This is a genomic window from Pseudomonas sp. BN415, from assembly GCF_029871195.1.
Lineage (GTDB): Bacteria > Pseudomonadota > Gammaproteobacteria > Pseudomonadales > Pseudomonadaceae > Metapseudomonas > Metapseudomonas resinovorans.
This window is the reverse complement of the sequence record NZ_SSOK01000053.1, coordinates 169,540-279,741: the sequence shown is the minus strand read 5'-3', so window position 1 is coordinate 279,741 and position 110,202 is coordinate 169,540. Positions and strand designations below refer to the sequence as shown.

The 110,202-nt window shown below is 62.8% G+C and carries 112 protein-coding genes and 1 pseudogene (2 of these 113 cut by a window edge); 69 read left to right on the top strand and 44 right to left on the bottom strand.

Features of this window, described 5'->3' with window-relative positions; all coding sequences use genetic code 11:
• Window positions 1-502 carry the end of a 23S rRNA (cytidine(2498)-2'-O)-methyltransferase RlmM gene (rlmM, locus tag E8F20_RS14490; protein WP_280284319.1) on the top strand. 548 nt of this gene lie to the left of the window's left edge, so 502 of the gene's 1,050 nt are visible here — the last part of the coding sequence; the start codon falls outside the window, past its left edge; it ends in the stop codon at window positions 500-502.
• Here the strand turns inward: rlmM and E8F20_RS14485 are convergent.
• Together E8F20_RS14485 and E8F20_RS14480 are read right to left on the bottom strand one after the other, a co-directional pair.
• Window positions 497-667 carry a hypothetical protein gene (locus E8F20_RS14485; RefSeq protein WP_171016566.1) on the bottom strand — a complete coding sequence of 57 codons (171 nt, stop codon included), beginning with the start codon at window positions 665-667 and terminating at the stop codon, window positions 497-499. The genes rlmM and E8F20_RS14485 overlap by 6 nt on opposite strands.
• A 39-nt stretch (window positions 668-706) precedes the next feature.
• Complete coding sequence (locus E8F20_RS14480) at window positions 707-2,272, bottom strand: alpha/beta fold hydrolase (RefSeq protein ID WP_280284318.1); 1,566 nt, start codon at window positions 2,270-2,272, stop codon at window positions 707-709.
• A 146-nt stretch (window positions 2,273-2,418) separates the two neighbouring features.
• On the opposite strand from E8F20_RS14480, the gene tusA reads away from it, so the two are divergent.
• Window positions 2,419-2,658, top strand: a complete 240-nt coding sequence (gene tusA / locus E8F20_RS14475; RefSeq protein WP_028630883.1) for a sulfurtransferase TusA — start codon at window positions 2,419-2,421, stop codon at window positions 2,656-2,658.
• A 133-nt stretch (window positions 2,659-2,791) separates the two neighbouring features.
• On the opposite strand, the gene E8F20_RS14470 is transcribed toward tusA, so the two are convergent.
• Entirely contained in the window at window positions 2,792-4,174 is a 1,383-nt protein-coding gene (locus E8F20_RS14470) for an MATE family efflux transporter (RefSeq protein WP_280284317.1), read from the bottom strand.
• 268 nt (window positions 4,175-4,442) lie between these two features.
• On the opposite strand from E8F20_RS14470, the gene pdxB reads away from it, so the two are divergent.
• Window positions 4,443-5,585: a 4-phosphoerythronate dehydrogenase PdxB gene (pdxB, locus tag E8F20_RS14465; RefSeq protein WP_280284316.1), complete on the top strand. Its 1,143-nt coding sequence runs from the start codon at window positions 4,443-4,445 to the stop codon at window positions 5,583-5,585.
• Window positions 5,586-5,619: 34 nt separating this feature from the next.
• Here pdxB and E8F20_RS14460 read toward each other — a convergent pair whose 3' ends face one another.
• Window positions 5,620-5,796: a PA1571 family protein gene (locus E8F20_RS14460; protein WP_280284315.1), complete on the bottom strand. Its 177-nt coding sequence runs from the start codon at window positions 5,794-5,796 to the stop codon at window positions 5,620-5,622.
• 193 nt (window positions 5,797-5,989) lie between these two features.
• Between E8F20_RS14460 and E8F20_RS14455 the strand changes: the two genes are divergently transcribed.
• From E8F20_RS14455 to E8F20_RS14440, 4 genes are all read left to right on the top strand, one after another.
• Window positions 5,990-7,117, top strand: a complete 1,128-nt coding sequence (locus E8F20_RS14455; protein WP_280284314.1) for an ATP-NAD kinase family protein — start codon at window positions 5,990-5,992, stop codon at window positions 7,115-7,117.
• A gap of 71 nt (window positions 7,118-7,188) precedes the next feature.
• Window positions 7,189-7,629 carry a thiol-disulfide oxidoreductase DCC family protein gene (locus E8F20_RS14450; protein WP_280284313.1) on the top strand — a complete coding sequence of 147 codons (441 nt, stop codon included), beginning with the start codon at window positions 7,189-7,191 and terminating at the stop codon, window positions 7,627-7,629.
• A complete protein-coding gene (locus tag E8F20_RS14445) occupies window positions 7,616-8,038 on the top strand; it encodes a DoxX-like family protein (RefSeq protein ID WP_280284312.1) in 423 nt (140 codons plus the stop codon). The genes E8F20_RS14450 and E8F20_RS14445 overlap by 14 nt, the downstream gene beginning before the upstream one ends.
• Window positions 8,039-8,046: 8 nt before the next feature.
• Window positions 8,047-9,828 (top strand): ABC transporter transmembrane domain-containing protein, encoded by a 1,782-nt coding sequence (locus E8F20_RS14440; RefSeq protein ID WP_280284311.1) that lies wholly within the window; start codon window positions 8,047-8,049, stop codon window positions 9,826-9,828.
• 68 nt (window positions 9,829-9,896) lie between these two features.
• Here E8F20_RS14440 and rne read toward each other — a convergent pair whose 3' ends face one another.
• Entirely contained in the window at window positions 9,897-12,995 is a 3,099-nt protein-coding gene (gene rne / locus E8F20_RS14435; protein ID WP_280284310.1) for a ribonuclease E, read from the bottom strand.
• A gap of 560 nt (window positions 12,996-13,555) precedes the next feature.
• Between rne and rluC the strand changes: the two genes are divergently transcribed.
• Genes rluC through sppA form a run of 3 tightly spaced genes read left to right on the top strand, consistent with a single transcriptional unit; the run spans window position 13,556 to window position 16,167 of the window.
• A complete protein-coding gene (gene rluC / locus E8F20_RS14430) occupies window positions 13,556-14,509 on the top strand; it encodes a 23S rRNA pseudouridine(955/2504/2580) synthase RluC (protein ID WP_280284309.1) in 954 nt (317 codons plus the stop codon).
• Entirely contained in the window at window positions 14,502-15,194 is a 693-nt protein-coding gene (locus tag E8F20_RS14425) for an HAD-IA family hydrolase (protein ID WP_280284308.1), read from the top strand. Before rluC ends, E8F20_RS14425 begins: the two co-directional genes overlap by 8 nt.
• Window positions 15,187-16,167: a signal peptide peptidase SppA gene (gene sppA, locus E8F20_RS14420; protein WP_280284307.1), complete on the top strand. Its 981-nt coding sequence runs from the start codon at window positions 15,187-15,189 to the stop codon at window positions 16,165-16,167. The genes E8F20_RS14425 and sppA overlap by 8 nt, the downstream gene beginning before the upstream one ends.
• A gap of 64 nt (window positions 16,168-16,231) precedes the next feature.
• Here the strand turns inward: sppA and E8F20_RS14415 are convergent, their stop codons facing one another.
• Window positions 16,232-16,810 (bottom strand): nucleoside triphosphate pyrophosphatase, encoded by a 579-nt coding sequence (locus E8F20_RS14415; RefSeq protein WP_280284306.1) that lies wholly within the window; start codon window positions 16,808-16,810, stop codon window positions 16,232-16,234.
• A 108-nt stretch (window positions 16,811-16,918) separates the two neighbouring features.
• On the opposite strand from E8F20_RS14415, the gene E8F20_RS14410 reads away from it, so the two are divergent.
• The 13 genes from E8F20_RS14410 to E8F20_RS14350 all read left to right on the top strand — a co-directional run bounded on the left by E8F20_RS14410 (window position 16,919) and on the right by E8F20_RS14350 (window position 27,022).
• Window positions 16,919-17,446 (top strand): YceD family protein, encoded by a 528-nt coding sequence (locus tag E8F20_RS14410; RefSeq protein ID WP_280284305.1) that lies wholly within the window; start codon window positions 16,919-16,921, stop codon window positions 17,444-17,446.
• A 13-nt stretch (window positions 17,447-17,459) separates the two neighbouring features.
• Window positions 17,460-17,642: a 50S ribosomal protein L32 gene (gene rpmF, locus E8F20_RS14405; protein WP_137822854.1), complete on the top strand. Its 183-nt coding sequence runs from the start codon at window positions 17,460-17,462 to the stop codon at window positions 17,640-17,642.
• 3 nt (window positions 17,643-17,645) lie between these two features.
• Entirely contained in the window at window positions 17,646-18,656 is a 1,011-nt protein-coding gene (gene plsX / locus E8F20_RS14400) for a phosphate acyltransferase PlsX (protein WP_280284304.1), read from the top strand.
• Between the two features lie 103 nt (window positions 18,657-18,759).
• Window positions 18,760-19,698 (top strand): ACP S-malonyltransferase, encoded by a 939-nt coding sequence (gene fabD, locus E8F20_RS14395; RefSeq protein WP_280284303.1) that lies wholly within the window; start codon window positions 18,760-18,762, stop codon window positions 19,696-19,698.
• 15 nt (window positions 19,699-19,713) lie between these two features.
• Window positions 19,714-20,457, top strand: a complete 744-nt coding sequence (gene fabG, locus E8F20_RS14390; RefSeq protein WP_280284302.1) for a 3-oxoacyl-ACP reductase FabG — start codon at window positions 19,714-19,716, stop codon at window positions 20,455-20,457.
• Between the two features lie 191 nt (window positions 20,458-20,648).
• A complete protein-coding gene (gene acpP, locus E8F20_RS14385; protein WP_004422318.1) occupies window positions 20,649-20,885 on the top strand; it encodes an acyl carrier protein in 237 nt (78 codons plus the stop codon).
• A 169-nt stretch (window positions 20,886-21,054) separates the two neighbouring features.
• Window positions 21,055-22,299 carry a beta-ketoacyl-ACP synthase II gene (gene fabF, locus E8F20_RS14380; RefSeq protein ID WP_028627866.1) on the top strand — a complete coding sequence of 415 codons (1,245 nt, stop codon included), beginning with the start codon at window positions 21,055-21,057 and terminating at the stop codon, window positions 22,297-22,299.
• A complete protein-coding gene (gene pabC / locus E8F20_RS14375) occupies window positions 22,299-23,114 on the top strand; it encodes an aminodeoxychorismate lyase (RefSeq protein ID WP_280284301.1) in 816 nt (271 codons plus the stop codon). Before fabF ends, pabC begins: the two co-directional genes overlap by 1 nt.
• A 6-nt stretch (window positions 23,115-23,120) precedes the next feature.
• Entirely contained in the window at window positions 23,121-24,155 is a 1,035-nt protein-coding gene (mltG, locus tag E8F20_RS14370) for an endolytic transglycosylase MltG (RefSeq protein ID WP_280284350.1), read from the top strand.
• A 13-nt stretch (window positions 24,156-24,168) separates the two neighbouring features.
• The gene (gene tmk / locus E8F20_RS14365; RefSeq protein WP_280284300.1) at window positions 24,169-24,801 is read left to right on the top strand and encodes a dTMP kinase; all 633 of its coding nucleotides are present in this window, start codon (window positions 24,169-24,171) and stop codon (window positions 24,799-24,801) included.
• Window positions 24,794-25,780, top strand: coding sequence for a DNA polymerase III subunit delta' (locus E8F20_RS14360; protein WP_280284299.1), 987 nt, complete (start codon window positions 24,794-24,796; stop codon window positions 25,778-25,780). Before tmk ends, E8F20_RS14360 begins: the two co-directional genes overlap by 8 nt.
• Window positions 25,781-25,815: 35 nt before the next feature.
• The gene (locus E8F20_RS14355; protein WP_028627861.1) at window positions 25,816-26,172 is read left to right on the top strand and encodes a PilZ domain-containing protein; all 357 of its coding nucleotides are present in this window, start codon (window positions 25,816-25,818) and stop codon (window positions 26,170-26,172) included.
• 67 nt (window positions 26,173-26,239) lie between these two features.
• Entirely contained in the window at window positions 26,240-27,022 is a 783-nt protein-coding gene (locus E8F20_RS14350; protein ID WP_280284298.1) for a TatD family hydrolase, read from the top strand.
• Window positions 27,023-27,268: 246 nt separating this feature from the next.
• Here E8F20_RS14350 and E8F20_RS14345 read toward each other — a convergent pair whose 3' ends face one another.
• Window positions 27,269-28,402: an aminotransferase class V-fold PLP-dependent enzyme gene (locus E8F20_RS14345; RefSeq protein ID WP_280284297.1), complete on the bottom strand. Its 1,134-nt coding sequence runs from the start codon at window positions 28,400-28,402 to the stop codon at window positions 27,269-27,271.
• A gap of 74 nt (window positions 28,403-28,476) precedes the next feature.
• Between E8F20_RS14345 and E8F20_RS14340 the strand changes: the two genes are divergently transcribed.
• The 4 genes from E8F20_RS14340 to E8F20_RS14325 all read left to right on the top strand — a co-directional run bounded on the left by E8F20_RS14340 (window position 28,477) and on the right by E8F20_RS14325 (window position 31,422).
• Window positions 28,477-29,115: a TetR/AcrR family transcriptional regulator gene (locus tag E8F20_RS14340; protein WP_280284296.1), complete on the top strand. Its 639-nt coding sequence runs from the start codon at window positions 28,477-28,479 to the stop codon at window positions 29,113-29,115.
• Between the two features lie 89 nt (window positions 29,116-29,204).
• On the top strand, window positions 29,205-30,173 hold the full coding sequence (locus tag E8F20_RS14335; protein ID WP_280284295.1) for a radical SAM protein: 969 nt from the start codon (window positions 29,205-29,207) through the stop codon (window positions 30,171-30,173).
• A 66-nt stretch (window positions 30,174-30,239) separates the two neighbouring features.
• On the top strand, window positions 30,240-30,842 hold the full coding sequence (locus E8F20_RS14330; RefSeq protein ID WP_280284294.1) for a DUF4823 domain-containing protein: 603 nt from the start codon (window positions 30,240-30,242) through the stop codon (window positions 30,840-30,842).
• Between the two features lie 10 nt (window positions 30,843-30,852).
• Complete coding sequence (locus E8F20_RS14325; RefSeq protein ID WP_280284293.1) at window positions 30,853-31,422, top strand: DUF1285 domain-containing protein; 570 nt, start codon at window positions 30,853-30,855, stop codon at window positions 31,420-31,422.
• Between the two features lie 47 nt (window positions 31,423-31,469).
• Here E8F20_RS14325 and E8F20_RS14320 read toward each other — a convergent pair whose 3' ends face one another.
• Window positions 31,470-33,134: an electron transfer flavoprotein-ubiquinone oxidoreductase gene (locus tag E8F20_RS14320; RefSeq protein ID WP_028627854.1), complete on the bottom strand. Its 1,665-nt coding sequence runs from the start codon at window positions 33,132-33,134 to the stop codon at window positions 31,470-31,472.
• A gap of 319 nt (window positions 33,135-33,453) precedes the next feature.
• Between E8F20_RS14320 and E8F20_RS14315 the strand changes: the two genes are divergently transcribed.
• Both E8F20_RS14315 and E8F20_RS14310 read left to right on the top strand, forming a co-directional pair.
• Complete coding sequence (locus tag E8F20_RS14315) at window positions 33,454-34,203, top strand: electron transfer flavoprotein subunit beta/FixA family protein (protein WP_280284292.1); 750 nt, start codon at window positions 33,454-33,456, stop codon at window positions 34,201-34,203.
• Complete coding sequence (locus tag E8F20_RS14310) at window positions 34,203-35,132, top strand: FAD-binding protein (protein WP_280284291.1); 930 nt, start codon at window positions 34,203-34,205, stop codon at window positions 35,130-35,132. Before E8F20_RS14315 ends, E8F20_RS14310 begins: the two co-directional genes overlap by 1 nt.
• A 59-nt stretch (window positions 35,133-35,191) precedes the next feature.
• Here E8F20_RS14310 and E8F20_RS14305 read toward each other — a convergent pair whose 3' ends face one another.
• On the bottom strand, window positions 35,192-36,121 hold the full coding sequence (locus E8F20_RS14305) for an alpha/beta hydrolase (RefSeq protein WP_280284290.1): 930 nt from the start codon (window positions 36,119-36,121) through the stop codon (window positions 35,192-35,194).
• Between the two features lie 116 nt (window positions 36,122-36,237).
• On the opposite strand from E8F20_RS14305, the gene E8F20_RS14300 reads away from it, so the two are divergent.
• The 8 genes from E8F20_RS14300 (at window position 36,238) to E8F20_RS14265 (ending at window position 43,497) form a co-directional block, all read left to right on the top strand.
• A complete protein-coding gene (locus tag E8F20_RS14300) occupies window positions 36,238-37,053 on the top strand; it encodes a transporter substrate-binding domain-containing protein (RefSeq protein ID WP_280284289.1) in 816 nt (271 codons plus the stop codon).
• Window positions 37,054-37,067: 14 nt separating this feature from the next.
• Window positions 37,068-37,424: a DUF4398 domain-containing protein gene (locus E8F20_RS14295; RefSeq protein WP_280284288.1), complete on the top strand. Its 357-nt coding sequence runs from the start codon at window positions 37,068-37,070 to the stop codon at window positions 37,422-37,424.
• Complete coding sequence (locus E8F20_RS14290; RefSeq protein ID WP_280284287.1) at window positions 37,421-38,233, top strand: OmpA family protein; 813 nt, start codon at window positions 37,421-37,423, stop codon at window positions 38,231-38,233. The genes E8F20_RS14295 and E8F20_RS14290 overlap by 4 nt, the downstream gene beginning before the upstream one ends.
• A gap of 154 nt (window positions 38,234-38,387) precedes the next feature.
• Window positions 38,388-39,821, top strand: coding sequence for a PLP-dependent aminotransferase family protein (locus tag E8F20_RS14285; RefSeq protein ID WP_271472364.1), 1,434 nt, complete (start codon window positions 38,388-38,390; stop codon window positions 39,819-39,821).
• A 99-nt stretch (window positions 39,822-39,920) separates the two neighbouring features.
• Window positions 39,921-41,651: a VWA domain-containing protein gene (locus E8F20_RS14280; protein WP_280284286.1), complete on the top strand. Its 1,731-nt coding sequence runs from the start codon at window positions 39,921-39,923 to the stop codon at window positions 41,649-41,651.
• A 1-nt stretch (window position 41,652) separates the two neighbouring features.
• Complete coding sequence (locus E8F20_RS14275) at window positions 41,653-42,243, top strand: RNA polymerase sigma factor (protein ID WP_280284285.1); 591 nt, start codon at window positions 41,653-41,655, stop codon at window positions 42,241-42,243.
• Entirely contained in the window at window positions 42,240-42,905 is a 666-nt protein-coding gene (locus E8F20_RS14270; RefSeq protein ID WP_280284284.1) for a hypothetical protein, read from the top strand. Before E8F20_RS14275 ends, E8F20_RS14270 begins: the two co-directional genes overlap by 4 nt.
• Before the next feature lie 76 nt (window positions 42,906-42,981).
• Complete coding sequence (locus E8F20_RS14265; RefSeq protein WP_280284283.1) at window positions 42,982-43,497, top strand: hypothetical protein; 516 nt, start codon at window positions 42,982-42,984, stop codon at window positions 43,495-43,497.
• A gap of 113 nt (window positions 43,498-43,610) precedes the next feature.
• On the opposite strand, the gene E8F20_RS14260 is transcribed toward E8F20_RS14265, so the two are convergent.
• The 8 genes from E8F20_RS14260 to E8F20_RS14225 form a co-directional block, all read right to left on the bottom strand.
• Entirely contained in the window at window positions 43,611-45,434 is a 1,824-nt protein-coding gene (locus E8F20_RS14260; protein ID WP_280284282.1) for a long-chain-acyl-CoA synthetase, read from the bottom strand.
• A gap of 185 nt (window positions 45,435-45,619) precedes the next feature.
• Window positions 45,620-46,444: an NAD(P)-dependent oxidoreductase gene (locus E8F20_RS14255; protein WP_280284281.1), complete on the bottom strand. Its 825-nt coding sequence runs from the start codon at window positions 46,442-46,444 to the stop codon at window positions 45,620-45,622.
• Between the two features lie 64 nt (window positions 46,445-46,508).
• Entirely contained in the window at window positions 46,509-48,494 is a 1,986-nt protein-coding gene (gene atuF, locus E8F20_RS14250) for a geranyl-CoA carboxylase subunit apha (protein WP_280284280.1), read from the bottom strand.
• A 65-nt stretch (window positions 48,495-48,559) separates the two neighbouring features.
• Window positions 48,560-49,357, bottom strand: coding sequence for an enoyl-CoA hydratase-related protein (locus E8F20_RS14245; RefSeq protein WP_280284279.1), 798 nt, complete (start codon window positions 49,355-49,357; stop codon window positions 48,560-48,562).
• 115 nt (window positions 49,358-49,472) lie between these two features.
• Entirely contained in the window at window positions 49,473-50,633 is a 1,161-nt protein-coding gene (gene atuD / locus E8F20_RS14240) for a citronellyl-CoA dehydrogenase (protein ID WP_028627838.1), read from the bottom strand.
• Between the two features lie 23 nt (window positions 50,634-50,656).
• Window positions 50,657-52,273 carry a geranyl-CoA carboxylase subunit beta gene (gene atuC / locus E8F20_RS14235; RefSeq protein ID WP_280284349.1) on the bottom strand — a complete coding sequence of 539 codons (1,617 nt, stop codon included), beginning with the start codon at window positions 52,271-52,273 and terminating at the stop codon, window positions 50,657-50,659.
• Window positions 52,273-53,148: an SDR family oxidoreductase gene (locus E8F20_RS14230; protein WP_280284278.1), complete on the bottom strand. Its 876-nt coding sequence runs from the start codon at window positions 53,146-53,148 to the stop codon at window positions 52,273-52,275. Before E8F20_RS14230 ends, atuC begins: the two co-directional genes overlap by 1 nt.
• A gap of 11 nt (window positions 53,149-53,159) precedes the next feature.
• Window positions 53,160-54,947 carry a DUF1446 domain-containing protein gene (locus E8F20_RS14225; protein ID WP_280284277.1) on the bottom strand — a complete coding sequence of 596 codons (1,788 nt, stop codon included), beginning with the start codon at window positions 54,945-54,947 and terminating at the stop codon, window positions 53,160-53,162.
• A gap of 193 nt (window positions 54,948-55,140) precedes the next feature.
• Here E8F20_RS14225 and E8F20_RS14220 point away from each other — a divergent pair, with 193 nt between their 5' ends.
• Window positions 55,141-55,770 (top strand): TetR/AcrR family transcriptional regulator, encoded by a 630-nt coding sequence (locus E8F20_RS14220; protein WP_280284276.1) that lies wholly within the window; start codon window positions 55,141-55,143, stop codon window positions 55,768-55,770.
• Between the two features lie 108 nt (window positions 55,771-55,878).
• Entirely contained in the window at window positions 55,879-56,700 is an 822-nt protein-coding gene (locus E8F20_RS14215; RefSeq protein ID WP_280284275.1) for a transporter substrate-binding domain-containing protein, read from the top strand.
• On the opposite strand, the gene E8F20_RS14210 is transcribed toward E8F20_RS14215, so the two are convergent.
• The 3 genes from E8F20_RS14210 to E8F20_RS14200 all read right to left on the bottom strand — a co-directional run bounded on the left by E8F20_RS14210 (window position 56,651) and on the right by E8F20_RS14200 (window position 58,211).
• On the bottom strand, window positions 56,651-57,406 hold the full coding sequence (locus tag E8F20_RS14210; protein ID WP_280284274.1) for a CPBP family intramembrane metalloprotease: 756 nt from the start codon (window positions 57,404-57,406) through the stop codon (window positions 56,651-56,653). The genes E8F20_RS14215 and E8F20_RS14210 overlap by 50 nt on opposite strands.
• A gap of 52 nt (window positions 57,407-57,458) precedes the next feature.
• Window positions 57,459-57,626 carry a DUF2897 family protein gene (locus E8F20_RS14205; protein ID WP_137822815.1) on the bottom strand — a complete coding sequence of 56 codons (168 nt, stop codon included), beginning with the start codon at window positions 57,624-57,626 and terminating at the stop codon, window positions 57,459-57,461.
• 108 nt (window positions 57,627-57,734) lie between these two features.
• Window positions 57,735-58,211 (bottom strand): multidrug/biocide efflux PACE transporter, encoded by a 477-nt coding sequence (locus E8F20_RS14200; protein ID WP_280284273.1) that lies wholly within the window; start codon window positions 58,209-58,211, stop codon window positions 57,735-57,737.
• A 90-nt stretch (window positions 58,212-58,301) separates the two neighbouring features.
• On the opposite strand from E8F20_RS14200, the gene E8F20_RS14195 reads away from it, so the two are divergent.
• From E8F20_RS14195 to pyrF, 3 genes are all read left to right on the top strand, one after another.
• Window positions 58,302-59,177 carry a LysR family transcriptional regulator gene (locus tag E8F20_RS14195; protein ID WP_280284272.1) on the top strand — a complete coding sequence of 292 codons (876 nt, stop codon included), beginning with the start codon at window positions 58,302-58,304 and terminating at the stop codon, window positions 59,175-59,177.
• Between the two features lie 53 nt (window positions 59,178-59,230).
• The gene (locus E8F20_RS14190) at window positions 59,231-59,974 is read left to right on the top strand and encodes a hypothetical protein (RefSeq protein ID WP_280284271.1); all 744 of its coding nucleotides are present in this window, start codon (window positions 59,231-59,233) and stop codon (window positions 59,972-59,974) included.
• Window positions 59,975-60,038: 64 nt separating this feature from the next.
• Window positions 60,039-60,737, top strand: a complete 699-nt coding sequence (gene pyrF, locus E8F20_RS14185) for an orotidine-5'-phosphate decarboxylase (RefSeq protein WP_280284270.1) — start codon at window positions 60,039-60,041, stop codon at window positions 60,735-60,737.
• 46 nt (window positions 60,738-60,783) lie between these two features.
• Here the strand turns inward: pyrF and E8F20_RS14180 are convergent, their stop codons facing one another.
• A complete protein-coding gene (locus tag E8F20_RS14180) occupies window positions 60,784-61,788 on the bottom strand; it encodes an NADP-dependent oxidoreductase (protein ID WP_280284269.1) in 1,005 nt (334 codons plus the stop codon).
• A gap of 225 nt (window positions 61,789-62,013) precedes the next feature.
• On the opposite strand from E8F20_RS14180, the gene E8F20_RS14175 reads away from it, so the two are divergent.
• Window positions 62,014-62,775: an SDR family oxidoreductase gene (locus tag E8F20_RS14175; RefSeq protein WP_280284268.1), complete on the top strand. Its 762-nt coding sequence runs from the start codon at window positions 62,014-62,016 to the stop codon at window positions 62,773-62,775.
• A 107-nt stretch (window positions 62,776-62,882) separates the two neighbouring features.
• On the opposite strand, the gene E8F20_RS14170 is transcribed toward E8F20_RS14175, so the two are convergent.
• A complete protein-coding gene (locus E8F20_RS14170) occupies window positions 62,883-64,097 on the bottom strand; it encodes a benzoate/H(+) symporter BenE family transporter (protein ID WP_280284267.1) in 1,215 nt (404 codons plus the stop codon).
• Window positions 64,097-64,714, bottom strand: coding sequence for a LysE family translocator (locus E8F20_RS14165; RefSeq protein ID WP_280284266.1), 618 nt, complete (start codon window positions 64,712-64,714; stop codon window positions 64,097-64,099). Before E8F20_RS14165 ends, E8F20_RS14170 begins: the two co-directional genes overlap by 1 nt.
• Before the next feature lie 148 nt (window positions 64,715-64,862).
• Between E8F20_RS14165 and E8F20_RS14160 the strand changes: the two genes are divergently transcribed.
• Window positions 64,863-65,492 (top strand): hypothetical protein, encoded by a 630-nt coding sequence (locus E8F20_RS14160; protein ID WP_280284265.1) that lies wholly within the window; start codon window positions 64,863-64,865, stop codon window positions 65,490-65,492.
• Here E8F20_RS14160 and E8F20_RS14155 read toward each other — a convergent pair.
• Window positions 65,489-65,944, bottom strand: coding sequence for a MarR family transcriptional regulator (locus E8F20_RS14155; RefSeq protein WP_280284264.1), 456 nt, complete (start codon window positions 65,942-65,944; stop codon window positions 65,489-65,491). The genes E8F20_RS14160 and E8F20_RS14155 overlap by 4 nt on opposite strands.
• Before the next feature lie 82 nt (window positions 65,945-66,026).
• Here E8F20_RS14155 and E8F20_RS14150 point away from each other — a divergent pair, with 82 nt between their 5' ends.
• The 3 genes from E8F20_RS14150 to E8F20_RS14140 all read left to right on the top strand — a co-directional run bounded on the left by E8F20_RS14150 (window position 66,027) and on the right by E8F20_RS14140 (window position 68,281).
• A complete protein-coding gene (locus E8F20_RS14150) occupies window positions 66,027-67,193 on the top strand; it encodes a PLP-dependent aminotransferase family protein (RefSeq protein ID WP_280284263.1) in 1,167 nt (388 codons plus the stop codon).
• Window positions 67,194-67,211: 18 nt separating this feature from the next.
• A complete protein-coding gene (locus tag E8F20_RS14145) occupies window positions 67,212-67,814 on the top strand; it encodes a glutathione S-transferase family protein (RefSeq protein ID WP_280284262.1) in 603 nt (200 codons plus the stop codon).
• A 119-nt stretch (window positions 67,815-67,933) separates the two neighbouring features.
• Entirely contained in the window at window positions 67,934-68,281 is a 348-nt protein-coding gene (locus tag E8F20_RS14140; protein WP_280284261.1) for a GFA family protein, read from the top strand.
• 71 nt (window positions 68,282-68,352) lie between these two features.
• On the opposite strand, the gene folE is transcribed toward E8F20_RS14140, so the two are convergent.
• The 4 genes from folE to E8F20_RS14120 form a co-directional block, all read right to left on the bottom strand.
• Complete coding sequence (gene folE / locus E8F20_RS14135) at window positions 68,353-68,901, bottom strand: GTP cyclohydrolase I FolE (protein WP_280284260.1); 549 nt, start codon at window positions 68,899-68,901, stop codon at window positions 68,353-68,355.
• A 101-nt stretch (window positions 68,902-69,002) separates the two neighbouring features.
• Window positions 69,003-69,587, bottom strand: a complete 585-nt coding sequence (locus tag E8F20_RS14130) for a Smr/MutS family protein (RefSeq protein WP_280284259.1) — start codon at window positions 69,585-69,587, stop codon at window positions 69,003-69,005.
• 50 nt (window positions 69,588-69,637) lie between these two features.
• Window positions 69,638-69,958 carry a hypothetical protein gene (locus tag E8F20_RS14125; RefSeq protein ID WP_280284258.1) on the bottom strand — a complete coding sequence of 107 codons (321 nt, stop codon included), beginning with the start codon at window positions 69,956-69,958 and terminating at the stop codon, window positions 69,638-69,640.
• Between the two features lie 98 nt (window positions 69,959-70,056).
• The gene (locus E8F20_RS14120) at window positions 70,057-70,653 is read right to left on the bottom strand and encodes a cysteine hydrolase family protein (RefSeq protein ID WP_028627816.1); all 597 of its coding nucleotides are present in this window, start codon (window positions 70,651-70,653) and stop codon (window positions 70,057-70,059) included.
• Window positions 70,654-70,878: 225 nt separating this feature from the next.
• On the opposite strand from E8F20_RS14120, the gene prmB reads away from it, so the two are divergent.
• Window positions 70,879-71,793 (top strand): 50S ribosomal protein L3 N(5)-glutamine methyltransferase, encoded by a 915-nt coding sequence (prmB, locus tag E8F20_RS14115; protein WP_280284257.1) that lies wholly within the window; start codon window positions 70,879-70,881, stop codon window positions 71,791-71,793.
• Between the two features lie 9 nt (window positions 71,794-71,802).
• Here prmB and E8F20_RS14110 read toward each other — a convergent pair whose 3' ends face one another.
• Window positions 71,803-72,582: a hypothetical protein gene (locus tag E8F20_RS14110; RefSeq protein WP_280284256.1), complete on the bottom strand. Its 780-nt coding sequence runs from the start codon at window positions 72,580-72,582 to the stop codon at window positions 71,803-71,805.
• Window positions 72,583-72,688: 106 nt separating this feature from the next.
• A complete protein-coding gene (locus E8F20_RS14105) occupies window positions 72,689-73,669 on the bottom strand; it encodes an alpha/beta fold hydrolase (RefSeq protein WP_280284255.1) in 981 nt (326 codons plus the stop codon).
• Between the two features lie 133 nt (window positions 73,670-73,802).
• Between E8F20_RS14105 and aroC the strand changes: the two genes are divergently transcribed.
• From aroC to E8F20_RS14075, 6 genes are all read left to right on the top strand, one after another.
• A complete protein-coding gene (gene aroC / locus E8F20_RS14100; protein WP_280284254.1) occupies window positions 73,803-74,894 on the top strand; it encodes a chorismate synthase in 1,092 nt (363 codons plus the stop codon).
• A complete protein-coding gene (locus E8F20_RS14095) occupies window positions 74,891-76,051 on the top strand; it encodes an MFS transporter (protein ID WP_280284253.1) in 1,161 nt (386 codons plus the stop codon). The genes aroC and E8F20_RS14095 overlap by 4 nt, the downstream gene beginning before the upstream one ends.
• Window positions 76,048-76,662, top strand: a complete 615-nt coding sequence (locus E8F20_RS14090) for a methylthioribulose 1-phosphate dehydratase (protein WP_280284252.1) — start codon at window positions 76,048-76,050, stop codon at window positions 76,660-76,662. The genes E8F20_RS14095 and E8F20_RS14090 overlap by 4 nt, the downstream gene beginning before the upstream one ends.
• An 87-nt stretch (window positions 76,663-76,749) precedes the next feature.
• The gene (locus tag E8F20_RS14085; RefSeq protein WP_280284251.1) at window positions 76,750-77,295 is read left to right on the top strand and encodes an acireductone dioxygenase; all 546 of its coding nucleotides are present in this window, start codon (window positions 76,750-76,752) and stop codon (window positions 77,293-77,295) included.
• Window positions 77,296-77,390: 95 nt separating this feature from the next.
• On the top strand, window positions 77,391-78,074 hold the full coding sequence (mtnC, locus tag E8F20_RS14080) for an acireductone synthase (protein WP_280284250.1): 684 nt from the start codon (window positions 77,391-77,393) through the stop codon (window positions 78,072-78,074).
• 183 nt (window positions 78,075-78,257) lie between these two features.
• Entirely contained in the window at window positions 78,258-78,815 is a 558-nt protein-coding gene (locus E8F20_RS14075) for a histidine phosphatase family protein (RefSeq protein ID WP_280284249.1), read from the top strand.
• 4 nt (window positions 78,816-78,819) lie between these two features.
• Here E8F20_RS14075 and E8F20_RS14070 read toward each other — a convergent pair whose 3' ends face one another.
• Window positions 78,820-79,320: a methylated-DNA--[protein]-cysteine S-methyltransferase gene (locus tag E8F20_RS14070; RefSeq protein ID WP_280284248.1), complete on the bottom strand. Its 501-nt coding sequence runs from the start codon at window positions 79,318-79,320 to the stop codon at window positions 78,820-78,822.
• Between the two features lie 2 nt (window positions 79,321-79,322).
• Window positions 79,323-80,183: a DNA-3-methyladenine glycosylase gene (locus E8F20_RS14065; RefSeq protein WP_280284348.1), complete on the bottom strand. Its 861-nt coding sequence runs from the start codon at window positions 80,181-80,183 to the stop codon at window positions 79,323-79,325.
• Between the two features lie 207 nt (window positions 80,184-80,390).
• Between E8F20_RS14065 and speE the strand changes: the two genes are divergently transcribed.
• Complete coding sequence (gene speE / locus E8F20_RS14060) at window positions 80,391-81,251, top strand: polyamine aminopropyltransferase (RefSeq protein ID WP_280284247.1); 861 nt, start codon at window positions 80,391-80,393, stop codon at window positions 81,249-81,251.
• A 225-nt stretch (window positions 81,252-81,476) separates the two neighbouring features.
• On the opposite strand, the gene E8F20_RS14055 is transcribed toward speE, so the two are convergent.
• Genes E8F20_RS14055 through E8F20_RS14045 form a run of 3 tightly spaced genes read right to left on the bottom strand, consistent with a single transcriptional unit; the run spans window position 81,477 to window position 84,535 of the window.
• Window positions 81,477-82,463, bottom strand: a complete 987-nt coding sequence (locus tag E8F20_RS14055) for an alpha-L-glutamate ligase-like protein (RefSeq protein WP_137821971.1) — start codon at window positions 82,461-82,463, stop codon at window positions 81,477-81,479.
• 3 nt (window positions 82,464-82,466) lie between these two features.
• Window positions 82,467-83,993 carry an inactive transglutaminase family protein gene (locus E8F20_RS14050; RefSeq protein ID WP_280284246.1) on the bottom strand — a complete coding sequence of 509 codons (1,527 nt, stop codon included), beginning with the start codon at window positions 83,991-83,993 and terminating at the stop codon, window positions 82,467-82,469.
• A 5-nt stretch (window positions 83,994-83,998) separates the two neighbouring features.
• Window positions 83,999-84,535, bottom strand: a complete 537-nt coding sequence (locus E8F20_RS14045; RefSeq protein WP_280284245.1) for an ATP-dependent zinc protease — start codon at window positions 84,533-84,535, stop codon at window positions 83,999-84,001.
• Between the two features lie 305 nt (window positions 84,536-84,840).
• Here E8F20_RS14045 and E8F20_RS14040 point away from each other — a divergent pair, with 305 nt between their 5' ends.
• From E8F20_RS14040 to prpF, 5 genes are all read left to right on the top strand, one after another.
• Complete coding sequence (locus E8F20_RS14040) at window positions 84,841-85,563, top strand: GntR family transcriptional regulator (RefSeq protein WP_280284244.1); 723 nt, start codon at window positions 84,841-84,843, stop codon at window positions 85,561-85,563.
• The gene (gene prpB / locus E8F20_RS14035) at window positions 85,560-86,444 is read left to right on the top strand and encodes a methylisocitrate lyase (RefSeq protein WP_137821974.1); all 885 of its coding nucleotides are present in this window, start codon (window positions 85,560-85,562) and stop codon (window positions 86,442-86,444) included. The genes E8F20_RS14040 and prpB overlap by 4 nt, the downstream gene beginning before the upstream one ends.
• A gap of 85 nt (window positions 86,445-86,529) precedes the next feature.
• A complete protein-coding gene (prpC, locus tag E8F20_RS14030) occupies window positions 86,530-87,687 on the top strand; it encodes a 2-methylcitrate synthase (protein ID WP_280284243.1) in 1,158 nt (385 codons plus the stop codon).
• 2 nt (window positions 87,688-87,689) lie between these two features.
• Window positions 87,690-90,305 carry a Fe/S-dependent 2-methylisocitrate dehydratase AcnD gene (acnD, locus tag E8F20_RS14025; protein WP_280284242.1) on the top strand — a complete coding sequence of 872 codons (2,616 nt, stop codon included), beginning with the start codon at window positions 87,690-87,692 and terminating at the stop codon, window positions 90,303-90,305.
• Between the two features lie 128 nt (window positions 90,306-90,433).
• Window positions 90,434-91,621 (top strand): 2-methylaconitate cis-trans isomerase PrpF, encoded by a 1,188-nt coding sequence (prpF, locus tag E8F20_RS14020; RefSeq protein WP_280284241.1) that lies wholly within the window; start codon window positions 90,434-90,436, stop codon window positions 91,619-91,621.
• Window positions 91,622-91,675: 54 nt separating this feature from the next.
• Here the strand turns inward: prpF and E8F20_RS14015 are convergent, their stop codons facing one another.
• Complete coding sequence (locus E8F20_RS14015; RefSeq protein ID WP_280284240.1) at window positions 91,676-92,494, bottom strand: pyruvate, water dikinase regulatory protein; 819 nt, start codon at window positions 92,492-92,494, stop codon at window positions 91,676-91,678.
• 164 nt (window positions 92,495-92,658) lie between these two features.
• Between E8F20_RS14015 and ppsA the strand changes: the two genes are divergently transcribed.
• The 9 genes from ppsA (at window position 92,659) to E8F20_RS13970 (ending at window position 101,136) form a co-directional block, all read left to right on the top strand.
• Window positions 92,659-95,028, top strand: a complete 2,370-nt coding sequence (gene ppsA, locus E8F20_RS14010; RefSeq protein ID WP_280284239.1) for a phosphoenolpyruvate synthase — start codon at window positions 92,659-92,661, stop codon at window positions 95,026-95,028.
• Window positions 95,029-95,093: 65 nt separating this feature from the next.
• Window positions 95,094-96,080: an alpha/beta fold hydrolase gene (locus E8F20_RS14005; RefSeq protein WP_280284238.1), complete on the top strand. Its 987-nt coding sequence runs from the start codon at window positions 95,094-95,096 to the stop codon at window positions 96,078-96,080.
• A gap of 83 nt (window positions 96,081-96,163) precedes the next feature.
• Entirely contained in the window at window positions 96,164-96,463 is a 300-nt protein-coding gene (locus E8F20_RS14000; protein WP_280284237.1) for a Rieske (2Fe-2S) protein, read from the top strand.
• A gap of 20 nt (window positions 96,464-96,483) precedes the next feature.
• Window positions 96,484-96,972 (top strand): ribonuclease E activity regulator RraA, encoded by a 489-nt coding sequence (rraA, locus tag E8F20_RS13995; RefSeq protein ID WP_280284236.1) that lies wholly within the window; start codon window positions 96,484-96,486, stop codon window positions 96,970-96,972.
• 191 nt (window positions 96,973-97,163) lie between these two features.
• Complete coding sequence (locus E8F20_RS13990) at window positions 97,164-98,159, top strand: zinc transporter ZntB (RefSeq protein WP_280284235.1); 996 nt, start codon at window positions 97,164-97,166, stop codon at window positions 98,157-98,159.
• 48 nt (window positions 98,160-98,207) lie between these two features.
• The gene (locus E8F20_RS13985) at window positions 98,208-98,462 is read left to right on the top strand and encodes a CrfX protein (RefSeq protein ID WP_169338769.1); all 255 of its coding nucleotides are present in this window, start codon (window positions 98,208-98,210) and stop codon (window positions 98,460-98,462) included.
• Between the two features lie 2 nt (window positions 98,463-98,464).
• Window positions 98,465-99,289 (top strand): mechanosensitive ion channel domain-containing protein, encoded by an 825-nt coding sequence (locus E8F20_RS13980; protein WP_280284234.1) that lies wholly within the window; start codon window positions 98,465-98,467, stop codon window positions 99,287-99,289.
• Window positions 99,290-99,384: 95 nt separating this feature from the next.
• The gene (gene sigX, locus E8F20_RS13975) at window positions 99,385-99,975 is read left to right on the top strand and encodes an RNA polymerase sigma factor SigX (protein WP_280284233.1); all 591 of its coding nucleotides are present in this window, start codon (window positions 99,385-99,387) and stop codon (window positions 99,973-99,975) included.
• A gap of 108 nt (window positions 99,976-100,083) precedes the next feature.
• The gene (locus tag E8F20_RS13970) at window positions 100,084-101,136 is read left to right on the top strand and encodes an OmpA family protein (protein WP_280284232.1); all 1,053 of its coding nucleotides are present in this window, start codon (window positions 100,084-100,086) and stop codon (window positions 101,134-101,136) included.
• A gap of 134 nt (window positions 101,137-101,270) precedes the next feature.
• On the opposite strand, the gene cobA is transcribed toward E8F20_RS13970, so the two are convergent.
• From cobA to alaC, 8 genes and pseudogenes are all read right to left on the bottom strand, one after another.
• On the bottom strand, window positions 101,271-102,008 hold the full coding sequence (gene cobA / locus E8F20_RS13965; protein WP_280284231.1) for a uroporphyrinogen-III C-methyltransferase: 738 nt from the start codon (window positions 102,006-102,008) through the stop codon (window positions 101,271-101,273).
• A 136-nt stretch (window positions 102,009-102,144) separates the two neighbouring features.
• A pseudogene (locus tag E8F20_RS13960) lies at window positions 102,145-103,146 on the bottom strand (FAD-dependent oxidoreductase); the annotation flags it as partial.
• Window positions 103,147-103,399: 253 nt separating this feature from the next.
• On the bottom strand, window positions 103,400-105,070 hold the full coding sequence (locus E8F20_RS13955; protein ID WP_280284230.1) for a bifunctional protein-serine/threonine kinase/phosphatase: 1,671 nt from the start codon (window positions 105,068-105,070) through the stop codon (window positions 103,400-103,402).
• A 92-nt stretch (window positions 105,071-105,162) separates the two neighbouring features.
• Window positions 105,163-106,374 (bottom strand): nitrate/nitrite transporter, encoded by a 1,212-nt coding sequence (locus E8F20_RS13950; protein WP_280284229.1) that lies wholly within the window; start codon window positions 106,372-106,374, stop codon window positions 105,163-105,165.
• A gap of 416 nt (window positions 106,375-106,790) precedes the next feature.
• Window positions 106,791-107,234, bottom strand: a complete 444-nt coding sequence (locus tag E8F20_RS13945) for a thioesterase family protein (protein WP_280284228.1) — start codon at window positions 107,232-107,234, stop codon at window positions 106,791-106,793.
• A gap of 80 nt (window positions 107,235-107,314) precedes the next feature.
• On the bottom strand, window positions 107,315-108,001 hold the full coding sequence (locus E8F20_RS13940) for a polysaccharide lyase family 7 protein (protein ID WP_280284227.1): 687 nt from the start codon (window positions 107,999-108,001) through the stop codon (window positions 107,315-107,317).
• A gap of 236 nt (window positions 108,002-108,237) precedes the next feature.
• A complete protein-coding gene (locus tag E8F20_RS13935) occupies window positions 108,238-108,897 on the bottom strand; it encodes a hypothetical protein (RefSeq protein WP_280284226.1) in 660 nt (219 codons plus the stop codon).
• 461 nt (window positions 108,898-109,358) lie between these two features.
• Window positions 109,359-110,202, bottom strand: the 3' portion of a protein-coding gene (alaC, locus tag E8F20_RS13930; RefSeq protein WP_280284225.1) for an alanine transaminase. It continues 401 nt past the right edge of the window; only the last 844 of its 1,245 coding nucleotides appear in the window; its start codon lies off the right edge, out of view; it ends in the stop codon at window positions 109,359-109,361.

Sequence of the window (110,202 nt, the reverse complement as noted above, 5' to 3'; positions counted from 1 at the left end):
GACCCTCAAGCTGGAAGAGGCCTGGCACCACTTCATCCCCCGCGCCGACTGGGACAAGCGTCTGGCGCCGGGCATGACTGCAGTGGATCTGGGCGCGGCCCCCGGTGGCTGGACCTGGCAGCTGGTGCAGCGGGAGATCAAGGTAACCGCCGTCGATAACGGTCCCATGGCGGAGAGCCTGATGTACTCCGGCTTCGTCGAACACCAGCGTGCCGATGGTTTCACCTTCAAGCCGCGCCGGCCGGTGAACTGGATGGTGTGCGACATCGTCGAGAAGCCTGCGCGCACGGCCGCGATGATCGAAACCTGGCTGGGCGAAGGCTGGTGCCAGGAAGCGGTGGTCAATCTCAAGCTGCCGATGAAGCAGCGCTACGCTGAAGTGCGGAAGCTGCTGGCGCGCATTGACGACGGCCTGAAAGGGCGCGGGCTGAAGGTCTTTATCGGCTGCAAGCAGCTCTATCACGATCGCGAGGAAGTGACCTGCCATCTGCGCAAACTATAGCGCCGGCACTCGCTCCACCCAGTAGCTCTGCTTGTGTCCACGCGCCTGGTACTCCGCTACCAGGCGCTCGGCTTCTGCCCGGGTCAGGCCGTCGCGCAGGACGAACTCGTTGCCGTTGTCATCCAGTCGCTTGACGCACCAGCTGCGCTCGGGGGCTTCGGACATGGCCCGCTCCCATGGGAAAACCTCATGCTGCGCCGCCGTTCACTGGCTGGCCAGTGGCGTCTCCAGGGGAATCAATGACGGCAGGCGGACCTCCCCTTTGAGGGTGGTCGACTGCGGGCTCCAGGAACTGTTGAACAGGTACTGGCCGCTGAAGCCGCTGACTTTCAGACCCAGCTCATCGCCGGGCTGGAGCAGGGCGCTGACGGCTGCCAGCTCAACCTGGCGGGCGTTGAGTGGGGTGACCTGTTCGCTGAGCACTTCAATGCGGCCTCCGGTGCGGCGCACGGCCAGGGAGGCGAACAGCAGCGGTGTGTCGGCGTCGCGCTGCAACTGCAGCCGGGCGGTACCCACCAGTCCACTGGTGTTGTCGACCTGACGCAGCGGGATGAAGCGGGAAGGGCTGAGCCATCCGCTGGTCAGCGGGCGAATGCGCGTCTTCGGCAGGGGCTGTGGCGCTTCCATCTGCGGGGGCTGTTGCAGCACCAGGCCGTGATTGAGGTCAAGGCTGAGGCAAAGGTCCGGCACGCTGTCGGCGACGCCGGGGCGGCCGCGCAGTTTGTCCTGGTACCAGGCGACTACCGCCTGGTAGAGGTTGATGGCACGGTCACCGCAATGCAGCACGGGCTCGTTGTTGAAGGGTGGCAGGCCGCTCCAGTGCTGCAGGGGCGGCGGCAGGATGTGCCCCCCTTGCATGCCCAGGAGGCGCACATCGGCGTCGCCCTGATCCAGGCAGTCGCGGATGGCCAGCCCCTGGTCGAGGGGGAACAGGGTGTCGCGCAGGCCCTGGATCAGCAGCGCGTCTGCGTGCGGGCGCTGGCCGCGTTGGCAGTAGCTGACAAGGCTGTGGGACTTGAGTTCGGCCTGCACGTCGGGCGTCATTTCGCCGCTGGCGCTCTTCAGGTAGGCCGCCTGGGTGAACTTGCCAAGGTCGTAGCCGGTGGCAATGCCGAGGCCCAGCAGTACGCCAGTCCAGCCGACTTTCATGCGTCCGCCCGGGGCGAGGGCCGCGGACAGGTCGTACCAGGTAGCGATTGGCACTATGGCATCGATGCGCGGGTCCTCGGCCGAGGCCAGCAACTGCACGGCGCCGCCATAGCTTTCGCCGAGCATGCCGACACGCGGATCACCGGGGCGGTCCATGCTCAGGCGCGGCAGGTGGGCGGCGGCCCAGTCGATCACCGCCAGGGCGTCCTGTACTTCGTAGCGCGGGTCCATCATCTCAATGTTGCCGTCGCTGCCGCCCCAACCGCGCTGGTCGTAGCTGATTACCCAGAAACCGGCCTGCCAGGCCTTGAGCGCGGCCCGCCCGGACATCATCTGCTGGCCGTAGAAGCTGTTCGGTCCGGTCACCCGCCAGCCGCCCCAGCCGTGGGTGTGAACGACCACGGGCGCTTGCTCGCCGGGCTTCAGCGCCGGCTGGAAGACGGTGGCGGAAAGCCGGGTGCCGTCCCGGGCGGTGATCACTGTCTCGAAGTGGGTCGCAGGCAGCGCGCGGTCGGCGAGGGTGCTGTAGTCGGGAAGCTGCTCGCGAGCCGCGCAGCCGCCCAGCAGGAGAAGAAAGAAAAGCAGACTGGTGAGGCGCATCGGATTTCCGCTGGCGGTCATGTTCCGTCCAGCTTGCCGGAGCGAGCTGGCCAGGTGCGCCCATCCAAGGTTGTGTGGCGTTGTGGCCGGACGTCGCTGCACGCGTGGCAAGGCTGGGCGCAGACTCGGCTTTGCGCCACAATAGCCGCCAGTTTTTGGAGTGCCCCATGTCCCAACAGCCTGATGCCATCCTCGACGCCACCGGCCTGAACTGCCCAGAACCGGTGATGATGCTGCACAACAAGGTGCGCGATCTGCCCGCCGGCGGCCTGCTCAAGGTGATCGCCACCGACCCTTCCACGCGCCGCGACATCCCGAAGTTCTGTGTCTTCCTTGGCCATGAGCTGCTGGATCAGTCGGAAGAGGCCGGCACCTACTTCTACTGGATTCGCAAGAAGGCCGATTGATGCCTTTCTGCATCGCTCCGGGCTCGAACATGACCCCGGCGCGCCTACCGAGCCGGGGCTGGCGTTCAGCGAGGCCCCAGCCGGTCTCAAGCCAAGGTGAATGAAAAAGGGCCGCTCGATGCGGCCCTTTTTGTCAGCGGCGAATCCTTGCCCGTGCGCTGCGCGCCAGTCTCAGGCTGAGCAGCACCGCAGCACAGGTCAGGCCCACCACCAACCCTTGCCAAAGCCCCTTGGGCCCGCTGGGTTCGCCCAGCCAGTCGGACAGGCCGAGGGCATAACCCACTGGCAGGCCGATACCCCAGTAGGCGAAGAGGGTGATGACCATGGTCGCGCGGGTGTCCTGGTAGCCACGCAGGGCGCCAGCGGCCGCTACCTGGATGGCGTCGGAGAACTGGAACAGCGCCGAGTAGACGATCAGCATGGCTGCCACTGCGATCACTTGCGGATCGGGTGAGTACATCGTCGCGATCGGTTCGCGGAACAGCAGCATCAGGCTGGCGGACAAGCAGGCATAGGCCAGTGCGGCGCCGATACCAATCCCTGCGGCGAAGCGCGCGGCGCGCGGCTCGCCACGGCCCAGCGCCTGGCCGACGCGCACGGTGACCGCCATCGCCAGGGCGTACGGGATCATGAAGATCAGGGCGCTGAAGTTGAGCGCGATCTGGTGCCCAGCCACCACGGTGGCGCCCAGTCCGCCGATCAGCAGCGCAATCACGGCGAAGATGCTCGATTCGGCGAATACGGCGATGCCGATGGGGCCGCCGATGGAAAGCAGGCGCTTGATCATCGACCACTGCGGTTTGTCGAATTGGCCGAACAGCCGGCTTGGCTTGTAGGCCGGGGCGCGGATGACCCAGCTCAGCATGCCCAGCAGCATGAACCACATCACCGCCCCGCTGGCCCAACCACAGCCCACACCGCCCAGGGCCGGCATGCCGAGGTGGCCGTAGATCAGGATGTAGTTCAGGGGAATGTTCAGCAGCAGGCCGCAGATGCCCAGCACCATGCTCGGGCGGGTACGACCCAGGCCGTCGCTGAAACAGCGCAGCACGTAGTAGAGGGCCACCGCCGGAAAACCGAAGGCGATGCCGTGCAAGTAGCCCATGGCCGGGTCGACCAGGTCAGGGTCCACGCCCATCAGCTGCAGCACGGGGCGCGCATTGATCAGCAGCAGGGCACCGCAGATACCTACCACCAGCGCCAGCCAGAGGGCCTGGCGTACCAGCGGGCCGATCTCGTCCGGTTTGCCGGCGCCAAAGCGCTCGGCGACCTTGGCGGTGGTGGCGAGGAGGATGCCGGTCATTAGCAGGAACACCGGTATCCAGATGGAGTTGCCGAGCGCCACGGCAGCCAGGTCACGGGGGCTGACGCGGCCGGCCATCACCGCGTCGACGAAGCCCATGGCGGTGTTGGAAAGCTGGGCGATCATGATTGGCGCCGCCAGCTTGAGCAGCGCGCGCAGTTCCGTGCTGGCGCGGCTGAAACGGGTTTGAGGTTGGGTCACTGATAGTTCCATATCGATAAGTCATCCTCCGGGCGTACCGGTGGTGTCCATGCAATGGGTGGCTGACGGGAATCCGGGCGTTGCCTGGTCGCGACGGGCTCGCGACGGTGCACGGTCCCAGCCTTTGCAGCAGAGGCTGCCGGCGGAACGGGACGTGGAGGCTGAGGAACGCCTAGTCTACGCCCTGACGCATTGGTCAGAAAAGAGGGTTGACCGCCCGTGATACGGGCATCTGCCGAGGGGATTGCGTAAAATGGCGGCCTCTCTGCCGGAGCCTGCCATGCAAATTGTTGCCGACGAAAACATACCCCTGGTCGATGCCTTCTTTGGCGGCTTGGGGAAAATACGCCGTCTGCCGGGGCGCGCCATCGATGCCGCCGCGCTGGCAGACGCCGACCTGCTCCTGGTGCGTTCGGTGACCCGCGTCGATCGCGCGCTGCTGGCTGGTAGCCCGGTGCGCTTTGTCGGCACCTGCACGATCGGGACCGATCACCTGGACCTGGACTACTTCACCGAGGCCGGTATCCCCTGGTCCAGCGCCCCCGGATGCAATGCCCGCGGCGTGGTGGACTACGTGCTCGGAAGCCTGCTGGTGCTGGCCGAGGACGAAGGCGTGGACCTCGGCTCGCGCACCTTTGGCGTAGTGGGCGCCGGCCAGGTGGGCGGGCGCCTGGTGGATGTGCTGCGTGGTCTCGGGTGGCGTGTGCTGGTGTGCGATCCGCCGCGGCAGGCCGCCGAAGGGGGCGACTTCGTCGATCTTGCGACCATCCTCCGCGATTGCGACGCCATCAGCCTGCACACGCCGCTGGACAGCGGCGGTGAGCACCCGACTCATCACCTGTTGGACGCCGGTCGCCTTGCGCGGCTGCGCTCCGGTGCCTGGCTGATCAACGCCAGCCGTGGTGCCGTAGTGGACAACCAGGCCCTGCACGAGCTGCTTAGCCGCCGCACCGACGTGCGCGCGGTGCTGGATGTCTGGGAAGGCGAGCCCCAGGCGGACGTGGAGCTGGCGCGCCTGTGCCGTATCGCCACGCCGCACATCGCCGGATACAGCCTGGACGGCAAGTTGCGCGGCACGGCGCAGATCTACCAGGCCTGGTGCCGGGTCAGTGGGCAGGCGGAAAATGTGCAGTTGGATGAGCTGCTACCGACCCCCTGGCTGGGAGAGCTGGCCCTGGATGCCAGTTGCGACCCGAGCTGGGCGCTGGCGACCCTGTGCCGTGCGGTGTACGACCCGCGCCGCGACGATGCGGATTTCCGTCGCAGCTTGGTGGGCGACGAGGCGCAGCGGCGCGCTGCTTTCGATGCCCTGCGCAGGCACTATCCGGTGCGCCGGGAGATTGACGGGTTGCGGGTGCGTTTGACGGGGGAAGCCCCCGGGTTGGTGGAAATCGTCCGGGCGCTGGGCGCGGAACTGGTGTAGGGAATGGCCCGGAATTGCCCCGGGCCAGGAGCGCTCAAGCCTGTTTCAGCTCGGACTCCAACTGCTTGTGCAGTTCCTGGCAGGCGCGCTGGATCATGGATTCGGTGATTGGAATCTCACGGCCTTGGGCGTCGATGACGGCGCCGCCCACGGGACGACGACTGCGCAGCGGGATCACGCGGCGATCGGAAGTGCTGTCGTGCAAGCTCATGGCCTGTCTCCTCTTCAGGTGGTGCGCGCAGTCTAGGTGGGGTAGATGAAGGCGCGGTGACAGTTGGCGCCAACGTTGCGCCAGAAAAAAAAGAACGACCAGGAAACACTAGCAGCGAATATGCCAACTGCGAATACTCTGGTCGTGGTACGTGGACCCCTAGTGCGGGGCGACAGTTCAGTTCGAGGTAAGCATGTCCTTGTTCCATATGGGTTTGATCATCAATCCCCTGGCCGGTCTGGGCGGCCAGGCTGCGCTCAAGGGTAGCGACGGCGTAGCCGCAGAGGCCCTTGCCAGAGGCGCGGAGCCCCGTGCGGCAGCGCGTACTCGTCTAGCCCTGGAATGTCTGCTGCCGCTCGTCGGGCGCATCCAGTTCCTCACCTTCCCCGGTCCGATGGGCGCCGACCTGTTGGCGGAAATGGGCTTCGACTACTGCGTACTCGGCCATCTCGACGGCCCCATGACCTGTGCAGAGGACACTCGGCAGGCTGTCGACGCCCTGCAGGACGCCGGCGTTGCCTTGATTCTCTTCGCCGGTGGAGACGGCACGGCGCGGGACGTCAGCGCCGCAGTACGCGAAGGCCAGCCGGTGCTGGGCATTCCCGCTGGCGTGAAGATCCACTCCGGCGTCTATGCCATCAGCCCGCGCGCAGCCGGGGAATTGGCGCGGCGCCTGGTGGAGGGTGGCCTGGTGCGCCTGGCCAGTGGCGAGGTGCGTGACCTGGACGAAACGGCCCTGCGCGACGGCAAGGTCGCGGCGCGCTGGTATGGCGAGCTGACCGTGCCCGAGGAAGGCCACTTCATGCAGCACGTCAAGCAAGGAGGGATGGAATCGGAAGAGTTGGTGCTGGTGGATCTGGCCGACTGGCTAAACGACAGCTGGGAGGAGGGCGTGCGCTATGTGCTCGGGCCGGGTTCTACCCTCCATGGCCTGGCGGCCAACCTGGGGCTGGACACCACGCTGCTGGGCGTCGACGTGGTCGAGAACGGTGTGGTAATCGCCCGCGACGTGACCGAAAGCCAGCTGTTCGCGTTGGTGGACGGCCATCCGGCGCGGTTGCTGGTCACCGCCATTGGCGGTCAGGGGCACATCATCGGCCGGGGCAACCAGCAGATCAGCCCCAGGGTGCTGCGGGCCATCGGCCTGGAGCACCTGAGGGTGGTGGCCACTAAGCGCAAGCTCGGTACCCTGGAAGGCCGCCCGTTGCTGGTGGACACTGGTGATCCGGCCCTGGATGAAGCCTTCCCGGATGCCGTACGGGTCTGGGCGGGCTACAAAGAGGAGCTGCTCTATCCCGTGGGGTGGGGCGACCCGGCCTGAGGCGGGGCACCGGTATCCGGGGAGATCGGCTACCATCGACGGCACTTCCCCGTGGATTCAGGAGCATCGTGATGGATGCCGAGCAGTACCCGCCCCATGTCCGTCCCGGCGAGCGCGTCGTGCTGTTTGACGGGGTGTGCAAGCTCTGTAACGGCTGGGCGAAGTTCCTGATCCGCCATGACCGGGCGCGGGTGTTCAAGCTTGCCTCGGTACAGTCGGTGGAAGGGCAGGCGATCCTGCGCTGGTTCGGCCTGCCCACTGATAGCTTCGCCACCATGCTCTATGTGGAAGGCCGCGAGCTGTTCGTCCGCTCCGAGGCCATTGCTCGGATCGTTCGTCAATTGCCGGCCCCTTGGCCGCTGCTGGGCGTTTTCCGCTTTCTGCCCCTGGGCCTGCGCGACTGGTGCTACGACCGTATTGCCCTGAATCGCTACCGCCTTTTCGGCCGGCACGATGTCTGCCTGCTGCCGTCGCCCGACCATGAGGGGCGCTTCCTGAATGCCGACCGCTGAATCACGTCACTTCGCCTCGTTGGCCCGTTGGGGGTTGGCACTGTTGTTCCTCTACCACGGTCTGGTACCCAAGCTGCTCTGGCTGAGCGCCGACGAAAAATTGATGATTGCCGCCCATGGCCTGACTCGCGTGGAGCTGGTCGCGACCATTGCCGGGCTGGCGGAAATCGCCCTGGCGCTGATCCTGTTGCGGGTACGCAAACAGCGCTGGCCCCTGGCGCTGGCGGCAGCACTGTTGATCGGCCTATTGCTGGATGTGGCGCTGTTCGCTCCGAGCTTGCTGATCCAGGCATTCAATCCCCTGTCCACCAACCTGGTGGCGCTCTGCCTCTGTCTGGTGGGGTGGTGGGCGGAAGCGCCCGCTGCCGCCGCGCAGCGCGCAGGGAACCCCCTTAGGCAATCCGACTGAGTCCCTCGATGGCATCCCTTCTTTCTGTACCGCAGCGCAATGCGCTACGCATGGCCGGTCGCTTCGTTTCGCCCTATCGCTGGCGAGTGTTGGGCGCGCTGCTGGCGTTGTTGTTCACTGCCGGAATCACCTTGTCCATGGGGCAGGGTATCCGCCTGTTGGTGGACCAGGGGCTGGCCACCCAATCCCAAGCGTCGTTGCAGCATTCGATCATGCTGTTTTTCGGTCTGGTGCTGGCGTTGGCCGTCGGTACCTTTACGCGCTTCTACCTGGTGTCCTGGATAGGCGAGCGATTCGTCGCGGACATCCGCAAACGCGTGTTCGATCACCTTATCCAGCTGCATCCAGGTTTCTACGAGCGCAATCGCGCCTCGGAGATCCAGTCTCGGCTGACAGCCGACACGACACTCCTGCAATCGGTGATCGGCTCGTCTCTCTCCATGGCGCTGCGCAACGGCATCATGCTGGTGGGCGGCATCGGCCTGCTGTTTGTCACCAATCCCAAGCTGACCGGCATCGTGCTGCTGGCGTTGCCGCTGGTGCTGGCGCCTATCCTCATTTTCGGGCGCCGGGTGCGGCGCCTGTCGAGGCAGAGCCAGGACCGTATCGCCGATGTCGGCAGCTACGTTGGCGAAACCCTGGGGCAGATCAAGACGGTGCAGGCGTATAACCATCAGGCCCAGGATCGTCAACGTTTCGCCGGCACGGTGGAAGGTGCCTTTGACACGGCACTGCACCGCATCACCCAGCGCGCCTGGCTGATCACCCTGGTGATCCTGCTGGTGCTGGGAGCCGTTGGGGTCATGCTCTGGGTCGGCGGAACAGACGTCATCGCCGGGCGTATCTCTCCCGGCGACCTGGCGGCCTTCGTGTTCTACAGCTTGATCGTGGGGGCGGCCTTCGGTGCCATCAGTGAAGTGATCGGTGAGCTGCAGAGCGCCGCCGGTGCCGCCGAGCGTATCGCCGAGTTGCTCCAGGCGCGCAACGCCATTCATGCCCCGGCTGAGGGACAGGTGACGCTGCCGGAACGGGTCAGTGGGCGTATCGAGCTGGAGGCCGTTTGCTTCGCCTATCCCGGTCGGCCTGAAGTGAACGCCCTGGATGGCGTCAGCCTGGACGTTCGACCTGGCGAGACCCTGGCGCTCGTCGGGCCCTCGGGTGCGGGCAAGTCGACGGTGTTCGAATTGCTGCTGCGTTTCTTCGACCCCCAGGCGGGCAGCATCCGCGTCGAGGGTGTGGCGTTGCAGCAACTCGACCCCGCCGACCTGCGCCGTTGTTTCGCCCTGGTGTCTCAGAATCCCGCGCTGTTCTACGGCAGCGTCGAAGACAACATCCGCTACGGACGCCCCGAGGCCAGCGATGCCGAAGTGGAGGCTGCCGCGCGTGCGGCCCATGCCCACGAGTTCATCAGCCGTCTGCCGCAGGGCTACCGGACGCACCTGGGGGAGGGTGGCATCGGCCTTTCCGGTGGCCAGCGCCAGCGTCTGGCCATTGCCCGCGCCCTGCTGGTGGATGCCCCCATCCTGCTGCTGGACGAGGCCACCAGCGCCCTCGATGCGGAAAGCGAGCACCTGATCCAGCAGGCCCTGCCGGCACTGATGAGCGGACGCACCACGCTGGTGATCGCCCACCGTCTGGCCACCGTGCAGAATGCCGATCGTATCGCTGTGATGGAGCGAGGAAAGGTGATTGCGGTCGGTCGCCACGCGCAATTGGTGGCCAGCAGCCCCCTCTATGCGCGACTGGCCGAGTTGCAGTTCGGCGTCCAGGCGGAGGATGAGGTGGAGTAGGGGAATTAAATAAGCGGAATGAAAAAAGGGGATGCCGATGGCATCCCCTTTCTCATTCAGGCTTGGCTTCAGACGACCGGTTTGGTCTCGTCCTTGGCTTCATCCTTCTCTTCTTCCTCTGCCTTGGTCTCGGCTTGGGCCGGTACCTTGGCTTCGGTTGCTTCAGCCACTTGCTCAGGCTGTTCGGCCGGGGCCTCTACAGTCTGTTCAACAGCTTCTTCAGCCTTCTGCTCGGCAGCGACCACTTCCTCTTCCACGCCGGCGATGGCGTGTACGGCAGCGGAGACCGGTTCGGCAGCGGCTACCGCGTCAACGGCCTTGGCAGCAGCCTCTTCGGCTTCCTTGGCCAGACGCTCGGCTTCGCGCTGACGGCGACGCACCTCACGCGGATCGTTGGGGGCACGGCCACCGCTGGAGGGCGCACGAACTGGCTCTTCGACCTGGGGCTCTGCAGCCGGTGCTTCCTCGACGGAAGCGACGGCAGGCGCTTCGGCTTCGGCTACGACTTCGGCCGGGGCCGCTTCAGCGACCTGAGGGGCTTCGACCACAGCCGGGGTTTCCTCGACCACCGGAGCCTGTTCGACGACCGGAGCGGCTTCCTCGACTTGGGTGACCACGACTTCGGCAGCGGGGGCTTCAACAACCGGAGTTTCGGCCGCGGCCGGTGCTTCAGCAGTTGCTTCTGCGACCAGGTCTGCGGTGACTACGGCGGTGGCGGCTACTGCAGCGATCTGGGTAGCGTCGGCCGGAGTGGCCTGTTCGGCGCCTTCCTGATCTTCCTGACCTTCTTCCAGCTCATCACCGTTGGCTTCACGCTGGCGCTCGCGGCGATTGCTGCGGCGACGCTGGCCACGAGACCGGCGACGGGGACGTTCGCCATCGGCGCCTTCCTGTTCGTCATCCTGCAGCAGCTCTTCGTTGTTCAGCAGTTCTTCGTCGACCGCCTCGGCATCGGCCTGGGCCAGTTCGGCACGGGGCTGGCGCTCTTCACGAGGTTGACGCTCTTCACGCGGCTGGCGCTCTTCGCGGGCCGGACGCTCGGCGCGTTCGCCACGCTCGCGGCGACCCTCCTGGCCTTCACGGGGCTCACGAGGCTGACGCTCTTCGCGAGGTTGGCGCTCTTCACGCGGCTGGCGTTCCTCGCGAGGCTGACGCTCTTCGCGGGGCTGGCGCTCTTCACGCGGTTCACGCGGCTGACGCTCTTCGCGAGGTTGGCGCTCCTCACGCGGCTGGCGCTCTTCGCGTGCCGGACGCTCGCTACGCTCGCGGCGACCTTCCTGGCCTTCGCGCGGCTGACGCTCTTCGCGAGGCTTGCGATCGTCCTCACGGCGGCCTTCACGACCTTCGCGGGGCTCACGACCGTCGCGGCGACGGTTCTGCTGGCGACCGCTGCGGCGTTCTTCACTGCGCGGCTGACGCTCGGTGGAAGGCTTCTCGACTTCGACCTTGGGCTCTTCCTTGCCGGCGAACAGTCCGACCAAGGACTTCACCAGACCCTTGAACAGGCTGGGTTCCGGGGTCGGTGCGGGTGCGGGTGTCGGGGCCTGAGGTGCAGCCGGGGCCGGAACGGGGCGCTCAGGGGAAACAGTCTTCACCGCGGCTTCCTGGCGAACCAGGGTGCGGGTGGAGCTGACCGGCTGAATTTCTTCCGCTTCGGCAGGCGTCATTTCGTAGCTGGACTGGCTGCTCAGCACTTCCGGGCTGTCGTCGCGCAGACGCTGGACTTCGAAGTGCGGGGTTTCCAGGTGGTCGTTCGGCAGGATGACGATGCGCGAACGGCTACGCAGCTCGATCTTGGTGATGCTGTTGCGCTTCTCGTTGAGCAGGAAGGCGGCAACGGGGATCGGGACCTGGGCGCGGACTTCGGCGGTGCGGTCCTTGAGGGCCTCTTCTTCAATCAGACGCAGGATGGCCAGGGACAGGGATTCGACGTCACGGATGATGCCTTGGCCGTCGCAGCGCGGGCAGACGATGCCGCTGGTCTCGCCCAGGGACGGACGCAGGCGCTGACGGGACATTTCCAGCAGGCCGAAACGAGAGATACGGCCAATCTGCACACGGGCGCGGTCGGCTTCCAGGGCTTCACGGACTTTCTCTTCCACGGCGCGCTGGTTCTTGGCCGGGGTCATGTCGATGAAGTCGATGACGATCAGGCCACCAATGTCACGCAGGCGCAGCTGGCGGGCGATTTCTTCGGCCGCTTCCAGGTTGGTCTGCAGGGCGGTTTCTTCGATGTCGCCGCCTTTGGTCGCGCGAGCCGAGTTGATGTCGATGGACACCAGGGCTTCGGTCGGGTCGATGACGATGGAGCCACCGGACGGCAGCTTCACTTCGCGCTGGAAGGCGGTTTCGATCTGGCTTTCGATCTGGAAGCGATTGAACAGCGGGACGCTGTCCTGGTAGAGCTTGATCTTGCTCTGGTACTGCGGCATCACCTGGCGGATGAAGCTCAGGGCTTCTTCGTGGGCTTCGACGCTGTCGACCAGCACTTCGCCGATGTCCTGGCGCAGGTAGTCACGAATGGCGCGGATGATGACGTTGCTTTCCTGGTAGATCAGGAAGGGAGCGCCACGCTCACCGGAGGCTTCCTTGATGGCGCTCCAGAGTTGCAACAGGTAGTCCAGGTCCCACTGCAGCTCTTCGCTGGAACGGCCGAGGCCAGCAGTGCGGACGATCAGGCCCATGTCGGCCGGAGCGTTGAGGCCGTTCAGCGCTTCACGCAGTTCGTTGCGCTCTTCGCCCTCAATGCGGCGGGAGATACCACCAGCACGCGGGTTGTTCGGCATCAGAACCAGGTAACGACCGGCGAGGCTGATGAAGGTGGTCAGGGCTGCGCCCTTGTTGCCACGTTCTTCTTTCTCGACCTGGACGATGACTTCCTGGCCTTCGCTGAGCACTTCCTTGATGTTGATGCGGCCTTCGGGGGACTTCTTGAAGTACTCGCGGGAGATTTCTTTCAGAGGCAGGAAGCCATGGCGCTCAGCGCCGAAATCGACGAAGGCAGCCTCGAGGCTGGGTTCGATGCGAGTGATTCGGCCCTTGTAGATGTTGGCTTTCTTCTGCTCGCGGGCACCCGATTCGATGTCCAGATCGTACAGGCGTTGGCCGTCGACCAGAGCAACACGCAACTCTTCGGGCTGAGTCGCGTTAATCAGCATTCTTTTCATGTGGTACCAATAGGTTTCCGGGCTACCGGAAACGGCGATTGGCGCACACGACTCTCGCGGTCGGTGTCAGGTGCGTGTCAGGGGCGGCGGGCCACCCCAGTGTCCAGCGAACTCCAGCCAAAGGGGCCGGAATCGCGACTACGTCTCCTGCTTGCTGTGTCGTGACAGAAGCACTTGTTCAGGAGGAGGAATCAACGGTCGGTAGCGGACGAAATGAAGCGTCTTGAAACTACGCAGTCCGACGGTTATGCATCTCCACCCTACACTTATCCCTTGAAAATCGGGTGCCGCTCGCTGAATCCGTAGCGGGTTGCATTTACCGTGATCTCCCATTGGAAGGGGTGATCACGCGTCATGGCTCGAGGCTTTGATTTCGGAAATATCGCGGTCAATGCGGCGAATTTTCTGTCGGACGGCCTTACGTCCTGAAAGGGTTGCAGCGGTTGGGGGGTGGCAGTTTTGGCGAACACCCCGAAACCAGGCCGCTTTTGGCGGCGTTCGCGACTATAGCAGTAATCATTAAGTGCTTCAAATCCATAAAAAATTGTTATGATGCTCAGATGAATACTCCTGCCTCCCCAACCTCCGGCGTCCAGCTGCTTGAGGTTTCGCCGGAATATGCCGGCCAACGCATCGACAATTTCCTACGTACCCAGTTGAAAGGTGCGCCCAAGACGTTGATTTATCGCATCCTTCGTAAGGGCGAGGTCCGCGTCAACAAGGGGCGAATCAAGCCGGAGTACAAGCTTCAAGCTGGCGATGTCGTGCGGGTTCCGCCGCTGCGCCTGTCCGAACCGAATGAGCCGGCGCCAGTGGCCCAGGGGCTGCTGGAGCGTCTGGAGAATGCAATCGTCTACGAAGACAAGGCGCTGATCGTGCTGAACAAGCCGTCTGGCATCGCGGTGCATGGTGGTAGCGGCCTCAGCTTCGGTGTGATCGAAGCCTTTCGTCAATTGCGTCCGGAGGCCAAGGATATTGAGCTTGTGCATCGCCTGGATCGCGACACTTCCGGGCTGCTGATGATCGCCAAGAAGCGCAGTATGTTGCGTCACCTGCACGAGGCATTGCGGGGTGATGGCGTCGATAAGCGCTATCTGGCGCTGGTGCGCGGCAGTTGGCCGACCTCGAAGAAGAAGGTCAGTGCACCGTTGCTGAAGAACAACCTGCGCTCCGGCGAGCGTATGGTCGAGGTGAATCCCGAGGGTAAGGAGGCGCTGACCGAATTTCGTGTCGTGCGTCGTTTTGGCGAGTTCGCCACCCTGGTGGAGGCCAGTCCCATCACCGGGCGCACTCATCAGATTCGTGTGCATGCCAAGCACGCCGGTCATTCCATTGCTGGCGATCCCAAGTACGGGGATGAGGATTTCACCCGCGAAATTCGTGATCTGGGTGGCAAGCGCTTGTTCCTTCATGCGCATTCCCTGGCTATCAGCCTTCCCGATGGCGGTGAGCTGAAGCTGGAGGCTCCGGTAGATGAGATGTGGCAGAAAACCCTGGAGCGTCTCGGTGCCTGATTATCAGCTTCTGATCTTCGACTGGGACGGCACGTTGGTTGATTCCATTGCCCGCATTGTCGAATCCATGCGTGTGGCTGCGGAAGTTTCGGGGTTGCCCTGGCGCGATGATGCCGCCATCAAGGGCATCATCGGGCTCGGCTTGCCGGAGGCTATCGCCACCCTCTACCCAGGGTTCGAGGATGCGCAGCGTATCGACGCATTCCGGCAGCGTTATGGTCAGCACTACAACGCCCTGGAGCGTCAGCCTTCCCCGTTGTTCGATGGGGTGGCTGAGTCCCTGGAGGAATTTCGTGAGCGGGGCTACCGTCTGGCCGTGGCTACTGGCAAGAGTCGTCGTGGGTTGGATCATGTGCTGGCAGGGCGTGGGTGGCTGGACTATTTCGATGTCACTCGTTGTGCTGATGAAACGGCAAGCAAGCCTGATCCGCGCATGCTGCAGGAGATCCTGGCGCATTGTGGGGTAGCGGCCGAGCGGGCGGTGATGGTGGGGGATTCGCCCTTCGATCTGCGCATGGCGCATCGGGCCGGGATGGATTCCGTGGCGGTGGGTTATGGTGCTCAGCCGCTTGCTGAGTTGCGCAAGGAGTCGCCCAGGCTGGCGATCGAGCGTTTCGAGGAGCTGAGTCACTGGTTGAGCGGCGGCCTGAGCCGGCAATCCCGAGAGGTGGGGTCTTATGTCTGACGAGTGGAAAGAGCCGGCTGCCGACAAAGCTGAGCAGAAGAGCTGGAAACTGCTGGAGAAAGCGGTCCTAGCCGGTGTTCAGGAGCAGCGCCGTGCCCGGCGCTGGGGTATTTTCTTCAAATCGCTGACCTTCCTTTACCTGTTCGCCGCGCTGGCGCTGTTCTCGCCGATCTTCGACCTGCAGAAAAGTGCGGCGCGCAGTCAGGAGCACACCGCCCTGGTTGAGGTGCGCGGCATGATCGCCGATGAGGAGGCAGCAAGTGCCGACAATATCGTGACCGCTCTACGTGCGGCCTTCGAAGATCCGAAGACCAGGGGTGTGGTGTTGCGCATCAACAGCCCCGGCGGTAGTCCGGTGCAGTCCGGCTACGTATATGACGAGATCCGCCGGCTGCGCGAAGAGCACAAGGACATCAAGGTCTACGCCGTCATTTCGGACCTGGGTGCGTCCGGTGCTTATTACATCGCTAGCGCGGCAGACGAGATTTATGCTGACAAGGCCAGTCTGGTCGGCTCCATCGGTGTCACTGCGGCGAGCTTCGGCTTCGTCGGCGCCATGGCTAAGCTTGGTGTCGAGCGCCGTGTCTATACCTCAGGCGAGCACAAGGCTTTCCTCGATCCGTTCCAGCCGCAAAAGCCGGAGGAGACCGAGTTCTGGCAGGGTGTGTTGAACACCACGCATCAGCAATTTATCGAGAGCGTGAAGAAGGGGCGTGGCGACCGGCTCAAAGTTGACACTCATCCCGAGCTCTTCAGTGGTTTGGTCTGGACTGGTGAGCAGGCGTTGGCGTTGGGGTTGGTGGACAAGCTTGGCAATACCAGTTTTGTGGCTCGCGAAGTCGTCGGTGCAAAGGAGATTGTTGACTACACCGTTCAGGAGTCGCCTTTCGATCGATTTTCGAAGAAGTTCGGTGCCAGCGTCGCTGAGCGCCTGGCGCTCTGGATGGGGTTCCAGGGGCCAAGTCTGCGCTGAGTGTGAGTGTCGTTAACGAAGGAGGGCCCGGCGAATGTCGGGCTTTCTTCCTTTTATATGGGGCTCAGGGGATCTGAACGCCCTCGGCGAGTAGCATGTCCACCAGGCGGATAAGCGGTAGGCCGACCAGGCTGGTAGCGTCCGTGCCATCGGTGGAGCGAAACAGGCTGACGCCGAGGCCTTCTGCCTTGAAGCTGCCGGCGCAGTCGTAGGGTTGTTCGGCTTCCAGGTAACGGCTGATGCGTGCTGCGTCCAGTTCGCGGAAATGCACGGTGAACGGTACGCAGTCGACTTGATGTTGGCCGGTGGCGCTGTTCAGCAGGACGAGGCTGGTCAGGAAGCTGACGCTGGCGCCGCTGGCGCGCTGTAGTTGGTCGCGGGCGCGCTCGAAGTCGTGGGGTTTGCCGAGGATCTGCTCGCCCAGTACGGCGACCTGATCGGAGCCGATGATCAGGTGGTTCGGATTCTTTGAGGCAATGGCGCGAGCTTTCTCCAGGGCCAGGCGGCGCACCAGCTGCTCGGCGGATTCATGTGGTTGACGGCGTTCGTCGATGTCCGGAGCGCCCCAGGTGAAGGGTAGGCGCAGGCGTTCGAGCAGTTCGCGGCGGTAGGGGGAGCTGGAAGCGAGCACCAGGGGTAGCATGGCGGTCTCCGGATTGCTGGGCGAGAAATTCTATAGAGGCCTTTCGTGTATGGACAATGCGGAAATTCTTTTGACAGGGCAGGGGCTCATCCCTAGAATGTCGCGCCTATGTTGAATGGGCCGATTCCACCTCATGTAGATCCGCGCAAGTTGGCGGACCGCGAAGTCACTCTTGATGGTGACATTGCGCTCGCCCGCCTGGAGCGACTCTGCGAACCTCTTGCGGGCAACGCCGGCAGCATCAGTGCGAGCCTCGCGTTTGGTCGTGACGAGCGTCGCGCTGTTGTCATCCATAGCCGGATTGATGTTGAGGTCAAGATGGTTTGCCAGCGTTGTCTAGAGCTGGTCACCCTGAACATCCACAGCGAGTGCGATTACGCGGTGGTGCGGGAAGGGGCTGACAGTCAGTCGCTGCCGAAGGGCTATGACGTGCTGGAAGTGGGTGAGGATCCCTTGGATCTGATGACTCTGGTCGAGGATGAGCTGCTGCTTGCCCTGCCCATAGTTCCGGCCCATGACCCTGAAGATTGCCAGCAGCCGGCGGGCACCAACGAGCCCGAGCCGAGCGTGGACGAGGTTTCGCGGTCCAACCCGTTCAGCGTACTGGCGCAGTTAAAGCGTGACCCAAACGTTTAGGAGTTAATTGATTATGGCTGTTCAGCAGAACAAAAAATCCCGCTCGGCACGCGATATGCGCCGTTCCCACGACGCCCTCGAGTCCAGCGCCCTGTCCGTAGAGAAGAGCACCGGTGAAGTTCACCTGCGCCACCACGTTTCCCCGGACGGTTTCTACCGCGGTCGTAAAGTGATCGACAAGGGCGCTGCTGAGTAATCCTTGGCCGCCTCGATCATCGCGATTGATGCAATGGGCGGGGACTACGGTCCCCGCTGCATTGTTCCAGCCAGCGTCGCCTGTCTGGCTGAGTTCCCCTCGCTTCACCTGGTCCTCGTCGGCCAAGCCTCCCTTCTTGAAGAACTTGTCGCCCGCGTTCCTGCGGTCTATCGCCAGCGCCTGCAAATTGAGCACGCCAGTGAAGTGATCGCCATGGACGAGCGCCCGGCACAAGCTTTGCGCGGCAAGCCAGATGCCTCGATGCGCGTCGCATTGGAGCTGGTCCGTAACGGACGGGCACAGGCCTGTGTCAGTGCTGGCAATACGGGCGCCCTGATGGCGCTGTCCCGCTATGTGCTGAAGACTTTGCCTGGAATTGATCGCCCGGCGATGGTCAGTGCCATTCCCACGGCGCGTGGTCATTGCCATCTACTGGATCTTGGGGCGAACGTCGATTGCAGTGCCGAGCATCTTTATCAGTTCGCCGTAATGGGGGCGGTCGCCGCCGAAGCTTTGGGTATCGCCCGTCCGCGCGTTGCGTTGCTGAACGTCGGCACTGAAGACATCAAGGGCAACCAGCAGGTCAAGCTTGCGGCGAGCCTGTTGCAGCAGGCCGAAGGTCTCAATTACATCGGCTACATCGAAGGTGATGGCCTCTATCGCGGAGAGGCGGATGTAGTGGTTTGCGACGGTTTCGTCGGCAACATCCTGCTCAAGTCCAGCGAGGGTCTGGCCTCGATGATCTCAGCGCGTATCGAAGCGCTCTTTACCGAAAGCCTAGGGGCTCGCCTGGTTGGCTCGCTCGCTTTGCCTCTGCTGCGTCGCCTGCGCACCGACCTGACGCCAGCGCGCCACAATGGGGCGAGTTTCCTCGGGTTGCAGGGCATCGTCATCAAGAGTCATGGCTCGGCTGGTGCGGAAGGTTTCCAGAGCGCCATTCGCCGGGCGTTGATCGAGGTGCGCGAGAATCTGCCGCAGCGCCTTCACGGCCGTCTGGAACATCTGTTGCTGTAGGATGTGACCACTATCGGTAGCCTGTCATCCAAATGTCAGTTTCGTGCGCTTGGCTATGCCAAGCGTCAATCTCCCTATACCGCCAGATAAGGGACCTCACTCAATGTCCGCTTCCCTCGCTTTCGTATTTCCCGGTCAGGGTTCCCAGTCTCTGGGCATGCTGGCCGAGCAGGGGGGCCAGCACAAGCTGGTCCTGGATACCTTTGCCGAAGCCTCCGAGGCGCTCGGCTACGATCTCTGGGCGCTGACTCAGCAAGGTCCGGAAGAGCAACTCAATCAGACCGATAAAACCCAGCCTGCCATTCTCACGGCTTCCATCGCTCTGTGGCACCTTTGGTTGGCTGAAGGCGGCGCCCGTCCAGCCTACGTGGCGGGTCACAGTCTGGGCGAGTATTCCGCCCTGGTGGCCGCTGGCAGCCTGGGTCTCACCGATGCGGTGAGACTGGTAGAGCGTCGTGGCCAGCTGATGCAGCAGGCCGTTCCGGCAGGGCAGGGCGGCATGGCCGCGATCCTTGGCCTGGAAGATGCTGACGTGCTGGCAGCCTGCGCTGACGCTGCGCAGGGTGAGGTGGTCAGTGCCGTGAACTTCAATGCCCCTGGTCAGGTGGTCATTGCCGGTGCTGCTGCTGCGGTCGAGCGTGCCATCGAAGCATGCAAGGCGCGCGGTGCCAAGCGTGCCATGCCATTGCCGGTAAGTGTGCCGTCGCACTGCGCGCTGATGAAGCCGGCCGCCGAGCGCTTCGCAGAATCGGTTGAAGCCTTGGATTGGAAGGCACCGCAGATTCCGCTGGTGCAAAATGTCAGCGCTGCTGTGGTGGCCGACCTGACAGAGCTCAAGCGCGATCTGCTGGCTCAGCTCTATAGCCCGGTCCGTTGGGTCGAATCGATGGTCAGCCTGTCCGAGCGTGGCGTCACTGATCTGATCGAGTGCGGTCCCGGCAAGGTGCTCTCGGGCCTTAACAAGCGTTGCGTGAAGGGTGTTATCACCCACAACCTGGATACCCCTGATGCTTTCGCAGCCGCCCGTGCTGCACTGGCCTGAACAAGGAGAAGACCTATGAGTCTGCAAGGTAAAGTGGCACTGGTCACCGGCGCGAGCCGTGGCATTGGTCAGGCTATCGCCCTCGAGCTGGGCCGTCAGGGCGCCGTGGTGATCGGCACCGCGACCTCTGCTTCCGGTGCCGAGCGCATCGCCGAGTTCCTCAAGAACAACGGTATCGAAGGCGCAGGCCTGGTTCTGGATGTCAGCAATGATGAGTCGGTTGCCAGCACCCTGGAGCACATTCAGCAGCACCTGGGTCAGCCGCTGATCGTGGTGAACAACGCCGGTATCACCCGCGATAACCTGATGCTGCGCATGAAAGACGACGAGTGGTTCGACGTCATCAATACCAACCTCAACAGCCTGTACCGCCTCTCCAAGGCCGTGCTGCGTGGCATGACCAAGGCTCGCTGGGGTCGCATCATCAATATCGGTTCGGTGGTGGGTGCCATGGGCAACGCCGGCCAGACCAACTACGCGGCTGCCAAGGCTGGCCTCGAAGGTTTCAGTCGCGCCTTGGCGCGCGAAGTTGGCTCGCGCGCCATTACTGTCAACTCGGTGGCCCCCGGCTTCATCGATACCGACATGACCCGCGAGCTGCCGGAAGCCCAGCGCGACGCGCTGCTGAACCAGATTCCGCTGGGCCGCCTGGGCCAGGCCGAAGAGATCGCCAAGGTGGTGGGCTTCCTCGCTTCCGACGGCGCTGCTTACGTTACAGGCGCTACCATTCCGGTCAACGGCGGCATGTACATGAGCTGAATGTGACGAATCCCTTCAGAAAGCTGTCATATGGGCTGTCTAGAATTCGCTATATAAGTGCAGTTGGGTTATAGACATTTCGTTGCAGCGATCCGTAAGGGGTTCAGGCGTTCTGCTTGAAATGCGGAAAACCCTTTCTATACACTGCAGCCCCAGCTGCACGGACTTTTCCATAGGAGTGAAAACACGGTATGAGCACCATCGAAGAACGCGTCAAGAAAATCGTCGCCGAGCAACTGGGCGTCAAAGAAGAGGAAGTAACCAACAGCGCTTCCTTCGTTGAAGACCTGGGTGCCGACTCCCTTGACACCGTTGAGCTGGTGATGGCTCTGGAAGAGGAATTCGAGACCGAAATCCCGGACGAGCAAGCCGAGAAGATCACCACCGTTCAGGAAGCCATCGACTACATCAACGCCAACGCGCAGTAATGTAGTCGTCGGTTCCCCGACGCGGAAAAGCCGCACGACCCGACTGGGCGTGCGGCTTTTCTTTAAGCCGATTGTTGAAAATCCGCGGTTTGCACGTTGCCTGCCGGGCTTTTCAACAGTCTGTTAATCCGAATCAACCGCCGTGTAGAGATTGAAGAAGGAGAGCGCTGTGTCGCGTAGACGCGTCGTAGTCACTGGCCTGGGCATGCTGTCGCCGCTGGGTACCGATGTACCGAGCAGCTGGCAGGGAATTCTGGCTGGCCGCAGTGGCATTGGCCTGATCGAACATATGGACCTTTCCGCGTACTCCACCCGCTTTGGTGGTTCGGTCAAGGGGTTCAATGTCGAGGAGTACCTGTCGGCCAAGGAGGCGCGCAAGCTCGATCTGTTCATCCAGTACGGCCTTGCCGCAAGCTTCCAGGCTGTGCGCGATTCGCGCCTCGAAGTCACTGACGCCAACCGTGAGCGCATTGGCGTCGCCATGGGTTCGGGCATCGGCGGTCTGACCAACATCGAGAACAATTGCAAATCCCTGATCGAACAGGGACCGCGACGGATTTCGCCGTTCTTCGTACCAGGCTCGATCATCAACATGGTGTCCGGCTTCCTGTCGATTCACCTGGGTATCCAGGGGCCGAACTACGCCATTGCGACAGCCTGCACCACCGGCACCCACTGCATCGGCATGGCCGCACGCAACATCGCCTATGGCGAGGCAGACGTGATGATCGCTGGTGGCTCCGAGATGGCTGCCTGCGGGCTGGGTCTGGGCGGTTTCGGCGCGGCACGAGCGCTGTCCACCCGCAACGATGATCCGACGCGCGCCAGTCGTCCCTGGGACAAGGGACGTGACGGCTTCGTGCTGTCTGATGGCGCTGGTGCCCTCGTGCTGGAAGAGCTGGAGCATGCCAAGGCTCGTGGTGCGACCATTTACGCCGAGCTGATCGGATTCGGCATGAGTGGCGATGCCTATCACATGACCTCACCGCCGGATGACGGCGCTGGCGCTGCCCGTTGCATGCGCAATGCCCTGCGCGATGCGGGTCTGAATGCCGACCAGGTGCAGTACGTGAACGCCCACGGCACCTCGACACCTGCGGGCGATGTGGCTGAAGCCATGGCGCTAAAGTCGGTGTTCGGCGATCACGCCTACAAGCTTGCGGTCAGTTCCACCAAGTCCATGACTGGCCACCTGTTGGGTGCGGCTGGTGCCGTTGAGGCGATCTTCAGTGTGCTTGCCCTGCAGGACCAGGTGGCGCCGCCAACCATCAACCTGGAAGAGCCGGACGAGGGCTGTGACCTCGACTTCGTGCCTCACGAAGCGCGTTCCATGCCCATTGATGTGGTGCTGTCCAACTCCTTCGGCTTTGGCGGCACCAACGGTTCCCTGGTGTTCCGTCGGTTCGAGGGCTGATGCCGGACTGGGTCGATGGCCACCCGGCTGAGTCGCTGTCTATCAAAGACCGCGGCTTGGCCTACGGTGATGGGCTTTTCGAGACTATCGCCGTGCGCGCTGGTCGACCCCCGCTTCTCGAATACCACTTGGCGCGGTTGTCTGAAGGCTGTCGGCGCCTGGGTATATCCCTTGATATCCAATTGGTGCGCACTGAGTTGCTGGCCTTCTCGGCTGGGTTGGGCGAGGGCGTTGCCAAGCTGATCATCACTCGTGGCGAAGGGTTGCGCGGTTATGCGCCGCCACCGGTTGCGCTGCCGCGACGCATCCTGCAGAGCGCTCCCTTTCCGAGCTACCCGGAGGGTAACTGGGAGCAGGGCGTCCAGCTTTTTTCCTGCGCCACCCGTCTTGCCGAGCAGCCACTTCTGGCTGGACTCAAGCACTTGAACCGACTCGAGCAGGTCCTTGCCCGCGCCGAATGGCAGAGCGGCGAGTGCGCTGAGGGCCTGATGCGCGACCAGTCCGGTCGCGTGATCGAAGGGGTGTTCAGCAATCTTTTCATGGCGCGGGATGGCGTGCTGATCACGGCGGATCTTTGCCGTTGTGGCGTCGCCGGTGTCATGCGTGCCGCGCTGCTGGACGGTGCCAGGGCAGCGGGAATCCGGGTCGAGGTGCGGGATGTTCCTTTCGACGAGTTCCTCAAGGCCGATGAGGTTTTTCTTTGCAACAGCCTCTTCGGTATCTGGCCGGTGCGTTCTGTAGCAGGCCATCACTGGCCGGTTGGGCCGCTGACCCGTAAACTTCAGGCCATCGCCCGCGATCTACTGGACATCTGATTCGTGATACGCAAATTCCTGCTGATGCTGGAGGCAGGCCTGCTCCTTGCCGGCCTGCTGGTGGCCTTCGCCGGCTGGCAGCAGCGCGTCACCCTTGAACAACCCCTGAACATCTCCGCCGAGCGGATGCTGGATGTGGCGGCTGGTGCCACACCCGGCGGCCTGCTAAATCGCCTGGAGGAAGAGGGGGTGCTGAACAATGCCTTCTGGTTGCGTCAGTACTGGCGCTTCAACTTGGCCAACGCGTCCCTGCACAGTGGCGAATATCGGCTGACGCCAGGCATGCGGGCTGGTGACTTGCTGGGGCTCTGGCAGCGAGGTGAAGTGGTGCAGTACAGCTTGACGCTGGTGGAAGGCTGGAACTTTCGTCAGGTCCGCGCGGCCCTCGCCAAGCAAGTCAAACTCGAACAGACCCTTGCCAATGTCAGCGACGCCGAGCTGATGGCTCGTCTCGGCCGTCCTGGGGAGTATCCGGAAGGCCGTTTCTTCCCTGATACCTACCGCTATGTGCGTGGAATGCGTGATATCGATCTGTTGAAGCAGGCGCGCGATCGTCTCGATCAGGTCCTGGCCGAGGAGTGGGGCAAGCGTGCGGACAGGCTGCCTTATAATGACGCCTATCAGGCGCTGATCATGGCCTCCCTGGTGGAGAAGGAAACGGGTGTGCCGGCCGAACGTGGGCAAATCGCCGGCGTCTTCGTGCGTCGCCTGAATACCGGCATGCTGCTGCAGACCGACCCAACTGTGATCTACGGTCTGGGCGAGCGTTACAACGGCAACCTTACGCGTGACCACCTGCGTGAGCCGACGCCTTACAACACTTACGTCATTACTGGTTTGCCGCCGACTCCGATTGCCCTCGCCGGGCGCGAGGCCATTCACGCCGCGCTGCACCCGGCCGCAGGAAAAAGCCTCTACTTTGTCGCCCGTGGCGACGGCAGCCATGTATTCTCCGAGACCCTGGGCGAGCACAACCAGGCTGTGCGTGACTTCCAGTTGAAGCGCCGCAATGGCTACCGCTCCAGCCCGGCCCCGCAATGAATAAGGACACCCAGTGAGCGGTCTGTTCATCACATTGGAAGGCCCGGAAGGCGCCGGAAAAAGCACTAACCGCGAGTACCTGGCCGAGCGCCTGCGTAACCATGGCGTCGAAGTGGTACTGACTCGCGAACCAGGCGGTACGCCGCTTGCTGAGCGCATCCGCGAGCTCCTGCTGAGCCCTAGCGACGAAACCATGGGCGTCGATACCGAGCTGCTGTTGGTGTTCGCGGCTCGCGCCCAGCACCTGGAAGGCGTGATCAAGCCGGCACTGGCTCGTGGCGCTGTGGTGCTCTGCGACCGGTTCACCGACGCGACGTATGCCTACCAGGGTGGGGGGCGCGGCTTGCCCGAGGAGCGCATTGCGTTTCTGGAGCGTTTCGTCCAGGGCGACCTGCGTCCAGATCTGACACTGGTCTTCGACCTGCCGGTTGAAATTGGCCTGAGTCGAGCTGCAGCTCGTGGTCGTCTCGATCGTTTCGAGCAGGAGCAGCGCAGCTTTTTCGAGGCTGTGCGCAGGACCTATCTTCAGCGCGCTCGTGCCGCAGTGGAGCGCTACAAAGTGATCGATGCCTCGCTGCCGTTGGCCGAGGTGCAGGCCAATCTCGACAAACTGCTGCCCGAGCTGCTGGAGCGCTGCAATGGCTGATGCCTATCCCTGGCAGGAAGCGCTGTGGCAACAGCTGGCAGGTCGACCCCGTCACGCGCATGCCTACCTACTGCATGGGCCGTCCGGCATCGGCAAGCGTGCGCTTGGGGAGCGCCTGATGGCGCGTTTGCTCTGCCAGAGTCCAGCCGGGCTCGACGCCTGCGCTCGGTGCAAGGCGTGTCTTCTACTGGCGGCCAGTACCCACCCCGATGCCTTTGTGCTGGAGCCGGAGGAAGTCGACAAGGCCATTCGCGTTGACCAGGTGCGCGAGTTGGTGGAGTTCGTAGTCCAGACTGCGCAGCTCGGGGGGCGCAAAGTGGTGCTCCTCGAGCCCGCCGAGGCGATGAACATCAATGCCTCCAACGCGCTGTTGAAAAGCCTGGAAGAGCCTTCTGGCGATACTGTCCTGCTATTGATCAGCCACCAGCCCAGCCGACTCCTGCCGACCATCAAGAGCCGTTGCGTACAACAGGCCTGTCCGCTGCCCAGTGAAGTTCAGAGCCTGGCCTGGCTGGGTTCTTCACTGCCTGATGCATCGCCTGAGGACCTGCGAGAGCTGCTGGTTCTGGCGGGTGGCTCGCCGCTCTCGGCGTTGCGTCTGGAAGGGCAAGGCGTTCGCAGCCAGCGTGCCGATGTAGTGGAAGGTGTGAAGAAGCTGCTCAAGCAGCAGGTGGGCGCCAGCCAACTGGCGGAGGGGTGGAACGCCGTGCCGCTGCCCCTGCTGTTCGACTGGTTCTGCGACTGGGCTCAACTGATGCTGCGCTACCAGCTCACCCGCGATGAGACGGGGCTGGGACTGAACGATATGCGCAAGGTGGTGCAGTACCTCGCCGACAAGGCCCCGCAGCACAAGGTCCTCGCGGTCCAGGATTGGCTGCTGCAACAGCGGCAAAAAGTACTGAACAAGGCCAACCTCAACCGTGTCTTGCTTCTCGAAGCGCTTCTGGTGCAGTGGGCAAGCCTGCCCGGGCCGGGCTAGAATCGGTGGCTGAACCCGCTTGTCAGGATATCCGCATGAGCTTGCCGCCAAACCTGGGCCCGCGTAACGGGATTCTGTCCTTGACCATCAAGGACAAGTCCGTGCTGTATGCCGCCTACATGCCGTTCATCAAGAACGGTGGCTTGTTCATTCCGACCAATAAGACCTACAAGCTGGGCGATGAAGTATTCATGCTGCTCAATCTGATGGACGAGCAAGAAAAGATTCCGGTCGCCGGCAAGGTGGTCTGGATTACTCCCAAGGGCGCCCAGGGCAACCGTGCGGCGGGCATCGGCGTCCAGTTCAACGACGGCGACAGCGGGGCGCGCAACAAGATCGAGACCTACCTCGCCGGCGCCCTCAAGTCCGACCGTCCCACCCATACGATGTAACCGGCCGTCAGGTCCGGGCTGCAAGCAACAGGCTTGAAGCTTGGCGCCTGCGCCTGGAGCCTGAACCATGCTGATTGACTCCCACTGCCACCTGGACCGCCTCGACCTGGCCGCCCATGATGGTTCTCTCGATGCTGCCCTGGAAGCTGCCCGCGCCCGTGGGGTTGGCCAATTCCTCTGTATCGGCGTGAGTGCCGACAATGCCGCTGCCGTGAAGGCCCTGGCTGAGCGTTATGAGGATGTGCACTGCTCCGTTGGCGTTCACCCGCTGGATCTGCAGCCGGGCGAATCCCTGGCACTCGACTGGTTGCTGGGCGAGCTGCAGCATCCGCGCGTGGTGGCCATTGGTGAAACTGGCCTGGACTATCACTACGAGCCTGAAGCTGCCGAGCTCCAGCAGCAGGCTTTCCGCTTGCACCTGGATGCGGCGAAGGTGACCGGCAAGCCGGTGATCGTGCATACCCGCGAAGCTCGCGCCGATACGCTGAGGCTTCTGCGCGAAGCAGCACTGCCTCAGGCCGGCGTGTTGCATTGCTTCACCGAAGACTGGGATATGGCCCGCGCTGCGCTGGACCTCGGCTTCTACATATCCCTTTCCGGCATCGTCACCTTCCGCAATGCCGATGCCCTGCGTGAAGTGGCGCGTCAGGTCCCGACCGATCGTCTGCTGGTGGAAACCGATTCGCCCTATCTCGCGCCCGTGCCCTACCGCGGCAAGCCCAACCTGCCGCAGTACGTGCGCGAGGTCGCGGAGTTCCTTGCCGATTTGCGTGGGGTATCGTTCGAAGCCTTTGCCGAGCAGACTAGCGAGAATTACCTGCGCCTGTTCCCCCTCGCACAACGCAGCTGAGAAGTGCCCAGTGCGTGGCTGATAAAACTGCGCACAAAAAAAACCCGGGTTCTGGGGGATGAATCCGGGTCAAGACCATTAGGAGTAAAACAAAGGAACGCGATCCACGGTTCCTCGACTGGCTGGGCACTTGGGGGGAGATGCCGCACGCCAGTAAGAGAAGTATTGGTCAATATCTCCAAGCGTCCAGACAGCCCGAAGGCGATTCTTAAACCTATTTGGAATACGCCGGCACCGGCTGAGTCCTCATGCGTCTGCCATCTGGCGCAGTAGCGCAAGGGTTTCGTCTATCACGCGGGGTTCGGTATAGAAGTGCGGCGAAAAGCGGATGCCGCCACCTCGTTGGGCGCATACCACTTGCTCGGCTCGCAGTCGCTCGAACAGCATCTGATTGTCCCAACCGTCCAGCCGAAAACTGAGGATGCCGGCACGCCGCGCCGGATTCAGCGGGCTTAGCAGCTGAACTCCGGGAATCCGCGCCAGTCCTTCCTGCAGCCACTGCACGCGTTCCGCCAGCGCGACCGCCACCTGCGCCATGCCTACCTCTTCCAGCAGCGACAGGCTTGCCTCCAGGGCCATGGCGCCGAGCATGTTCGGGCTGCCGCACTCGAAGCGTCGCGCCGTGCGGGAGGGTGCCCAGTCGGCGCGTTCGTAGTCGCCTGGGTGCTCCAGCATGTGCCAGCCGTATTCATGGAGTTTCAGTTGCTCGCGCAGATCGCTGCGGCAATAGAAGACTCCCAGACCTTCCGGGCCGAGCATCCACTTGTGCCCATCGGCCATGGCAAAGGCGCAATCGATAGCCTGGGCGTCGAAGGGCAGGGCGCCCAACTGCTGGATGGCGTCGACACAGAAGAGCACGCCGCGCTGCCTGCATGCTCGACCGAGACGTTGCAGGTCAAGGCGCAGGCCGTTGGCGTACTGCACGGCGCTGACGGACAGAAGTCGGGTGCGCGGCCCGCAGGCTGCGAGCAGGGCGTTTTCCGGGTCGCTGCCGTCCAGTGATACCTGGACGGTGTCCACGTCGTAGCGTTTCAGCGCTTCCCAGACGACGCGGTTGGAGGGGAACTCCTGGTCGCTGATGATGACCTGATCACCTGCCCTCCAATCCAGACCAAAGGCAACGAAAGACAGGGCTTCCGATGTATTCTTGACCAGCGCAAGATCATCAGTGGTTGGTGCGTTCAGCAATTTGGCCAGGCGTTCGCGCAGGCGACGCTCTACTCTCAACCAGTCTGGATAATCTCTTGCGCCGAGGCGCCAGTTCTCTTCGGCGAAGCCCTGGACCGCACGGGTCGCGCGTTTCGGCCAGGGAGCAACCGCGGCATGGTTGAGATATCGGAGCCCATCGGCGTGGGCAAACTCATCTTGCAATAAGCTCATAGTCGGATGATCCGTGCATTTTTACGCCAGATAGGCATAATACGCGGCTTGATTTTTGACCCCACAGTCCCTTTATGCAGAAAGAACCCCGTAAAGTCCGTGAGTTCCGCCGCCGCGAGCAGGAAATTCTCGACACCGCCCTCAAACTCTTCCTGGAAGAGGGCGAAGACAGCGTTACCGTCGAGATGATCGCCGACGCAGTGGGTATCGGCAAAGGCACCATCTACAAGCACTTCAAGTCGAAGGCGGAGATCTATCTGCGCCTGATGCTCGATTATGAGCGCGACCTGAACGCGTTGTTCCATTCCGCGGATGTTGACCGTGACAAGGAAGCGCTGTCGCGGGCCTATTTCGAGTTCCGCATGCGTGACCCACAGCGCTATCGCCTGTTCGATCGCCTGGAAGAGAAGGTCGTGAAGAACAGCCAGGTGCCCGAGATGGTCGAGCAACTGCACAAGATTCGTGCATCCAACTTTGAGCGTCTGACCCTGCTGATCAAGGGGCGTATCGCTGAAGGCAAGTTGGAAGATGTGCCGCCGTACTTCCACTACTGCGCTGCTTGGGCCCTGGTACATGGCGCCGTCGCGCTTTACCACTCGCCGTTCTGGAGCAACGTGCTGGAAGATCAGGAAGGTTTCTTCCAGTTCCTCATGGACATCGGCGTGCGCATGGGTAACAAGCGCAAGCGCGAAACCGAGTCGCCAGCCGGCTGACGTATTCAGTGTACCTATAACGCGGTCCAGGATATGTGCCTTACCGGGCGCGGGGATATACTCCGGCGTACCACATGCCGGAGCGTCCCATGATCGTCGATCGCCAAGGCAGGCGTTTCCGCAATTTGCGTATCAGCCTGACCGCCGCCTGCAATTACGCCTGCACCTACTGTGTGCCTGATGGCAAGCGGCTGGTAGCGGCTCAGGACGAGCTTTCGGCCGAGGCCATGGTGCGCGGCGTGGCTTACCTCATTGAGGCGGCCGGTATCGAGCGTTTGCGTATCACCGGCGGCGAGCCGTTGGTGAGTCCCAAGCTCGATCATTTCCTTCGTGAAGTCAGTAAGCTCGGGCTCGAAGACATCAGCCTGACCAGCAACGGCCAACTGCTGTCCCGCAAGTTGCCACTTTTGCTGGATTGCGGCATCCGCCGGCTGAACATATCCCTCGATACCCTGGATGCCGACGAATTCCGCGGCATCGCGCGTGGCGGTGACCTGGCCACCGTGCTCAAGGGGCTCGAAGAGGCGAGTGCGGCTGGCTTGAAGATCAAGGTCAACATGGTCCCGTTGCGTGGCAAGAACCTCCGCCAGGTGCTGCCGTTGCTGGACTACTGCCTGGAGCGTGGATTCGAGCTGCGCTTCATCGAGTTGATGCGCATGGGTCACCTGGCCCGTGATCCCAACAGCTTCCATCAGCAGTTCGTGGGGCTGGAGGAGCTGCTGGCGCTGATTCGCACAGCCCATGAGTTCGTGCAGGCCGATGCGCCACTGGATGCTACGGCTCTGCGCTACCGGGTACCCGGCGAGGGTTGCTTCGGCGTGATCGCCAACGAGAGCGTGCCGTTCTGTCGGACCTGCTCGCGCCTGCGCCTGTCCTCTACCGGATGGCTGCACGGTTGCCTCTCTTCGAGCAACCGTCACTATGTCGGCGATCTGCTGGAGAAACCCCGCCACGAAGCGCTGCCAGCGCTGCAGCGTTTGCTGGTCAGAGCCCTGGCGGACAAGCAGGATGTTGCGTTCTCCGGCGGCGTCACCGTGATGAAGATCATTGGCGGTTGATGGCGCGGAAGCTGCATTGGTTCTCTATCCGCCGGTTTTTCGTCGCCGGCGCCTGGAGGACACACGATGCGTAGCATGATTCTGTTGCTGGCGATTCTCGGCCTGGTTGGCTGCATGAAGGTCAGTGACATGGCGGAGGGCACTCGCGAACAGCTCAGCGATGCCGGATTCCTGGACCACAGCGAGACTCGCCGCGCCAGCCCCTGGCGTCTGCAGGCGGACTCCTTCATCTACATTGCTCAAGGCTACTTTGTGCCGCCGGGCTCGGCCTATCCGCGACCCAATGTAGTCGCTGAAGAGGCTTTCGACGGCTTCGTCGAGTACTTCCCCATGGTGCGCCGTGCCAAAGGGCCTGTTGGTCTGGAAGAGGCCATGGGCCAGGCCCGTTCGGTAGGTGCCCACTATCTGCTTTACGCCCGATTCGCCAGCGCTGACGACCGTATCGGTACGGTGGAGGAGTGGGAGGATCAGGAGGCACTGGATCGGCTCGGCCGCGACCGTGGCGTAATCCAGCTGATGTTGATCGAAACCAATACCCGCTATTTGGTGGACACCGCTCGAATCCGCAATCGTGGCGGATTTCTGACGTTCTACGATTCCAAACCGGAAGACCTGATCGGACCACCGCTGGAGGAGTATGCTCGCAGCCTGATCGGCTTGAGTCGTTGAGGAGATAGGAATGAGCGATCCCGGCAAGGCCGGCGACTTGCTGGCGCAGATACCCAAGGGCGACAAGCCGGGGGGGGCGCCTGTTCATCTGTGGAACCCGTCGTTCTGTGGTGACATTGACATGCGCATCGCTCGGGATGGCACCTGGTTCTATCTGGGGACGCCGATTGGTCGCAAGCCCATGGTCAAGCTGTTCTCCAGCGTGATCCGCAAGGACGGCGAGGATTATTTCCTGGTCACCCCGGTGGAGAAAGTCGGCATTCAGGTTGAGGACGTGCCCTTTGTCGCCGTCGAGTTGCAGGTCGAAGGTGTAGGGAAGGCACAGCAGCTGCGCTTCATCACCAACGTTGAAGACGAGGTTGTGGCCGGTGAGGCCCACCCGGTGCGCGTCGAGCTGGACCCGAAGACCCAGGAGCCGTCGCCCTATGTGCTGGTGCGCACTAACCTGGAAGCGCTGATCCACCGCAATGTCTTTTACCAACTGGTAGAGCTGGCCGAGCCGCGCGACATCAACGGAGTCACTTGGCTTGGTGTCTGGAGCGGCGGGGAGTTCTTTCCCATTGGCCCGCTGCCCGAGTAACCGAAAGGCGGAAAAAAGGCTCCCGAGGGAGCCTTTTTCGTGCCTGCTTACATGTTGGGGTAGTTCGGGCCGCCGGTACCTTCCGGGGCTACCCAGGTGATGTTCTGGGCCGGGTCCTTGATGTCGCAGGTTTTGCAGTGGACGCAGTTCTGGGCGTTGATCTGGAAGCGCTTGGCGCCATCTTCCTGGGTCACCACCTCGTACACGCCGGCCGGGCAGTAGCGCTGCGCCGGCTCGTCGTACAGCGGGAGGTTCTTGGCGATCGGGATGTCTGCGTCAGCCAGCTTCAGGTGGCAGGGCTGTTCCTCTTCATGGTTGGTGTTGGAGAGGAATACCGAGCTGAGTTTGTCGAAGCTGAGCTTGCCGTCCGGCTTCGGGTACTCGATGCGCTGGGACTGGGCGGCGGGCTTCAGGCAGGCGTAGTCCGGCTTGTTGTCGTGCAGGGTGACCGGGATCTTGCCGCCGAAGAGGTTCTGGTCGACATAGTTGAACGCGGCACCGGCGAGCACGCCGTACTTGTGGATAGCGGCGCCGAAGTTGCGGCTGCGGAACAGCTCGTCGTACAGCCAGCTGGACTTGAAGGCATCGACGTAGCCGGTCAGTTCGTCACCGCCTTCCTTGCCGGAGGCCAGCGCGGCGGCCACGGCTTCGGCGGCCAGCATGCCGGACTTCATCGCGGTGTGGCTGCCCTTGATCTTGGCGAAGTTCAGGGTGCCCAGGTCGCAACCGATCAGCGCGCCGCCCGGGAAGACCATCTTCGGCAGCGAGTTCAGGCCGCCTTTGCAGATGGCACGAGCGCCATAGGCAACGCGCTTGCCGCCTTCCAGGTACTGCTTGACCACTGGGTGGTGCTTGTAGCGCTGGAATTCGTCGAACGGCGAGAGGAAAGGGTTGCTGTAGGACAGGTCGATGATCAAGCCCACTACAACCTGGTTGTTTTCCAGATGATAGAGGAAGGAGCCGCCGGTGTTCTGGTTGTCGACGAAGGACAGAGGCCAGCCGGCGGTGTGGACCACCAGGCCGGGTTGGTGCTTGGCCGGGTCGATGTCCCAGATTTCCTTGATGCCGATGCCGTAGTGCTGGGCGTCGGCTTCGGAATCAAGGTTGTACTTCTTGATCAGCTGTTTGCCGATGTGGCCACGGCAGCCTTCGGCGAATAGGGTGTACTTGGCGCGCAGTTCCATGCCGGGGGTGTAGTAACCCTCTTTCGGATGGCCTTCACGGTCTACGCCGAGATCACCGGTGATGATGCCGCGAACGACGCCGTTCTCGTCGATCAGCGCTTCCTGGGCGGCGAAGCCCGGGTAAATCTCAACGCCCAGGCCTTCGGCCTGCTGGGCCAGCCAACGGCAGAGATTGCCCAGGGAGATGATATAGTTGCCCTCGTTGTGCATGGTCTTGGGCACGAAGAGGCCGGGAACCTTGATGGCGGAGTCGGCATCTTTGAGCATATAGATGTCGTCGCGGGTTACCGGGGTGTTCAGCGGGGCGCCCAGGTCTTTCCAATCAGGGAAGAGCTCGTTCAGGGCTCGCGGTTCGAATACTGCGCCAGAGAGGATGTGGGCGCCGACTTCGGAACCCTTCTCGACCACGCATACGCTGATCTCTTGACCAGCTTCCGCGGCCTTCTGCTTCAGTCGGCACGCGGCGGACAGGCCAGCAGGGCCAGCGCCGACGATGACGACGTCGAATTCCATGTATTCGCGTTCCACAGTCAATCTCCTCAAGGCTCTTCGATATTTTGTGTTGGAGGGCTAGGCTCGATCCCTGACCTGAGCGGGCGCATTATATCCAGACCCTTTGTTCGGTCCAATACAAACGTTTGTTTGAATTTTGTGAAACCCTGATAGGATAAGGCTCTGCGGCTTATGACGGGTCATTTTGCTGTATTGACCGGAATAGGCGATACGGTCAAGATACGGGCGGTTTTGCGCTCGCTGTCTGGGCTGAGAGTCGGTTCCGGCCGACCTGCAATACTGGCCAGGCTCGTCTTGGCGACATTCTTATTAACCGGAGAGTAACGAGGAATCCATGAAGGTTCTTGTAGCTGTCAAACGAGTGGTCGACTACAACGTCAAAGTCCGCGTCAAGGCGGACAACTCCGGCGTCGACCTCGCCAACGTGAAGATGTCGATGAACCCCTTCTGCGAAATTGCCGTGGAAGAAGCCGTCCGTCTGAAAGAAAAAGGCGTAGCGAGTGAAATCGTCGTCGTCACCATCGGCCCGAACACCGCTCAAGAGCAGCTGCGCACTGCCCTGGCCCTGGGTGCTGATCGCGCGATTCTGGTCGAGTCCGCCGACGAGCTGAATTCCCTGGCCGTGGCCAAGCTGCTGAAGGCCGTGGTCGACAAGGAACAGCCTCAGCTGGTCATCCTCGGCAAACAAGCCATCGACAGCGATAACAACCAGACCGGCCAGATGCTGGGCGCCCTGACCGGCTACGCCCAAGGCACTTTCGCCTCCAAGGTTGAAGTGGCTGGCGACAAGGTCAACGTCACCCGTGAGATCGACGGTGGCCTGCAGACCGTTGCGCTGAACCTTCCGGCGATCGTCACCACCGACCTGCGCCTGAACGAGCCGCGCTACGCGTCGCTGCCGAACATCATGAAAGCCAAGAAGAAGCCGCTGGACGTGGTCACCCCGGACGCCCTGGGTGTTTCTACCACTTCCACCGTCAAGACCCTGAAAGTTGAAGCACCGGCCGCCCGCCAGGCTGGTATCAAGGTCAAGTCCGTGGCTGAACTGGTCGACAAACTGAAGAACGAGGCGAAGGTAATCTGATGGCTATCCTGGTTGTTGCTGAACACACGAACGCCGCGCTGGCAGCCGCCACCCTCAACACCGTGACTGCCGCTCAGAAAATCGGTGGCGACATCCACGTCCTGGTCGCCGGTACTGGTGCAGGCGCTGCCGCCGAAGCCGCCGCCAAGATCGCTGGCGTGTCCAAGGTGCTGGTAGCCGACAATGCCGCCTACGCCCATCAACTGCCGGAAAACGTCGCTCCGCTGATCGCCGAGCTCGGCAAGGGCTACAGCCATGTGCTGGCGCCGGCCACCACCAACGGCAAGAACTTCCTGCCGCGCGTGGCTGCCCTGCTGGACGTCGACCAGATCTCCGAGATCATCGCCGTTGAAAGCGCCGACACCTTCAAGCGTCCGATCTATGCCGGTAACGCCATCGCCACCGTGCAGTCCTCGGCTGCCGTGAAGGTGATCACCGTGCGTTCCACCGGTTTCGACGCCGCTGCCGCTGAAGGCGGTTCCGCAGCCGTTGAAGCCGTGGGCACTGTTTCTGACGCTGGCAAGTCCGCCTTCGTCGGTGAAGAGCTGGCCAAGTCCGACCGTCCGGAACTGACCGCAGCCAAGATCGTCGTTTCCGGCGGCCGTGGCATGCAGAACGGCGACAACTTCAAGCATCTGTACGCCCTGGCCGACAAGCTGGGCGCGGCTGTCGGTGCTTCTCGTGCTGCCGTCGACGCCGGTTTCGTGCCGAACGACATGCAGGTCGGCCAGACCGGCAAGATCGTCGCGCCGCAGCTGTACATCGCCGTGGGCATCTCCGGTGCCATCCAGCACCTGGCCGGTATGAAGGACTCCAAGGTGATCGTCGCGATCAACAAGGACGAAGAAGCCCCGATCTTCCAAGTGGCTGACTACGGCCTGGTGGCTGACCTGTTCGAAGCCGTACCGGAACTGGAAAAGCTGCTGTAATAGCGCTTCCCGGCCTGCCGTACAGAAAACCCGCTCTTCGGAGCGGGTTTTTTTGTCTTTCAGCTTCGGCTGGCATCCAGGAATGTCTGATAGTGCCGGGCGGTTTCCTCGGGGCGTTCGATCATGGGCGCGTGACCGCAGTTTTCCATGATTACCACGCTGGGCTTCTTCAGCAACGGCTTCATGACCTCAATGCTGGACACATCCAGCACCCTGTCGCGATCGCCCCAGAGCAGCAGAGTAGGGGCCTCGATCCTTGGCAGTTCGGGTTCCAGCGGGATATAGCGCTCCCGTAGCTGGCGGAAGACCTCGTCGTAGTGCGCCTCATTGGTCATGGATTGCTCAGCCAGGTAGGTCTTCACCGAGGCGGGGAGGGGCGGTGCCTCGACGAAGACGAAATCCAGCATCCGTTGGAAGTCCTCCGGGCTCCGGACCACCAGCGGGTTGGGCTGGCCGCTTTCGATCAGGCGGAACAGTTCGCTCTTGATCGGTGCCGTGATCCCGCCGTTGTCGAACAGCGCCAGGCTACGCACTTGCTGCGGGTAGCGAGCCGCGACGATTCCGGCGATATGGCCGCCCATGGAGTTGCCCACCAGATGCACTTTGCCCAGCTCCAGGGTCTTGATGAATGACTCCAGGCGCTCCGCCTGGGTGCCGACGTCGTAGCTGCCGGTGGGGCGGTCGCTGTCACCGAAGCCGGGCAGGTCCAGGGCGATGACGTGGTAGCGCTCGGTGAAGTGACGAGCGAAGCGTAGCCAATTGTCCTTGTTGGCACCGAACCCATGGATCATGACGATGGTTTCGCCCTTGGTCGGACCGCCCTCGTAGTAATGGATGCTAAGATCGCCCAGCGCGATCTGTCGCTCCGACAAACCAGCGAGCTGACGTTCCACCAGGCGTACGCTGCCCGTCAGAGCAGCGGGGGAAAAGTAGAGGATTGCCGCCACAGCCGCCAGGAGAATGGTGACTGTGATGAGGAGCTTCTTCATGGCCTGTCCTTATCGCGAATGGTTCTTTTAGCCGCCTGTACGCTAGCATGAAGCTCGTTCCAGGCGATGCCGCCCACGCTGCGGCCAATCGAATGTCCAGTCCCGGGAAACCTCAGATGCCAAGACTCCGCCTCTCATCCCTGCTCCTAGCGTTATGCCTGCTACCCGGACTCGGGCAGGCTGCCGGGAAATGCGAGCGGCTGGTGGCCACCGGTAATCCGGAGCATCCCCCTTACCTGTGGCGTGACCCTGAGAACCCCAAACAACTGATAGGCGCCAATGCCGACCTGCTCAAGCAGATCGCCAAGGAATTGGGGGTGAAAGTTGAGATCCTCTACACCGGGCCTTGGCCCCGAGCCCAGGATGAAGTGCGCACAGGGCGGGTCGACCTGATTGCCGGCGCTTCCATCACCCTGCCACGCCTGGAAACCATGGACTACATTCATCCGGCCTTCCTCGAAACCCAGAGTGTCGTCTGGGTCAAGCGCGACCGGGCGTTTCCTTACAGCAGCTGGGACGACCTGCGCATCCATACTGGCGGCACGCTGGTGAAGAACAGCCTTGGTGAGGCCTTCGACCGCTTCGCCAGGGAAAACCTCAAGCTCGAAGAGGTCCCCAGCCTGACCCAGGCCTATCAGCAGCTCCTGCTGGAGCGCACCGACTACGTGCTCTACGAGCGCCACCCCGGGCTGGTGCTGACCGACACACTCGGCATGGCGGATGACCTGGTCGCTCTGGAACCACCCATTTCCAGTGAAGGTCTGTACCTGGCCCTGTCCCACAATTCGGCCTGCAACGACCCCTGGCTGCGCGGACAGCTGGCAAGAAAAATGACAGAATTGGTCGCCGCCGGGGTGCCGGAAACCCTGCTGCAGCGCAACCTGGAACGGTGGAAGGCCCTGCAGATGCAACCCGCCACCATGCCTGAATGATTAGGAACCCTCTAGTGAACAAGACACCCCTGTTTGCCGTCGGCCTTGCGGTGCTGACCTTGGCCGGCTGCGCCAATGACCCGGCGCCCAACGAACAGATGCGCCTGACCCAGCAGGCGGTGGAGCAGGCCAAGGCCGTAGGCGCCACCGAACAGATCGAGGAAATGAAGCTTGCGCAGGACAAGCTTGCCCTGGCCGAGAAGAACATGGGCGAGGAGGACTACAAGCGCGCCCGTATTCTGGCCGAGGAAGCCGAACTCGATGCACGTCTGGCTGAAGCCAAGGTGCTGACCAAGAAGAGCCAGGACCAACTGGCTGAGCTGACGTCGAGGATCAATCGCTTGCGCAAGCAGTTGGGAGAGGTTCAGTGAAGCGGAATCATGCATTGAGCGTCGGCGTGCTGTTCAGCCTCGGACTACTCGGCGGGTGCGCTAGCCAGCAGCAGACCGAACAGAGCCTGGAGCGGGCCCGGCAGATGTTCCAGAAGGTCAAGGAGGACCAGAATGTCCTCAGCGCGGCACCGAAAGATGTTATCCGCTCCGGCGAATCCCTGGCTCGCGCTGAACGTCTGTCCAGCTACTGGGGCAATGACGCCGACGTCGTCCATTACGCCTATCTCAGCCAGCGCTACAGCGAAATCGCCAGCCAGCACAGCGAGCAGAGTCAGAACCAGACGCGCGTCGCCAAACTGCAGCTGGAGCGCGAGCGTCTGCAGCTGGCGCTGCGTGAAGCGAAACTGCTCAGCGTGCAGCAGCAGGGCAAGTGGCTGGAAGAGCAGATGATCGCCCTGGCCGCCACCGAAACCGACCGTGGCCTGGTCATGACCCTGGGCGATGTGCTGTTCGACACCGGCCGGGCCGATCTCAAGGCGTCGGCCAACCGCACGGTGCTCAAACTGGTGCAGTTCCTCCAGCTCAATCCGCGGCGTGTCGTGCGCATCGAAGGCTATACCGACAGCAGCGGCAAAAAGCAGGACAACCTGAAACTCTCGACCGACCGTGCCCAGGCCGTGGCTGATGCTCTGACTGACCTCGGCATCGATGCCAGGCGTATCCAGGTCCAGGGATATGGTGAGGCCTTCCCGGTGGCCGAGAACGCCTCCAATCGGGGCAGGGCGCAGAACCGACGCGTGGAGATCGTCTTCTCCAACGAGAAGGGTGAGCTCGGTCCGGCGCGTTGAGTCGCAACACAGAAAGCCCCGGTGACCGTTCGGCACCGGGGCTTTTTCTTGCCTGGACAATTTCACTGTATCGCACACAATTTCATGATCTGTACCGGTGCAGTTTTAAGGGCTTCGGATAGTGTTTCGGTTCAGTGATACAGGTGCCGCCGTTATGACCAATCTGTTGCTCTACCAACGCATCGCCCAGCAACTGGCCGATGATATTCGCCGTGGTGTCTACCAGCCGGGCGAGCGCGTGCCTTCGGTGCGCAAGCTCAGCTCTCAGCTCAGTGTCAGCCACGCCACGGTATTGCAGGCCTATGCCAGCCTGGAGGATCAGGGGCTTATCCGCGCGCGTCCGCAATCCGGCTTCTATGTACACCAGACCCCCGCACTGACTGCATCCACCCCCGATATCGCCCGCGTTGAGCGCCCCGGCCTGGTCACCCGTGCGAGCATCATCCAGCAGGTCCTGGCCGAATCCCGCCGCGAAGGCGTGTTCCCATTGGGGGCGGCGGTACCCCATGTCGACTACTTGCCGGTACGCACCCTGCACCAGCAGTTGGCCAAGGTCACCCGCTTCCACAGCCCCCGCGCCTTTAGCTATATGTTCAGTCCGGGTTTCGAGCCGCTGCGGCGCCAGGTAGCGATCCGCATGCGCGATGCCGGTGTTGTGGTAGACCCGAGCGAGGTGGTGATCACCCACGGTTGTGTGGATGCGCTGCAGATGAGCCTGCGAGTGCTGACCCGGCCAGGTGACCTGATCGCTACCGAGTCTCCGACCTACTACGGACTGCTGCAGTTGGCCGACCTGCTCGGCCTGAAAGTGATCGAGATTCCCAGCGACCCCACCACCGGCATCAGCCTGGAAGCCCTGCAGTTGGCCGCCAACCAGTGGCCGATCAAGGCCCTAGTGCTGACCGCGCGGCTAAGCAATCCCCTGGGTGGCACCATTCCCGAGGAGCGGCAGAAACAACTGTTGCGCCTGTCCTCTGATTTCGACATCCAGATCATCGAAGACGATATCTACGGCGAACTGATGTTCGACCAGGGGCCTTCCAAGGCGATCAAGGCCTACGACCTGGACGACCGGGTGATCTACTGCTCCAGCTTCTCCAAGACCCTGTCGCCTGGCGTGCGCATCGGCTGGATGATCGCCGGCAAGTACCAGGCGGAAATCCAGCGCCTGCAGACGTTCAGCACCCACTCGGCCTGCAGCGTCACCCAGATGGGGGTGGCGGCGTACCTCGAGAACGGCGGATACGATCGGCACCTGCGTTACATCCGCCAGGAGTACCGGAAGAACCTTACGGCCTTCCAGTTGGGGGTGCAGCAGTACTTCCCCGAAGGCACCCAGATTACGCGCCCCAACGGCGGCTTCATTCTCTGGATCAGCCTGCCGGCGAAGGTGAACACCAAGGACCTGCACGTGCGCGCCTTGCAGCAGGGCATCAGCATCGCTCCTGGCCTGATCTTCAGTAATACCGAGCAGTTCAACCACTGTGTGCGACTGAATTGTGGCATCCCGTGGAACCGTGAAGCCGAGCGCGCCATCATGACCCTCGGGATGCTAGCCAAGCAGCTCTGTCAGGAGGCCGGCCTGTAACCGGCCTTCTGAAACTGATTTTCCTTGACGGCTTAACCCCTCCTGCAGGACGCCTACGTCTACTGGTGCGAATGGCTCATTCGTACTCAGGAGGCGACCATGTCCAGCCGTAACTTCCTTCAGCAACAACCCTTGGCTGCGGGCTTCACCGCCGGCCTGCTGCTGGCCCTGGCTGCCTGCAGTGCCCAGGATGCGTCGGCGCCGGCCACCGGCAAGGTCGGTGAGGCTCCACCTCCGCCCGTGCGGGCCCAGCCTGAGTTCGTGCTCAAGGAACCGGCGAATCTCAGCGCGCCGGCTTCCCTGGCCAAACGTGCCGACTATGCCGCCGAGGCACGGCAGATGCCCATGCTCGCGCCAGCGCCCATGGCGGATGCACTGCAACCGGGCTACCGCGATGTGCCGCGCGAGCAGTACCAGCACCTCGCCGGCAACCCGGTGCATGCCGTCGCCAGCGAGCCGGTTTCCACCTTCAGCATCGATGTCGACACCGGCAGCTACGCCAACGTACGGCGCTTCCTCAATGGCGGCCAACTACCGCCGGCCGACGCCGTGCGGCTGGAGGAGATGGTCAACTACTTCCCCTACAGCTATCCGCTGCCGGAGGGCGACGTGCCCTTCGGCATTGGTATCGAACTGACACAGACCCCATGGAATCCGCAGACCCGGCTGTTGCGCGTGGCGATCAAGGCCTCTGACAGCAGCATCGAACAACTACCGCCGGCCAACCTGGTGTTCCTGGTGGATGTCTCCGGCTCGATGGACCGTCGCGAGGGGCTGCCCATGGTGCAGGGGACCCTCAAGCTGCTGGTCGATCAGTTGCGTCCGCAGGACCGCGTATCCCTGGTCACCTACGCCGGGGAGGCGAGCGTGGTGCTTGGATCAACGCCAGGCAGCGAGAAAGCCAGGATTCGCGCCGCCATCGAGCAACTCAGCGCGGGTGGCTCAACGGCTGGCGAATCAGGTATCCAACTGGCCTACGCCGAAGCGCAGAAGGGCCTGATCCCGAATGGCATCAACCGCATCCTGCTGGCGACCGACGGCGACTTCAACGTCGGCATCAGCGACTTCGAGACCCTCAAGCAACTCGCCGCGCAGAAGCGCAAGGGTGGGGTGTCGCTGACGACCCTGGGCTTCGGCATGGACAACTACAACGAGAGGCTGATGGAACAACTGGCGGATGCAGGTGACGGCAACTACGCCTACATCGACAACCTGCGCGAGGCGCGCAAGGTGCTGGTGGACCAGCTTGGCTCCACGTTGTCTGTCGTGGCCAAGGACGTGAAGCTGCAACTGGAGTTCAACCCGGCCGAGGTCAGCGAGTACCGCCTGCTGGGCTATGAGAATCGAGCACTGAAGCGAGAAGACTTCAGCAACGACAAGGTTGATGCTGGCGAGATTGGCGCCGGCCACACCATCACAGCGTTGTACGAGATCGTACCCACCGGCTCCAAAGGTTGGCTGGAACCACTGCGCTACCAGCCGGCCGCGAAGACCGAGGGCAAGGCCGGAGAGCTGGCCTGGCTGCGGGTACGCTACAAGGCGCCAGGTGCGGAGCAGAGCCGACTGCTGGAGCGTCCCATTGGTGCCGACATGGTCGTCGGCGTGGACGAGGCCAGTGAGGATCTTCGCTTTGCCGCCGCAGTGGCAGCCTTCGCCCAACAGCTCAAGGGCGGTCAGTACACGAGGTCTTTCGGTCTGACCGACAGCGCCAGTCTCGCTCGGAGCGCTCGCGGTGACGACCGCTTCGGCCTGCGTGGCGAGTTCGTGCAACTGGTGGAGCTCGCGCAAAGCCTGCAAACTCCTGCCCCATCCCACGTGCGGAAGGAATGACGTGAACGCGATTCTCACGGATGACGACGCCGCTTTGTTGCGGCGTTACCGCAACGGCGATGCCGAGGCCTTTGGCGTGCTCTATGCCCGCCATCGCCTCGGTCTCTACCGTTTTCTCTGCGGGCTTTGCGGCGATGGTGCCCTGGCTGAGGAGATCTTCCAGGAAACCTGGCTGAACCTGATCCGCAGCGAGTCCGAGCAGCGCGGCCAGGCCAGTTTCAAGACCTGGCTCTACCAGATCGCCCGCAATCGCCTGATCGACCATTGGCGCAAGCACGGCCGTTTGCAGGGCCGCGAGGAAGTCTTCGACGAAGCCCTGCACGGCGACGCCTTGCCGGGCAGCAGTCCTGACCCGGAGCGGGAGCTTTCCCTCAGCCAGGACCAGCAGCGCCTGCGCGCGGCACTGGACGAACTGCCGGGCGAGCAGCGCGAGGTGTTTCTACTGCGCGCCCATGGTGACCTCGAGCTGACCGAGATCGCCGAACTCACCCGCACGCCGGCCGAGACGGTGAAGAGCCGCCTGCGCTACGCCCTGCAGAAGTTGCGTCGGCTGCTGGCCGATCCGGCCGCGGCCGAGGAGGTATCCGCATGAACCAAGACCCGCACAAGCCGGACGCCATGGAACGGGAACTGCTCGAACACTACCGCTGCCACAGCCACGACGAACCGTCGGTCGCACTGGATCAGCGCATCCTCGCGGCGGCAGCCGCCCAGACGGCGCAGAATCGGCCAGAACCCAGCCCGTCCCTCGGTGAGCGCTTGCACGCCTGGTTGTTCGGTGCCGGAGGCCGGCAACGCTGGGCGGTCGCCTTAGCCGGTTTCGCGACACTGGGCATCGGTTTGAGCCTGACCTTGCGCACCCAGGATGAGGCCGAGCAGCGCTTCGATGCGCCCCCAGTCGGTGCTGCGCCGTATTCCGCGCCGGCTCCGGCGGCAGCGCCGATGTCCCGGGCGGCACCGGCCACCCTGGCCAGTCCTCCACAGGCGGAGAAGAAAGCCTCTGCCATGGCTGACAGCAGCGCCGAGGTCGAGGCGCGTCAGGCAGAACCTTTGCATCTGGATGAATCCGCCCCCAAAGAGGAACTGGCAAAAGCTGCGCAGCTCCCCGAACCGGAAGCGAGTCTGCGTCGTGTGCTGGAACTCAATGCGGCAGGCAGACGCGAGGAGGCGCACAAACTGCTGGGTGAGCTGCAGGCCCGCTATCCGCAACGGGACATCGCCGCCGAATTGCGAGAGCTGGAGCGTGACCGCTGAAATCGGTCGCGCCAGGCTTGCCAGCGTAGGAACGAAAGTGGAGCATGGCGCCATCACTGCCTCTGCTAGAGCCTCCATGCGTTCCATTCATCTGCTTTGTTCCGGCCTGGCGCTGACGTTGCTCGCGGCGTGCGACAAGGACGCGCCGTCGCAGCCCAAGGCGCCTCCTGCGCCGCCGCCCATCTCTGCCAGCCCGGAGTCGTCACCCTCGACTCCGGAGCCGGCTCCGCCGGTCAGGCCTGCGCCTCTGCAAAAGCCTGTTCCGCCACCGCCGGTGCCGACCCCGAAACCCGTGCCGCCGTCTCCCGTCCCGGCACAACCCAAAAAGCCGCCAGAAGCCGCGACTGCCGTGGCACCGCTGCCCAAGGCCAAGCTCGATCTCAGTCTGCCCAGGGATCTGGTTGATCAGTTGGAGCCTGGTGATGTGACCGACGCTCTGTCGGAACAGCCGCTGTTACCCCAGATGTTCGTGGAGAAGCCCACCCCGGGAAGTCCGTTCCAGCTCAACGGCAAGCTGATCACCAACGAACGGGAAGACGACTACTGGCGTTCTGTGGAAGGCGCAGAACTGCAGTTCGAGTTCAAGCGCTAGAGCGGGCTTTTAAGCCGGGCAGCGTGCACTGCCACACGATGAGTTGAGCGAAGCGATACCCAAGCGGGCAAGGCTATTCGTTCCTGCCGCCTTGCAAGCGCCCAGCGCTAACTTCAGAACCGATATTCCCCACGCTGAATGGCCTCGTACAGGCTGCCGTCCAGCGGGCGGAATCCCGGGTCGCCGGGCAAGCGCGCGAAGAGGGGGGCGTTCACCGCTTCCGGGTCGTATGCCTGCTTCTTCAGGTCCGTCTTCTTGTACTTGAAGGTGCCCGTGGTCTCTACCTCATCCAGCAGGCGTACGAACAGCGGCGAAGCATAGGCCGGCAGCTCGCGGTCCAGGTGCTCGGCCAGGGCCTGGCGATCCAGTGGCGTGCCGCTGGCCAGGCGCAGCGCGGCCATGCCACAGCGTCCGTTGGTGCCGGGGATTTCCACGCCATAGACCACAGCATCCTCCACGCCGGGGAAGGCCCCCAGTGCGTTCTCCACCTCGGTGGTCGAGACGTTCTCGCCTTTCCAGCGGAAGGTGTCGCCGAGGCGATCGACGAACTGCGCGTGCTTGCAGCCAATGCCGCGCATCAGGTCGCCGGTGTTGAACCAGGCATCGCCTTTCTTGAACACGTCACGCAGGATTACCGCCTCGCTCTTGGCGGGGTCGGTGTAGCCGTCGAACGGCCATTTCGGGCTGATCTCGCTGATCAGCAGGCCCGACTCGCCCTTGGCCACTTCCTGGAGGAAGCCTCGGTGGTCGCGCAGGGGGCGGTCGTTTTCGAGGTCGTAGCGGACGATGGCGAAGGTCGCCGGGGAGAAGCCCACCGTATTGTCGAAATTGAACACATTGGTGAATCCAATGTTGCCTTCGCTGGAGGCGTAGAACTCCATTACGCGCTCGATGCCGAAGCGCGCCTTGAATTCGGCCCAGATCGATGGGCGCAGGCCATTGCCGATCATGCAAGAAAGGCTGTTGCCCTGCTCCTCGGGGCAGGGTGGCTGGTTCAACAGGTAGCGGCACAGCTCGCCGATATAGCCGAAGCAGGTGGCCTGGTAGCGCGACACATCCTTCCAGAAATTGCTCGCGGAGAACTTCCGGCGCAGGGCGATGGCGGCGCCACCGGCCAACACTGAGGCCCAACTCACGGTGACCGCGTTGTTGTGGTAGCAGGGAAGCGTCAGGTAGAAAACATCGTTCTCACCAAGGCCCAGGCCCGAGTGACCGAAGCCACCGTAGGCCTTGATCCACTTGCCGTGGCTGAGGATGGAGGCCTTGGGCATGCCGGTGGTACCCGAGGTGTAAATGTAGAAGCAGGCGTCCTTGAGGCGCACCTGGCCGGTTTCCGCCGGGTTGTCGCTGGATTGGCCCAGGGCAAGGCGCATCAGGTTCTGCCAGCCAGGCGGAGCGTCGCCAGGTTCGGTCAGGCTGTCACCGTCGGCTACCCAGTAGCAGCGACGGGCATCGTCCAGTTCGTCGCGAATGTCGTCGAAGGCGCCACGCAGCTCCTCGCCCACTACGAAATGCCGGGCCTTCACCAGCGTGAGGCTATGGCTCAGCACCTTGCCGCGCTGGGTGGTGTTCACCAGCGCGGCGATGGCCCCCAGTTTCGTCAGGGCCCCGAGCACCGCCAACACTTCGATGCGGTTCTCCAGCATTACCGCCACCACGCTGCCATGGGCCACACCTTCGGCCTTCAGGGCATAGGCCAGGCGGTTGCTCCAGGCATTGAACTCGGCATAGCTGAGCCGTCGCTGCTCGTCGATGACCGCCGGACGCTGCGGATACAACCGCGCTGCGCGCTCCAGGGCCCAGCCCAGGGATAGCGCCTTCTCGCGGTTACGGATGCCGGTGTAGTAGAGACCCAGCAGCATGCGCGGCAGGCGTGACAGGTTGGCCGGCAGGCGGGCGATAAAACTCAGCGGGGAGATCAGTTCGGCTTGGCTCATGATTCTCGCGTGTTGTCGTTGTTGTACGCAGGCGTTTTCCAGACTCTAGAACGGGCGTCCAAACCCCACCATGACCCTGGCGCGGCGGGATGAAGGCAGATGGGCAAATCAGCGGAGGGGGAGAGATCTCTGTGGGGGCGAATGAACTCGCCCCCATAGTTGTGTTTTGCCAACCGGGGGTGTTCTCAATCCAGGAACAGGTCCGGCACCAGCGAGCCGCCTTGCGGGTCGTAGCGGTATTGCTCGAACTCGGTCTGGCCCTGTTCGCGCAGCAGCTCTTCGTCGATCAGCAGGCGGCCGGTAATGCTGCGGTCGGTGCTGGACAGAATGGCGTGGGCCGCGTCTGCCATGATGGCGGGGGTGCGGGCGCGCTTGAAGGCGTCACGGCCACCCAGCTCGAACTCGATGGCGGCGGTGGCAATGATGGTTCTGGGCCATAGCGAGTTGACGCTGATGCCGTACTTCTTGAATTCATCGCTCATGCCGATGCTGAGCATGCTCATGCCGTACTTGGTGATGGTGTAGGGGCCGTGCTGGGCGAACCACCTCGGTGCCAGGTTGAGCGGCGGCGAAAGGTTGAGAATATGGCCGCTGGCGCTTTGCTTCAGATAGGGCAGGGCGGCTTGGCTGCAGACCATCACCGCGCGGGTGTTGATCTGATACATCAGGTCGAAGCGTTTGGGTTCCAGGTGCTCGACGCCGGTGAGGCGGATGGCCCCGGCGTTGTTGACCAGGGCGTCGATGCCACCGAAGTGCTCGGCGGCCTTGGTCATGGCGTCACGCACTGCGTTCTCGTCGCGCACATCCAGTTGCAGGGGCAGGGCTTTGCCGCCGGCGGCCTCCACTTCATCTGCCACGCTGAAGATGGTACCCGCGAGCTTGGGATGGGCTTCCGCGCTCTTGGAGGCGATGACGATATTTGCGCCGTCGACGGCGGCGCGCAGCGCGATCTCGCGGCCGATACCGCGGCTGGCGCCAGTGATGAACAGGGTTTTACCGGACAGTGACATTGCAGTGCTCCTGGTTCTTGTTGTCATGGGGGCGCGGTGCGGCCCTTGGCGAATGAACTCGCGCTTACAGCGCTTCTTCGACTTCCACCAGCAACTGACGGCTCTTGACCTGATCGCCGCGGGTGACCTGGACACGGCGGATCACCCCGTCCACACCGGCTTTCAACGGGTGCTCCATCTTCATGGCTTCCAGGACGACCAACAGCTGGCCCTTGCTGACCTGTTCGCCTTCACTTACCAGCACCTCGACGATGGCGCCGTCCATCGGTGCCTTGACCGTGCCCGAGCCGGCACCAGACTGGCCACCGGCCGGCTCGTGGGTGATGTCCTGAAGTTCCAGGTTGCCGTTGTGGCCGAAGAGCCAGAGTTGCTGTGCCTGTTGATGGTAGGCAACACGGCGGCGAATGCCGTCCAGTTCCACCACCGCCCAGCCGCCATCGGTGCGCAGCAGACGGATGGCGATTTCAGACTCGCCCATGTTGGCCAGCAGTCGTGGCTGCACGCCGGACTCCTGTACCGACAGCTCCACTTCGTGCTTCTGCTCGCCGTGACGCAGCACCAGGCGCCAAGGTGCATTGCCGGAGCTGCGCCAGCCTGCCAGCCCGCCCTGATGGGCGCTGGCCGATGCCGAGGCTTGGTAGAGCAGGGTGGCGGCGATGGCGAGTTCGCCCGGCGAGGCGGGTTGGCTGCTCAGGCTGGCATCGTTGCTGAACTGTTCGCCGATGAACGCCGTGGTGGCGTCACCGGCGGCAAAACTCGGGTGCTTGAGCAGGTTGGCAAGGAAGCGCTGGTTAGCTTTGACCCCCAGCAATACGCAGTCCTCCACCGCCCGCGCCAGTTTGCGTCGGGCTTCGTCGCGGGTGGCTCCCCAGGCGATGACCTTGGCCAGCATAGGGTCGTAGAACGGTGTAACGGCCTGGCCTTCCCCCAGCCCGTGATCGATGCGAATGCCGGGAAGCTCCGCTGGCTCCCAGCGCAGGACATTGCCGGTCTGGGGCAAGAAGCCAGCAGCGGGGTCCTCGGCATAGAGGCGAACCTCGATGGCGTGGCCGTCCAGGCGGATTTCATCCTGCTGCAGTGGCAACGGCTGGCCTTCGGCGACGCGGATCTGCCAGGCGACCAGATCCTGGCCAGTGATCAGTTCGGTGACCGGGTGCTCCACCTGCAGGCGGGTGTTCATTTCCAGGAAGTAGAAGTCGCCACTGGCATCCAGCAGGAACTCCACCGTACCCGCGCCGACGTAATTGACGGTGCGTGCGGCTTCGACGGCAGCCTTGCCCATCGCCTGGCGCAACTCGGGGGTCATGACCGGGCAAGGGGCTTCTTCGATGACTTTCTGGTGGCGGCGCTGCACGGAGCAATCGCGTTCGCCGAGATAGACCAGGTTGCCCTGCTGGTCACCGAACACCTGGATTTCCACGTGGCGCGGCTGCAAGACGGCCTTCTCCAGAATCAGCTCGGCGCTGCCGAAGGCGTTCTGTGCTTCCGAGCGGGCGGTGCGAAGTTGTGTGGCCAGTTCTCCGGGGCCCTTCACCAGGCGCATGCCGCGTCCGCCCCCGCCGGCGCTGGCCTTGATCATCAGCGGATAGCCGATGCGCTCGGCCTCGCGTGCCAGGGTGCTGTCGTCCTGTTCGGCGCCTTCGTAGCCAGGAATGCAGGGCACGCCGGCCTCCAGCATGGCCAGTTTGGAGAGGCGCTTGCTGCCCATCAGGTGGATGGCTTCCACCGTCGGGCCGATGAAGCTGATACCGGCAGCTTCGCAGGCACGGGCGAAGTCCGCGTTCTCCGAGAGGAAGCCATAGCCAGGGTGAATGGCGTCGGCGCCAGTCTTCCGTGCGGCACCGATGATGGCGTTGATCGACAGGTACGACTGACCGACCGGAGCCGGGCCGATGCAAACCGCTGCGTCCGCCAGCTGCACATGGCGCGCATCAGCGTCGGCCTCGCTGTAGACCGCGACCGTGCGGTAGCCGAGCGCTTGGGCGGTGCGCATCACTCGGCAGGCAATCTCGCCGCGGTTGGCGATCAGGATCTTGTTGAAGCTGGGCATGGACTGTTTCCCTCTCCCCAACCCTCTCCCTCGGGGGAGAGGGGGCTGTTCGGTGTGGGCGCTGGTTACTTGGCCCAGCTGGGTTTGCGTTTTTGCACGAAGGCCAGGGTGCCCTCGGTGCCTTCGGCGCCGGTGACGGCCAGGGCGAACTGCTCTGCAGCGCTGTCCAGCAGCGGGCCGAGGGGCTCGCTTTCAGTGGCCAGCAGCAGGGCCTTGGTCCGGGCGTTGGCGCCGGGGGCGCAGCGGCGAACTTGCTCGAGGCTTTCAGCCAGGCGCTGCTCCAGGGCGGCGCTATCGGCCTCGGCGAAGTGCACCAGGCCCAGGCGCAGGGCTTCGGTGCCGTCAAATCGCGCGGCGGTCAGGGCCAGACGGCGGGATTGGGTCAGGCCGATGCGCTTGACCACGAACGGTGCGATCTGTGCCGGCAACACGCCGAGGCTGGTTTCGGGCAGGCCGAACTGGGCGCCTTGCAGGGTAATGGCGATATCCGAGACGCAGGCCAGGCCGAAACCACCACCGAGCACTGCGCCTTCCAACACCGCAATCACCACCTGGGGTTGTGCCTGGGCTTCCTCCAGCAGGCGGCCGAAGGCGCGGTTCAAGGCCTGGTAGGCTGCACTGCCGGTCGCCCGTGCGCTGGCCATGTCCTTGATGTCGCCCCCGGCGCAGAAGTGGCCACCGGCACCGCGCAGCACCAAGGCACGCACATTGGCGTCATTGCGCGTGGCGGCCAGTACCTCACGCAGTTCCTCGACCATGGCCAGGCTCATGGCGTTGCGGCTGTCTGGCCGGTTCAGGGTGACATGCAGCACGCCACCGGCCTGTTCCAGCAGCAGGGTTTCGCAGTTCGGCAATCCACTCATGCCGCTGTCCTCGTTGGTTTGTCCGTGGGCTGTAGGATGGGTGGAGCGAAGCGATACCCATCATGGGGGAGATGGGTATCGGCGCTGTGCGCCTTCACCCACCCTACGGTTCCCCTCAGCCCTTTTTCTTGCCGGGCAGAATGCCCATCAGCTTGCAGATGATGCCGAGCATGATTTCGTCGGCGCCGCCGCCGATGGAGACCAGTCGCGTATCGCGGTAAGCGCGGGAGACGTGGTTGTCCCACATGAAGCCCATGCCGCCCCAGTACTGCAGGCAGGCGTCGGTGACTTCGCGGCCGAGGCGACCGGCCTTGAGCTTGGCCATGGAGGCGAGACGAGTGACGTCCTTGCCGCTGACGTAGAGTTCGACAGCCTGGTAGACCAGCGCGCGCAGGGCTTCGATCTCGGTCATCAGCTCGGCCAGGCGGAAGTGGATCACCTGGTTGTCGATCAGCGGATTGCCGAAGGTCTTGCGCTCCTTGCAGTAGTCGATTGTGACGTCCACGCAGTGCTCCAGGCCCTTGATCATGTTGGCCGCGCCGAACATGCGTTCCTCCTGGAACTGCAGCATCTGCATCATGAACCCGGCGCCCTCGTGGCCGATGCGGTAGCGCTGCGGCACGCGGACGTTGTCGAAGAACACCTGGGCAGTCTCGGAGCTGCGCATGCCGAGTTTGTCCAGATGGGCACTGAGGGTGATGCCGGGGGTGTTCATCGGCACCATGATCAGCGACTTGTTGACGTGAGGCTTATCGTCCGAGGTGTTGGCCAGCAGGCAGATGAAGTCGGCGCTGGGGGAGTTGGTGATCCACATCTTGCTGCCGTTGATCACGTAGTCGTCGCCGTCCTTGCGGGCGGTGGTCTTCATGCCCGCCACGTCTGAACCGGCGCCTACCTCAGAGACTCCGATGCAGCCGACCATTTCGCCGGTGATGGCCGGGCGCAGGAACTCCTCGCGCAGTTCATCGGAACCGAAACGGGCCAGGGCCGGCGTGCACATGTCGGTCTGCACGCCGATGGACATGGGAATGCCGCCGCAATGGATGGTGCCGAACTCTTCGGCTGCGACGATCGAGTAGCTGTAGTCCAGGCCCATGCCGCCGAATTTTTCCGGCTTGGAAATGCCCAACAGGCCCAGCTCGCCGGCCTTCCTGAAAATGTCGTGGATGGGGAAGCGGCCTTCCTTCTCCCACTGGTCGACATGGGGGTTGATCTCCCTGTCGACGAAATTGCGCACCGTGCGGCGGAGTTCTTCGTGTTCCTGGGTGAAGATCATGTGTTGTTCTCCTTATCGAATCATCAGAACCGGGCCACGCCGAAGCTGTTGGCCTTGAGCGGGCGGGCGTCGGCCTCCGCGCAGATATCCAGCAGATAGCCCAGCAGCCGGCGACTGTCACGGGGGTCGATCAGGCCGTCATCCCAGAGGTTGGCGGTTCCGTAGAGGGCGGTTGACTGGCTGTCGAGCTTCTGCGCGGTCATCTGTTCGAGCATGTCGAGCATCTTCGGGTCGGGCTCCTTGCCCTCCTTGGCATGCTTCTCCTCGGTGACGATGCGCAGCACTTTGCCGGCCTGGGCGCCACCCATTACGGCCGTGCGGCTGTTGGGCCAGGCGAAGATGAAGCGCGGGTCCAGACCCCGGCCACACATGGCGTAGTTGCCGGCGCCGTAGGAACCGCCTACGACCAGGGTGAGTTTGGGGACGCGGGCATTGGCAACGGCCTGGATCATCTTCGACCCGTGCTTGATCACGCCCAGCTGTTCGGATTCGGTACCGACCATGAAACCGGTGGTGTTGTGCAGGAACAGCAGCGGCACGTTGGCCTGTTCGCACAGCTGGATGAACTGCGCCGCCTTGGACGCACCCTGCGGCGTGATCGGGCCGTTGTTACCGATCAGGCCACAGGGCCGGCCTTCGATGCGCAGGTGGCCGCAGACGGTCTGGCTGTCGAACTCGTTCTTGAAGTCGAGGAACTCCGAGCCATCGGCGATGCGGGCAACGATCTCGCGCACGTCGTAAGGCTTCTTCGGGTCGGCCGGAACCACGCCCAGCAGCTCCTCGGTGCTGTAAAGCGGTTCGCGCCACTCGGGTTTGGCGCGGACTGGCAGTTGGGCATTCCAGGGCAGCATGGCGAGGATGTCGCGGGCCAGCCGCAGGCCATCGGCGTCGTTCTCGGCCAGGTACTCGGCAGTGCCGGCCACTTGCGCATGCATCTCGGCGCCCCCGAGTTCTTCGTCTGTGGCCACTTCACCTGTAGCCGCCTTGAGCAGGGGAGGGCCGGCGAGGAACATCTTGGCCTTGCCGCGCACGACGATCACATAGTCCGAAAGCCCAGGCTGGTAAGCGCCGCCGGCAGTACTGGAACCATGCACAACGGTGACCTGGGGGATACCCATGGCGGAGATCCGCGCCTGATTGGCGAAGCCTCGGGCACCCTCGACGAATATGTCCGCCGCGTAGTTGAGGTTGGCGCCGCCGCTTTCGGTCAGGGCCACCATCGGCAGCTTGTTCTCCATGGCGATCTGCTGCAGACGCAGCGTCTTCTTCAGCCCGGTGGGGGAGATGGTGCCGCCCTTGATGGCGCTGTTGCTGGCACTGATCAGGCAGCGGGTGCCTGCGATGTAGCCGATGCCGGCAATGATGCCGCCACCTGCCTGGGTGCCGTCTTTGTCATCGTGCAGCTTGTAGCCGGCCAGTGAGCAGAGTTCGAGGAACGGGCTGCCCGGGTCCAGCAGCAGGTTCAGGCGCTCGCGGGGCAGGAGTTGGCCGCGCTTTTCGAACTTCGGCTTGGCCTCGGCCGCCTTGTCCAGCACCTTCTGTTCGATCTCGCGGAAGCTGGCGATCGCGGCCAGCATGGCGTCGCGGTTTCTGGCGAAGTCTTCGCCCAGTGCGTCGAGTTCGGATTGGATCACGGCCATCATTCCTGGTCCTTCAGCACGTCGGGCAGGTATGCCCGGTGGAAGCCGTTGTAGGCCTTGCTCTGGCCGGGCTTGGCCTTGGCCAGCGGGAAGGCGCGGCTGCCCTGGCTGGCGGCGCCGTCGATGCGGATGGTGTTGCCACTGATGAAGGCGGCGCCGGGGGAGAGCAGGAAGACGATGGCGGCAGCCACTTCCGATTCGCTACCGATGCGCTTGAGCGGTACGTGCTCGCGCAGGGTGGGAATGATGGCCTTGAAGGCGCCTTCGTAGGTGTCCATGCCGCTGGAGGCGATCCAGCCCGGTGCCACGGCGTTGACCCGCACCCCGGCGTAGCCCCACTCGATGGAGGCAGTCTTGGTGAAGTTCTCCATGCCGGCGCGGGCGGCGCCGGAATGGCCCATGCCGGGCATGCCACCCCACATGTCGGCAAGCATGTTGACGATGCTGCCGCCGGCCTTGCTCATGGCCTGGTTGAACACCTCGCGGGCTACCAGGAAGCCGCCCACCAGATTGGTGCGCACCACGGTCTCGAAGCCTTTCTGGCTAATCGAGGCGAGCGGCGCGGGGTATTGGCCGCCGGCGTTGTTGACGAGGTGGTGGATGGCGCCGCGCTCGGTGAGCACAGCAGCGACCATCGCCTTAACCGCTTCTTCGTCGCGAATATCGCAGGCCTGCCAGCTGGCGCTGCCGCCGTCTTCGATGATCTCGCCGGCTGTCTTCTCCAGCTTCTCCGGCTTGCGGCCGACCAGCACCACGTGGGCGCCGAGTGCCGCCAGCTCATGGGCGGTGCAACGGCCGATGCCGCTGCCGCCGCCGGTGACCATGATGGTCTGGCCGCTGAACAGGCCGGGCTTGAATACCGAATCGTATGCCATGGATTGCGTCCTCAGAGGCTGTCGGCCAGGGCCTGGGGCACCGGCACCGGGAATTCCAGCAGTTGCTGGGCGAAGGCCTTGCCTTGCGGGTCGATGCGCAGGCTGGCGACACCGCCACCACCCAGGGCGTTTTCCAGCAGGAAGTTCAGGCTATGGCTGCCCGGCAGGTACCAGCGCGCGACGCGGCCCAGCTGTGGGTCGAGCACATGGCCCATCCAGTCGACCACCGCTTCCGGCGTCAGGGCTTCGGCGATCCAGGGCAGGTACTCCGGCTTGCGCGCCATGACGCCGATATTGCTGTGGTTGCCCTTGTCGCCGGAGCGCGCCACCGCCAGTTTCACCAGGGGCACGCTGGCGCTGGCCAGGCCATCGGCGCCAGGCGGTTGAAGGTCGTCGGCGAGGGCGGCGACATTGAAGCCTTCCAGGTTTGGCAGGTCGCAGGGGCGGCGCTGACCGTCCATTTCCACGTCCAGGTGGCAGGCAGCTTTGTCCACGAGGAAGGAGAACAGGCGGATCACCGGGTAGACCGTGGGGCGGCCGCCAACGATACCAGTCAGGCCCGGCGCCATGCCGGTGGCGGCCTGGGCGATCTCGCGGGAGAAGAGCACCAGGGCATCCTTGCGGCTGTGGCTGACGGCGATCTTGATCACCACCTCGCGGCTGTCCTGCCGCTGGCCATGGGGGCCGTAGGTGGCCTCACTGCCCAGCAGCTCGATGTTCACTTCGCGGTAGGGCCCCCAGCCACGTTCGGCGAAGATTTCCTCGGTCTTGGCGATGATGGCGCGGCTGACCCGCTCGGCCTTCTTCACCGCATCAATGCCGGCCAGCAGGCAGCTGGCCGTGCAACGGAAGCCGTCCGGGTAGGTGGCGCTCACCTTGTATTGCGGTGTCGGTGGCAGGCCGCGGGCGCCGAGTACACGCACACGGTTCGGGCCTGCTTGCTCCAAGGTGACCCGGGTGAAGTCGCAGACCACGTCGGGGAGCAGGTAGGCGCGTGGGTCGCCGATCTCGTAGAGCATCTGCTCGCCGACCGAGAAAGGCGTGACCAGGCCGCCGGAACCATCCGGCTTGGTCACGCAGAAACTGCCATCGGCCTCGACCTCGATGATGGGGAAGCCAATGTGTTCGTAATCCGGTACCGACTCCCAATCGGTGAAGTTGCCGCCGGTGCACTGGGCACCGCACTCGATCAGGTGACCGGCGAGGGCGGCCTGGGCCAGCTTGTCGTGATCGCTCCAGGCCCAGCCAAACTCATGAACGAGGGCGGCACTGACCACTGCGCTGTCCACCACCCGGCCGGTAATGACGATGTCGGCACCCTGTTCCAGGGCGGCCACTATGCCGGGCGCGCCCAGGTAGGCGTTCACCGAAACGCACATGGGCGGCAGCGGTGCGTCACTGAACATTTCGCGGATGCCGGACTTGGCCAGTTCGCCCAGCCTGGACTGCAGGTTGTCGCCATGCAGCACGGCGATCTTCAGGGACACGCCGGCCTTCTCGCAGGCAGCGGCCAGGGCGCTTGCGCAGGCCACCGGGTTGACCCCACCGGCGTTACTGATCACGCGGACTTTCTTCTCTGCGATTGTTGGCAGCAGGGGGGCCAGGACCTCGACGAAGTCGGTGGCGAAGCCGGCATTCGGGTCCTTCAGGCGAGCACCGGCCATGATCGACATGGTGATCTCGGCCAGGTAATCGAAGACCAGGTAATCCAGCGTGGCGCCGTGCACCAGTTGGGCGGCGGCGGTGGAGGTGTCGCCCCAGAAGGCAGAGGCGCAGCCGATGCGTACGGTTCTTGTCATTGGATTATTCCGCAGCACTGTTGGATGATGGATTGAACACTACCAAGCAAGCGCTTGGTTGAAAAGTGCTGGCTCAGTTCTTTTTTGCCCGAGCGCTTGCTTGGGCGCACTACCCAGCATAGATTTCGTTAATCAAGACAGAGACTTGCAGACCATTCTTAAGTTGGAGTGGGTGACTGCAGCGGGGATGCCAATGAGCGTTGACGATGAAAAAGCCCAAGCGGTGATGCACGAGTTGGTAGCCAGCGGTCAGATCACCGACCCCGAAAGCGCCCGTGGCAAGCTATTGCAGACTGCCGCCCACCTGTTCCGCAGCAAGGGTTACGAGCGCACCACGGTGCGCGACCTGGCGAGTGCCGTGGGCATCCAGTCCGGCAGCATCTTCCATCACTTCAAAAGCAAGGATGAGATCCTCCGTTCGGTCATGGAGGAAACCGTCCTTTACAACACGGCGCTGATGCGCGCGTCCCTGGCCGACGCTAGCGACCTGCGCGAGCGGGTGCTGGCGCTGATTCGTTGCGAGCTGCAGTCGATCATGGGCGGTACCGGCGAAGCCATGGGGGTGCTGGTGTACGAATGGCGTTCGCTGTCGGAAGAAAGCCAGGAATACATCCTCCAACTGCGTGACAGCTACGAGCAGATCTGGCTACAGGTGCTGGGCGAGGCGCGGGCCGAGGGCTACTTCACTGCTGATCCGTTCATCCTGCGGCGTTTCCTCACCGGTGCCCTGAGCTGGACTACCACCTGGTTCCGTCCGGAAGGACCGATGAGCCTCGACCAACTGGCCGAACAGGCCTTGTCGCTGGTGATCAAGGACGTCTGAGGGCAAATGTGAACTCTGTCACGGCTTGCGCGGGGAAACCTGGGTGGCTGAAACATTAATCACGTACTCTGCGGCGCAGGGCCGTATCTGCAGGGAGCAGTGGTAGAGATGGAAGTTGGCAGGGGGTTGTCCCTGAAAGCCTTGTGGTACTCCGTAGTTCTGCTGGTTTCTGCGCCCGTGATGGCGTCGCAGACCGTCCAGGTCGCAGGCGCGCATTTTCCACCCTACGTGATCAAACCCGAATCGGCCGAGGCCAGCGGCTTGCTGCTGGATATGCTCGGGGCGCTCAATGAGTTGCAGGCGGACTACCGTTTCGTTGTGCGCCCCACTGCAATTCCGCGACGCTTCAAGGACTTCCAGGACGGGCGGATTGACCTGGCCGTGTTCGAGAATCCGGACTGGGGCTGGCAAGGCATTCCGGGAGCGCGGATTGACCTTGGACTGGAAGACGCGGAGATCTTCGTCGCCAAAGCGCAGCCCGGGCGCAGCGAGCACTACTTCGGCAAGCTGGCCGGCAAGCGACTTGCGCTCTACAACGGCTATCACTACGGGTTTGCGGGCTTCAATGCCGACCCTGAGTTCCTCCAGCGCGAGTTCGACGCGAAGCTCACCTATTCACACGACAGCAATCTGAGAATGTTGCTGAGGGAGCGTGCAGACATCGCCTTGGTAACCCGATCCTATTTCCATGTCTACCTGGAACAGAACCCGGAGCAGGCCGGCAGCTTCCTGGCCAGCGAACGGCTGGACCAGCGCTACCGCCACTACGCCCTACTGCGGCCAGATGCCCCCATCAGTGCTGCGCAGTTTTCTGCGCTGCTGGACAAGCTGCGTGCTGGTGGTCAGTTGCAGCGGATTTTCGGACGCTATGGCATCGTGGTCAGGCCAGTCGCGACGGGTAGCTCAGCAACAGCAGATGGCAGAGATTGACGCCGAGGTGCAGCGCCACGGCCACCGCTAGCCGGCCGCTGTAGTGGAAGGCCAGGCCATAACCCAAGCCAGCCGCTGCCGCCAGTAGGGCGAATAATGGACTGAAGGGCAGGTGGACGGCGCCAAAGAGCACCGCCGTAAGCAGCACGCCATTGCGAGCCCCCAGCCTGGTGACCAGCATCGGCTGCAGCAGTCCACGAAACACCAGTTCCTCCGCCAGCACCGTGGCCAGCAGATTGACCGCCAACCATTCCCAGATCATCGCCGGCCATTTCGGTTGCCAAGCCACCAGGCCAGTCGCCATGGCCAGCAGGGGGGCCAGCAGCAGGGTTGCCAGTATCGCGAGCCATGCCCGTTGCGCGGAGGGTGCCGGCGGTGTCGGGCGGCCCAGCCACCAGGCGAGTAATGTCGTACCCACCAGCAGCTTGTCCCAGGATAGGCGCAGGGCGTAGGGCGCTGCATCGGGGCTCAGGCGCTGTGGCTCACCCAGTGGTAACGGGCTGAAGCCGGGCACCAGGTGGGCGGCCAGGGCTACGGAGGAGAGCAGGGTGACTGGCAGCCAGAGCCAGGCTGGCAGTTGGCGATCGGCGAGGACCCAGCCCGCATAGGCAACGCCTGCCAGCAGGGCACTTACCTGTACGCCGCCCAGTCCCTGGCCGAGCGCGAGGACAATCAGCGGGAACAGCAGTTGCAAGTGAAGCGGCATGACGCTTCCTTGCGCTGATGCAGCGGTCCTTTGTTCGGGGGCGGGCACGGGGTCAGCGGTCCTTGGCGTCCTTGGCATCCATCTCGGCATTTCGCTCGCGGATGCGCTTGAGCTGCTCCTCCGTCAGCGGCAGTTTCTTCGCCGTGTCGCGCAATAGCATCAGGCTACCGACTATGGAGCCGATGGCCAGGACCAATATCAGCCAGGCATACCAGGGCATGATCATCTCCTGCGGAAAGGGGCGTTACTGTATTCGATTGTGCGCGCCTTTCCACGTTCCCGAGAATCATCGATTCGCCAGCGCCGATTGAAGGAGGTCGCCGCTGGTTCAGCGGGCGCCGCAGCCGGTGGTGGTCTCCTTCGACCGGGGGGCCAGCAGACGCACGCGAAGCGTGTCGTAGGTCCAGTTGAAGGCCAGGGTGTAAGGCAGGAAGAACAGCAACAGGCCGATATCCAGCAGGAAGGCCTCTACCAGTCCGATCGACAGCCACCAGGCCGCCAACGGAACCAGGACCACGATCAGCCCCAGTTCGAACAGGATGGCGTGGGCCAGGCGCACCGGTAGGGTGCGCTGGAAGCCGAGGCTCCGCTGGGTCCGGTCGAACATGCTGTTGAAGAGCATGTTCCAGAGCATCGCCACAGTGGAGAACATCAGGGTCAACGCGCCCATGTGCGCCAGCGACTTGCCCAGCACCAGGGACAGCACCGGGGCAGTCAACAGGACGGCCAGGCCCTCGAAGGCCAGGGCGTGGAGTACCCGCTCCTTGAGGGACTTGTTCAGGGCGGTGGTGGTGGTCCGAGGCATGACGATCTCCAGGTTCCATATGAACGTATGGCCTGTATTCTCATCGGTTGATGGGATAGGGTTAAGTTAGATGTCATCGGGAAAACCGATATGAACTACTCGCCTGAATCACTTGAAGCCTTTGCCCAGGTCGTCTCCCTTGGCTCGTTCAGCGCCGCCGCGCGAAAGCTGGGCAAGAGCCAGTCCACCGTCAGTGAGGCCATTGCGCGGCTGGAAATCGACCTGGGGCTGACCCTCTTCGACCGAAGCAGCCGCCAACCTCGGTTGACCGATGCCGGACGCGCCCTGCTGGGTCGGGTCGAGGCAATTCTTGCTGCATCCAATCGCTTGCAGCATGCGGCGGCTCAACTCGCTGGAGGATTGGAGCCCCGTGTCAGCCTCGCGCTTTCGGATGCCTACCAGTCAGCGCAGTACGAGGAACGCCTGGCTGAGCTGGATCAGCGCTACCCCGATCTCGAATTCGAATGCCTGATCGCCGAGGATCGCGACGTGATCGAACTGGTTGCGCAGGGGCGCGCCACACTGGGGTTGCTGGCCGCACAGGGCAGCTACCCGCCAGAGCTGGGCTCGGCGATGGTGGCCGAGCGCGCCGACTTCGGACTGTTCGTGGCCCTTGACCATCCTCTGGCACAGCGGCTGGATGTGCGCGTGAGCGACCTGTCCGGCTGGCGCTTGTTGCGCCTGAACACCCTGGGCGACGCTGTGGCGGTTGACGATGGCCTGCCGGACAGCAGCGGACGCTGCTGGTCGGCGCCGAGCTACCTGATGTTGCTGGAAATGGCCATCCAGGGATTCGGCTGGGCGGAGTTGCCGCGCTGGCTGGTCAGCGGCTATGCCAACGGGCGCTTGAAGGAGCTGCAGGTACCCGGTTGGCCGCGCAGCCAGGCGGTGGATGCGGTCTGGTCCCGGCAGCGCCCACTGGGCCCGGCGGCAAGCTGGTTGCTGGAACGCCTGTTGGGCCGATAGGCTGGCCGTGGAAACGGCGCGCCAGACTGGGCGCATCGATCAAGGAGGACCTCGTGCAGATACCCGTCACTATCCAGGCCGGCTTGTGGGGCTGGCTGGCCGCTAGCAGCCTGCTCATCGGGGCAGCCATTGGCTTTCTGGTGAAGCTGCCGCAGAAGGTGGTTGCCTCGATCATGGCCTACGGCGGTGGGGTGCTGATTGCCGCGCTGTGTTTCGGCCAGATCCCGGAGGCCGAACGCCTTGGCGGACTCTGGCCAACTCTGGGCGGTTTGCTGGCCGGTGGCATCGTGTTCGTCCTGGCCAACCAGTACATCGATCACCTGGAGCAACATCACCGCAGCAAGGCCGCAAATGGTGGAAACGGCATGGTCGCCTTGCTGATCGCCGTCGGTGCCTTCCTGGACGGTATCCCCGAATCCCTTGGCCTGGGACTCGGCCTGCTGGACGGCGGCGACGTCAGCCTGCTGATGCTGGTGGCCATTTTCCTTGCCAACCTGCCCGAGGGGCTGGCCAGCGCCGCCGGCCTGCGCGAGGAAAAGCGCAGTGGCTGGCTGGTCTTCGGCCTCTGGGGTGTCATCGCGTTTTTGTCGGGTTTGGCTGCCATGGCCGGGCCGGGGCTGTTCGCTGGGCTGTCGCCGACCTGGCTGGCCTTCGCCCTGGGCTTTTCGGCGGGGGCAGTGCTTTGCATGCTGGTGGACACGCTGCTTCCCGAAGCCTTCGAGAGCACCCACGCCTGGACTGGGCTGATCACCTTGGCCGGATTCATGACAGCCTTCGCGCTGGGCCACATCGTGTAAGGCAGCGGCGCGCGTTGGCTTCCGCTACAATGCGCGCCGTTTCCGATTCGTATGAGATTTCCCCATGTCCGCCTGTCAGACGCCGATCATTGTCGCCCTCGACTTTCCCACCCGTGACGCTGCCCTGCGGCTGGCCGACCAGTTGGACCCCAAGCTATGCCGGGTCAAGGTGGGCAAGGAGCTGTTTACCAGCTGCGCTGCGGAAATCGTCTCGACGTTGCGTGATCGGGGTTTCGAAGTCTTCCTCGACCTGAAATTCCACGACATCCCCAACACCACCGCCATGGCGGTGAAGGCTGCTGCTGAGATGGGTGTGTGGATGGTCAACGTCCATTGCTCAGGTGGCCTGCGCATGATGGCGGCCTGCCGTGAAACCCTGGACAAATTCAACGGGTCCAAGCCATTGCTGATCGGTGTGACTGTGCTGACCAGCATGGAGCGCGAGGACCTGGCCGGCATCGGTCTGGATATCGAACCCAAGGAACAGGTGCTGCGCCTGGCGGGCCTGGCCGACAAGGCCGGCATGGATGGCCTGGTCTGTTCGGCCCAGGAAGCCACGGACCTCAAGGCTGCCTACCCGCGCCTGCAACTGGTGACTCCGGGTATCCGTCCGGCCGGCAGCGCCCAGGACGACCAACGCCGCATCCTCACGCCGCGCCAGGCCCTGGATGCCGGTTCCGACTATCTGGTGATCGGCCGCCCGATCAGCCAGGCGGCTGACCCAGCCAAAGCCCTGGCCGCCGTCGTGGCCGAACTGGCCTGATGCCGTTGGTGCGCTGCCCCGACTGGCAGCGCTCCATTTGCGCCGATCAGCGCACTTTCAGCACAAGCTTCCCGAAGTTCTCCCCGCTGAACAGCTTGCCCAGGGTTTCCGGGAAAGTTTCCAGCCCGCTCACCACGTCCTCCTTGCTCTTCAGTTCGCCGCTGGCCAGCCAGCCGGCAATGTCCTTGACCGCCTCGCCAAAGCGCGGCGCGTAGTCGAACACCACCATGCCTTCCATGCGCGCGCGGTTCACCAGCAGCGCCAGGTAGTTGGCGGGTCCTTTCACTGCTTCCTTGTTGTTGTACTGGCTGATGGCGCCGCAAATGACGATGCGTGCCTTGCGGTTGATGCGGGTGAGCACGGCATCGAGGATGTCGCCGCCAACGTTGTCGAAGTAGACATCCACGCCCTTGGGGCATTCGCGTTTGAGCGCGGCGTGGAGGTTTTCGGCCTTGTAGTCGATGGCACCGTCGAAGCCCAGTTCCTCCACCAGATAACGGCATTTGTCGGCGCCGCCGGCAATACCCACAACGCGGCAGCCCTTGATCCGTGCGATCTGCCCGGCCACTCCGCCCACCGCCCCGGCGGCACCGGAAATCACCACGGTTTCTCCAGCCTTGGGCTGGCCCACATCGAGCAGGGCGAAGTAAGCAGTCATGCCGGTCATGCCAAGAGCGGACAGGTAGAGGGGCAGCGGCGCCTGGTTGGGGTCCACCTTTTGGAAGTCGCGCGGTTCACCGAGGAAGTAGTCCTGCACGCCCACCACGCCACAGACATGGTCGCCTACCTGGTAATCGGGGTGCTGAGACGCCACCACCCTGCCAATACCCAGGGCGCGCATCACCTCGCCAATCGCGACGGGGGGGATGTAGGAACGCGCGTCATTCATCCAGCCACGCATGGCCGGGTCCAGGGACAGGTAGAGGTTCTCAACCAGTACCTGGCCGGGGGCGGGTTCGCCTGTCGGGGTTTCTACGTAGGAAAAGGTGTCGCGGGTGGCCGGGCCGACCGGTCGCTGGGCGAGGAGGAACTGGCGGTTGAGCTGGGACATGGCAGGAACTCCGAAAGGGAAAGCTCTGGTGATAGTCCTGCGGGACGGCAGTGGCAAGTTCGGTGGCGGGGCGGAATGTGCCGTCATACATGTCAATGATTCGGCCTTCTGGCTTTCATCAGCGGGCTGGATGGTGTGTCCACCAGAGCCTTGATGATGCTGACGCCGGGCCATGGCGGATGACTAGACTGCGCTGCAGTTTCCATTCCCGTCGAGGATGCACAGATGAGCATGAAGTTCTCCGGCCAGGTTGCCCTGGTAACCGGCGCTGCCAACGGTATCGGTCGCGCCACTGCCCTGGCGTTCGCTGGCGAGGGCCTGAAGGTGGTGGTTTCCGATGTGGATATCGCCGGTGGTGAAGGCACGGTGGAGCTGATTCGTGCCGCCGGTGGCGACGCGCAGTTCATCCGCTGTGACGTGACCCGCGATGCGGAGGTCCAGGCGCTGATGGAGGGGACCGTGGCCGCCTATGGCCGTCTGGATTACGCCTTCAACAACGCCGGCATTGAGATCGAGAAGGGTAAGTTGGCCGAGGGCAGTGAGGCGGAGTTCGACGCCATCATGGGCGTCAACGTGAAGGGTGTCTGGCTCTGTATGAAGTACCAGATCCCGCTGTTGCTGGCCCAGGGGGGAGGCGCCATCGTCAACACCGCGTCGGTCGCGGGCTTGGGCGCTGCGCCGAAAATGAGCATCTATGCGGCTTCCAAGCATGCGGTGATCGGGCTGACCAAGTCGGCGGCCGTCGAGTATGCGAAGAAGAAAGTGCGGGTAAATGCCGTGTGCCCTGCCGTGATCGACACCGATATGTTCCGCCGCGCCTACGAGGCCGACCCGAAGAAAGGCGAGTTCGCCGCCGCCATGCACCCGGTGGGACGCATCGGCAAGGTGGATGAAATCGCTGCGGCGGTGCTCTACCTCTGCTGCGATGCGGCCGGTTTCACCACTGGCCACGCACTCGCGGTGGATGGTGGAGCTACCGCGATTTGATCCAGGCGGCCACTTAGGTTGGGTAGAGGAACGAAACCCAACAGGCGGAATATCAGGAAATGCATCTGCCATTCAGGAAAGAAAAAGGCGCCAATCGGCGCCTTTCTTCATTTGTCCTTGCCGCTATCAAAGTTGAGGATCAACAGCGTCAGCACGCCGGTGATCAGGCCCCAGAAGGCCGAGCCGATGGACAGCAAGGTCATGCCCGAGGCGGTGACCATGAAGGTGACCAGCGCTGCCTCGCGCTCCTTGGGCTCCTGCATGGCGGCCGTCAGGCCGTTGCTGATGGAACCGAACAGCGCCAGGGCGGCGATGGATAGCACCAACTCCTTGGGCAGGGCGGCGAACAGCGCTGCCAGGGTCGCGCCAAAGGTACCGGCGATACCGTAGAAGATCCCGCACCAGACGGCGGCGGTGTAACGCTTGTTGCGGTCCTCGTGGGCATGGGGACCGGTGCAGATGGCGGCACTGATGGCCGCCAGGTTGATGCCGTGGGAACCGAAGGGCGCCAGCAGCAGTGAGGCGATCCCCGTGACCGAGATCAGCGGCGAAGCCGGCACCTGGTAGCCGTCGGCGCGCAGCACGGCAATGCCGGGGATGTTCTGCGAAGCCATGGCGACGACAAACAGCGGAATGCCGATGCTGATCACCGCCGTGACAGAGAAGTCGGGCGTCGTCCAGACCGGTTCGGCCAGGGCGAACTCGAAGCCGCTGAAATTCAGCAGACCCAGCGCAGCCGCCATTACGCAACCCACCAGCAGTGCCACCAGCACGGCATAGCGGGGTTGCAGGCGCTTGAACACCAGGTAGCTGAAGAACATCGCCAGCACCAGGGCGGTGCGATGTTGGGCCGCGATGAAGATTTCGCTGCCGATCTTGAACAGGATGCCGGCCAGCAGGGCGGCGGCTAGCGAGGCGGGCAGGCGCCGCATGAGGCGCTCGAACCCGCCGGTCAGTCCCACCAGGGCGAGCAGCGCGGCGCAGACGATGAAGGCGCCGATCGCCTCGCCGTAACTCACGCCGGGTAGGCTGGTGATCAGCAGGGCTGCGCCTGGTGTGGACCAGGCGACGACTATGGGCGTGCGGTAGCGCAGCGACAGGCCGATAGTGGTCAGGGCCATGCCGATGGACAGGGCCCAGATCCAGGAGGAAATCTGCGCATTGCTCAGCCCCGCGGCCTGCCCGGCCTGGAACATCAGCACCAGGGAGCTGGTGTAGCCGGTGAGCATGGCGATGAAGCCCGCCACCACGGCCGAGGGCGACGAGTCGGCCAGGGGGCGCAGGCGCGGCGGGTTGGCCGGGGTTTCCGAAGTGGGGATCATCAGATCTTTCCGTGCGCGTCGGCCAGGATGGGGTAGAGCGAGGCTACCAGCAGCAGGGCCATGCCGATGTTGAACAAACGCAGTATGCGCGGTTCGGACAGCCAGCGGCGCAGCAGGCTTCCGGCCATGGTCCAGAGTCCGACGCTGGGGCAATTCACCAAGGCGAACAGGGCGGCGATCAGTACCACGTTGACGACGAAATTTTCCTGCGGGGTGTAGGTGGTGATGGCGCCTATGGCCATGACCCAGGCCTTGGGATTGACCCACTGGAAGGCGGCGGCCTGGAGGAAGGTGAACGGTTTCGGTCGTTTTTCAATGCTGTCCGCATCCGGGGCGCCCGAGCCGGCGATTTTCCAGGCGAGGTAAAGCAGGTAGGCGGCGCCGATGTAGCGCAGTGCGATGTACAGCTCGGGAACCTGCTGGAAGACCTGGGACAGGCCCAGACCCACCGCCATCACCAGGATCATGAAGCCGATACTGATACCGAGCATGTGCGGCACGCTACGGCGCACGCCGAAGTTCACACCCGAGGCGAGCAGCATCATGTTGTTGGGGCCGGGCGTCACCGAGGTGACGAAGGCAAAGAGGATGAAGGCGAAGATCAGTTCCAGGTTCATGGCGGTCACCTTGTCGTTGTGTCCGCAGACTAAAGCCAGGCACCGCGCAACGTCCCGATACAGCAATGCGCGCGTTGAGCGTTACAGTCGATTGGCACCCTGCGGATCAGCGGCTACTGTGATGCTTTTGTTGCCTGGAGCCATGCGCATGGATGAGAACCCCTATGCCGCCCCGCGGGTGGATCTGGTGGAAGAAGCAGGACCTCGGCAGATGAACGGCTGGATGCCCGGCCATCTCAGGCTACTCGCCTGGTTGAGCCTGGTCTGTGCGGTGAGTACGCTCATTCTGACCGGGCTTGCCGTGGCTGCCGGCGCTACCGAAGACCCGCTGATGACCAACCTGTCCGACTGGTTCGGCGTGGCCCTGACCCTGCTGGGGTGCTACCTGCTGATCCGTTTCAAGCTGTTCGCCGAGGCGCGATTCTCCGCCGAGGGACTGGCGCCACCGGTCTGGGCAGTGATCATCGGCAGCCTGGTGATCGAGGTGCTGGGCTTTCTAATGGGCGATGCCAGTACCCAGCCGGGCTGGCCAATGCTGTTCTACTTCGGTCTGGTGGCCATGCTCGGCGCCCTGACCGCCTGGTTGGGCGTGCGCCTGCTCAAGGTGCAGAACGCCTATCCGGCGCTGCGGGTCATGGGCTGGCTGGACCTGGTGGGCGGCATCATGATGGCCACCATCGTGTTAATGATGCTCGGTCTACTGCCGCTGATCGCCAGCAACGTGGCACTGATGCTGGTGTTCTTCCGCGGTGCGCGGGAACTGGAGCCTGCTGCCTAACCTTCTGCGGCCTCGCTCTGCCTTGCGGTGCAGAGCGCCTGGTTGACCTCCAGCCAGCCGCGCACCGCTTCTTCCCCGGCCTCGCCAAAGGCGCGTTGCAACAGGCGCGCCTGTTCCCGGCGCAGGGCCTGTTCCAGCTTCGCACCTTCTACGGTGAAACCCAGCAGGCGCTTACGCTTGTCATCAATGGCGGTGACGCTCTCCACCAGCTTCATCTCGATCAGCTGTCGCAGAGGGGTGTTCAGCGCCTGCTTGGTCACACCCAGGTAGCCGAGCAGTTCCTTGACGCTCAGCCCGGGATACTTGGCGATGAAGAACAGGATGCGGTGATGCACTCGCGACAGTCCGCGGCGGGCGAGAATTTCGTCCGGCTTGCTGGTGAAGGCCTGGTAGCCGAAGAAGAACGCTTCCATGGCAGCTTGCTGAACGGCGGAGTTTTTCAGGTCAAGCATATTGACGTATCTGTGGCGGTCGTCGTAGTTTCGGTCAAGCAGTTTGACTTAATTTCCTCGCTTCCGCACCCGGTGACAATCCATGGCCTTCTCTGAACGCATCGCCCGCCTGAAAAGCTCCCTGATCCGCGAAATTCTTGCCGCCGCCCAGCGTCCGGAAGTGATGTCCTTCGCCGGAGGCTTGCCAGCCGAGCCAATGCTGCCGAAGGTGGACTGGGCCGAGATGCCGGCGAGCATGGGCCAGTACGGCATGAGCGAAGGCGAGCCGGCGCTGCGTGAAGCCATCGCCGCCGAAGCGCGTGCTCTCGGCGTGCCCTGTGAGGCGAGTCAGGTACTGATTGTCAGCGGCTCCCAGCAGACCCTGGACCTGGCCTCCAAGCTGTTCATCGATCCGGGCACCGAAGTGCTGCTGGAAGCTCCGACCTATCTGGCGGCCCTGCAGGCCTTCCAGCTGTTCGGTGCCGATTGCATCGCCGTACCCCAGGAAGCGGACGGTCCCGAGATCGCTGCCCTGCGCCAGCGCCTGGAGCAGCACAAACCGTCCTTTGCGTATCTGATTCCGACTTTCCAGAATCCGTCCGGCACCCGCTACAGCGAGGCCAAGCGTGACGCGGTTGCTGCGCTGCTGGACGAGTTCAGTGTGACCCTGATCGAAGACGAGCCCTACCGTGAGCTGGTATTCGACGAAAGCAGCGCCACCCCCATCGTCAGCCGCCTGAAGAAGGCCAGCTGGATCTACACCGGTACCGTGTCCAAGACCCTGCTGCCAGGCCTGCGCGTGGGCTTCCTGATTGCAACGCCGGACCTGTTCCCGCACTTGCTGCGCCTGAAACAGTCTGCCGACCTGCATACCAACCGCATCGGCCAGTGGCAGGCGCTGCAATGGTTTGGCACCGAGCAGTACCGCCAGCATCTGGCCGAACTGCGTGATTTCTATCGCGTGCGTCGCGACTCCATGCAGGCTGAGCTGGAGGAACACTTCGGCGAGCTGGCCACCTGGGAAATCCCGCAGGGTGGGCTGTTCTTCTGGCTGACCCTGAAACAACCGCTGGACACTCGCACTCTGCTAAAGCCTGCACTGGAGCAGAACGTCGCCTTCATGCCGGGCGAGCCGTTCTTCATCGATCCGGACAAGCACCCGGGCCATCTGCGCCTGAACTTCAGCCACGTGGCACCCGAACGTCTGGGCGAAGGTCTCAAGCGTCTTGCCGGTGTCATTCGTCAGGCCCAGGCGGCCGAAGCTGCCTGATCACAGGGGAGGAGAGCGATGTACAAGGTTTACGGCGACTACAAATCCGGCAACTGCTACAAGGTCAAGCTGACCCTCAACCTGCTTGGTCTACCGTATCAGTGGGTGCCGGTGGATATCCTCAAGGGTGAAACCCAGAGCCCCGAGTTCCTGGAAAAGAACCCCAACGGCAAGATCCCGGTCCTGGAGCTGGAAGACGGCACCACCCTCTGGGAATCCAATGCCATCCTGAACTTCCTTGCCGAAGGCAGCGACCTGCTGCCCGCCGAGCCGCGTCTGCGCACCCAGGTGCTGCAGTGGCAGTTCTTCGAACAGTACAGCCACGAGCCTTACGTGGCCGTGGCACGCTTCATCCAGCTTTACCAAGGCATGCCGGAAGATCGACTGGAGGAGTACAAGGTTTGCCAGGTGCGCGGACACAAGGCCTTGAAGGTGATGGAGAAGCAGCTGCAGCGCACGCCGTATCTGGTGTGTGACCATTACTCCATTGCCGACATCGCGCTGTACGCATACACCCATGTGGCTCACGAAGGCGGTTTCGACCTGTCCGGCTATCCGGCGATTCTTGCGTGGATGGAGCGCGTGGCCAGCCATCCGCGTCATGTGGGCATGTTCGACTGAGGCTCTCTCAGCAGCGAAAAAGCAGGCGTAAGCCGGCTTTTTCGTGATGGCGGCTCTTCCGGGTCTGTACTAAGTTGGACGCTTCAGCCCGCCAACGAGCGCAATCCGGAGTGTCGCCCATGAAATACCGAGGCAGTTGCCATTGCGGGAAGATCGCCTTCGAGGTCGAGGGCACCCTGGAACAGGCCATGGAGTGCAACTGCTCGCTGTGCAGCCGGCGCGGCTACCTGCTCTGGTTCGTCCCACGAGAACATTTGAGGCTCTCTACACCGGAGTCCGACCTGTCCACCTACCGCTTCAACCGCATGCATATTGCTCATCACTTCTGCGCCCACTGCGGCTGCGCGCCCTATGGCGAAGCATGCGATCCAAAGGGTAAGGCCATGGCGGCCGTCAACGTGCGCTGCCTGGAAGATGTCCCGCTGGACTGTCTCAAGGTGGTGAAAGTCGACGGCAAGAGCTTCTAGCCCGGATACCTTCGTGCAGAACGCAGAAACGAAAAAGCCGGCAGACGCCGGCTTTTTCGTGGGTGCGAAACTCAGGTGTTGATCAGGCTGAGGAATTCGCTGCGGGTGGCGGCGTTTTCACGGAACTCGCCAAGCATCACCGAGGTGACCATCGAGGAATTCTGCTTCTCTACGCCGCGCATCATCATGCACATGTGCTGCGCCTCGATAACCACGGCCACGCCCAGGGCGCCGGTGACCTGCTGAACGGCTTCGGCGATCTCGCGGCTGAGGTTTTCCTGGATCTGCAGGCGGCGCGCGAACATGTCGACGATGCGTGCGACCTTGGACAGGCCCAGCACCTTGCCGTTAGGGATGTAGGCCACGTGGGCCTTGCCGATGAACGGCAGCAGGTGGTGTTCGCAGAGCGAGTACAGCTCGATGTTCTTCACCAGCACCATTTCGCTGTTATCGGAGCTGAACAGGGCGCCGTTGGTGACTTCTTCCAGCGTCTGCTGGTAGCCGCGGCAGAGGTACTGCATCGCCTTTGCGGCACGCTTCGGGGTATCGAGCAGGCCTTCGCGGGAAACGTCTTCGCCGAGCTGGCCGAGGATCGCGGTGTAATGCTGTTCCAGGGACATGGAAATTCCTGTGGGGATTTACGCAAAAGCGCAGGGTAGGGCGCGAACGGGCGGCTGGCAAGGGTGGGTTGCGCTGAAGGCCTGTCCCGAAGCCGGGTGTTTCACTCGTCGCGGCCGTCCAGCATGGTTCGGCGCAACATCACATAGACTGCGCCAGTTCCGCCATGCTTCGGCAGGCAGGACGTAAAGCCCAGCACCTGCGGGTGCTGGCGCAGCCAGGTATTGACGTGGCTCTTGATCAGCGGGCGCTTGCCGTCCAGGCGTGCTGCCTTGCCGTGGGTGACGCGTACGCAGCGCACTTCGAATCGGGTGGCTTCGGCGATGAAATCCCAAAGGGTTTCGCGGGCCTTCTCAACAGTCATGCCGTGCAGGTCGAGACTGCCGTCGAAGCCAATCTGACCCTGCTTGAGTTTGCGCATCTGGCCTTCCTGAACGCCGTCGCGGGCCCAGTGCAGCTCGTCTTCGGCACCGACGTCGATGACGAACTGATCAGACAGGCCGTCGACCTTGACGCTGGCGACGCTCAGGGTGGCGTTCTGCCTGCGGTTGGCAAGCTGTTTGTGGTCGGCGCGCACCTTGCCGGTGTCGGCGCGATCGCTCCGGATGCGCTTCACACCGCGCATCTGTTCGGCAAACAGGGAGCTATCGTCGTCTACCTGGGCGTTGTCGTGGGTATCGTCTTGCATGCTGGCCTCCGCGAAGGGCGGCTAGTTTACCCAAATACCCCGTGCGGGGCTCAGTCGCGTTTCTTCATGAGGTGAGGTGAGAGACTCAGGCCGCTGCGGCGTCGGGACCACCGTCGGCAGAGGCGCCAGGCGAGTACGCCGATCCACAGGAAGAGCAGGCCGAAGAGCAGCAGTACGATCGCCGCACCCGTGCTGTCGTTGAGGGGGCCGAGGGCGGGCGGGCGGCCGAGGAGGGTGGCGGCGCCAGCCATTGCGAGCAGTACGCCGAAGCTGGCCAATAGCGCGGCGAGCGCCGCTGCGAAACGCCAGCGCCAGCTGCCTGGGCCGCGTGAGCGCAGACGGCGGGCATCGAAACCATCGGATAACTTCATCCGGACGTCCTCTTGCTTGATCGGGGTATGACCGGCGCCAGCTGGCGGTGGTTCCGGTCAACCCCGTCGCGGATGTCGCGGGATATTGCGACGCCTCGTTAGATAAGCGCCTTGGCCTGCGGCACCACACTGGCGAAGTTGTCGGCGAGGGCGATCACCTCGACACGGTGCATGTCTTCCGCGCTGATAACGCCGCCGTCGACGGTTGGCAGGTCGCGGGTCGCGCAGGCTGCGCTCACCAGCGTGCAGCGATAACCATAGTCCTTGGCAGCGCGGACCGTGGTGCTGATGCTGGAGTGGGTCATGAATCCGCAGACGATCAGGTCCAGGTGCCCGATAGCTTGCAGGCGGTCATGCAGGTCGGTGCCGGCGAATGCGTTGGGCAAGCGTTTCTCGACCACGATCTCGCCCGGCAAGGGCGCGACCTCAGGCAGGTGCTCTCCGCGTTCGCCACGGGGATCGAAGATACCGCCGGGTACACCGAGGTGCTTCACATGGACGATGGCGCTACCCATGGCGCGGGCGGCAGCAAGGAGGCTGGCAATCTCGCCGAGGGCGGCATCGAGACCGGGCAGGGCGAGGACGCCGCTACGGTACTCTTCCTGAGCGTCGATGATCACCAGGGTGGCATTGTTCAGGTTCGCCGGCGGATAGCCGCGGCCACTGAGCTGGAACATGGATTTCGGGGCGGACATGCGAATCTCCAGGTACGACATGGCCACTATTGTCCGCCCTGCGGCGCAATAAGTGAACCATGGGCCAAGGTCCAGTTGCCTGGCGAGGACGCGGCGCTCAATCACCACGCGGGCTGCAGGGTGGAATGTGTGGCGTTTTTGGGGTGTCCGTTCGTCGGCGCCAGCGGGCTGCCCCAAGACGGTGGGGGTGTTAGAATCTTCGGCCCGTTTTCCGAGGTAGCTGCCGTGTCCGACTCCCGCCTGCGCACCCTGCGTGACCACATCCGCTGGGCTGTCAGCCGTTTCCATGCTGAGAACCTGTTCTTCGGTCATGGCACCGACAACGCCTGGGATGAAGCCCGTCAATTGGTGTTGGGCGCACTGCACTTGCCTTACGAGATTTCTGACAGCTACCTGGACTGTCGCCTGGAAGAGGACGAATGCGCTCACCTGCGCGAGCTGTTGCGTCGGCGCATCGACGAGCGTGTTCCGGTGGCCTACCTGCTGGGTGAAGCCTGGTTTTGCGGCATGCCTTTCGTGGTCGACGAGCGGGTGCTGGTGCCTCGCTCGCCCATCGCTGAACTGATTCAACAGCAGTTTGCACCCTGGCTGCCCCAGGATCCGGCGCGTGTCCTCGACCTCTGCACGGGCTCCGGCTGCATCGGTATCGCCTGCGCCCATACGTTCGCGCACGCGGAGGTAGTGCTCGCTGACCTTTCCTTCGACGCCTTGGAAGTCGCCAACCTGAATATCGAGCGCCATGGCCTGGAAGAGCGCGTCTACACGGTACAGGGCGATGGTTTTGACGGCCTGCCGGGGCAGCGCTTCGACCTGATCGTGTCCAACCCGCCCTATGTGGATGCCGAAGACTTTGCCGACATGCCGGCTGAATACCATCACGAGCCCGAACTGGGCCTGGCCTGTGGCAATGATGGTCTGGACCTGGTGCGGCGGATGCTGGCCGAGGCGGCTGACCACCTGACCGAGAAGGGCTTGCTGATTGTCGAAGTGGGCAACAGCCAGTTGCATGTCGAAGCGCTTTATCCGGAGGTGGATTTCCTCTGGCTGGACTTCGAGCATGGCGGACACGGCGTATTCATGCTCAGCGCCAGGCAGTGCCGGGAACACCAGTTGTTGTTCCGCGCGCGACTGAATCCCTGACCCTTCGGGTCAGCGGGTGATGATCCAGATCAGCAGACCCGCCTGAAATACCGCGAAGGCCACCAGGCAGGCGATGGTAAAGCGCAGGCCGCTGTCTTCGCGTTTGTAGAGGGCGATGCGCTCTTCAAGTTTGCGAATCTCCACCTCCTGCCGCCGCAAGTTCTGGTCAGCCTGTTCGAGCATCGCGGCGGCTTCCTGCAAACCCACCAGTTGGACCTTCTCGCGGTGCCAGTCACCGTGCAGTTCGCTGATCCGGCCAGCGCTGTAGCTTGCCTTCAGCTGCAGGTTGTCCAGGTAATTGATCTCGAATCCCTGTGCCTTGAGAACGTGGTCGCGACGTAGGCGCGCCTCGTTGTCCAGGGCGTCCTTGGCAGGCAGGGCGCCGCCCTCTAGACGATAGTGGGCCCAGCGTTGCTTGGCCCAAGCGATGCCCTGGGCCAGTAGAAAGCGTCCCAAACCGCGGTTCTGCGGTTCCAGTTGCAGGCCGCCGTCCGGGCCGAAGCGGACTTCCTTGTTGCGGTGGTCGGCCCAGACCTCCAGCAGGTTCTGCTCCTTACGCACCTTCTGGCCGGGAAGCCCGATGCTCAGGCGCAGCACGCTCTGCTCCTTGTTGTGCCGTTCCACTCGGCCCAGTTCGACAAAGCGCAGAGGCCGTGTGCCGGTGTGGCGGTCGATGGGTTGGGGGGCGAGGCGTAGCAGGTCGAAATGCTCGGCCGCCAGCTCCGCCCAGGGATGGGGCGGGGGGGCGGCTTCTGGGGTGCTCTGCTGTTCGGCTGGGCTTTCGCTCATCGGGAAGTACCTTGCAAGAACCTGCGACGACGGACTTGGTACGTCAGTGCTGATTCTGTACGTAATTGCCCGTGCCAGGCGAGATTTCCTACAGAATCCTTCGCCTTTATCGACCGTTCTTCGTATTTCTGGAGTCGGGCAGTGCCTGAATGAAGGCCAGGATGCGCTCGCCCAACTCTCGTGCCAGGGGCCGCTGTGGGTCGCGGTAGGATGCCATCTGCTGCTCCATATCCATGGGCACGATACGCAGCATATGGTTCATGCCCTCGATGATGGCCAACTGGGCGTCCGGTTTGGCGGCCTTGAGCAGCTCGGCATCGCTCACGCTCACCTGAATATCGTGGCTGCCTTGCAGGATCAGCGCGGGTATCGGCAGCCGGCCGAATGCCCGCGCCGGGTCCTGGCGAAACAGGGAAATCAGGTAAGGCTGCACGCTAGGGCGGAAGAGTACTTCCAACGGTTGCGGCACTTCGGCCACCTGCTGGCCTGCCCGCAAGCTGGTCAGCAAGGCTTCGCTCTGGGTCAGCAAGGGAGGGGGCAGGCGGTCCTGCAACTGGTCGCGCAGCAACTGGTCGATCGGGCGGGCGCTACCGGAAATGCTGACCAGCGCATCAGCGCCCGCTTTTGCCGCCGCGAGGCTGGCAATCAGCGCACCTTCGCTGTGACCGATCAGGATCAGTTGGGAAAACCTCGTGTCCTGCTTCAGCTGTTGGCCCCAGGCTGCGGCATCACCGGCGTAGAGCTCAATGCTGAGCTGGCGCTCATCCGCTCCTGCGTCCTGGCTGGCGGCAATGCCGCGCTTGTCGTAACGCACGCTGGCAATTCCATTGCGCGCCAGCAACTGGGCAAGTTTCTTCAGGCTGTCATTGCGCCCGCCGAGGGGATTGTTGCCATCACGGTCGGTGGGGCCGGAACCGGAGATGATCAGCGCTACCGGCACGGGCTGATCGGTCTTCGGGCGCAGCAAGGTACCGCGCAGGATGCCGCTGCCGGTGTCCAGTTCGATCGGGCGTTGCAGCACGCTCTGGGGGGCGGCCTGGGCCAGACCGGCAAGAAGGGGAAGGATCAGCATTAGAAGTCGCAGCATTGCTTTGAAGTCGATATCCGGAATGGCGGGTTGGACGCGGCAGCGAGCGCAAGGTTCGAGGGGTGAACTGGCCGGACGCCGCGGGTATACTGCTCGACCTTCGAACGAGGCCCATTTCTGCGGAGCACTGTGCATGTCCGGCAACACCTACGGCAAGCTGTTCACCGTCACCACTGCTGGCGAAAGCCATGGTCCGGCGCTGGTCGCCATCGTCGACGGCTGCCCGCCGGGGCTGGACCTGTCCCTCGAGGACCTGCAGCGTGACCTGGACCGCCGCAAGCCGGGCACCAGCCGCCACACGACCCAGCGCCAGGAAGCTGACGAGGTGGAAATCCTTTCTGGCGTATTCGAGGGCAGGACCACTGGTTGCGCCATCGGCCTGCTGATCCGCAACACCGACCAGAAGTCCAAGGACTACTCGGCGATCAAGGACCTGTTCCGCCCGGCCCACGCCGACTACACCTACCACCACAAATATGGCATTCGCGACTACCGTGGCGGCGGCCGTTCCTCGGCGCGGGAAACCGCGATGCGCGTGGCCGCTGGCGCCATCGCCAAGAAGTTCCTGGCTACTCAGGGCATCACCGTGCGCGGCTACATGAGCCAGCTCGGTCCCATCGAGATTCCTTTCAAGACCTGGGATTCGGTGGAACAGAACGCCTTCTTCAGCCCTGACCCGGGCAAGGTCCCCGAGCTGGAGGCCTACATGGACCAGCTGCGCCGTGACCAGGACTCGGTGGGCGCGAAGATCACCATAGTTGCCGAAGGTGTGCCGCCGGGCTTGGGCGAGCCAATCTTCGACCGCCTGGACGCCGAACTGGCCCATGCGCTGATGAGCATCAACGCCGTCAAGGGCGTTGAGATCGGTGCCGGCTTCGACAGCGTGGCCCAGCGCGGCACCCAGCACCGCGACGAAATGACCCCGGAAGGCTTCCTCTCCAACAACGCCGGCGGCATCCTCGGCGGCATCTCCTCTGGCCAGCCGATAGTCGCCAATCTGGCGCTGAAACCGACCTCCAGCATCACCACGCCCGGCCGCTCCATCGACGTTCACGGCAACCCGGTGGATGTGGTCACCAAAGGCCGCCACGATCCGTGCGTGGGCATTCGCGCGACCCCGATCGCCGAAGCCATGATGGCCATCGTGCTGATGGACCACCTGCTGCGCCACCGCGCGCAGAATGCCAGCGTGCGGGTCGAAACCCCGGTGCTCGGCCAGCTGTGACGGGCGGCGCGAACGCGCTGCCGTATTGGCGGCTTTCCAGCTTCTATCTCTTCTACTTTTCCCTGCTGGGCGCCACGGCGCCCTTCCTCGGTCTTTACTTCGCGCACCTGGGCTTTTCCAGTGCACGTATTGGCGAGCTGCTGGCGATCCCCATGCTGATGCGCTGTGTAGCGCCCAACCTCTGGGGCTGGCTGGGCGACCGCAGCGGCCGGCGCTTGGACATCGTGCGCTTCGGCGCCTTCTGCACCCTGCTGACCTTCTCACTGATATTCGTCAGCCAAAGCTACGCCTGGCTGGCGCTGATCATGGCCTTGCATGCCTTCTTCTGGCATGCCGTGCTGCCGCAGTTCGAGGTGATCACCCTCGCACATCTCCGGGAACAGGCAGCGCGCTACAGCCAGGTACGGCTCTGGGGCTCCATCGGCTTCATCCTTACGGTGATCGGTTTGGGCGAACTGTTCGAGCTGTTCAGCCTTGACCTTTATCCCTGGGCGCTGGTGTTCATCATGAGCGGTATCGTCCTCAGCAGTTTCTGGGTGCCGAATGCCGCACCCCAGGCGCGTCCGGACGTGCCTGGGCAGAGCGGCTTTATCGACCAGTTGCGCCAGCCGGGCGTACTGGCCTTCTATCTGAGCGTGGGCCTGATGCAGCTGTCCCACGGGCCTTACTACAGTTTCCAGACCATCTACCTCGAAACCCTTGGCTACTCGCGCAGCCTGATCGGCCAGCTCTGGGCGCTGGGCGTTGTGGCTGAAGTGCTGCTGTTCATGGTGATGGCGCGCATTCTCACGCGCTATTCGGTTCGCGTGGTGCTGTTGGCCAGTTTCCTGATCGCTGCCCTGCGCTGGCTGCTGATCGGTAATTTCGCCGACCAGTTGCCGGTACTGCTGTTTGCACAACTGCTGCATGCCGCTACTTTCGGCAGCTTTCACGCTGCCGCCATCCATTTCGTGCAACGTCGGTTCGGACCGCGCCAGCAGGGGCAGAGTCAGGCGCTCTACGCCGCCTTGGCCGGAATCGGCGGCGCCCTCGGAGCCCTCTACTCGGGCTACAGCTGGAGCAGCCTGGGGCCGGTCTGGACTTACGTTATCGCTACGCTCGCGGCGCTCGCCGCAGCCGTTATCATTGCTACCCAATTGCAGGAGGAGCGGGCATGAATCGCCAACAACTCGCCCAGGAAATCATCGAAGCCGGCCGTTTCCTGTACGACCGTGGCTGGTCGCCGGCCACCAGCAGCAACTATTCGGCGCGGCTGTCCGCGACCGAGGCGCTGCTGACCGTTTCCGGCAAGCACAAGGGGCAGCTCGGCCCGGACGATGTGCTGGCCACGGATATGGACGGCAACAGCCTGGAGCCAGGCAAGAAGCCCTCGGCGGAAACCCTGCTGCACACCCAGCTTTACCGCTGGAAGCCGGAAATCGGCGCCGTGCTGCATACGCATTCGGTGAACGCCACCGTGTTGTCGCGCCTGACGCTGGCCGATTCTCTGGTGTTCGCCGATTACGAGCTGCAGAAGGCCTTCTGTGGCATCAGCACCCACGAGTCCCAGGTGCTGGTGCCGATCTTCGACAATGACCAGGACATCGCCCGTCTGGCCGCCAAGGTGCAGCCCTGGCTGGACCAGCACGCTGACTGCGTGGGTTACCTGATCCGTGGCCACGGCCTCTATACTTGGGGGCCGCGCATGAGCGACGCCCTGCGCCAGGTCGAAGCCTTCGAGTTTCTCTTCGAGTGCGAGCTGAAGACGCTCTCGATCACCCAGCGCTGAAGCTTCCTTCACATGAAGATGCCTGACTGATACCGGTGTCGTCCGACCCGCCAGAGAGCCGGGAGGACGCCCGCAAGGAGTACCCAGATGAGCAACCTGACCGTTTACCACGAATCCAGCCCCGACCTGCCGAACAAGGTGCTGACCCACCTGGATGACATCGCCTCCACCCTCGCGTCCGTCGGGGTGCGCTTCGAGCGCTGGGAGGCTTCCGCCCCCATCGCGCCGGGTGCCAGCCAGGAGGAAGTGATCGCCGCCTATCGCCCGCAGATCGACCGGTTGATGCAGGAGCAGGGCTACGTGACTGTCGACGTCGTCAGCTTGACCCGCGACCACCCGCAGAAAGACGAACTGCGAGCCAAGTTCCTCGACGAGCACCGCCATGGCGAAGATGAAGTGCGCTTCTTCGTCGCTGGCCGCGGCCTGTTCACGCTGCACATAGACGACTACGTCTATGCCGTACTTTGCGAAAAGAACGACCTGATCTCTGTGCCGGCCGGCACCCGTCACTGGTTCGACATGGGCGAACATCCGCACTTCGTCGCCATCCGCCTGTTCAATAACCCGGAAGGCTGGGTCGCCAAGTTCACCGGCGACGAAATCGCCAAGCGTTTCCCCCAGCTGGAAGACTGAGTTGCAGGAGCCGGCTTGTCGGCGAATGGGTACGAGGTACCTTCGCGAGCAAGCTCGCTCCTACGACAGCCATACCGAATCACCTGGAGTTCCCAATGCCCATCAAGGCCATCCTCACTGATATCGAGGGCACCACCAGCGCGGTGAGCTTCGTCTTCGACGTGCTCTTCCCCTTTGCTGCGCGCCATTTGCCGGAGTTCGTCCTGACCCATGCCGGCGAACCGGCAGTGGCGCAGCAGATCGACGCCGTGCGGGCCGAAAGTGGCGAGGTCGGGGCTAGCCTGGAGCGAGTGGTGGACATCCTCCTGGGCTGGATCGCCGAAGACCGCAAGGCCACGCCCCTCAAAGCGTTGCAGGGCATGGTCTGGGAGCAGGGCTACCGGGCTGGCCAGCTCAAGGGCCATGTCTACCCAGATGCCGTTGAGGCACTGCGCCGTTGGAAGGAGGAGGGCTATGACCTCTTTGTCTACTCTTCGGGTTCTATCCAGGCGCAGAAGCTGATCTTCGGTTGCTCCGAGGCGGGCGATCTGGCGTCGCTGTTCTCCGGCTATTTCGATACCACCTCCGGAGCCAAGCGCGAGGCCGCGTCCTATCAGCGCATCGCGTCCGCCATTGGCCTGCCGGGCGAGCAGATCCTCTTCCTTTCCGACGTGGTCCAGGAGCTGGATGCTGCGCGCGAGGCGGGCATGCAGACTATTGGCCTGGCTCGCGAGGGTGGTGTGCTGGACGGCCATGAAACCGTGGCGAGCTTTGCGGTGATCGACCTGACACGCTTTTGACGCCGTTTGAAATCGTCTGACGGAGCGTGAGGAAGGCTGTCGTCGGCCGATCTATCCTTGGGGTGACTGCATCCATCCGAGAGCGTCCCCCATGGGTTCCTGTCTCTGCGTCGTTGCGGCTTGTCCCGATCCGATCCTTTATAGGGCAGTTGGCGGGTGGGTGCTGGAACCGGCGCTCTGGCCATGACCCGTCTATTCGTCCTGATGTTGCTCGCGTTGCTGGCGTTGCCAGCGCCCGCTGACCAGAAGTCAGCCTGGCAGGCTCTGCGCGAAGGCAAGGCTTTCCTGCTGTTGCGTCATACCACTGCCCCGGGGACTGGCGACCCGGAAGGCTTTCGCCTGGGGGATTGCAGCACCCAACGCAATCTCAGCGACAAGGGACGCCAGGAGGCGAAGCGGTGGGGCAAGCTGCTGGTGCGGCGCAAGGTGGAGCAACCGCGCCTCTATACCAGCAACTGGTGCCGTGCTCAGGACACCGCCCAGGAAATGGGTCTGGGGGCGGTGGAAACTCTTTCGGCGCTGGACTCCTTCTTCAGTGATCCGGACAGCCAGGCCGCGCAGACTGTCGAGTTGCGCAAGGCCATCGATAAAGTGCCCAAGGACAGGCCGGTGGTAATGGTCAGCCACCAGGTGAACATCAAAGCATTGACCGGCGTTTCACCCAGGAGCGGGGAGGGGTTGATCATCGAATTGCCCTTGGCGGATCCGCCAAAGGTCATGGCGCGTATCCGTCAGCCCTGAGCATTCAGATCAGCAGCAGCTGGTCCTGCTCCGGCTGCAGCTTCACACCTTCCAGCTTCAGCAGCAGTGCCTTGCGCGGCAGGCCGCCGGCATAGCCGGTCAGGCTGCCATCGCGGCCGATCACCCGGTGGCAGGGGATGATGATGGAGATGGGGTTGGCGCCATTGGCGGTGCCGACGGCGCGCACGGATTTCGGGTTGCCGATGCGTTCGGCCAGTTCGCTGTAGCTGGTGGTGCGGCCGTAGGGGATTTCCAGTAGAGCCTGCCAGACTCGCTGCTGGAAGGGCGTGCCCTGTGGTGCGAGACGCAAGTCGAAGCGCTTCAGGCGCCCCTCGAAGTAAAGGTCCAGTTGGCGGCAGGGTTCGTCCAGTTGTCGACCGGCTGGCGCCCAGCCAGTATCGGGCTGCCAGCGTTCGGAGTTGTCCATGTAAAGCAATTGCAGTCCCGAGTCGTCCCCGGCGAGTAACAGTGGACCGGTGGGGCTGTCGTGGTAGCGGTAATGCATCTTCACTTCTCCTCGGCGTAGCTCTGCCAGAGATAGACGGCGGCGTAGGCGCGCCATGGGCGCCATTGTTCGGCGCGGCTGGCCAGTTCCCGTGCGCTGATGCCCTCTGGCCCCCAAATCGGTGACTTGAGCAGCCCGAGGTCGGCGGAGGGGAAGGCGTCCGGTTCCCCGAAAGCGCGCAGAGCAATGTACTCGGCGGTCCAGCGGCCGACGCCGGGCAGGGCGCAGAGACGCTCGATCAGGGATTCGATGCCCGCCGCCAGGTTCAGCTCCAGGCGGCCATCGGCCACTGCCTGAGCGAATCGACGCAAAGTGTCGACACGTTTGCCGGGCATCCCGATACCGGGCAGTGGATCTTCGGCGATGGCCTGCGGGGTGGGGAAGAGCCGTTGCGGGCCGACGACTTCGGCGCCTGCCAATGGCTCGCCAAGACGCTCCACCAGGCGTCCGGCAATGGTCACCGCCGCCTTCACCGTCACCTGTTGGCCGATGATGGTGCGCACGCCTTGCTCAAAAGGGTCGAACGCGACGGGTAGGCGTAATCCCGGATAACGTGCCAGCAGCACTTGCAGTAGCGGGTCACGGCCCAGGTGCTGGGCGATGGCAGCCGGATCGCTGTCAAGGTCGAACATTTGCCGGATGCGCGGTGCCAGCTGCGGCTCCAGGTCCCGAACCGATGGGCTCAGTTCAAGCTCCAGCGCGCCGGGTAACGGACGCAGGCGGAACCATCCGCTGCGCCCGCCCAGGCGGAAGCTGCGGCAATAGCTGTCGGCCGTCAGGTGCTCGACGCCGGGCAGGCGCCGCAGGGCGAAATGTTGCTGGAACTGCTTCCAGCTCCAGGGCTCGAAGTAATGAAGGCGCATGGGCTCGATGGGCTCGCGGGTCCGAATGGTGGAAGCAATTGCAGTCATGGAGCGACGATATTCTCTTGGCGCCGCGTCGTCTCTGCAAAACTGACTTTCAAATTCTCCCGTCGCGGTTCGACCTGACATCGAAGCCATCGTAGAATGCGCGCCTTTTCATGGGGCGGAGGCACCGTCCGCTAATACAGCCAGCAGGGGAGACAACCCATGAGCGATTACCAGGAAACTCTCTACGACGGTTATGGCCAGCGCTTTCGCATGGACAAGCTGCTGCACGAAGTGCGCACCGAGCACCAGCACCTGGTGATCTTCGAGAACTCGCGCATGGGCCGCGTGATGGCGCTGGATGGCGTGATCCAGACCACCGAGGCCGACGAGTTCATCTATCACGAGATGCTCACCCACGTGCCGATCCTCGCCCATGGCGCGGTAAAGAGTGTGCTGATCATTGGCGGTGGCGATGGCGGCATGTTGCGCGAAGTGCGCAAGCACCGTGATATCGAACGCATCACCATGGTCGAGATCGACGGCACAGTGGTGGAGATGTGCAAGGAATTCCTGCCGAACCACTCCAAGGGTGCCTATGAAGACCCGCGCCTGAATCTGGTGATCGATGACGGCATGCGCTTCGTCGCGACCACCCAGGAGAAGTTCGACGTCATCATCTCCGACTCCACCGATCCCATCGGTCCGGGCGAGGTGCTGTTTTCCGAGAACTTCTACCAGGCCTGCCGCCGCTGCCTGAACGACGGCGGTGTGCTGGTCACCCAGAACGGCACGCCCTTCATGCAGCTTGGCGAAGTGCAGACCACTGCCAGCCGCATGGATAGCTTGTTTGCCGACTGGCACTTCTACCAGGCCGCCGTGCCGACCTACATTGGTGGCGCCATGACCTTCGCCTGGGGCGCAACCGACCCGGAAATGCGCAAACTGCCAGTGGAAACCCTGCGCCAGCGCTACGCCGGCAGCAGCATCGTGACCCGTTACTACAACCCGGAGATCCACGTCGGCGCCTTCGCCCTGCCGCAGTACGTGCTGCACGCGGTGAACAAGCCGAGCAACGATTGAGGGTGTGCGGGTAGACGAAGAAGGGGTCGAAAGGCCCCTTCTTCATTTCATGCCTTTAGTGGGGTGGATGGCGCTTTTTTTCCACCAGCGGTACCCCGCCGCCCTCCATTGGTGGGCTGGTGAAGCGTGGTTCACCCTATTGATGAAGCCTGCATTTGGCCTTGGCCGGATAAGCAGAATGAAAAAGCCCGGCAACTTGGCCGGGCTTTTTCATGGAAGGGTGGATCAGATCTCCGTCGGCCGCACGTGGCCAAAGAGCTCCTGGGATACCCGAACGCGCTCTTCCGGGGTTTCCTGGATCCCCTTGGCCTTCAGCTCTTCGAGGCGGGCCTCGACAGCGTGGGCGCGATGGGTCAGGCCGCAGTCGTTGGCGATCTGGATGTTCAGGCCGGGACGGGCGTTGAGCTCGAGGATCAACGGCCCCTTGTCCTGGTCCAGCACCATGTCGACACCGATGTAGCCCAGGCCGCACAGCTCGTAGCAGCCGGCGGCCAGCTTCATGAAGCCATCCCAGTTCGGTAGCTGCACACCGTCCACCGCGTTGGTGGTGTCCGGGTGCTTGGCGATCTTGTTGTTCAGCCAGGTACCGCGCAGGGTAACCCCGGTGGCCAGGTCCACACCGACGCCGATGGCGCCCTGGTGGAGGTTGGCCTTGCCGTTGGACTGCCGGGTCGGCAGGCGCAGCATGGCCATCACCGGGTAGCCCATCAGCACGATGATGCGGATGTCCGGCACGCCTTCATAGCTGATGCTCTTGAAGATCTGGTCCGGGGTCACGCGGTACTCGATCAGCGCGCGGTCACGGTGCCCGCCGAGGGAATAAAGGCCGGTGAGGATCGAGGAAATCTGGTGCTCGATTTCCTCGTGGCTGATGATCTTGCCGGATACCGTCTTGTAGCGGCCTTCGAAGCGATCAGCGATCACCAGGATGCCGTCGCCGCCGGCGCCTTGCGCCGGCTTGATCACGAAGTCGTTACGCTCGCCGATGATCTCGTCGAGCTTCTCGATTTCCTTCTCGGTGGAGATGACACCGTACATTTCCGGTACGTGGATCCCCGCCTCGATGGCGCGCTGCTTGGTGATGATCTTGTCGTCGACGATCGGGTACAGGTGCCGTTTGTTGTACTTCAGCACGTAGTCCGCGTTTCGCCGATTGATGCCCATGATGCCTTTGGCTTCGAGGGCTTTCCAGGTCTTGATCAGGCCGAACATGGCTCAGTCCTTCAGGAAGGCTTTGAAGCGGAAGAGTTCGGTCAGGCGGTAGCCGCGGTAGCGACCCATCGCCAGCATGAAGCCCACCATGATCAACAGTACCGCCGGGAAGGTGAAGATGAAGTAGGTCAGCTCCGGTATGGTCATCAGCAGGTGCGCCAGGGTGGCTGCGATCAGGGTGCCGATCGCCACCTTGAAGGCATGGCCGCCGCCGCGTTCTTCCCAGGTGATCGACAGGCGTTCGATGGTCATGGTCAGAATCACCATCGGGAACAGGGCCACCGAAAGGCCGCGCTCCAGGCCGAGCTTGTGGCTCAGCAGGCTGATGACCGCAATCAGCACCACCACGAAGGTCAGCACCACCGAGAGCCTTGGCAGCATCTGTAGCTTCAGGTGCTCGAGGTAGGAGCGTAGCGACAGGCCGAGCGCCGTGATGATGGTGAACAGCACGATGCCGAAGCCCAATTGGGTTTCTCGGAAGGCGAGGGCGATCAGGACAGGGGTGAAGGTACCCAAGGTCTGCAGGCCGCCAAGGTTACGCAGGATCAGGATCACCAGCACGCCAATCGGGATCATGATCATGATCTGGTAGGTCTGCTGGGTCTGCAGCGGCAGGCCGTAGAGCGAATACTCGAGGAAGTCCGCGTCGGTGTTCTCGTCGGTCAACTTGGCCAGGCGGATGGCGTTCATCTCGCTGTTGTTCATGCTGAAGGTCACCTGGACCTTCTTGCCGCCGTCGACGGTGATCAGGTTGTTGTCGCCGGTCCACCAGATCAGGCGGTCGTTGGGCAGGCCTTGCTCACCGGTATCCGGGTTGAAGTACAGCCAGTTCTCGCCGTTGAAGCTGCGCAGCCAGAGCTCGGGGCTTTGGGCCTGCTCGCTCACCAGGCGGATGGTATGGACGCGCTCCATCGGCACATGGGCGATGGACAGCAGCAGTTCGATGACCTTGGCCTTGTTCGGTGTGCTCTGATCGCCGGCCAGCAGCAGCTTGACGTTGTCATCGTTGAGGTTGTTGACCCGCTTGATGGTCTCGCTGATGAAGGTCTCGACGTCCGCCGAGTGCTGGCGGATGGGCGCCAGCAGGGCTTCGGCAGCTATCTTCTCGGGGCCTTCCACCGGGATGCTGTCACGGAAGATCGGGCCCTTGTCCTTCGCTTTCTCGCCGCTGTAGCGCTTGGTCAGCACCAGGCGGTAGTAGAGCGTCTGGTTGCCGCTGGCACGACGGGCGGACCAGGTCACTTTGCGGTTGCCGTCAACGCGATTGATGCTCACCCCGTAGTTATTGGAGATGAAGCTCTCGTTGAGGCTGACGTAGTCCCGGTTCAGTGGCGGGACGAACATCTGGACCTTGACCGGATCACGCGGGCTGGCCTGGAACTCGACCTTGGCGTCGATGTTCCACAGGTCGTCGGTCTCATCCTCGGTGATCGGGATGCCCTGAATGAATATCTGGTAGGCCGTTATCAGAATGCCCAGGCTCACCAGGAGGGTGATCAGGACTTTCAGATGCAGGGTAAGAGAGCGCATGTAGGTTACTCGTCAGAGTTTGCGTCGGTGGCACAACCGGGTTTGCCGGCAGCGTATTTAAGGCTCGGGTCGACCAGTGCATCGAAGCGCTTGAGCGCCTCGGAACCGATCAGAAGCGGGTATTGGAAAGCACTACGGTCGGTGAGGTTCACTTCGATATGCCGCAGCGCGGTGCCCATGCACACTTCCAGCTCAATGACCGGGCGTGCAGTGTAGGTCTTGCCTTCCTCGGGGTCATAGTCGCCAGCGCGGCGTTTGATCTTGCTGATTCGCGCCAAGGGGCGTTCGATCGGATGTTCGTGGGCATCGTCTATGGCCAGGTAGAAGCGCACCCAGGGTTCGCCATCCTTTTTGAAGCGCTTGATGTCGCGCGCACTGAGGGAGGCGGTCTTGGCGCCGGTATCGAGCTTGGCTGCGACTTCCAGGTCGAGATCCTTCAGCTTGGCGTATTCGTTGAGACCGTAGATGGTCTTCTCGGTGGCGAGGCCAAGGCTGGGGAGGGCGAGCAGGCAGGCAAACAGGGCGAAGGGCTTGAGTGTCATAAGTCCTTTGAGCGTAACGCGGTCATCGGTCCAGGAGCCCGGCCCACGGCCATCTTGGCTGCGGCGCCTGGTCTGGGAGTCTAGCAGGCAAGTCATTGGCGCCCAGACTGGCGCTGGCGGCGCGCATTCTAACACGCGGATTTTCCGGTGCGACAGACGCTTATGCCGCCAAAGGTCAGGGCGTGACGGCGTAGATGGAATTTCCGGGCTCAAAATAGATTGTCGACAATTGGTCGGGTTTGGTTTGACATGATGGCTTTTCTGGCGGTAATTTTGCGTCACCAAACAAGAATGTGTCGACAATCATGCTGGACGCCACTGAAATCCCCGTCGCTGAACCGCTGGACTCGGAAACGCTAGCCGAGAGTGTCTTCCGGCGTATCCAGACCGCCATCGTGCGCGGAGAGATCGCCCCTGGCAGCAAGATCTCCGAGCCCGAGCTGGCGCGTACCTACGGCATCAGCCGTGGGCCGCTGCGTGAGGCGATCCACCGCCTGGAAGGGCAGCGCCTGCTGGTGCGGGTGCCGCATGTCGGTGCGAGGGTGGTGTCGCTCAGTCATGCCGAACTGATCGAACTCTACGAAATCCGTGAGTCCCTCGAGGGCATGGCCTGCCGTCTGGCCGCCGAGCGCATGAGCCAGGCCGAGATCGACGAACTGCGCCGGGTGCTGGATACCCATGAGCGCGACGAGGCCTTCCAGGCCGGGCGCGGCTACTACCAGCAGGAAGGCGATTTCGACTTCCACTATCGGATCATCCAGGGCAGCGGCAACCAGACCCTTACCCAGATGCTTTGCGGTGAGCTCTATCAGCTCGTGCGCATGTATCGCCTTCAGTTCTCCACGGTGCCGAACCGGCCCCGCCAGGCTTTCAACGAGCACCACCGAATTCTCGATGCCATCGCCGACCGAGACGGCGAACTGGCCGAGTTGCTGATGCGCCGTCACATCGGTGCCTCCAAGCGCAATATCGAGCGCCACTACAAGGAAGCGCTCGCCAACCCGTCCAAAACACGAGGTGAGTCATGAGTCAGAAAACCGCCGGCCAGCGCTTCCGCGACGCGATTGCCGAGGAGCATCCGCTGCAGGTGATCGGCGCCATCAACGCCAACCATGCACTGCTGGCCAAGCGTGCCGGCTTCAAGGCCATCTATCTCTCCGGTGGCGGTGTTGCCGCCGGCTCGCTCGGCCTGCCGGACCTGGGTATCAACACCCTGGATGACGTGCTCACCGACGTGCGCCGTATCACCGACGTGTGTGACCTGCCGCTGCTGGTGGATATCGATACTGGCTTCGGTCCCAGCGCCTTCAATATCGAGCGCACGGTCAAGAGCCTGATCAAGGCGGGTGCTGCTGCTGCCCATATCGAAGACCAGGTCGGCGCCAAACGCTGCGGCCACCGTCCGGGCAAGGAAATCGTCTCCACCGAGGAAATGGCCGATCGCGTGAAGGCCGCTGCCGATGCCAAGACCGACCCGAACTTCTTCCTGATCGCCCGCACCGACGCCATTCAGGCCGAGGGTGTTGATGCCGCCATCGAGCGCTGCCTGCGCTATGTGGAAGCGGGTGCTGACGCCATCTTCGCCGAAGCAGCCTACGATCTGCCGACCTACAAGCGCTTTGTCGATGCGTTGGGCGTGCCGGTGCTGGCCAACATCACCGAGTTCGGCGCCACTCCGCTGTTCTCCCGCGACGAGCTGGCCTCGGTCGGCGTGGCTATCCAGCTCTATCCGCTGTCGGCCTTCCGTGCCGCCAACAAAGCGGCTGAGGCTGTCTACACCGCCATTCGCCGCGACGGCCATCAAAAAGAGGTCATCGACCTCATGCAGACTCGTGCCGAACTGTACGACCGCATCGGCTACCACGCCTTCGAGCAGAAACTCGACGCCCTGTTCGCCGCCAAGAAGTAACCGGACGCGGGCCGCGTTCTCAGCGTCGCGGCCCGCGGATAAAACAAGACGCAAGCAACCGGATTGAAATGAGGAGAATCACGCGATGAGCGCTACCGAAAATACCACTGCCTTCAAACCCAAGAAGTCCGTGGCCCTGAGTGGCACCGCTGCCGGCAACACCGCCCTGTGCACCGTTGGCCGCACCGGTAACGACCTGCACTACCGCGGTTATGACATTCTCGACTTCGCTACTGCCTGTGAGTTCGAGGAAATCGCTCACTTGCTGGTGCACGGCAAGCTGCCGAACGTTGCTGAGCTGGCAGGCTACAAGGCCAAGTTGAAGGCCCTGCGCGGCCTGCCGGCCGGCGTGAAGGCCGCCCTTGAGCAACTGCCGCCGTCCGCCCACCCGATGGACGTGATGCGCACCGCCGTTTCCGTGCTGGGCTGCCTGTCCCCGGAGAAAGATGATCACAACCACCCGGGCGCCCGTGACATCGCCGACAAGCTAATGGCCTGCCTGGGCTCGGCGCTGCTCTACTGGTACCACTTCAGCCACAACGGCAAGCGCATCGACGTGGAGACCGACGACGACTCCATCGGCGGTCACTTCCTGCACTTGCTGCATGGTGAGAAACCGCGCGACTCCTGGGTCCGCGCCATGCACACCTCGCTGATTCTTTACGCCGAGCACGAGTTCAACGCCTCCACCTTCACCTCCCGTGTGATCGCCGGCACCGGCTCCGACATGTACTCCTGCATCGCCGGTGCCATCGGCGCGCTGCGCGGTCCGAAACATGGCGGTGCCAACGAAGTGGCCTTCGAGGTACAGAAGCGCTACGACAACCCGGAAGACGCCGAGGCCGACATCCGTGCCCGCGTCGAGAAGAAAGAAGTGATCATCGGCTTCGGTCATCCGGTCTACACCGTGTCCGACCCGCGCAACAAGGTGATCAAGGAAGTGGCTCGCGAGCTCTCCGCCGAGCAGCGCAATACCAAGATGTTCGACATTGCCGAGCGTCTTGAAAGCGTGATGTGGGACATCAAGAAGATGTTCCCGAACCTCGATTGGTTCAGCGCCGTCAGCTACCACATGATGGGTGTGCCTACCGCCATGTTCACCCCGCTGTTCGTGATCGCCCGTACCTCCGGTTGGTCCTCTCACGTCATCGAGCAGCGTATCGACGGCAAGATCATCCGCCCGAGCGCCAACTACGTCGGCCCGGAAGACCTGAAATTCGTGCCGCTCAAGGATCGCCCCTAACCATGAACAGCCAATACCGCAAGAGCCTGCCCGGCACGGCGCTGGACTACTTCGACGCCCGCGCGGCGGTCGAGGCCATCGAGCCTGGCGCCTGGGCGCGTCTGCCTTATACCTCCCGTGTGCATGCCGAGAACCTGGTGCGCAAATGCGATCCGGCAATCCTCAATGAGTGCCTGACGCAGATCGTCGAATGCAAGCGTGAGCGCGACTTCCCCTGGTTCCCGGCCCGTGTGGTCTGCCACGACATCCTCGGCCAGACCGCGCTGGTGGACCTGGCTGGCCTGCGCGACGCCATCGCCGACCAGGGCGGTGACCCCGCCCAGGTCAACCCGGTGGTGCCGGTGCAGCTGATCGTCGATCACTCCCTGGCCGTGGAGTGCGGGGGCTTCGATCCGCAAGCGTTCGAGAAGAACCGCGCCATCGAGGACCGTCGCAACGAGGACCGCTTCCACTTCATCGAGTGGACCAAGAAGGCCTTCAAGAACGTCGATGTGATCCCGCCGGGCAACGGCATCATGCACCAGATCAACCTGGAGAAAATGTCGCCGGTCATCCACAACGACAAGGGCCTGGCCTACCCGGACACCTGCGTCGGCACGGACAGCCACACCCCACACGTCGACGCCCTGGGCGTGATCGCCGTGGGCGTGGGTGGCCTGGAGGCCGAGAACGTCATGCTCGGTCGCGCATCCTGGATGCGCCTTCCGGAGATCATCGGCGTCGAGCTGACCGGCAAGCCGCAGCCGGGTATCACGGCCACCGACGTGGTGCTGTCGCTTACCGAGTTCCTGCGCAAGGAAAAGGTCGTCGGTGCCTACCTGGAGTTCCGCGGCGAAGGTGCCGCCGCCCTGACGCTGGGCGACCGCGCCACCATCTCCAACATGGCCCCGGAGTACGGTGCCACTGCGGCGATGTTCTTTATCGACCAGCAAACCATCGACTACCTCAAACTGACCGGTCGCGACGACGAGCAGGTCAAGCTGGTGGAGACCTACGCCAAGCAGGCCGGCCTCTGGGCTGACAGCCTGGATGATGCGCAGTACGAGCGCGTGCTGAGCTTCGACCTGTCCTCGGTGGTACGTACCCTGGCGGGTCCGTCCAACCCGCATCGCCGCTTGCCGGTGAGCGCCCTGGCCGAGCGCGGCATTGCCGTCGACCTGGACAAGGCCCGCGCCCAAGAGGCCGATGGCCTTATGCCGGATGGCGCAGTCATCATCGCCGCCATCACCAGCTGCACCAACACCAGCAACCCGCGCAACGTGATCGCTGCCGGCCTGTTGGCACGCAACGCCAACAAGCTGGGGCTGGTGCGCAAGCCCTGGGTGAAGTCCTCCCTGGCTCCGGGGTCCAAGGCGGTGAAGCTATATCTGAAGGAAGCCGGCCTGGAGCAAGAGCTGGAGCAGCTCGGCTTCGGCGTGGTGGCATTCGCCTGCACCACCTGCAATGGCATGTCCGGTGCACTGGACCCAAAAATCCAGCAGGAGATCATCGACCGCGATCTCTATGCGACCGCCGTACTGTCCGGTAACCGCAACTTCGATGGGCGTATCCACCCCTACGCCAAGCAGGCGTTTCTTGCCTCGCCGCCGCTGGTGGTGGCCTACGCCATCGCCGGTACCATCCGCTTCGACATCGAGAAGGATGTGCTGGGTGTGGTGGATGGCAAGGAAATCCGCCTGAAGGACATCTGGCCGACTGACGAAGAGATCGATGCCGTGGTGAAAGCCGCGGTCAAGCCGGAGCAGTTCCGCCAGGTGTACATCCCGATGTTCACCATCCAGGAAGACACCGGCCCGAAAGTCGATCCGCTGTATGACTGGCGCCCGATGAGCACCTACATCCGCCGTCCGCCCTATTGGGAAGGTGCCCTGGCGGGTGAGCGCAGCCTTAAGGGCATGCGTCCGCTGGCGGTGCTGCCGGACAACATCACCACCGACCACCTGTCGCCGTCCAACGCCATCATGGCGAACTCGGCGGCGGGTGAGTACCTGGCGAAAATGGGCCTGCCGGAAGAGGACTTCAACTCTTACGCGACCCACCGTGGTGACCACCTCACCGCGCAACGCGCCACCTTCGCCAACCCGCAGCTGGTGAACGAAATGGCGGTGGTCGACGGCGAGGTGAAGAAGGGCTCGCTGGCTCGCGTCGAGCCGGAAGGCAAGGTGATGCGCATGTGGGAGGCCATCGAGACCTACATGGACCGCAAGCAGCCGCTGATCATCGTCGCTGGCGCCGACTACGGCCAAGGCTCGTCCCGCGATTGGGCGGCCAAAGGTGTACGTCTGGCGGGTGTGGAAGCGATCGTCGCTGAAGGCTTCGAGCGTATCCACCGGACTAACCTGATCGGCATGGGTGTGCTGCCGCTGGAGTTCAAGCCGGGTACCACCCGCAAGACCCTCGGCATCGACGGTACCGAAACCTTCGACGTGATCGGCGAGCGTAGGCCGCGTGCCGACCTGACCCTGGTGATTCGCCGCACCAACGGCGAGTCCATCAAGGTCCCGGTTACCTGCCGCCTGGATACCGCCGAAGAGGTGTCGATCTACGAGGCCGGTGGCGTGCTGCAGCGTTTCGCCCAGGACTTCCTCGAGTCCTCGTCGCAGAAAGCCGTCGGCTGAGGCCCGCGACAATCCCCTCTCCCTCCGGGAGAGGGTTGGGGTGAGGGGGGGTGCCTTCCCTCATCTGCCCTTCGGGCACCTTCTTCCTGGGGGAAGAAGGGCGTTCTTAGTCTTTCAGGACAATCTTCATGGCCCACGTACCTCAAGTCAAAATCCCCGCCACCTATATTCGCGGTGGCACCAGCAAGGGTGTGTTCTTCCGCCTGCAGGATCTGCCAGAGCGCTGCCAGGTGCCGGGCGAGGCCCGTGACCGGCTGTTCATGCGTGTAATCGGCAGTCCCGACCCGTACGCCGCGCATATCGACGGCATGGGCGGGGCCACCTCCAGCACCAGCAAGTGCGTGATCCTGTCGAAGAGCAGCCAGCCTGATCACGATGTGGATTACCTCTATGGCCAGGTTTCCATCGACAAGGCCTTCGTCGACTGGAGTGGCAACTGCGGCAACCTGTCCACCGCCGCCGGGGCCTTCGCTCTGCATGCCGGGCTGGTGGAGCCGGCGCGTATTCCGGAGAACGGCACCTGCGTGGTGCGCATCTGGCAGGCCAACATCCAGAAAACCATCATTGCCCACGTGCCGGTGACCAATGGCCAGGTCCAGGAAACTGGTGACTTCGAGCTCGACGGTGTGACCTTTCCGGCTGCGGAGATCGTGCTGGAATTCGTCGATCCTTCCGATGATGGGGAAGAGGGGGGCTCGATGTTCCCTACCGGCAACCTGGTCGACGACCTGGATGTGCCCGGGATTGGCACCCTCAAGGCAACCATGATCACCGCCGGCATCCCCACCGTGTTCGTCAATGCCGAGGACATCGGCTACAGCGGGACCGAGTTGCGGGAAAACATCAACACAAGCCCCGAGGCGCTGGCCCGTTTCGAGGCCATTCGGGTTGCTGGTGCCTTGCGCATGGGGCTGATCAAGACCCCGGAGGAGGCCGCCACCCGGCAGCACACGCCGAAAATCGCCTTCGTGGCAAAACCCAGGGACTATCTGGCCTCCAGTGGCAAGACGGTCAAGGCTGAAGAGGTGGACCTGCTGGTGCGTGCCTTGTCCATGGGTAAGCTGCATCACGCGATGATGGGCACCGCGGCAGTGGCCATCGGCACTGCCGCCGCCATTCCGGGCACCCTGGTGAACCTGGCAGCCGGTGGCGGCGAGCGAAGCGCTGTGCGCTTCGGTCATCCGTCGGGCACTCTGCGCGTTGGCGCCGAAGCCGTCCGAGTGGAAGGCGAGTGGACCGTCACCAAGGCCATCATGAGCCGCAGTGCTCGCGTGCTGATGGAAGGTTGGGTGCGTGTGCCTGGCGATGCGTTCTAAATGATTCGTCCATGAATAAGCCCGCAGAAGCGGGCTTATTCATCATTGATCACATTACTTGAGGCGTCGTTCGACACCTTTTTCCACCAGTATCTTGGCGGAAATCTCTTCTACCGAGAAATGAGTGGAGTTGATGAAGTTAATGTTTTCGCGACGGAACAGGTTCTCCACCTCGCGCACTTCGAACTCGCATTGTGCGAAGCTCGCGTAACGGCTGTTGGGCTTGCGCTCGTTACGGATGGCGGTAAGGCGGTCGGGGTCGATGGTCAGGCCGAACAGCTTGCTCTTGTGCTGCTTGAGGGCCGCAGGCAGTTGCAGGCGTTCCATGTCCTCTTCGGTCAACGGGTAGTTGGCGGCGCGGATGCCGTACTGCATGGCCATGTAGAGGCAGGTCGGTGTCTTGCCGCACCGGGACACACCCACCAGGATCAGGTCGGCCTTGTCGTAGTAGTGCGTACGGGCGCCGTCGTCGTTGTCCAGGGCGAAGTTAACCGCCTCGATCCGCTCCATGTAGTTGGCGTGGTGGCCGATGGAGTGGGATTTGCCGACGGAATACGAGGAGTGCGAAGTAAGTTCCTGTTCCAGCGGCGAAAGGAAGGTCGAAAAGATGTCGATCATAAAGCCGTTGGAAGTGGCCAGGATGTCACGGATCTCCTGGTTCACGATGGTGTCGAAGATGATCGGGCGGGAGCCGTCCAGCTCCGCAGCCTTATTGATTTGCTGTACGATGGCGCGCGCTTTTTCAACGCTGTCGATGTACGGTCGCGTGATCTTGTTGAAGGTGATGGTTTCGAACTGCGCCAGGAGGCTCTGGCCAAGGGTTTCCGCAGTGATGCCGGTACCGTCGGAGATGAAGAAAGCGGTTCGTTTCATTTGCGCCAAAGGCCTTAAGTCAGGAACGATTCTTGGCTATGATAGGCCGCGTTTTTAGCCAGGCCCGAGCCGGTCGGCATTGTGACGTATTTTTCTGGACCAACGCCAGAACGCTGCGGAGCTGTTCCGCATGAGCTTTTCCAACAAATAGTGGAGAGATCACCTTGGTAGAGTACGTAGTTTCCCTCGATAAGCTCGGCGTTCACGATGTTGAGCATGTGGGGGGCAAGAACGCATCCCTGGGCGAGATGATCAGCAATCTGGCTGGCGCCGGTGTTTCCGTTCCCGGTGGTTTCGCTACTACCGCTCAGGCCTACCGTGACTTCCTCGAGCAGAGCGGCCTGAACGATCGCATCCACACTGCCCTCGATAACCTCGACGTGGACGACGTCAACGCCCTCGCCAAGACCGGCGCCGAAATCCGCCAGTGGGTAATGGATGCCGAGTTCCCGGAGCGCCTGGACGCTGAAATTCGCACTGCGTTCGCCGAACTGGCCAAGGGCAACGACAACCTGGCCGTAGCCGTGCGCTCCTCCGCCACTGCTGAAGACCTGCCCGACGCCTCCTTCGCCGGTCAGCAGGAGACCTTCCTGAATATTCGTGGCGTGGACAACGTGATCCGCGCTGCCAAAGAGGTATTTGCCTCCCTGTTCAATGACCGCGCCATCGCCTACCGAGTGCACCAGGGCTTCGACCACAAGCTGGTTGCCCTGTCCGCTGGCGTGCAGCGCATGGTTCGTTCGGAAACGGGTACTGCCGGTGTGATGTTCACCCTGGATACCGAGTCCGGCTTCCGTGACGTGGTCTTTATCACTGCCGCTTACGGCCTCGGTGAAACCGTGGTGCAGGGCGCCGTGAACCCTGACGAGTTCTATGTCCACAAGCACACCCTGGAAGCCGGCCGTCCCGCCATTCTGCGCCGCAACCTCGGCAGCAAGGCAATCAAGATGATCTACGGCGAGGAAGCCAAGGTTGGCAAGTCGGTGAAGACCGTCGACGTGGACCGTGCCGACCGCGCTCGCTTCGCCCTGTCCGACGCCGAAGTGACCGAGCTGGCCAAGCAGGCCCTGATCATCGAGAAACACTATGGCCGCCCGATGGACATCGAGTGGGCCAAGGACGGTGACGACGGCAAGCTGTACATCGTGCAGGCCCGTCCGGAAACTGTTAAGAGCCGCGCCAGCGCCACGGTGATGGAGCGCTACCTGCTGAAGGAAAAGGGCAAGGTCCTGGTAGAGGGCCGCGCTATCGGCCAGCGCATTGGTGCCGGCCCGGTTCGCGTGATCCACGACGTATCCGAGATGGACAAGGTCCAGCCGGGCGACGTGCTGGTCTCCGACATGACCGATCCGGATTGGGAGCCCGTGATGAAGCGCGCCAGCGCTATCGTCACCAATCGTGGCGGCCGTACCTGCCACGCGGCGATCATTGCCCGTGAGCTGGGTATTCCGGCTGTCGTGGGTTGCGGCAACGCCACCCAGGCGCTGCAGGATGGCCAGGGCGTGACCGTTTCCTGCGCCGAGGGCGACACCGGCTTCATCTTCGAGGGCCAGCTGGGTTTCGACATTCGCACCAACTCCGTCGACGCCATGCCCGATCTGCCGTTCAAGATCATGATGAACGTCGGCAACCCGGATCGCGCCTTTGACTTCGCCCAGCTGCCCAACGAGGGTGTGGGCCTGGCCCGTCTGGAGTTCATCATCAACCGCATGATCGGCGTTCACCCCAAGGCGCTGTTGAACTTCGCCAGCCTGCCGGTGGAGATCAAGGAAAGCGTCGAGAAGCGCATCGCCGGCTACAACGACCCGGTTGGCTTCTACGTCGAGAAGCTGGTCGAAGGCATCAGTACCCTGGCGGCGGCCTTCTGGCCGAAGAAAGTCATCGTGCGCCTGTCGGACTTCAAGTCCAACGAATACGCCAACCTGATCGGCGGCAAGCTCTATGAGCCGGAAGAAGAGAACCCCATGCTGGGCTTCCGCGGTGCTTCCCGCTACATCAGCGAGTCTTTCCGCGACTGCTTCGAGTTGGAATGCCGTGCGCTGAAGAAAGTGCGTAACGAGATGGGCCTGACCAACGTCGAGATCATGGTGCCGTTCGTGCGTACCCTGGGAGAGGCTTCCCAGGTGGTCGAGCTCCTGGCCAGCAATGGCCTGAAGCGCGGCGAGAACGGCCTGAAGGTCATCATGATGTGCGAGCTGCCGTCCAACGCCCTGCTGGCCGATGAATTCCTGGAGTTCTTCGACGGTTTCTCCATCGGCTCCAACGACCTGACCCAGCTGACTCTGGGCCTGGACCGCGACTCCGGCATCGTCGCCCACCTGTTCGACGAGCGTAATCCGGCCGTGAAGAAGTTGCTGGCCAATGCCATCGCCGCCTGCAACAAGGCTGGCAAGTACATCGGCATCTGCGGTCAGGGTCCGTCCGACCACCCGGATCTGGCGAAGTGGCTGATGGAGCAGGGCATCGAGAGCGTTTCCCTCAACCCGGACTCCGTGCTGGATACCTGGTTCTTCTTGGCGGAAGGTCAGGCCTGACCCTTCGTTAGTCGAAACGAAAAGGGCGGGTTCGAAACCCGCCCTTTTTTGTGCAAGCAGCAATCATGCAAAGCAGTAGTGATCTCTTTCCCGTTGCGCTGATGAGCGCAGAACTCCGTGGCGACCTGACCGAAGACGTCTATCGCCTGAAGCCCGGCAACAGCCCAGACGCGAGTGTAGAGCTGGTTCTGACCCGCCTTGGTCGCTTTGGCCAGGAGGATGAGCGTGGCGTACCGGTCATCCTGGTGCACGGTAGCTTTTCCAATCGGCGCTTCTGGTACTCGCCCAAGGGGCTTGGACTCGGACCTTACTTGACGCGCGCCGGCTTCGACGTGTGGATCGTGGAGATGCGTGGCCACGGCCTGTCACCGCGTAACCAGCACTACCGACGCAACCGAGTGGCGGACTACGCGCGCTATGACCTGCCGGCCATCGCTGCATTCGTTCGCGAACAGTGTGGGCAGGTGCCGCACTGGCTCGGCCACTCGTTGGGTGGAACGACACTCGCTGCGGCCCTGGGTGGGCACTACCTGGGTAACGGGGATGCGGCGTCGGTCGCGCTGTTCGGCAGTCAGATCAGTCGTAACTACTGGCCGCTCAAGGTGCCGCCGGTGGAGTGGAGTGGCCGTCTCTTGCTCAAACGGTTCGAAGTGCTCTCCGGCTCATGGCTCAAGCGCGGGCCTGAGGACGAACCGATCGGTCTTGCCCTGGAAAGCATGCGCTGGCACGGCCTTTTCGGTCGTTTCGGCGATGCCGAGCGGGACTGGTGGGCCGGGCTGGCGGACGTCCGGGTTCCTGTGTTGGCTGTTGCGGCTGCAGGAGACCTGCAGGACCCGGTCTGGGCCTGCCGAAAACTGGTGGAGCAAGTCCCCGAGGAGAACCGTCACTTCCTGCGCCTGGCGCGAGACGCAGGGTTCAGCGACGACTTCGGCCACATCGAGATGCTGGTGAGCAAGGTCGCCGAGCGCGAGGTCTGGCCGTTGGTGGCGCATTGGCTGGGGCATCAGTCCCTGCCGGTCGCTGTTCAGGGAGCTGAGGTCGTGACGCTCTAGCTCGCTGCCTGCCGACGGTTTCCAGTTTCGGATGGCGGGAGGCTGTGCTAAAGATGGCGGAATCGCGGAGCGGTGGAGGCTCCATGTTCGTAGCGCTGGAACGACTGATCAATCTTCAGGACGGATACCGGGGTGTTTTTCAGGTTGAGGGGCGGCATTTGTTGCTGATCGTCGTTGATCATCAGCCGATCCTCATGGAAAATCGTTGCCCACACCAGGGTGCGCCCTTGCACACCGGCACCCTCGAAGGCGGGGTGCTGCGCTGTTCCAGGCATGGCATTGCCTTCAACCTGGCCAGTGGCCATCCGGTCAATGCGCCTTGCCCTCCATTGCAGCGCCTGCCGCTGGCCTACGACGGCGACCGCATCGGTCTCGATCTGTAACTGCTATCAAGGAGAAGTCCATGCAATACGTTACCCCTGATCTGTGCGATGCCTATCCGGACCTGGTCCAGGTCGTCGAACCCATGTTCAGCAACTTTGGCGGTCGCGACTCCTTCGGCGGTGAGATCGTCACCATCAAGTGCTTCGAGGACAACTCCCTGGTCAAGGAGCAGGTCGACTTGCCGGGCAAGGGCAAGGTGCTGGTGGTCGATGGGGGAGGTTCCCTGCGTCGTGCCCTGCTGGGCGACATGCTGGCCGAGAAGGCGGCGAAGAACGGTTGGGAAGGGATCGTGGTCTACGGCTGCATACGTGATGTCGACGTAATCGCCCAGACCGACCTGGGCGTCCAGGCCCTGGCCAGCCACCCGATGAAGACCGACAAGCGCGGTATCGGTGACCTGAATGTCGCGGTCACTTTTGGCGGCGTCACCTTTCGCCCGGGTGAGTATGTATATGCGGACAACAACGGCATCATCGTTTCGCCGAAAACCCTGGAAATGCCGGCCTGATTAAATGAGCCCGACGGAACCGATTTGAGTGAGAACTGCTGCGCTCGGTGACGCTGCGTAGAAAGCCGCCTCAAAATGCTCATTTACAGATCGTAAACTGCGCTTTTCCGGCGGTTTTCGCCTCGCCTGACCTTCGCTCGCAATGTCCTCACGCAGTCTGGTAGCCGGGCTTTTTCTTCCAAGGAGACTGAATGTTCGAGGAGCAGAACGCCCAGTGGGGGCTAGTACATGCCTTCGTGCTGGACGGGCAGGGCGGTGCCGAGCCGATCTCGCGGGAGGCGCTGGCCAACTTGCAGCTTGCGCCTGCGCAGAGTCTCTGGTTGCACTGGGATCGCAGCCATCCACTCGCGCGGCGCTGGCTACGGGAGCAAAGCGGGCTGTCCGAGTTCGCTTGCGACCTGCTTCTGGAGGAGAGCACCCGGCCGCGGATGCTGGCGCTGCCCGGTGACGAGTTGCTGCTGTTCCTGCGCGGCGTGAACCTGAATCCCGGCGCTGTCCCGGAGGATATGGTCTCGGTGCGGATCTTCGCCTCGGCGCAGCGCATCCTCTCCCTGCGCCTGCGGCCATTGCACGCCACGGATGAGCTGATCGATCAGTGGGCGCGGGGTACCGGGCCGAAGGTGGCTTCCGAGGTGCTGCTGTACATGGCGGAGCACCTGACCGACAAGGTCGATTCGCTGGTCGCTGACCTGTCAGAGAAGGTCGATGAGCAGGAGGAGCACCTCGACAACAACGAACGGTTCCGTCCGAACCATGACCTGATGCTGCAGGTCCGCCGCCGGGCCGCTGGGCTCAAGCGGTTTCTGGCTCCCCAGCGAGAGATCTACGGGCAACTGGCGCGCAGCCGTATGCCTTGGTTCGTCGAAGGCGACAGCGATTACTGGAACGAGCTGAACAATCGCCTGACCCGTTACCTGGAGGAGTTGGAGCTGATCCGCGAGCGCATCGGCCTGGTATTGGAAAGCGAAAGCCGTCGCCAAGGTGAACGCACCAGCCGCACCATGTACCTGCTGGGTATTACTACCGGTTTTTTCCTGCCGCTGAGCTTCATCACGGGCCTGCTGGGCATGAACGTAGGCGGCATCCCCGGCGATGAGACGCGTTATGGCTTCGTCCTGGCCTGCGTATTGATTCTGGGAATTGCCGGTTTCCAGTTGTGGCTTTTCCGTCGGCTGCGATGGCTCTGATGTGACCTGGGCTGCTCCTGTCTCGTCTAGCCGACATATCCACGCGAGGTGCGCATGCACGATCCGTTCGAAGAATCTCTGCGGGACCTGCTCAAGGCGTCACCGCAACCCGATCACGATGACGACGCCACGCTGGGTCGGGTGCTCAAGACCGCCAACCGCCAGGTAGGCGCTGGAGATCTGTTCAGTCTGATGGGCCATTGGCTCGAGGCCATGATGATCGCCCTGAATAATGGCTCGCCTCACCTGGCGCCTGTTTCGCGCCGCAACGCTTCTGTCCGTTCTGCAGATAAGGCTGATTGAACATGGAATTCGACCCCTGGACTCAAGGACTCGTTAACGCCATGACCTCGGTGTGGGCACCGGTGGCGGGCTTCATTCCGCGCCTGTTCGGCGCGCTGGTAGTGGTACTGCTGGGCTTCGTGGTAGCCAAGTTGCTGGATACCCTGTTGTCGAAGCTCTTGGCCAAGGTGGGGCTGGATCGCCTGATGGCAGGCACTGGGCTTACCAAGATGCTGTCCCGTGCGGGGATCCAGGTACCGGTTTCCACCCTGATCGGCAAGATCGTCTACTGGTTCGTGCTGCTGATTTTCCTCGTGTCTGCTGCCGAGTCCCTGGGGCTGGATCGCGTTTCGGCGACCCTGGACGTACTGGCTCTCTACCTGCCCAAGGTGCTGGGCGCAGCCCTGGTGCTGCTGGCCGGTGTGCTGCTGGCGCAACTGGTCAGCGGCGTGGTGCGTGGCGCCGCTGAAGGTGTGGGTCTGGAATACGCCCACGGCCTGGGTCGCATTGCCCAAGGCTTGGTCATCATCATCAGCATCTCTGTGGCCATCGGCCAGTTGGAGGTCAAGACCGACCTGCTGAACAACGTCATTGCCATCGTGCTGATTTCCATCGGCCTGGCAGCGGCGCTTGCGCTGGGGCTTGGTAGTCGCGAGATTGCCGGTCAGATCCTCGCCGGCATCTATGTGCGCGAGCTTTATCAGGTTGGGCAACAAGTGAAGGTTGGCGATGTCGAAGGTCAGATCGAGGAAATCGGCACGGTGAAGACCCTGCTGCTTACCGAGGAAGGTGAGCTGGTATCGGTGTCGAACCGCACTTTGCTCGATCAACGGGTAACCAGCCGCTAACACGACGGCTTTTCCCTGCTAATGTATGCCGCCAGACAGGGTGCGCGAACTTCGCGCCCCGGCGGCTTTTGACCTGACTGTCGGCCCGACCCGTTTTGAACAAGCCCCAATCGCTTTCCTTGCGCTATGACCCACGCGAGCTCTCTGATGAGGAGCTGGTGGAGCGCGCGCATGTCGAGCTGTTCCATGTCACGCGCGCCTATGAAGAATTGATGCGGCGCTATCAGCGCACTTTGTTCAACGTCTGTGCCCGCTATTTAGGGAACGACCGCGACGCAGATGATGTCTGCCAGGAAGTGATGCTGAAGGTGCTCTATGGATTGAAGAACTTCGAAGGCAAGTCGAAGTTCAAGACATGGCTATATAGCATCACGTACAACGAGTGCATTACCCAATATCGGAAAGAGCGCCGAAAGCGACGCTTGCTTGATGCGCTGAGTCTGGACCCTCTTGAGGAGGCTTCGGAAGAGAAAGCGCCTAAAGTCGAGGAGCGGGGAGGCCTGGAGCGATGGCTGGTACATGTCAATCCCATTGACAGGGAAATTCTTGTGCTACGTTTTGTCGCAGAGCTGGAGTTTCAGGAGATCGCAGACATTATGCATATGGGCTTGAGCGCCACGAAAATGCGCTACAAGCGTGCATTGGATCGACTGCGCGAAAAATTCTCGGGCCTTGCCGAAACTTAGTTCGGGAAAAATTATCTCTTAAGGGCCGGTATGTTCTGCTAGAATTGCCGACCAAGTTGTCTGGAGATTGTTCGACAACTTCTGACCACCAATGATGGGGATTTACGGATGAAACTGAAAAACACCTTAGGCGTAGCCGTTGGCTCTCTTGTTGCCGCCTTTTCGCTGAACGCGCTGGCTCAGGGCCAAGGCGCAGTTGAGGTGGAAGCTTTCGGTAAGCGTTACTTCACCGACAGTTCTCGCGATCTCGAGAACGGCAACCTGTACGGCGGCTCGGTAGGATACTACCTGACCGACGACGTCTCCCTGGCTCTGTCGTACGGCGAATACCACGACATGACCTCCGAAGACGCTTTCGGTACCGACGGCCACAAAGATATCAAGGGCAACCTGGCTTCCCTTGATGCCATTTACCACTTCGGCACCCCGGGTGTTGGCCTGCGTCCGTACGTTTCTGCTGGCTTCGCCCATCAGAACATCAGCAACATTCCACCGCGTACCGGTCGTGACCACAGCACCTTCGCCAACGTTGGCACCGGTCTGAAGTACTACTTCACCGAGAACTTCTTCGCCAAGGCGAGCCTGGACGGCATGTACAACCTGGATGCCCAGGAAGCCGAGTGGATGGCTGGCGTAGGCGTTGGCGTGAACTTCGGTGGTTCCACCAAGCAAGCCGAGCCGGCTCCGGCTCCGGTTGCCGAAGTGTGCGCTGACAGCGACAACGACGGCGTTTGCGACAACGTCGACAAGTGCCCGGACACCCCGGCCAACGTTACCGTTGACGCTGATGGCTGCCCGGCTGTTGCCGAAGTCGTACGCGTTGAGCTGGACGTGAAGTTCGACTTCGACAAGGCCAAGGTGAAAGAAGAAAGCTACGGTGACATCAAGAACCTGGCTGACTTCATGAACCAGTACCCGGCTACCACCACCACTGTTGAAGGCCACACCGACTCCGTCGGCACTGACGCCTACAACCAGAAGCTGTCCGAGCGTCGTGCTGACGCCGTACGCGACGTGCTGGTTGACCAGTACGGTGTAGGTTCCGAGCGCGTGAACGCTGTTGGCTACGGCGAAACCCGCCCGGTTGCCGACAACGCCACCGCTGACGGCCGTGCTGTTAACCGCCGCGTAGAAGCTGAAGTGGAAGCCCAGGCCAAGTAATTGGTTTGAGCCTCGGAAAAACCCGGCCTCAGCCGGGTTTTTCTTTGCCTGGAGATAAGTGTCGTGCGCTGATCCGGGTGAAAAAAAGCCCGGCATGGCCGGGCAAACACTACTTCGCAGGAGCGAAGAGAGATTCAGGCGCTTCGTGCCATTGGGAGGACCGCTTCGGCTGCGGCGACCTCGCCGATGACCAGGATGGCCGGGCTTTTCAGTTCGAAGGCCTGGGCGTCTGCCTGCATCTGCCCAAGGGTGCTGCGGCATTCGCGTTGATGGGGCAGGGAGGCATTCTCGATCATGGCCACGGGCATGGTGCCGGACATGCCGCCCGACAGAAGCCCTTCGCGAATATCGGCAAGCTTGGCAACGCCCATGTAAACCACCAGCGTCGTGCCGGACTGCGCGAGAGCCCCCCAATTGAGGCTGCTGTCGTCCTGGGTGTGGGCGGTGACCAGGGTGACACCACGGCTGATTCCGCGCAGGGTGAGGGATATGCCGCAATTGGTGGCGCCTGCCAAGCCTGCGGTGATGCCATTGACCAGTTCGCTCTCGATGCCGCGCTCGGCCAACCATTCGGCCTCTTCACCGCCGCGGCCGAAAATGCACGGATCGCCGCCCTTCAGCCGCACCACGCATTTGCCTTGGCGCGCATAGCGCAGCATCAGGCGATGGATAAACGCCTGGGGCGTTGAGCGGCAGCCGCCGCGCTTGCCCACGCGGATAATCCGGGCATTGGGGCAGTGCTCCAGTACCACCGGATTGACCAAGTCATCGATCATCACCACCTCCGCCTGATGGAGCGCTTTTACCGCCTTCAGGGTGAGGAGCTCGGGGTCACCGGGGCCTGCACCTACCAGCCAGACTTTACCGTTCATCGGGATTCTCCTCGGCGCATCTCGCGCCCTAAATGATTCAGGTCCAGGCCAGCACGTCGTTGTTGGTCAGTTCGATCTGCCAGTCGTGCAAGGGACAGGCGCCGCGCATGCCGGCGATCTGGCCGGGATGGGGCGCGTCACCAGCACTCAGCATCTCGATGCCGGCCACCTTGAGCTGGGTGCTCGTGCTGGAACCCTGGTAGCGCGCGAAACCGAGCATGGCCAGATGATTGGCGCAGACCTTGGCCTGCTCCATCAGCGGGGCGACCAGTCCATACGAAACACCACGGTGGTTTGCACATTCGCCGATGGCGTAGATGCGCGGGTCATAGGTCTGCAGGGTGTCGTCGACCAGGATGCCGTGGCTGCAAGGCAGGCCTGCCTGTTCGGCAAGTTCGGTGTTGGGCTTGATACCGGCTGCCATTACCACCAGGTCCGCCGTGATCACCTCGCCGCCAGCCAGTTGCACGGCGCAAACACGGCCGTCCCCGTTGTCGATCAGTTCTTCGGTGGCGGTGCCCAGGCGGAAACGGATACCGCGAGCCTGCAGCGCGCGCAGTAGCTTCTCGCCGGCCAGCGGGTCGAGCTGCTTTTCCAGCAGCCAGTCAGCCAGATGTACGACAGTGACGTCCATGCCGCGCTGTTTGAGGCCATTGGCTGCTTCCAGGCCAAGCAGTCCACCGCCAATTACCACCGCGTGGCTGTGAGTGCGGGTCGTTTCGATCATGGCGCGGGCCCCGGCGATATCGCGGTAGCCAATCACCCCTTGCAGACGGTTACCGGGGATGGGCAGGCGACTCGGCGTGGAGCCGGTGGCAATGACCAGGCGATCGTATGCGGCGGTGGTACCGTCTTCGGCGACCACCTGGCGACGCTGGCGGTCGATTTTTACCACCTTGCGATTGAGTAGCAGATCGATGCTGTTCTCTGCGTACCAGGCCAGGTCGTTGAGGATGATTTCCTCGAACGTCTGTTCGCCGGCCAGAACCGGGGAGAGGAGGGTGCGGTTGTAGTTCGGATGGGGTTCGGCGCCGAACACGGTGACTTGGTACTGCTCTGGCGCGAGACGCAACAACTCTTCGAGGGTACGCACTCCGGCCATGCCGTTTCCGATCACCACCAGCTTGGATGTCTTCATGCCAGGACACTCCTGCATAAACGTCGAGCAAACAAAAAAGGCGTCCCGCTGTTTCCAGCAGGACGCCTTTGTCCAAGTCCCGTTCGATCGGGAAAGTGCCGTCTCGTCGTTGAGGCGGGCGCTTTTGTAGATTGTCGAAGTGGATGTTGCAGGTGCCGTGCCAACCCTCGGAGGCCTTGTACATCGGGGTCTTGCGCAATGACTTGTGGGTCCTCTCGCACTTGCCTGGGGCGCATTGCCCTGATCTGGTGCGTCAGACTTGCAGCAGGGCGATCAGCAGTACCAGGTTGAGCAGCAGGGACACGAGGGCCAACCCGCGCCAGACCTTCAACGGCTCGCGCTCCAGTAACGGCCTGGGTTTGGCGGCAAGGGCGCGGCGCTCGCCTTGTTCCAGGGCCAGTAGCCATTCCTCCATCGTTTCGTAGCGTCCGGCGGGGTCGGCGACGACGGCACGAGCCAGGCATTCGTCCAGCCAGGCGGGCAGGTCAGGCCGATAGCGGCTGGCCGGAGTGGGCGTGCCGAAGCGCGGATGCTGGAAGGCTTCGACTTCACCATAGGGATAGTGACCGGTTAGCAGGTGATACAGGGTAACACCCGCGGCGTACAGATCCTGTCGGGGGGAGGGCGGCGCACCGGTGAAGGCTTCCGGGGCGATGTAGCTGGGGGTACCGGGCACGCTGTGGGCCTGGTCTTGGGACAGTCCGGGGCAATAGGCCAGGCCGAAATCCAGCAGGCGCAGCTCACCGTCATCTCCCCAGAGCAGGTTTTCTGGCTTGATGTCTCTGTGCAGGATGTTGCGCCGGTGCAGCTGTCCCAGGGCCTTGAGCAAGCGCGGGGCGATATCCAGCCACTCCGGTAGTGCCATTGTGCCGCTAAGCCGCAGATGTTCGGCCAGGGTCTGCCCTGGGTACTCGCGCTGCACGTAGTACAGGTGCTGACGCTGGGGTAGGGGGTGCGCTTCGGGAAAGTGGCGCCCGGCGACGCGGCGCAAGAACCATTCCTCCAGCATCAGCGCCGGGGCGGCTCCAGGCTCGTCGTGGCGGCAGATGGGCAAGGTCTTTAGCAGCCAGCGCCGTTCCTGGCCGTCGCGCACCCGATAGACCATGGACTGACGGGATTCGGCGATCAGGCGATCGACCTGCCAGCCCTCGAAGTCCTGCCCCTCTTGCAGGCGGGGCGGCAACGGCCAGTGATCCAACTGCGCCAACGTATCGGCCAGACCCGCCTGCGGCAGGTTTTCCACGCGAATCAGCAATGCGCTGGCGTTATCCTGGCCTCCCGCCAAGTGCGCTGCGCTGACCAGCGCCTGGGCGGCAGCGGAGAGGTCCTGTTCATCTTGGAGGATGCGCTGAATACCCTGGTCGCCGAGTACAGCCCAGACGCCATCGCTGACCAACACGAATCCCTCGCGTTCCGCAAGCTCACCGTCCAGGTAGTCCACCACCAGGTGCTGGTCCAGGCCGAGCGCGCGCTTGAGCACGTGTTGCATGCCGGGCTGTTCCCAGACATGGTCCTCGCTGAGGCGAATCAACTGCTGGCCGTCCCAGCGATAGGCACGACAGTCCCCCACGTGGGCCAGGGTGAAACGGCGTCCGCGCAGCACCATGGCCGTCAGTGTGGTGAGCAACGGCTGGCCGCCGCCGTTGGCTTGGAGCCAGCGGTTATGGGCCACCAGCAACCGGTCCAGGGACTGGGCCACGGCCCAGGTTTCCGGGGTGGAGTAGTAGTCCAGCGCCAGGGCCTGCAATGTGGCGCGAGCGGCCAGGCCGCCGTCGGCGCATTGGCTGACCCCATCAGCCAGGGCGAATAGGTAGCCCTTGCTGGCGGCCAGGGCAGGCGCTGGTGTGACTACCCGCAGGGCGTCCTGGTTCTCCGCGCGCGGACCGGTCGCGCTGGCCTCACCAAAGCTGAGTTGCAGGGTCATCTGGATGAGCGTCCTGTATGGCGAAAGGAGCGCGAGGCGCTCCTTGTCGGGTCGAGTTCGGAGCCGCTGTCTGCGCCGAAGTGGGCATCAGCTCAGACGCGGGCAGCGGTGACGGCAGCCGAACCCCAGGTGGTGCGCCAGCGCTGCTTGACGCCGTAGAGGCCGAACCACGCTACAACGCCCAGGCTGGCAAACAGCCACAGGCCAAGTTGGTAGTCGCCGGTGTTCTGCTTGATCGCGCCCAGGCCTGCGGTGAGGCAGAAGCCACCAATCCCGCCCGCCATTCCGATCAGGCCGGTCATCACGCCGATTTCCTTGTGGAAGCGCTGGGGCACGAGCTGGAATACCGCGCCATTGCCGGCGCCGAGGCTGAGCATGGCGACTACGAAGAGGGAGAGCGCGACGGTGGAGCTTGCGATGTGGAAACCCACAGCGGCGATGCATACGGAGGCTACTGTGTAGACCACCAGCAGGGTCCGGATGCCGCCGATGCGATCGGCGAAGGCGCCGCCCAGCGGCCGCATCAGGCTCCCGGCGAACACGCAGGCGGCGGTGTAGTAGCCGGCGGTCACCGGGGCCAGGCCGTACTGGTCGTGGAAGTAGCCGGGAAGGGTGCTGGCCAATCCGAGGAAGCCGCCGAAGGTCACGCTGTAGAACAGCATGAACCACCAGCTGTCCCGGTCGCCCAGGGCTTTGAGGTAATCACCAAGCGCTTTGGGAGCCGGACGGTTGGGTGCGTTGCGAGCCGCGAAGGAGAAGATCGCCAGGGTCAGTACCAGTGGTATCAGCGCCAGGCCGAAAACGTTGTTCCAGCCGTAGAGGGCGGCCAGGCCCGGTGCGAAAAGAGCGGCCAGCACGGTGCCGGAGTTGCCGGCACCGGCAATACCCATGGCCTTGCCCTGGTGCTGCGGCGGGTACCACTGGGAGGCCAGCGGCAGCGCCACGGCGAAGGATGCGCCGGCGAAACCAAGGAAGAGGCCGAGGAGCAGCGCCTGCTCATAGGTGCGCACACCCACTTGCCAGGCAACGAACAGCGCGATGATCACCACCACCTGACCGATCAGGCCGGCGGTCTTGGGTGAGGTGCGGTCAGCCAGCATGCCCATCAGGAAACGCAATACCGCGCCAGCCAGGATGGGGGTAGCGACCATCATGGCGCGCTGCTGGGTGGTGAGTTGGAGATCGGTGGCGATCTGCACGCCCAGCGGGCCAAGCACGTACCAGACCATGAAACTCAGGTCGAAGTAGAGAAAGGCGGAGAGCAGGGTGGGCGTGTGGCCGGCTTTCCAGAAACTCGTTGTCATTGAACACCTCATCTGCAGTTAGGGGCCGGGAGGCGCGCCTGTCGTGATCGTGGGCACGGCGGTCGCACCTCCCGGTAAAACGTCGCGCTTGTGGCGCTTCGTCCTGCGGCAAAAGCCGCAGCGGGAGTGAGTGAGCTGCAAGCGAACGTCCGGATCCCGGCCCGTCCACTGCCCCATCGCTGGGGCCGGAACGAAAAAGGCGTCGCACCACTGCCCGCATTCCTGCGGAGTGACGCGACGCCTTTGTCGTGTGATAGGCAACCGCCGTTGGCTACCTCTGCCAGATAGAGAGCAAGAGCCGGGCCAATCTTTGGAATACCTATTCCAGAGCGGTTAGCCGGTTTCTGATGGAAACCTGGTCTGATTCAAAAAGGGGCGTGAGGAGGAGGGGTGCACCGAGTTGAGGCCGCCCGGCCTCAGTCCAGCCAGTTCACCTTAGGAAAGGTGTTGCGAAAACCATCGGGCATCGTGACCACGCAAGACGCCCGGTAGTTGAAGAAGACGAAGCCGGACTTGGCCATGGCGACCAGTCGGCCATCGGCCGGGCGGGTGATGCGGAAGGTGATGTCGCCTCCGTATTTGTTGAAGTCCATGACCCCGACCTCGAATAACAACTGATCGCGGGCGTGGGCTTCGGCCCGGTAGGTGGTGGCCAAGTCGGTGACGATGATCCCGGTACCGTCTTCGGCAGTCTCGCTGACGCCGAACTCGAACAGGAATCGCGCGCGGGCTTCCGAGATCATCGAGATCATCGAGTCGTTGCCCAGGTGGTTTGCTCCGTTGATATCAGTGACGCGCACGGTCAGGTGGGTGGAGTAGCAGTACTGGTCTTCCGGGAAGTTCAGGGATAGGCGGGCCATGGGGATCTCGGGCGTAGAAGCAGCAAAGCGCCGATTCTACGCCGGCATGATCGGATAGCCCGGCATTTCGGGGCTGAATGTCAGCGGTGCAGGCCGTTCAACCAGTAGAAGGTGACGCGGCCCCCTTCGTTGTCGGCTCCGTAGTTGTCCTGGATGTAGGCGCCGGCCTTGAAGTAGAGCTGCTGAGCCCCCCAGTAGCCACTCAGTTCGCGATAGAGATTGCCATCATCGCCGTTGCTGGTGACGGTAATACCCAGTTTGCCGGTAGGCGTTATGCGCAGGTCGTAGCCGAAGCGCTCGCCCAGGTCAACGTTCTCGGCAAGCAGGATGTTCTTCACCTCCTTGTCGCCCGGGCGCTTGCGAAGCAGAGCCTCGACCCGGCCGTTGCCGCGCAAGTAATGGTACTGAATCTTGAGCAGTGGGTCGTTTTCGCTGCCGGGTTCGTCCTTGCTGTGGATCTGGCCGATGATGATCTTGTTCTGGCTGGGTACCTGCTCTACGGAGAGCACCGCGCTGAGGTAGTTATCGGCACTGGCGTGGTACCAGTAACTAAGGGTGCCATCAGCCTGGGTTTCCCGCAGTTCGGTTCTGGGGTATCTGGCATCTTCGGTGCGAGACCCATTCACGGGTACCCAGAAGCTGATACTACCGTCAGCATTTCGCCGAAAGTATTGGCTTTCGTAGCCATTGTTAAGGCGATCGGTGGTGATGAGCGTATTGGAGCTGGTGGCTGGGACCGTGAGGTTCCAGGTGCTTAGGTCGATCATATGATGTCCTTACTGCTGAATACCTAGGGGCAGCAGTTCGTACATGCAGAGGGTGGAAAAGTTCCGGGCCAGCTTGAATTAAGGGGGATTTTGGACTTTGGTGCCTATTCGTGAAGAAGAGGCAGGAGAGGTTTTTGCAGGGGCGTTGTATCGATTAAAAGTGGGTGATGGAGTTAATGGGTAAACAATTCGATGAGGCTGTGAGCTGAAACTGGGCATCCCTGCCCAGTCATCTCTTACAGCGAGGCGAGTGCGGGATTCACTCGAGAAGGAGTGATATTTTCAGCTCTGTTGCTTGCCCACTTCACCAGCAGCGTCATCGCGACGAAGCCAAGGCAGATGAACAGCGGGTAAGCGAACATGATTTCGCCAAGGGAGTATTTCCAGCTAAGCGGACGAGCGATGCCCAGCATGGCTCCATAGAACCAGGAGACTCCGGAGACGACACCCGCGAACACCGCGAGGGTGCGGGCGTTGGTTTCCATCTTGACCAGCGTGCCGGCTTTTTTGATGGCAGGCAGTACGGCGCTGTGAAGCAGGAAACCGTTTACGGTCAACAGTGCCACGACCAGGATTTTCGCCTGGAGTTTGGGGTTGAGGAAATACACCGCGCCTTTGACAGAGTAGTCCAGCAGTACGATACCTATCCCTGTTACCCAGAGTGCCGCAAGTGCAAGCAGTACAGTTTTCTTCAGAGTATCAAGATGGGTTTTGTCGCTATGGGTAGCATCGTCTTTACCCGTGATCATTTGCTTGATCATGGCATAGTCGCTGGTCAGGACCAGGCCGATTGCCACGCAGCAAGCGATCAAGTGGGCATAAACAACACCCATGCGCATTAGTTCCATGGTTGCTTCCTGTTTGAACAGGGAAGTAATGAGATGGTACAGCTCCATGGTTTACCTCTTGTTTTACAAAGTAAGTTGGTGTGCTGATGCAGTAAGGGCACCGATATATGTTGTTTTCTTACTCTTTGGTCTCTTTGGACTTTGAGTGGTGGTCAGGTTGTTTTACATCTCTATGTATATTTCATGTCTTCATACGCACTCCTCCTTTTTTGAGACACAAAAACCTCGTGCACATGAACTTGTGCATTTGGAATCGCTCCGGACTCAAGGGGAATAAGACATGCGCGCCATCCACCGACCATGGCTCAAAAGTGACGCGATGTACTCAGGCTATCATCAGAGTGGTGAACCCTTGATTTTGTTCAAAAAACGATCTGAAAGCCGACGAGCGGTTGTGCGTGGGTGGGGGCTTCAAGCGCTTGAAAAGGCGAGGAAACCTTGCAGGGCGCAGGTTTCGGGAAAGTTCAGCGGAGCGTGTGTCCCCTGTGACCAGGGGACGTAATCGGGCGTCAGGCCTTGCCGGACTTCCGGGGTTTGGGCGCTGCCGACGGCTCAAGTATTCCATCGGCACGGAACATTCCCTTGATGCCGCGAACGGCTTGGCGAATTCGGTCCTGGTTCTCGATCAGGGCGAAACGTACGTGATCGTCACCGTAGTCGCCAAAGCCCAGGCCGGGCGATACGCAGACCTTGGCTTCGGCCAGGAGCTTCTTGGAGAACTCCAGGGAACCCATGGCGGCGTAGGGCTCGGGGATCTTGGCCCAGACGTACATCGAGGCCTTGGGGTTTTCCACCATCCAGCCGATTTCGTGGAGGCCCTTCACCAGGACGTTGCGGCGCTGGCGGTATTGCTCGGCGATATCGCGCACGCACTGCTGGTCGCCTTCCAGAGCGGCAATAGCGGCAACTTGCAGCGGGGTGAAAGTGCCGTAGTCGTGGTAGCTCTTGATTCGTGCCAGGGCGCTGACGAGTTCCTGGTTGCCGACCATGAAGCCGATCCGCCAGCCTGCCATGTTGTAGCTCTTGGACAGGGTGAAGAACTCCACCGCAATGTCCTTGGCGCCGGGGACCTGCATGATGGAGGGCGCCTTCCAGCCGTCGTAGACGATGTCGGCGTAGGCCAGGTCGTGCACGACCAACACGTCGTACTGCTTGGCCAGGGCCACTACGCGCTCGAAGAAGTCCAGTTCCACGCACTGGGCGGTGGGGTTGGAGGGGAAACCGATGATCATCATCTTCGGCTTCGGGATGCTCTCGCGAATCGCCCGTTCCAGTTCGGCGAAGAAGTCCACGCCGGGTACCAGGGGCACTGAGCGCACTTGGGCGCCGGCGATTACCGCACCATAGATGTGG

What these genes read in the sequence shown, in the direction of transcription:
- E8F20_RS14485 (WP_171016566.1), bottom strand. Translation starts at nt 667, where the DNA reads ATGTCCGAAGCCCCCGAGCGCAGCTGGTGCGTCAAGCGACTGGATGAC.
- E8F20_RS14480 (WP_280284318.1), bottom strand. Translation starts at nt 2,272, where the DNA reads ATGACCGCCAGCGGAAATCCGATGCGCCTCACCAGTCTGCTTTTCTTT.
- tusA (WP_028630883.1), top strand. Translation starts at nt 2,419, where the DNA reads ATGTCCCAACAGCCTGATGCCATCCTCGACGCCACCGGCCTGAACTGC.
- E8F20_RS14470 (WP_280284317.1), bottom strand. Translation starts at nt 4,174, where the DNA reads ATGGAACTATCAGTGACCCAACCTCAAACCCGTTTCAGCCGCGCCAGC.
- pdxB (WP_280284316.1), top strand. Translation starts at nt 4,443, where the DNA reads ATGCAAATTGTTGCCGACGAAAACATACCCCTGGTCGATGCCTTCTTT.
- E8F20_RS14460 (WP_280284315.1), bottom strand. Translation starts at nt 5,796, where the DNA reads ATGAGCTTGCACGACAGCACTTCCGATCGCCGCGTGATCCCGCTGCGC.
- E8F20_RS14455 (WP_280284314.1), top strand. Translation starts at nt 5,990, where the DNA reads ATGTCCTTGTTCCATATGGGTTTGATCATCAATCCCCTGGCCGGTCTG.
- E8F20_RS14450 (WP_280284313.1), top strand. Translation starts at nt 7,189, where the DNA reads ATGGATGCCGAGCAGTACCCGCCCCATGTCCGTCCCGGCGAGCGCGTC.
- E8F20_RS14445 (WP_280284312.1), top strand. Translation starts at nt 7,616, where the DNA reads ATGCCGACCGCTGAATCACGTCACTTCGCCTCGTTGGCCCGTTGGGGG.
- E8F20_RS14440 (WP_280284311.1), top strand. Translation starts at nt 8,047, where the DNA reads ATGGCATCCCTTCTTTCTGTACCGCAGCGCAATGCGCTACGCATGGCC.
- rne (WP_280284310.1), bottom strand. Translation starts at nt 12,995, where the DNA reads ATGAAAAGAATGCTGATTAACGCGACTCAGCCCGAAGAGTTGCGTGTT.
- rluC (WP_280284309.1), top strand. Translation starts at nt 13,556, where the DNA reads ATGAATACTCCTGCCTCCCCAACCTCCGGCGTCCAGCTGCTTGAGGTT.
- sppA (WP_280284307.1), top strand. Translation starts at nt 15,187, where the DNA reads ATGTCTGACGAGTGGAAAGAGCCGGCTGCCGACAAAGCTGAGCAGAAG.
- E8F20_RS14415 (WP_280284306.1), bottom strand. Translation starts at nt 16,810, where the DNA reads ATGCTACCCCTGGTGCTCGCTTCCAGCTCCCCCTACCGCCGCGAACTG.
- E8F20_RS14410 (WP_280284305.1), top strand. Translation starts at nt 16,919, where the DNA reads ATGTTGAATGGGCCGATTCCACCTCATGTAGATCCGCGCAAGTTGGCG.
- rpmF (WP_137822854.1), top strand. Translation starts at nt 17,460, where the DNA reads ATGGCTGTTCAGCAGAACAAAAAATCCCGCTCGGCACGCGATATGCGC.
- fabD (WP_280284303.1), top strand. Translation starts at nt 18,760, where the DNA reads ATGTCCGCTTCCCTCGCTTTCGTATTTCCCGGTCAGGGTTCCCAGTCT.
- fabG (WP_280284302.1), top strand. Translation starts at nt 19,714, where the DNA reads ATGAGTCTGCAAGGTAAAGTGGCACTGGTCACCGGCGCGAGCCGTGGC.
- acpP (WP_004422318.1), top strand. Translation starts at nt 20,649, where the DNA reads ATGAGCACCATCGAAGAACGCGTCAAGAAAATCGTCGCCGAGCAACTG.
- pabC (WP_280284301.1), top strand. Translation starts at nt 22,299, where the DNA reads ATGCCGGACTGGGTCGATGGCCACCCGGCTGAGTCGCTGTCTATCAAA.
- E8F20_RS14360 (WP_280284299.1), top strand. Translation starts at nt 24,794, where the DNA reads ATGGCTGATGCCTATCCCTGGCAGGAAGCGCTGTGGCAACAGCTGGCA.
- E8F20_RS14355 (WP_028627861.1), top strand. Translation starts at nt 25,816, where the DNA reads ATGAGCTTGCCGCCAAACCTGGGCCCGCGTAACGGGATTCTGTCCTTG.
- E8F20_RS14350 (WP_280284298.1), top strand. Translation starts at nt 26,240, where the DNA reads ATGCTGATTGACTCCCACTGCCACCTGGACCGCCTCGACCTGGCCGCC.
- E8F20_RS14345 (WP_280284297.1), bottom strand. Translation starts at nt 28,402, where the DNA reads ATGAGCTTATTGCAAGATGAGTTTGCCCACGCCGATGGGCTCCGATAT.
- E8F20_RS14340 (WP_280284296.1), top strand. Translation starts at nt 28,477, where the DNA reads ATGCAGAAAGAACCCCGTAAAGTCCGTGAGTTCCGCCGCCGCGAGCAG.
- E8F20_RS14335 (WP_280284295.1), top strand. Translation starts at nt 29,205, where the DNA reads ATGATCGTCGATCGCCAAGGCAGGCGTTTCCGCAATTTGCGTATCAGC.
- E8F20_RS14330 (WP_280284294.1), top strand. Translation starts at nt 30,240, where the DNA reads ATGCGTAGCATGATTCTGTTGCTGGCGATTCTCGGCCTGGTTGGCTGC.
- E8F20_RS14325 (WP_280284293.1), top strand. Translation starts at nt 30,853, where the DNA reads ATGAGCGATCCCGGCAAGGCCGGCGACTTGCTGGCGCAGATACCCAAG.
- E8F20_RS14315 (WP_280284292.1), top strand. Translation starts at nt 33,454, where the DNA reads ATGAAGGTTCTTGTAGCTGTCAAACGAGTGGTCGACTACAACGTCAAA.
- E8F20_RS14310 (WP_280284291.1), top strand. Translation starts at nt 34,203, where the DNA reads ATGGCTATCCTGGTTGTTGCTGAACACACGAACGCCGCGCTGGCAGCC.
- E8F20_RS14305 (WP_280284290.1), bottom strand. Translation starts at nt 36,121, where the DNA reads ATGAAGAAGCTCCTCATCACAGTCACCATTCTCCTGGCGGCTGTGGCG.
- E8F20_RS14300 (WP_280284289.1), top strand. Translation starts at nt 36,238, where the DNA reads ATGCCAAGACTCCGCCTCTCATCCCTGCTCCTAGCGTTATGCCTGCTA.
- E8F20_RS14285 (WP_271472364.1), top strand. Translation starts at nt 38,388, where the DNA reads ATGACCAATCTGTTGCTCTACCAACGCATCGCCCAGCAACTGGCCGAT.
- E8F20_RS14280 (WP_280284286.1), top strand. Translation starts at nt 39,921, where the DNA reads ATGTCCAGCCGTAACTTCCTTCAGCAACAACCCTTGGCTGCGGGCTTC.
- E8F20_RS14270 (WP_280284284.1), top strand. Translation starts at nt 42,240, where the DNA reads ATGAACCAAGACCCGCACAAGCCGGACGCCATGGAACGGGAACTGCTC.
- E8F20_RS14265 (WP_280284283.1), top strand. Translation starts at nt 42,982, where the DNA reads ATGCGTTCCATTCATCTGCTTTGTTCCGGCCTGGCGCTGACGTTGCTC.
- E8F20_RS14260 (WP_280284282.1), bottom strand. Translation starts at nt 45,434, where the DNA reads ATGAGCCAAGCCGAACTGATCTCCCCGCTGAGTTTTATCGCCCGCCTG.
- E8F20_RS14255 (WP_280284281.1), bottom strand. Translation starts at nt 46,444, where the DNA reads ATGTCACTGTCCGGTAAAACCCTGTTCATCACTGGCGCCAGCCGCGGT.
- atuF (WP_280284280.1), bottom strand. Translation starts at nt 48,494, where the DNA reads ATGCCCAGCTTCAACAAGATCCTGATCGCCAACCGCGGCGAGATTGCC.
- E8F20_RS14245 (WP_280284279.1), bottom strand. Translation starts at nt 49,357, where the DNA reads ATGAGTGGATTGCCGAACTGCGAAACCCTGCTGCTGGAACAGGCCGGT.
- atuD (WP_028627838.1), bottom strand. Translation starts at nt 50,633, where the DNA reads ATGATCTTCACCCAGGAACACGAAGAACTCCGCCGCACGGTGCGCAAT.
- atuC (WP_280284349.1), bottom strand. Translation starts at nt 52,273, where the DNA reads ATGGCCGTGATCCAATCCGAACTCGACGCACTGGGCGAAGACTTCGCC.
- E8F20_RS14230 (WP_280284278.1), bottom strand. Translation starts at nt 53,148, where the DNA reads ATGGCATACGATTCGGTATTCAAGCCCGGCCTGTTCAGCGGCCAGACC.
- E8F20_RS14225 (WP_280284277.1), bottom strand. Translation starts at nt 54,947, where the DNA reads ATGACAAGAACCGTACGCATCGGCTGCGCCTCTGCCTTCTGGGGCGAC.
- E8F20_RS14220 (WP_280284276.1), top strand. Translation starts at nt 55,141, where the DNA reads ATGAGCGTTGACGATGAAAAAGCCCAAGCGGTGATGCACGAGTTGGTA.
- E8F20_RS14215 (WP_280284275.1), top strand. Translation starts at nt 55,879, where the DNA reads ATGGAAGTTGGCAGGGGGTTGTCCCTGAAAGCCTTGTGGTACTCCGTA.
- E8F20_RS14210 (WP_280284274.1), bottom strand. Translation starts at nt 57,406, where the DNA reads ATGCCGCTTCACTTGCAACTGCTGTTCCCGCTGATTGTCCTCGCGCTC.
- E8F20_RS14205 (WP_137822815.1), bottom strand. Translation starts at nt 57,626, where the DNA reads ATGCCCTGGTATGCCTGGCTGATATTGGTCCTGGCCATCGGCTCCATA.
- E8F20_RS14200 (WP_280284273.1), bottom strand. Translation starts at nt 58,211, where the DNA reads ATGCCTCGGACCACCACCACCGCCCTGAACAAGTCCCTCAAGGAGCGG.
- E8F20_RS14195 (WP_280284272.1), top strand. Translation starts at nt 58,302, where the DNA reads ATGAACTACTCGCCTGAATCACTTGAAGCCTTTGCCCAGGTCGTCTCC.
- pyrF (WP_280284270.1), top strand. Translation starts at nt 60,039, where the DNA reads ATGTCCGCCTGTCAGACGCCGATCATTGTCGCCCTCGACTTTCCCACC.
- E8F20_RS14180 (WP_280284269.1), bottom strand. Translation starts at nt 61,788, where the DNA reads ATGTCCCAGCTCAACCGCCAGTTCCTCCTCGCCCAGCGACCGGTCGGC.
- E8F20_RS14175 (WP_280284268.1), top strand. Translation starts at nt 62,014, where the DNA reads ATGAGCATGAAGTTCTCCGGCCAGGTTGCCCTGGTAACCGGCGCTGCC.
- E8F20_RS14170 (WP_280284267.1), bottom strand. Translation starts at nt 64,097, where the DNA reads ATGATCCCCACTTCGGAAACCCCGGCCAACCCGCCGCGCCTGCGCCCC.
- E8F20_RS14165 (WP_280284266.1), bottom strand. Translation starts at nt 64,714, where the DNA reads ATGAACCTGGAACTGATCTTCGCCTTCATCCTCTTTGCCTTCGTCACC.
- E8F20_RS14160 (WP_280284265.1), top strand. Translation starts at nt 64,863, where the DNA reads ATGGATGAGAACCCCTATGCCGCCCCGCGGGTGGATCTGGTGGAAGAA.
- E8F20_RS14155 (WP_280284264.1), bottom strand. Translation starts at nt 65,944, where the DNA reads ATGCTTGACCTGAAAAACTCCGCCGTTCAGCAAGCTGCCATGGAAGCG.
- E8F20_RS14150 (WP_280284263.1), top strand. Translation starts at nt 66,027, where the DNA reads ATGGCCTTCTCTGAACGCATCGCCCGCCTGAAAAGCTCCCTGATCCGC.
- E8F20_RS14145 (WP_280284262.1), top strand. Translation starts at nt 67,212, where the DNA reads ATGTACAAGGTTTACGGCGACTACAAATCCGGCAACTGCTACAAGGTC.
- E8F20_RS14140 (WP_280284261.1), top strand. Translation starts at nt 67,934, where the DNA reads ATGAAATACCGAGGCAGTTGCCATTGCGGGAAGATCGCCTTCGAGGTC.
- folE (WP_280284260.1), bottom strand. Translation starts at nt 68,901, where the DNA reads ATGTCCCTGGAACAGCATTACACCGCGATCCTCGGCCAGCTCGGCGAA.
- E8F20_RS14130 (WP_280284259.1), bottom strand. Translation starts at nt 69,587, where the DNA reads ATGCAAGACGATACCCACGACAACGCCCAGGTAGACGACGATAGCTCC.
- E8F20_RS14125 (WP_280284258.1), bottom strand. Translation starts at nt 69,958, where the DNA reads ATGAAGTTATCCGATGGTTTCGATGCCCGCCGTCTGCGCTCACGCGGC.
- E8F20_RS14120 (WP_028627816.1), bottom strand. Translation starts at nt 70,653, where the DNA reads ATGTCCGCCCCGAAATCCATGTTCCAGCTCAGTGGCCGCGGCTATCCG.
- E8F20_RS14110 (WP_280284256.1), bottom strand. Translation starts at nt 72,582, where the DNA reads ATGAGCGAAAGCCCAGCCGAACAGCAGAGCACCCCAGAAGCCGCCCCC.
- E8F20_RS14105 (WP_280284255.1), bottom strand. Translation starts at nt 73,669, where the DNA reads ATGCTGCGACTTCTAATGCTGATCCTTCCCCTTCTTGCCGGTCTGGCC.
- aroC (WP_280284254.1), top strand. Translation starts at nt 73,803, where the DNA reads ATGTCCGGCAACACCTACGGCAAGCTGTTCACCGTCACCACTGCTGGC.
- E8F20_RS14090 (WP_280284252.1), top strand. Translation starts at nt 76,048, where the DNA reads ATGAATCGCCAACAACTCGCCCAGGAAATCATCGAAGCCGGCCGTTTC.
- E8F20_RS14085 (WP_280284251.1), top strand. Translation starts at nt 76,750, where the DNA reads ATGAGCAACCTGACCGTTTACCACGAATCCAGCCCCGACCTGCCGAAC.
- mtnC (WP_280284250.1), top strand. Translation starts at nt 77,391, where the DNA reads ATGCCCATCAAGGCCATCCTCACTGATATCGAGGGCACCACCAGCGCG.
- E8F20_RS14075 (WP_280284249.1), top strand. Translation starts at nt 78,258, where the DNA reads ATGACCCGTCTATTCGTCCTGATGTTGCTCGCGTTGCTGGCGTTGCCA.
- E8F20_RS14070 (WP_280284248.1), bottom strand. Translation starts at nt 79,320, where the DNA reads ATGCATTACCGCTACCACGACAGCCCCACCGGTCCACTGTTACTCGCC.
- E8F20_RS14065 (WP_280284348.1), bottom strand. Translation starts at nt 80,183, where the DNA reads ATGCGCCTTCATTACTTCGAGCCCTGGAGCTGGAAGCAGTTCCAGCAA.
- speE (WP_280284247.1), top strand. Translation starts at nt 80,391, where the DNA reads ATGAGCGATTACCAGGAAACTCTCTACGACGGTTATGGCCAGCGCTTT.
- E8F20_RS14055 (WP_137821971.1), bottom strand. Translation starts at nt 82,463, where the DNA reads ATGTTCGGCCTGATCAAGACCTGGAAAGCCCTCGAAGCCAAAGGCATC.
- E8F20_RS14050 (WP_280284246.1), bottom strand. Translation starts at nt 83,993, where the DNA reads ATGCGCTCTCTTACCCTGCATCTGAAAGTCCTGATCACCCTCCTGGTG.
- E8F20_RS14045 (WP_280284245.1), bottom strand. Translation starts at nt 84,535, where the DNA reads ATGACACTCAAGCCCTTCGCCCTGTTTGCCTGCCTGCTCGCCCTCCCC.
- E8F20_RS14040 (WP_280284244.1), top strand. Translation starts at nt 84,841, where the DNA reads ATGCTGGACGCCACTGAAATCCCCGTCGCTGAACCGCTGGACTCGGAA.
- prpB (WP_137821974.1), top strand. Translation starts at nt 85,560, where the DNA reads ATGAGTCAGAAAACCGCCGGCCAGCGCTTCCGCGACGCGATTGCCGAG.
- prpC (WP_280284243.1), top strand. Translation starts at nt 86,530, where the DNA reads ATGAGCGCTACCGAAAATACCACTGCCTTCAAACCCAAGAAGTCCGTG.
- acnD (WP_280284242.1), top strand. Translation starts at nt 87,690, where the DNA reads ATGAACAGCCAATACCGCAAGAGCCTGCCCGGCACGGCGCTGGACTAC.
- prpF (WP_280284241.1), top strand. Translation starts at nt 90,434, where the DNA reads ATGGCCCACGTACCTCAAGTCAAAATCCCCGCCACCTATATTCGCGGT.
- E8F20_RS14015 (WP_280284240.1), bottom strand. Translation starts at nt 92,494, where the DNA reads ATGAAACGAACCGCTTTCTTCATCTCCGACGGTACCGGCATCACTGCG.
- E8F20_RS14005 (WP_280284238.1), top strand. Translation starts at nt 95,094, where the DNA reads ATGCAAAGCAGTAGTGATCTCTTTCCCGTTGCGCTGATGAGCGCAGAA.
- E8F20_RS14000 (WP_280284237.1), top strand. Translation starts at nt 96,164, where the DNA reads ATGTTCGTAGCGCTGGAACGACTGATCAATCTTCAGGACGGATACCGG.
- rraA (WP_280284236.1), top strand. Translation starts at nt 96,484, where the DNA reads ATGCAATACGTTACCCCTGATCTGTGCGATGCCTATCCGGACCTGGTC.
- E8F20_RS13990 (WP_280284235.1), top strand. Translation starts at nt 97,164, where the DNA reads ATGTTCGAGGAGCAGAACGCCCAGTGGGGGCTAGTACATGCCTTCGTG.
- E8F20_RS13980 (WP_280284234.1), top strand. Translation starts at nt 98,465, where the DNA reads ATGGAATTCGACCCCTGGACTCAAGGACTCGTTAACGCCATGACCTCG.
- E8F20_RS13970 (WP_280284232.1), top strand. Translation starts at nt 100,084, where the DNA reads ATGAAACTGAAAAACACCTTAGGCGTAGCCGTTGGCTCTCTTGTTGCC.
- cobA (WP_280284231.1), bottom strand. Translation starts at nt 102,008, where the DNA reads ATGAACGGTAAAGTCTGGCTGGTAGGTGCAGGCCCCGGTGACCCCGAG.
- E8F20_RS13955 (WP_280284230.1), bottom strand. Translation starts at nt 105,070, where the DNA reads ATGACCCTGCAACTCAGCTTTGGTGAGGCCAGCGCGACCGGTCCGCGC.
- E8F20_RS13950 (WP_280284229.1), bottom strand. Translation starts at nt 106,374, where the DNA reads ATGACAACGAGTTTCTGGAAAGCCGGCCACACGCCCACCCTGCTCTCC.
- E8F20_RS13945 (WP_280284228.1), bottom strand. Translation starts at nt 107,234, where the DNA reads ATGGCCCGCCTATCCCTGAACTTCCCGGAAGACCAGTACTGCTACTCC.
- E8F20_RS13940 (WP_280284227.1), bottom strand. Translation starts at nt 108,001, where the DNA reads ATGATCGACCTAAGCACCTGGAACCTCACGGTCCCAGCCACCAGCTCC.
- E8F20_RS13935 (WP_280284226.1), bottom strand. Translation starts at nt 108,897, where the DNA reads ATGGAGCTGTACCATCTCATTACTTCCCTGTTCAAACAGGAAGCAACC.